This window comes from Aliiglaciecola sp. 2_MG-2023, from assembly GCF_030548145.1.
GTDB classification, from domain to species: domain Bacteria; phylum Pseudomonadota; class Gammaproteobacteria; order Enterobacterales; family Alteromonadaceae; genus Aliiglaciecola; species Aliiglaciecola lipolytica_A.
This window is the reverse complement of record NZ_JAUORY010000004.1, coordinates 1-115,343: the sequence shown is the minus strand read 5'-3', so window position 1 is coordinate 115,343 and position 115,343 is coordinate 1. Positions and strand designations below refer to the sequence as shown.

Annotated in this window: 102 protein-coding genes and 4 tRNA genes (1 of these 106 running past the window's edge); 72 read left to right on the top strand and 34 right to left on the bottom strand. The window is 40.4% G+C overall.

Features of this window, described 5'->3' with window-relative positions; all coding sequences use genetic code 11:
* Window positions 1–131, bottom strand: partial view of a hypothetical protein gene (locus Q4567_RS05940; RefSeq protein WP_252728816.1) — the 5' portion only. The gene continues 79 nt to the left of window position 1, outside the view; 131 of the gene's 210 nt are visible here — the first part of the coding sequence; the start codon lies at window positions 129–131; its stop codon lies beyond the left edge, outside the window.
* A gap of 78 nt (window positions 132–209) precedes the next feature.
* Here Q4567_RS05940 and Q4567_RS05935 point away from each other — a divergent pair, with 78 nt between their 5' ends.
* Window positions 210–512 (top strand): IS3 family transposase, encoded by a 303-nt coding sequence (locus Q4567_RS05935; protein WP_008845171.1) that lies wholly within the window; start codon window positions 210–212, stop codon window positions 510–512.
* A 2-nt stretch (window positions 513–514) separates the two neighbouring features.
* On the top strand, window positions 515–1,351 hold the full coding sequence (locus tag Q4567_RS05930; protein WP_303499712.1) for an IS3 family transposase: 837 nt from the start codon (window positions 515–517) through the stop codon (window positions 1,349–1,351).
* Between the two features lie 25 nt (window positions 1,352–1,376).
* On the opposite strand, the gene Q4567_RS05925 is transcribed toward Q4567_RS05930, so the two are convergent.
* Entirely contained in the window at window positions 1,377–1,502 is a 126-nt protein-coding gene (locus tag Q4567_RS05925; RefSeq protein WP_289847924.1) for a hypothetical protein, read from the bottom strand.
* Between the two features lie 106 nt (window positions 1,503–1,608).
* Window positions 1,609–2,493, bottom strand: a complete 885-nt coding sequence (locus tag Q4567_RS05920) for an IS982 family transposase (protein WP_216049491.1) — start codon at window positions 2,491–2,493, stop codon at window positions 1,609–1,611.
* 368 nt (window positions 2,494–2,861) lie between these two features.
* On the opposite strand from Q4567_RS05920, the gene glgC reads away from it, so the two are divergent.
* Together glgC and Q4567_RS05910 are read left to right on the top strand one after the other, a co-directional pair.
* A complete protein-coding gene (glgC, locus tag Q4567_RS05915; protein WP_303499710.1) occupies window positions 2,862–4,241 on the top strand; it encodes a glucose-1-phosphate adenylyltransferase in 1,380 nt (459 codons plus the stop codon).
* A 66-nt stretch (window positions 4,242–4,307) separates the two neighbouring features.
* Window positions 4,308–4,655: a rhodanese-like domain-containing protein gene (locus Q4567_RS05910; RefSeq protein ID WP_303499709.1), complete on the top strand. Its 348-nt coding sequence runs from the start codon at window positions 4,308–4,310 to the stop codon at window positions 4,653–4,655.
* Between the two features lie 164 nt (window positions 4,656–4,819).
* Here the strand turns inward: Q4567_RS05910 and Q4567_RS05905 are convergent, their stop codons facing one another.
* Window positions 4,820–6,202, bottom strand: a complete 1,383-nt coding sequence (locus tag Q4567_RS05905; RefSeq protein WP_216049494.1) for an MFS transporter — start codon at window positions 6,200–6,202, stop codon at window positions 4,820–4,822.
* A 496-nt stretch (window positions 6,203–6,698) separates the two neighbouring features.
* On the opposite strand from Q4567_RS05905, the gene Q4567_RS05900 reads away from it, so the two are divergent.
* The gene (locus tag Q4567_RS05900) at window positions 6,699–7,745 is read left to right on the top strand and encodes a LacI family DNA-binding transcriptional regulator (protein WP_303499708.1); all 1,047 of its coding nucleotides are present in this window, start codon (window positions 6,699–6,701) and stop codon (window positions 7,743–7,745) included.
* Window positions 7,746–7,834: 89 nt separating this feature from the next.
* On the opposite strand, the gene Q4567_RS05895 is transcribed toward Q4567_RS05900, so the two are convergent.
* A complete protein-coding gene (locus tag Q4567_RS05895) occupies window positions 7,835–9,763 on the bottom strand; it encodes an amylosucrase (protein WP_303499706.1) in 1,929 nt (642 codons plus the stop codon).
* Between the two features lie 351 nt (window positions 9,764–10,114).
* Here Q4567_RS05895 and Q4567_RS05890 point away from each other — a divergent pair, with 351 nt between their 5' ends.
* From Q4567_RS05890 to Q4567_RS05865, 6 genes are all read left to right on the top strand, one after another.
* Window positions 10,115–10,996, top strand: a complete 882-nt coding sequence (locus Q4567_RS05890) for an ROK family protein (protein ID WP_216049497.1) — start codon at window positions 10,115–10,117, stop codon at window positions 10,994–10,996.
* Window positions 10,997–11,111: 115 nt separating this feature from the next.
* Window positions 11,112–11,828: an ABC transporter ATP-binding protein gene (locus Q4567_RS05885; protein WP_303499705.1), complete on the top strand. Its 717-nt coding sequence runs from the start codon at window positions 11,112–11,114 to the stop codon at window positions 11,826–11,828.
* Complete coding sequence (locus tag Q4567_RS05880) at window positions 11,825–13,069, top strand: ABC transporter permease (protein WP_303499704.1); 1,245 nt, start codon at window positions 11,825–11,827, stop codon at window positions 13,067–13,069. The genes Q4567_RS05885 and Q4567_RS05880 overlap by 4 nt, the downstream gene beginning before the upstream one ends.
* Window positions 13,066–13,845 (top strand): molybdopterin-synthase adenylyltransferase MoeB, encoded by a 780-nt coding sequence (gene moeB / locus Q4567_RS05875; RefSeq protein WP_303499702.1) that lies wholly within the window; start codon window positions 13,066–13,068, stop codon window positions 13,843–13,845. The genes Q4567_RS05880 and moeB overlap by 4 nt, the downstream gene beginning before the upstream one ends.
* Window positions 13,846–13,925: 80 nt before the next feature.
* Window positions 13,926–15,677 (top strand): DUF885 family protein, encoded by a 1,752-nt coding sequence (locus Q4567_RS05870; RefSeq protein WP_303499700.1) that lies wholly within the window; start codon window positions 13,926–13,928, stop codon window positions 15,675–15,677.
* 22 nt (window positions 15,678–15,699) lie between these two features.
* A complete protein-coding gene (locus Q4567_RS05865) occupies window positions 15,700–17,229 on the top strand; it encodes a carboxylesterase/lipase family protein (RefSeq protein WP_303499699.1) in 1,530 nt (509 codons plus the stop codon).
* Window positions 17,230–17,240: 11 nt separating this feature from the next.
* Here Q4567_RS05865 and Q4567_RS05860 read toward each other — a convergent pair whose 3' ends face one another.
* The gene (locus tag Q4567_RS05860) at window positions 17,241–17,780 is read right to left on the bottom strand and encodes a nicotinate-nicotinamide nucleotide adenylyltransferase (RefSeq protein ID WP_303499698.1); all 540 of its coding nucleotides are present in this window, start codon (window positions 17,778–17,780) and stop codon (window positions 17,241–17,243) included.
* A gap of 185 nt (window positions 17,781–17,965) precedes the next feature.
* On the opposite strand from Q4567_RS05860, the gene Q4567_RS05855 reads away from it, so the two are divergent.
* Entirely contained in the window at window positions 17,966–18,619 is a 654-nt protein-coding gene (locus Q4567_RS05855) for an isochorismatase family protein (RefSeq protein ID WP_216049504.1), read from the top strand.
* Entirely contained in the window at window positions 18,619–19,848 is a 1,230-nt protein-coding gene (gene pncB, locus Q4567_RS05850) for a nicotinate phosphoribosyltransferase (protein ID WP_216049505.1), read from the top strand. Before Q4567_RS05855 ends, pncB begins: the two co-directional genes overlap by 1 nt.
* Before the next feature lie 60 nt (window positions 19,849–19,908).
* On the opposite strand, the gene Q4567_RS05845 is transcribed toward pncB, so the two are convergent.
* Window positions 19,909–21,219, bottom strand: a complete 1,311-nt coding sequence (locus Q4567_RS05845; RefSeq protein WP_303499697.1) for a M20/M25/M40 family metallo-hydrolase — start codon at window positions 21,217–21,219, stop codon at window positions 19,909–19,911.
* Between the two features lie 225 nt (window positions 21,220–21,444).
* Between Q4567_RS05845 and gnd the strand changes: the two genes are divergently transcribed.
* On the top strand, window positions 21,445–22,911 hold the full coding sequence (gene gnd / locus Q4567_RS05840) for a decarboxylating NADP(+)-dependent phosphogluconate dehydrogenase (RefSeq protein WP_303499695.1): 1,467 nt from the start codon (window positions 21,445–21,447) through the stop codon (window positions 22,909–22,911).
* 54 nt (window positions 22,912–22,965) lie between these two features.
* Here the strand turns inward: gnd and Q4567_RS05835 are convergent, their stop codons facing one another.
* A complete protein-coding gene (locus tag Q4567_RS05835; protein WP_303499694.1) occupies window positions 22,966–23,982 on the bottom strand; it encodes a GDSL-type esterase/lipase family protein in 1,017 nt (338 codons plus the stop codon).
* Between the two features lie 743 nt (window positions 23,983–24,725).
* On the opposite strand from Q4567_RS05835, the gene Q4567_RS05830 reads away from it, so the two are divergent.
* Window positions 24,726–27,371, top strand: a complete 2,646-nt coding sequence (locus tag Q4567_RS05830; protein ID WP_303499692.1) for a TonB-dependent siderophore receptor — start codon at window positions 24,726–24,728, stop codon at window positions 27,369–27,371.
* A 78-nt stretch (window positions 27,372–27,449) separates the two neighbouring features.
* Window positions 27,450–28,874, top strand: a complete 1,425-nt coding sequence (locus tag Q4567_RS05825) for a sulfotransferase (protein WP_216049510.1) — start codon at window positions 27,450–27,452, stop codon at window positions 28,872–28,874.
* Here Q4567_RS05825 and Q4567_RS05820 read toward each other — a convergent pair.
* Together Q4567_RS05820 and Q4567_RS05815 are read right to left on the bottom strand one after the other, a co-directional pair.
* Window positions 28,871–29,293, bottom strand: a complete 423-nt coding sequence (locus Q4567_RS05820) for a diacylglycerol kinase (RefSeq protein ID WP_216049511.1) — start codon at window positions 29,291–29,293, stop codon at window positions 28,871–28,873. The genes Q4567_RS05825 and Q4567_RS05820 overlap by 4 nt on opposite strands.
* Before the next feature lie 61 nt (window positions 29,294–29,354).
* Window positions 29,355–30,008 carry a dUTP diphosphatase gene (locus tag Q4567_RS05815; protein WP_216049512.1) on the bottom strand — a complete coding sequence of 218 codons (654 nt, stop codon included), beginning with the start codon at window positions 30,006–30,008 and terminating at the stop codon, window positions 29,355–29,357.
* Between the two features lie 209 nt (window positions 30,009–30,217).
* On the opposite strand from Q4567_RS05815, the gene Q4567_RS05810 reads away from it, so the two are divergent.
* From Q4567_RS05810 to Q4567_RS05750, 13 genes are all read left to right on the top strand, one after another.
* The gene (locus Q4567_RS05810; protein WP_216049545.1) at window positions 30,218–32,578 is read left to right on the top strand and encodes a zinc-dependent metalloprotease; all 2,361 of its coding nucleotides are present in this window, start codon (window positions 30,218–30,220) and stop codon (window positions 32,576–32,578) included.
* 236 nt (window positions 32,579–32,814) lie between these two features.
* On the top strand, window positions 32,815–33,435 hold the full coding sequence (locus Q4567_RS05805; protein ID WP_303499689.1) for a hypothetical protein: 621 nt from the start codon (window positions 32,815–32,817) through the stop codon (window positions 33,433–33,435).
* 163 nt (window positions 33,436–33,598) lie between these two features.
* A complete protein-coding gene (locus Q4567_RS05800; RefSeq protein ID WP_303499688.1) occupies window positions 33,599–33,934 on the top strand; it encodes a metalloregulator ArsR/SmtB family transcription factor in 336 nt (111 codons plus the stop codon).
* Window positions 33,935–33,947: 13 nt separating this feature from the next.
* Complete coding sequence (locus tag Q4567_RS05795) at window positions 33,948–34,418, top strand: arsenate reductase ArsC (RefSeq protein WP_216049515.1); 471 nt, start codon at window positions 33,948–33,950, stop codon at window positions 34,416–34,418.
* A gap of 2 nt (window positions 34,419–34,420) precedes the next feature.
* Window positions 34,421–35,137, top strand: coding sequence for an arsenical resistance protein ArsH (arsH, locus tag Q4567_RS05790; RefSeq protein WP_216049516.1), 717 nt, complete (start codon window positions 34,421–34,423; stop codon window positions 35,135–35,137).
* Window positions 35,138–35,150: 13 nt separating this feature from the next.
* Window positions 35,151–36,170, top strand: a complete 1,020-nt coding sequence (gene arsB, locus Q4567_RS05785) for an ACR3 family arsenite efflux transporter (protein WP_303499685.1) — start codon at window positions 35,151–35,153, stop codon at window positions 36,168–36,170.
* 18 nt (window positions 36,171–36,188) lie between these two features.
* Entirely contained in the window at window positions 36,189–37,190 is a 1,002-nt protein-coding gene (locus Q4567_RS05780; protein WP_303499684.1) for a permease, read from the top strand.
* 8 nt (window positions 37,191–37,198) lie between these two features.
* Entirely contained in the window at window positions 37,199–37,435 is a 237-nt protein-coding gene (locus tag Q4567_RS05775; protein WP_216049519.1) for a thioredoxin family protein, read from the top strand.
* Between the two features lie 74 nt (window positions 37,436–37,509).
* Window positions 37,510–37,929: an arsenate reductase family protein gene (locus Q4567_RS05770; RefSeq protein ID WP_303499682.1), complete on the top strand. Its 420-nt coding sequence runs from the start codon at window positions 37,510–37,512 to the stop codon at window positions 37,927–37,929.
* 430 nt (window positions 37,930–38,359) lie between these two features.
* The gene (locus Q4567_RS05765) at window positions 38,360–39,586 is read left to right on the top strand and encodes an acyl-CoA dehydrogenase family protein (RefSeq protein WP_216049521.1); all 1,227 of its coding nucleotides are present in this window, start codon (window positions 38,360–38,362) and stop codon (window positions 39,584–39,586) included.
* Window positions 39,587–39,679: 93 nt separating this feature from the next.
* Complete coding sequence (locus Q4567_RS05760; protein ID WP_303499813.1) at window positions 39,680–40,690, top strand: phosphotransferase; 1,011 nt, start codon at window positions 39,680–39,682, stop codon at window positions 40,688–40,690.
* Window positions 40,687–41,661, top strand: coding sequence for an NADPH:quinone oxidoreductase family protein (locus Q4567_RS05755; protein WP_216049522.1), 975 nt, complete (start codon window positions 40,687–40,689; stop codon window positions 41,659–41,661). Before Q4567_RS05760 ends, Q4567_RS05755 begins: the two co-directional genes overlap by 4 nt.
* Before the next feature lie 105 nt (window positions 41,662–41,766).
* Window positions 41,767–42,726: a hypothetical protein gene (locus tag Q4567_RS05750; RefSeq protein WP_303499680.1), complete on the top strand. Its 960-nt coding sequence runs from the start codon at window positions 41,767–41,769 to the stop codon at window positions 42,724–42,726.
* Here the strand turns inward: Q4567_RS05750 and Q4567_RS05745 are convergent.
* From Q4567_RS05745 to Q4567_RS05730, 4 genes are all read right to left on the bottom strand, one after another.
* Entirely contained in the window at window positions 42,723–43,118 is a 396-nt protein-coding gene (locus Q4567_RS05745; protein ID WP_252729330.1) for a DUF3718 domain-containing protein, read from the bottom strand. The two genes, Q4567_RS05750 and Q4567_RS05745, sit on opposite strands and share 4 nt — an antisense overlap.
* 37 nt (window positions 43,119–43,155) lie before the next feature.
* A complete protein-coding gene (locus Q4567_RS05740) occupies window positions 43,156–43,701 on the bottom strand; it encodes a hypothetical protein (protein ID WP_216049524.1) in 546 nt (181 codons plus the stop codon).
* Between the two features lie 165 nt (window positions 43,702–43,866).
* Window positions 43,867–45,510 (bottom strand): long-chain-fatty-acid--CoA ligase, encoded by a 1,644-nt coding sequence (locus Q4567_RS05735; protein WP_216049525.1) that lies wholly within the window; start codon window positions 45,508–45,510, stop codon window positions 43,867–43,869.
* A gap of 252 nt (window positions 45,511–45,762) precedes the next feature.
* Window positions 45,763–46,530 (bottom strand): SDR family NAD(P)-dependent oxidoreductase, encoded by a 768-nt coding sequence (locus Q4567_RS05730; RefSeq protein ID WP_303499678.1) that lies wholly within the window; start codon window positions 46,528–46,530, stop codon window positions 45,763–45,765.
* A 372-nt stretch (window positions 46,531–46,902) separates the two neighbouring features.
* Between Q4567_RS05730 and Q4567_RS05725 the strand changes: the two genes are divergently transcribed.
* From Q4567_RS05725 to Q4567_RS05710, 4 genes are all read left to right on the top strand, one after another.
* On the top strand, window positions 46,903–49,023 hold the full coding sequence (locus Q4567_RS05725; RefSeq protein WP_303499677.1) for a 3-hydroxyacyl-CoA dehydrogenase NAD-binding domain-containing protein: 2,121 nt from the start codon (window positions 46,903–46,905) through the stop codon (window positions 49,021–49,023).
* Window positions 49,024–49,060: 37 nt separating this feature from the next.
* Complete coding sequence (locus tag Q4567_RS05720) at window positions 49,061–50,242, top strand: acetyl-CoA C-acyltransferase (RefSeq protein WP_216049528.1); 1,182 nt, start codon at window positions 49,061–49,063, stop codon at window positions 50,240–50,242.
* A 24-nt stretch (window positions 50,243–50,266) separates the two neighbouring features.
* Window positions 50,267–52,066, top strand: a complete 1,800-nt coding sequence (locus Q4567_RS05715) for an acyl-CoA dehydrogenase C-terminal domain-containing protein (protein ID WP_216049529.1) — start codon at window positions 50,267–50,269, stop codon at window positions 52,064–52,066.
* Between the two features lie 104 nt (window positions 52,067–52,170).
* A complete protein-coding gene (locus tag Q4567_RS05710) occupies window positions 52,171–53,070 on the top strand; it encodes an alpha/beta fold hydrolase (RefSeq protein ID WP_303499676.1) in 900 nt (299 codons plus the stop codon).
* Window positions 53,071–53,237: 167 nt separating this feature from the next.
* Here Q4567_RS05710 and Q4567_RS05705 read toward each other — a convergent pair whose 3' ends face one another.
* The 3 genes from Q4567_RS05705 to Q4567_RS05695 form a co-directional block, all read right to left on the bottom strand.
* The gene (locus Q4567_RS05705; RefSeq protein ID WP_303499675.1) at window positions 53,238–53,633 is read right to left on the bottom strand and encodes a DUF3718 domain-containing protein; all 396 of its coding nucleotides are present in this window, start codon (window positions 53,631–53,633) and stop codon (window positions 53,238–53,240) included.
* A gap of 360 nt (window positions 53,634–53,993) precedes the next feature.
* Window positions 53,994–54,389, bottom strand: coding sequence for a DUF3718 domain-containing protein (locus tag Q4567_RS05700; RefSeq protein ID WP_216049532.1), 396 nt, complete (start codon window positions 54,387–54,389; stop codon window positions 53,994–53,996).
* Window positions 54,390–54,611: 222 nt separating this feature from the next.
* Complete coding sequence (locus tag Q4567_RS05695; RefSeq protein WP_216049533.1) at window positions 54,612–55,514, bottom strand: LysR family transcriptional regulator; 903 nt, start codon at window positions 55,512–55,514, stop codon at window positions 54,612–54,614.
* Window positions 55,515–55,667: 153 nt separating this feature from the next.
* Here Q4567_RS05695 and Q4567_RS05690 point away from each other — a divergent pair, with 153 nt between their 5' ends.
* The 6 genes from Q4567_RS05690 to Q4567_RS05665 all read left to right on the top strand — a co-directional run bounded on the left by Q4567_RS05690 (window position 55,668) and on the right by Q4567_RS05665 (window position 61,887).
* Window positions 55,668–56,114 carry a MaoC family dehydratase gene (locus Q4567_RS05690; protein WP_303499674.1) on the top strand — a complete coding sequence of 149 codons (447 nt, stop codon included), beginning with the start codon at window positions 55,668–55,670 and terminating at the stop codon, window positions 56,112–56,114.
* A gap of 234 nt (window positions 56,115–56,348) precedes the next feature.
* Window positions 56,349–59,045 carry a TonB-dependent siderophore receptor gene (locus Q4567_RS05685; RefSeq protein ID WP_216049535.1) on the top strand — a complete coding sequence of 899 codons (2,697 nt, stop codon included), beginning with the start codon at window positions 56,349–56,351 and terminating at the stop codon, window positions 59,043–59,045.
* A gap of 155 nt (window positions 59,046–59,200) precedes the next feature.
* Window positions 59,201–59,503, top strand: a complete 303-nt coding sequence (locus Q4567_RS05680; RefSeq protein WP_216049536.1) for a 4a-hydroxytetrahydrobiopterin dehydratase — start codon at window positions 59,201–59,203, stop codon at window positions 59,501–59,503.
* A 195-nt stretch (window positions 59,504–59,698) separates the two neighbouring features.
* Window positions 59,699–59,775, top strand: a tRNA-Met gene (locus Q4567_RS05675).
* Between the two features lie 166 nt (window positions 59,776–59,941).
* The gene (locus Q4567_RS05670) at window positions 59,942–61,195 is read left to right on the top strand and encodes an RHS repeat domain-containing protein (RefSeq protein WP_303499672.1); all 1,254 of its coding nucleotides are present in this window, start codon (window positions 59,942–59,944) and stop codon (window positions 61,193–61,195) included.
* 2 nt (window positions 61,196–61,197) lie between these two features.
* Complete coding sequence (locus Q4567_RS05665; RefSeq protein ID WP_216047377.1) at window positions 61,198–61,887, top strand: hypothetical protein; 690 nt, start codon at window positions 61,198–61,200, stop codon at window positions 61,885–61,887.
* A gap of 115 nt (window positions 61,888–62,002) precedes the next feature.
* Here Q4567_RS05665 and Q4567_RS05660 read toward each other — a convergent pair whose 3' ends face one another.
* The 3 genes from Q4567_RS05660 to Q4567_RS05650 form a co-directional block, all read right to left on the bottom strand.
* Window positions 62,003–62,230, bottom strand: a complete 228-nt coding sequence (locus tag Q4567_RS05660; RefSeq protein ID WP_303499671.1) for a hypothetical protein — start codon at window positions 62,228–62,230, stop codon at window positions 62,003–62,005.
* Entirely contained in the window at window positions 62,220–62,372 is a 153-nt protein-coding gene (locus Q4567_RS05655; protein WP_303499670.1) for a hypothetical protein, read from the bottom strand. The genes Q4567_RS05660 and Q4567_RS05655 overlap by 11 nt, the downstream gene beginning before the upstream one ends.
* 269 nt (window positions 62,373–62,641) lie before the next feature.
* Window positions 62,642–63,127, bottom strand: coding sequence for a hypothetical protein (locus tag Q4567_RS05650; RefSeq protein ID WP_303499669.1), 486 nt, complete (start codon window positions 63,125–63,127; stop codon window positions 62,642–62,644).
* Window positions 63,128–63,541: 414 nt separating this feature from the next.
* Between Q4567_RS05650 and Q4567_RS05645 the strand changes: the two genes are divergently transcribed.
* From Q4567_RS05645 to Q4567_RS05600, 10 genes are all read left to right on the top strand, one after another.
* Window positions 63,542–63,700, top strand: coding sequence for a hypothetical protein (locus Q4567_RS05645; RefSeq protein ID WP_303499667.1), 159 nt, complete (start codon window positions 63,542–63,544; stop codon window positions 63,698–63,700).
* Window positions 63,690–64,172 (top strand): Fic family protein, encoded by a 483-nt coding sequence (locus Q4567_RS05640; protein WP_303499665.1) that lies wholly within the window; start codon window positions 63,690–63,692, stop codon window positions 64,170–64,172. Before Q4567_RS05645 ends, Q4567_RS05640 begins: the two co-directional genes overlap by 11 nt.
* A 985-nt stretch (window positions 64,173–65,157) precedes the next feature.
* Complete coding sequence (locus tag Q4567_RS05635; protein WP_303499664.1) at window positions 65,158–66,372, top strand: trans-acting enoyl reductase family protein; 1,215 nt, start codon at window positions 65,158–65,160, stop codon at window positions 66,370–66,372.
* 524 nt (window positions 66,373–66,896) lie between these two features.
* Entirely contained in the window at window positions 66,897–67,928 is a 1,032-nt protein-coding gene (locus Q4567_RS05630) for a DUF4118 domain-containing protein (RefSeq protein WP_216047385.1), read from the top strand.
* On the top strand, window positions 67,921–68,604 hold the full coding sequence (locus Q4567_RS05625) for a response regulator (protein ID WP_216047386.1): 684 nt from the start codon (window positions 67,921–67,923) through the stop codon (window positions 68,602–68,604). Before Q4567_RS05630 ends, Q4567_RS05625 begins: the two co-directional genes overlap by 8 nt.
* A gap of 62 nt (window positions 68,605–68,666) precedes the next feature.
* A complete protein-coding gene (locus tag Q4567_RS05620) occupies window positions 68,667–69,320 on the top strand; it encodes a TrkA family potassium uptake protein (RefSeq protein ID WP_216047387.1) in 654 nt (217 codons plus the stop codon).
* Between the two features lie 5 nt (window positions 69,321–69,325).
* Entirely contained in the window at window positions 69,326–70,690 is a 1,365-nt protein-coding gene (locus Q4567_RS05615) for a TrkH family potassium uptake protein (protein ID WP_216047388.1), read from the top strand.
* A 90-nt stretch (window positions 70,691–70,780) separates the two neighbouring features.
* Window positions 70,781–71,308 carry a M48 family metallopeptidase gene (locus Q4567_RS05610; RefSeq protein WP_303499662.1) on the top strand — a complete coding sequence of 176 codons (528 nt, stop codon included), beginning with the start codon at window positions 70,781–70,783 and terminating at the stop codon, window positions 71,306–71,308.
* Window positions 71,280–71,684: a YacL family protein gene (locus tag Q4567_RS05605; protein WP_303499661.1), complete on the top strand. Its 405-nt coding sequence runs from the start codon at window positions 71,280–71,282 to the stop codon at window positions 71,682–71,684. The genes Q4567_RS05610 and Q4567_RS05605 overlap by 29 nt, the downstream gene beginning before the upstream one ends.
* Window positions 71,685–71,709: 25 nt before the next feature.
* Window positions 71,710–72,384 carry an RluA family pseudouridine synthase gene (locus Q4567_RS05600; RefSeq protein ID WP_216047390.1) on the top strand — a complete coding sequence of 225 codons (675 nt, stop codon included), beginning with the start codon at window positions 71,710–71,712 and terminating at the stop codon, window positions 72,382–72,384.
* Window positions 72,385–72,431: 47 nt separating this feature from the next.
* On the opposite strand, the gene Q4567_RS05595 is transcribed toward Q4567_RS05600, so the two are convergent.
* Window positions 72,432–73,406 carry a diguanylate cyclase gene (locus Q4567_RS05595; protein WP_216047391.1) on the bottom strand — a complete coding sequence of 325 codons (975 nt, stop codon included), beginning with the start codon at window positions 73,404–73,406 and terminating at the stop codon, window positions 72,432–72,434.
* The gene (locus Q4567_RS05590) at window positions 73,396–74,415 is read right to left on the bottom strand and encodes a response regulator (RefSeq protein ID WP_303499660.1); all 1,020 of its coding nucleotides are present in this window, start codon (window positions 74,413–74,415) and stop codon (window positions 73,396–73,398) included. The genes Q4567_RS05595 and Q4567_RS05590 overlap by 11 nt, the downstream gene beginning before the upstream one ends.
* Before the next feature lie 656 nt (window positions 74,416–75,071).
* Here Q4567_RS05590 and Q4567_RS05585 point away from each other — a divergent pair.
* The 11 genes from Q4567_RS05585 (at window position 75,072) to Q4567_RS05535 (ending at window position 87,976) form a co-directional block, all read left to right on the top strand.
* Window positions 75,072–76,397 (top strand): sigma-54 dependent transcriptional regulator, encoded by a 1,326-nt coding sequence (locus Q4567_RS05585; protein ID WP_216047393.1) that lies wholly within the window; start codon window positions 75,072–75,074, stop codon window positions 76,395–76,397.
* Between the two features lie 17 nt (window positions 76,398–76,414).
* Window positions 76,415–76,642, top strand: coding sequence for a histidine kinase (locus Q4567_RS05580; protein ID WP_216047394.1), 228 nt, complete (start codon window positions 76,415–76,417; stop codon window positions 76,640–76,642).
* A gap of 41 nt (window positions 76,643–76,683) precedes the next feature.
* Window positions 76,684–78,156: an ATP-binding protein gene (locus Q4567_RS05575; protein WP_216047395.1), complete on the top strand. Its 1,473-nt coding sequence runs from the start codon at window positions 76,684–76,686 to the stop codon at window positions 78,154–78,156.
* Window positions 78,157–78,184: 28 nt separating this feature from the next.
* Complete coding sequence (locus Q4567_RS05570) at window positions 78,185–78,643, top strand: response regulator (protein WP_216047396.1); 459 nt, start codon at window positions 78,185–78,187, stop codon at window positions 78,641–78,643.
* A gap of 22 nt (window positions 78,644–78,665) precedes the next feature.
* On the top strand, window positions 78,666–80,624 hold the full coding sequence (locus Q4567_RS05565) for a hybrid sensor histidine kinase/response regulator (protein ID WP_303499656.1): 1,959 nt from the start codon (window positions 78,666–78,668) through the stop codon (window positions 80,622–80,624).
* 213 nt (window positions 80,625–80,837) lie between these two features.
* On the top strand, window positions 80,838–82,010 hold the full coding sequence (locus Q4567_RS05560) for a mechanosensitive ion channel family protein (protein WP_216047398.1): 1,173 nt from the start codon (window positions 80,838–80,840) through the stop codon (window positions 82,008–82,010).
* Between the two features lie 109 nt (window positions 82,011–82,119).
* Window positions 82,120–84,135: an extracellular solute-binding protein gene (locus Q4567_RS05555; protein ID WP_303499655.1), complete on the top strand. Its 2,016-nt coding sequence runs from the start codon at window positions 82,120–82,122 to the stop codon at window positions 84,133–84,135.
* Between the two features lie 141 nt (window positions 84,136–84,276).
* Window positions 84,277–85,107 (top strand): prephenate dehydratase domain-containing protein, encoded by an 831-nt coding sequence (locus Q4567_RS05550; protein WP_216047399.1) that lies wholly within the window; start codon window positions 84,277–84,279, stop codon window positions 85,105–85,107.
* A 199-nt stretch (window positions 85,108–85,306) separates the two neighbouring features.
* Window positions 85,307–85,942, top strand: coding sequence for a glutathione S-transferase family protein (locus Q4567_RS05545; protein ID WP_303499653.1), 636 nt, complete (start codon window positions 85,307–85,309; stop codon window positions 85,940–85,942).
* A 209-nt stretch (window positions 85,943–86,151) separates the two neighbouring features.
* A complete protein-coding gene (locus Q4567_RS05540; RefSeq protein ID WP_216047401.1) occupies window positions 86,152–87,138 on the top strand; it encodes an aldo/keto reductase in 987 nt (328 codons plus the stop codon).
* Between the two features lie 73 nt (window positions 87,139–87,211).
* Window positions 87,212–87,976: a sulfite exporter TauE/SafE family protein gene (locus tag Q4567_RS05535; protein ID WP_303499652.1), complete on the top strand. Its 765-nt coding sequence runs from the start codon at window positions 87,212–87,214 to the stop codon at window positions 87,974–87,976.
* Between the two features lie 91 nt (window positions 87,977–88,067).
* On the opposite strand, the gene Q4567_RS05530 is transcribed toward Q4567_RS05535, so the two are convergent.
* Window positions 88,068–90,569 (bottom strand): S8 family serine peptidase, encoded by a 2,502-nt coding sequence (locus Q4567_RS05530; protein WP_216047403.1) that lies wholly within the window; start codon window positions 90,567–90,569, stop codon window positions 88,068–88,070.
* Window positions 90,570–91,004: 435 nt separating this feature from the next.
* Between Q4567_RS05530 and Q4567_RS05525 the strand changes: the two genes are divergently transcribed.
* From Q4567_RS05525 to Q4567_RS05505, 5 genes are all read left to right on the top strand, one after another.
* Window positions 91,005–91,496: a curlin subunit CsgB gene (locus tag Q4567_RS05525; RefSeq protein WP_216047404.1), complete on the top strand. Its 492-nt coding sequence runs from the start codon at window positions 91,005–91,007 to the stop codon at window positions 91,494–91,496.
* 30 nt (window positions 91,497–91,526) lie between these two features.
* A complete protein-coding gene (locus tag Q4567_RS05520) occupies window positions 91,527–92,990 on the top strand; it encodes a curlin (RefSeq protein WP_216047405.1) in 1,464 nt (487 codons plus the stop codon).
* Between the two features lie 183 nt (window positions 92,991–93,173).
* Window positions 93,174–93,503, top strand: coding sequence for a curli production assembly/transport protein CsgE (locus Q4567_RS05515; protein WP_216047406.1), 330 nt, complete (start codon window positions 93,174–93,176; stop codon window positions 93,501–93,503).
* 4 nt (window positions 93,504–93,507) lie between these two features.
* Window positions 93,508–93,954, top strand: a complete 447-nt coding sequence (locus tag Q4567_RS05510; protein WP_252728886.1) for a curli assembly protein CsgF — start codon at window positions 93,508–93,510, stop codon at window positions 93,952–93,954.
* 1 nt (window position 93,955) lies between these two features.
* Window positions 93,956–94,732, top strand: a complete 777-nt coding sequence (locus Q4567_RS05505; RefSeq protein ID WP_303499647.1) for a CsgG/HfaB family protein — start codon at window positions 93,956–93,958, stop codon at window positions 94,730–94,732.
* Between the two features lie 62 nt (window positions 94,733–94,794).
* On the opposite strand, the gene Q4567_RS05500 is transcribed toward Q4567_RS05505, so the two are convergent.
* The 3 genes from Q4567_RS05500 to Q4567_RS05490 all read right to left on the bottom strand — a co-directional run bounded on the left by Q4567_RS05500 (window position 94,795) and on the right by Q4567_RS05490 (window position 98,778).
* Entirely contained in the window at window positions 94,795–95,475 is a 681-nt protein-coding gene (locus Q4567_RS05500) for a helix-turn-helix transcriptional regulator (RefSeq protein ID WP_216047408.1), read from the bottom strand.
* A 256-nt stretch (window positions 95,476–95,731) separates the two neighbouring features.
* Entirely contained in the window at window positions 95,732–96,412 is a 681-nt protein-coding gene (locus Q4567_RS05495; RefSeq protein ID WP_303499644.1) for a Fe2+-dependent dioxygenase, read from the bottom strand.
* Window positions 96,413–96,429: 17 nt separating this feature from the next.
* Window positions 96,430–98,778: a TonB-dependent siderophore receptor gene (locus Q4567_RS05490; RefSeq protein WP_303499641.1), complete on the bottom strand. Its 2,349-nt coding sequence runs from the start codon at window positions 98,776–98,778 to the stop codon at window positions 96,430–96,432.
* Between the two features lie 551 nt (window positions 98,779–99,329).
* Between Q4567_RS05490 and Q4567_RS05485 the strand changes: the two genes are divergently transcribed.
* The 6 genes from Q4567_RS05485 (at window position 99,330) to truB (ending at window position 107,373) form a co-directional block, all read left to right on the top strand.
* Window positions 99,330–100,796, top strand: a complete 1,467-nt coding sequence (locus Q4567_RS05485) for a mannitol dehydrogenase family protein (protein WP_303499639.1) — start codon at window positions 99,330–99,332, stop codon at window positions 100,794–100,796.
* Window positions 100,797–101,285: 489 nt separating this feature from the next.
* Entirely contained in the window at window positions 101,286–101,741 is a 456-nt protein-coding gene (rimP, locus tag Q4567_RS05480; RefSeq protein WP_216047412.1) for a ribosome maturation factor RimP, read from the top strand.
* A 49-nt stretch (window positions 101,742–101,790) separates the two neighbouring features.
* Window positions 101,791–103,284, top strand: a complete 1,494-nt coding sequence (gene nusA, locus Q4567_RS05475) for a transcription termination factor NusA (protein ID WP_216047413.1) — start codon at window positions 101,791–101,793, stop codon at window positions 103,282–103,284.
* Between the two features lie 28 nt (window positions 103,285–103,312).
* Window positions 103,313–105,922, top strand: coding sequence for a translation initiation factor IF-2 (infB, locus tag Q4567_RS05470; protein WP_216047414.1), 2,610 nt, complete (start codon window positions 103,313–103,315; stop codon window positions 105,920–105,922).
* Window positions 105,923–105,994: 72 nt separating this feature from the next.
* Window positions 105,995–106,423 (top strand): 30S ribosome-binding factor RbfA, encoded by a 429-nt coding sequence (gene rbfA, locus Q4567_RS05465; protein WP_216047415.1) that lies wholly within the window; start codon window positions 105,995–105,997, stop codon window positions 106,421–106,423.
* On the top strand, window positions 106,423–107,373 hold the full coding sequence (gene truB, locus Q4567_RS05460; RefSeq protein WP_216047416.1) for a tRNA pseudouridine(55) synthase TruB: 951 nt from the start codon (window positions 106,423–106,425) through the stop codon (window positions 107,371–107,373). The genes rbfA and truB overlap by 1 nt, the downstream gene beginning before the upstream one ends.
* A 100-nt stretch (window positions 107,374–107,473) precedes the next feature.
* Here truB and Q4567_RS05455 read toward each other — a convergent pair whose 3' ends face one another.
* Complete coding sequence (locus Q4567_RS05455; RefSeq protein ID WP_303499638.1) at window positions 107,474–109,810, bottom strand: M20/M25/M40 family metallo-hydrolase; 2,337 nt, start codon at window positions 109,808–109,810, stop codon at window positions 107,474–107,476.
* Window positions 109,811–110,056: 246 nt separating this feature from the next.
* On the opposite strand from Q4567_RS05455, the gene rpsO reads away from it, so the two are divergent.
* Window positions 110,057–110,326: a 30S ribosomal protein S15 gene (rpsO, locus tag Q4567_RS05450; protein ID WP_216047418.1), complete on the top strand. Its 270-nt coding sequence runs from the start codon at window positions 110,057–110,059 to the stop codon at window positions 110,324–110,326.
* Between the two features lie 63 nt (window positions 110,327–110,389).
* Here the strand turns inward: rpsO and Q4567_RS05445 are convergent, their stop codons facing one another.
* The 7 genes from Q4567_RS05445 to Q4567_RS05415 form a co-directional block, all read right to left on the bottom strand.
* On the bottom strand, window positions 110,390–110,734 hold the full coding sequence (locus Q4567_RS05445) for a hypothetical protein (protein WP_216047419.1): 345 nt from the start codon (window positions 110,732–110,734) through the stop codon (window positions 110,390–110,392).
* Window positions 110,735–110,763: 29 nt separating this feature from the next.
* A complete protein-coding gene (locus Q4567_RS05440) occupies window positions 110,764–110,985 on the bottom strand; it encodes a DUF3820 family protein (RefSeq protein ID WP_216047420.1) in 222 nt (73 codons plus the stop codon).
* A gap of 14 nt (window positions 110,986–110,999) precedes the next feature.
* On the bottom strand, window positions 111,000–112,787 hold the full coding sequence (locus Q4567_RS05435; RefSeq protein ID WP_216047421.1) for an ABC transporter ATP-binding protein/permease: 1,788 nt from the start codon (window positions 112,785–112,787) through the stop codon (window positions 111,000–111,002).
* A 119-nt stretch (window positions 112,788–112,906) separates the two neighbouring features.
* Window positions 112,907–114,529 carry a tetratricopeptide repeat-containing response regulator gene (locus Q4567_RS05430; RefSeq protein ID WP_216047422.1) on the bottom strand — a complete coding sequence of 541 codons (1,623 nt, stop codon included), beginning with the start codon at window positions 114,527–114,529 and terminating at the stop codon, window positions 112,907–112,909.
* Between the two features lie 340 nt (window positions 114,530–114,869).
* Window positions 114,870–114,945: transfer RNA gene (locus Q4567_RS05425), tRNA-Val, on the bottom strand.
* Window positions 114,946–115,068: 123 nt separating this feature from the next.
* Window positions 115,069–115,144 (bottom strand) — tRNA-Val (locus tag Q4567_RS05420).
* Between the two features lie 122 nt (window positions 115,145–115,266).
* A tRNA-Val gene (locus tag Q4567_RS05415) sits at window positions 115,267–115,342 on the bottom strand.
* Window position 115,343: the final 1 nt, after the last annotated feature.

Sequence of the window (115,343 nt, the reverse complement as noted above, 5' to 3'; positions counted from 1 at the left end):
AAGGTTTGCAAGGTAAACACCTTTTGACCTTGTCGTGGGCCTATTGCGATGCGGTAGCTAACTGATGCGCCTTGTAACTGGAGTAAACTATCTTCGTCATCTATCGGTAAATTCAGATAACTGTTTTCCATATCACGCTGCACTTGTAATGGTCTAATTATTCAAAACACTTTGTTGGAGGTATGATATCAAAAACCAATGAGGTAAGAATGAAGAAGTACACAGCCGAATTTAAATTAGAATGTATTGAGTTGATCACTGTTCAAGGTTATCCAGTTAGGCAAGCTGCCGATGCAATGGAAGTTGGATATTCCACCTTACAAAAATGGGTACGACAGTATCGCGAAGAACAAGTAGGCATTACGCCTAAAGCGTCTGCCATCACTGATGAACAAAAACGAATTCAAGCGTTAGAGAAGCAAGTTAAACAATTAGAAAGTGATAATAACCTGTTAAAAAAAGCTTCGGCCTTCTTCGCAATAGAAATGAACAAAGGCGGCAAGTCGCGCTAGAGTTGAAGAAGGCAGGGTTTAATGTTCAGCATATTTGTCGATGTTTAAATGTACCCCGTAGCTCGTTTTATTTTCATGCTAAACCAAAGCGAATTAAGGCTGGCGATATTCACTTAGAGGCAGCGGTGAAGCATATTCACAATGAAATGGACGCCACTTACGGCAGCCGAAGAATGATGATAGAACTTAATCATCAGGGTTATAAAGTGGGTCGTTATAAAGTACGACGATTGATGCGCAAATTTAAATTGATAGCGAAACGGCCTCGGTTACATCGTTATCCCTATGCAGGAAAGGCGTCTATCATTGCCCCTAATTATTTAAATAGGCAGTTTAACCCTGAACAACTTAACACCCATTGGTCAGGTGACATCACGTATATCCGAACAGGCCAAGGATGGTTATATTTAGCAGTAATAGTAGATTTATGCTCGAGAAAGATTATTAGCTGGGCATTCTCAGATAAACCCAATACTGAGTTAACAACCCGCGCTATACGTTTAGCAGTTAATAAAAGAGAGCCTATGACAGGAGTCATATTCCACTCGGTTCAGGGGGCTCAATACACCAGTGATTCGTTCCAGAAGTGTTTGAGTGAATTTGGAATCCAGGCAAGCATGAGTCGAGCAGGAAATTGTCTAGATAACGCCGTTACGGAACGTTTCTTTAGAAGTTTAAAGTCTGAAAGAGTTAACTACCGAAGGTATCAAACTCGTCACCAGGCCCAAGCGGATATTATTGATTATATCGAACCATTTTATAACCAGAAACGACGACACCATAAACTGGAAAACATCTCACCAGTTGAATATGAGATGAAATTAATGAAAAGTGCCTAATAAAGTGTCCAAGAAGAGTTGACCATTACACCATAGCAGCAACCGCCGATGTTTTTAAGTCCTCATCTCCATCTTTATCTAACACCAACAACACATAACCTTCTTTTATCGCATTTATCACGCGCTCTTTACTTGGGCCTAATTCTTTCATGGTTTTCTCTCACAATAATAATAGTCTCACTATTAAAGCACCGAATGAATAGCTTTTGATTAAGTAGAATGGTGCATGTAAACGTTCTAGGTAACCCCAGAACGGTTTAAGCGATGACCATCGCATTCCTTTCAACGTCAGTTAAATTAAGGGATGGCTTATTTTCTTTGAGGCAATAAGCCACCAGTCCACCCATCAAGTTGAGCGTAAAACCATTGATACTGCGATGACGGGAGTGTTCAATGAAAGATATATTCTTTAATTGGTCGTTAATCGTCTCGATAATGAATCGCTTTGACAGCATTGCCCGATCCCATAATGACATCGCTTTTGCTTTCATGTTCTTGCGAACCGTTGTGATAAGCGTGACGCCTTTATCAAATAAATTGTCTCTCAGAGCATTGCTTAAGTAGCCTTTGTCGCCGTAAAGTTTATCTGTTAAACCTTTCGCTAGTTCTTCGACTGGCTTGGTATCATGCACGTTACCAGTGGTGACTTTAGCAGCAACAATTTCACCCTTATAGTTAACAATTAAATGCAACTTGAACCCATAAAACCAGCCCATCGTACCTTTACCTCTTTGTGCAACACCATCAAAGGTTTTATGCCTTGGTATACGAATGTTATGGCACACCTTTAACGTTGTAGAGTCAATGAATTCAATGCCTGTGGGTTTGCCTTTGAGTGAAGTGAAATAAGCGCCCATGGGCACAATGAGGCTAGGCATCACTTCCAAAAATCGTGTGTAGCTCAATAATTTAGGGAAGTCATTTTTATAAAAACACGAGATATAGCCTAGGTAATAATTCTTGAAATCACGGTGATGACTCATATGGAAACCAATGACGACTGTCATCATTTCGCTTATAGACATACGGCTATCTCTGCGCCTTTGGCGACCACCATCTTCTAATAACTGCTTTTGCCATTGCGGAATGAATACTTTGCAAAAATCATCGACATCACAGTACAACTCTACTAAATTCTTCATGCCTGTTCCTTGTGTTGATTGGTCTCTCTTGGTCGAAAGATCCGATCAGGGAACAGGCATTTAGTTCAATTTCTTAAACCGAGTTGGGGTTAGTTAAAAAACACAACCGTGATATGCCTGCCAGGTTTGACATGATTAAAACACAAATTAAAAAATCACTTAATTAAGCCTCACGAAGTTAAGTGTTTTTTACGCCTGTTAAATAGTAAATGGCCGTGGTTTATAGGGAACTTAAATTGTATAAAAAATTTCACATTTTTTGTTCTCATATTGACTAGGATCAATACTAATTTGATAAAAAACTGCTTTAATTATAACTAGGACAGGGTTTCGTCCTATTACATTAAAATGTGAGGTAAACCATGTCGATGACGCAGCAAGTAAATATAAATCAAGTGCTCGATGACACCTATGTTGTCCTCTTAGCGGGCGGCCAAGGCAGTCGATTACATGAGTTGACGCAATCAAGAGCCAAACCTGCGTTGGAATTCGGTTGTAACCATCGAATTATTGATTTTCCCCTTTCCAACTGTGCCAATTCGGGACTGAAAAAAATTGGGGTAGTGACTCAATATAAAGCACAAAGTCTGATACGTCATTTGGTGAATGGCTGGGCTAACTATCAACGGGGTTTTAACACTTTCTTAGAGATTATGCCCGCGTCACAGCAAATTAATGCCGACTGGTATACTGGTACTGCTAACGCACTTTATCAAAACTTAGAATTTTTGAAGTCTACCAAAGCAAAATTCATCTTGGTGTTATCAGGCGATCATATCTACAAAATGGATTATCGTACATTACTGACCGAGCATGTCCGTTCAAAGGCAGATATGACAGTGTCATGTATTGAAGTGTCAAAAAATGAAGCTGCAGGTCAATTTGGGGTGATGAACGTCGACAGCAAAGATAGAGTAACCTCATTCGAAGAAAAACCTAGTAATCCACCAAGTTTGCAAGACTCCCCTGGTAAGGTGCTAGCCTCCATGGGCAACTATGTATTTAATACTGATTTTCTTGTTCAACAGTTGGAAAAAGATGCTAAGGACCTTGCGTCAAATCACGATTTTGGTAAGGATATTATTCCCAATATTATTCAACAATTTCATATACAAGCATCTCGCTTTCATGCAAACGACGGTGACACAACCGCCTATTGGAAGGATGTTGGAACGATTGACGCTTATTGGCAAGCTAACATGGCGTTATTGGCGGCTAATCCTGCGGCAAAAGTGAATGATGTTAACTGGCCTATTTGGAGTAACCCTAGTTGTAATGCGCCTACGCAGATTATCAGTGACGAACTTGGACGTTCAGCTAGAATAAAAAATTCACTATTGGCAAATGGCACAACGCTTCAAGTTTGTAGCATAAGTGGCTCTTTGTTGTGCAGTAATGTAACTGTTGATGAAGGTGCGAATGTGATCGATGCGGTTATTTTACCAAATGTTAAAATAGGCAAAAACGCGGTGTTAACTCGTTGCATAATTGATAATGATTGCCATATTCCTGCGGGTCTGAAAATAGGCCTAAATATGCAAGAGGATAGAAAACGTGGCTTTCGTATAAGTGCAAAAGGTATTAGGCTAGTAAATCAGAGTATGATTGATAAATTAGCCTATGTGCAACAGCAGCCTAATCTTTATCAATCTAGTGAAAAAAGTGCAGCCGAAACTGATAGAGCGGCTAATATGTTGCCGCCTTTAGTTGAACGAGAAAAAGAAAATACTCACATCTCAACATTTTGAATAAAATTGTGAGACTTTTCGATGGTCATTTGGGACCATTGAATGGAGATTTTAATAGGAGGAGCCATGCTCAAAACTATCCCTACTTTATTGCAGGAAGCGCGACAGAATGTGCGCATGTTAACCGCTGAAGAAGCGAATGCGGAAAAAAAGCAAAATAATGGAATCATTATCGATGTGCGTGAACCCGCTGAATTCGAAGCTGGATCAGCCAGTGGGGCCATTAATGTTCCTAGGGGACTGCTAGAAGTAAAAATGTTAGAGCTTGAGAAAGACCCCCAACGTCCTATTTATTTGCATTGTGCGTCTTCGCTACGGGCTGCGCTTGGGGCTGAGCAGTTGGCAAGAGTCGGTTATGAAAATGTCAGTGTTATTACGTGTTCATTGGATGAAATTAAAAAAGTTTGTCGCTAACTAGGTTTTTTATCTACCTCAGCACACATTTTCAAAGGTTATAAAAATGAGAGTGTGTGTGAGGGTAAGCTAATGTTTATCCCTCACATTCGTAAGCAAATCATTTAAATTCTATCGCAAATTATGCAATTGTGAATCGTACTTATCTGTAGCTTATAGGTTTGCTATCGCTCGGTCATTGTTCTGGCTGTAGCTTCAGATTCGAATACTTCATCAGTCCCCATGTCCATTGATTGATCTTTCAAGCGCGTTGCAAAATAAGCTGCAATCAACATACAAATACCACACAATACCAGCGCATTGCGCGGATCACTTTGTAACAATGAGTCATAAAAAAGGCCCACAGTGAACATGCTGAATATTTGCGGTAAACAGATAAAGGCATTAACTAGTCCCATGTAAACACCGATTTGTTTAGCTGGAACAGAATCTGTGACAATAATGAAAGGCATGGTCATGATGCCTGCCCATCCCATCCCTACCAATACCATTGCTGCATAAATTAAATATAAGTTGGTGGTAAAAAGCATTGAGACAAAACCGATTCCCGCCAATCCTAACAACAACGCATAAGTATTTTTCTTACCTAACTTGTGCACAATGGATGGGACTAAGAATGACATACACAAAGTGGTAATGTTCATTACGGTTAATGCAACACCGCCTCTGGCGACACCTTCTGCAAAAAGTTCAGATTCAGGGCCTGGCGCATTGAAGCTATGGCGTGCAATAGACAATCCAAGATATTGCCACATTAAGGGTAAGCCATACCAAGAAAAGAATTTAACCCACCATAGATTTTTAACTTCTTTAGGCATTGTTTTGACTGCGCTGACAATATCCTTAACAGCGCTGAGCATGACATTCTTATTTTTACGTTCGGCTAAAATTTGCTGTAGATTTTCAGGAGGATCTTCTTTAGTGGTGATGGCTGTCCAGGTCATAGTGGTAAGCATGGCAATTACACCAATTACAAAAGAATATTTCACCACATCAGGAATTGAATTGACTGCGCCTTCTTCAGAGATACCTGAAACCCCAACCGCCAGCATTATCAATGGCATTAATCCGGCAAGTATTTGACCGGCCGCCACCATAAATGTCTGAACCGCATAACCTACAGTACGCTGGGGAGTGTTGAGTTTATCTCCCACCAGGGCACGATAGGGCTCCATAGCTGTATTCATACCTGCATCTAAAATCCAAAACAAGCCAACCGCCATCCAGAGATAGGGCACGTAAGGCATGAACATAACCGCAATACTGCCTACCAATGCGCCGATTAAAAAGAACGGCTTACGTCGACCAAAACGTGTCCAAGTACCATCACTTAGCGCGCCGATTAACGGTTGAATTAGCAATCCGGTAATTGGCCCAGCTAACCATAATATAGGTAATTCCGATTCCACAGCGCCGTGATATCGAAAAATAGGGCTTAAATTGGCCTGCTGTAAACCAAAACCATATTGAATGCCTAAGAACCCGAAGCTCATGTTCCATATTTGCCAAAAGGACAAGGTTGGTTTTTGTTTACTGTATTGCGACATAAGGTTCTCTTTCGATTCTAAAAACAACCGCAAATTAGCGGTTGATTGATGCTTGTTAATGTTTTGTTAGTTTAATCTTAATGGTTTAAGAGTTTGAATTCCAGCATTTATTAACTGGAAATTTACAAGTGAATAGGGTTAAACCCGGCACTTTCTAATCTAATTCCGACGATTTAGCGGCTGTTATCGAGCAAACCGTTCTTCTTTGGTTAGATTTAGCGGTCGATTTTTCACTAACTTAATGGTTAAGTTAGTGAAACTAATTGTATATTGAACATAGGTAAAGAGATGATTGCGCTCAATTTAAAGATTTAATTGTTTTTCTTTTGAATAAAAACAATTGAAAAAATGGATTAAAGTAGCTTTAATCTGAATAACCTTTAAGATTGTTAAGGATTTATTAAGATACTTCTTAAATTTAAGATATCGATTAAGAAGCTGTCTAATTAAACGTTGTCGATAATTTGGTGTGGGTCGTTTGCAAGGGGAAAGTTAAGTGGGAAGAGCAAAAAAGTTGAATCTTAAGCAAGTTGCTGAGGCGTTGGGCGTATCAACCGCGACTGTCTCCAATGCATTTAACCGACCAGATCAATTATCAGCAAAATTGCGCGAGCGCATTCTACTTGAAGCCGCTGATTTGGGCTACCATGGCCCCAATTTAGCCGCTCGTACTTTGCGTCGAGGCGAATCAGACGTGATAGGTGTAATGCTGCTCGATTCACTTAAATACAGTCTGTCAGATCCCGTGGCCAATCAACTCTTGCAGGGGATTGCGGAAGTCTTAGTGGAACGCAATAAACATATGTTGCTGCTATCTAGTCATGCTGATGCGGATCAACAGCGAGGGGCTGAATCTTTACCTGATGGTTTCATTTTGTATGGTGCTATCGATCCACGTTCTTTTGAGTTTATTTTAAAAACAGGTAAACCTGTGGTGGTTGTCGATTCTGAATATAAAGAGACGGCATCTGTTAATATCGACAACCAAAATGGCGCATTCACAATTGCTGAATATGCTATTCGAGATGAAAACGAGCGAGTCGCTATTTTAGGACTTCGTTTAATTGATACTGACAGAGTATGTCGCCTCACCGAGGCCGATCTAAATGAAGACTCACAAGAAGTATCCCATGCCAGATTAGCCGGTTACCGAAAAGCAGCAGAGAAAATAAACTGCCATATTGCAGCGGCTTCAATGTGGCATATTCCTATTAATGATGCTGAGTTGGCAGAAATTGCTGCCCGTGAAGCGTTAACGATGAACCCACGTCCGACGGTATTGTTGTGTATGAGTGATATTATCGCTTTGGCTGCAATTCGTGTTGCTAGGGAATTGAATATTAAGGTGCCAGACGAGCTCAGTATCACGGGGTTTGATGATATCCCTGAGTCTGCTAGATCAGAACCTGCATTAACCACAGTGTGTCAACAGAGTATCGAAAAAGGCCGAGTGGCGGCTACTTTGCTATTGGATGGCAAAACCAATGAAAATGTGGTGTTAGAAACCAAATTGGTGGTCAGAGACAGCTGCAAACTGAGCTAACTTAGCATATAAATTGGCTCGGCAAGGTAGTTTGCCGAGCAACTGTTAATTATTTACTAGTGACAATTCCTAGTACAACAAAAAGACTGCTATTTGGCGGTCAACCACATCACTTGATAGCCTGCGAGTTGAATGCCATTTTGAGCATGGCTTAAGGTGTTTTTAGAAATATGATCTTGATATTTACTGCCGTCAAGCTGCTGTAAAATTTCTGAGTCGATTAGCTGCGGATGCTCACTGAAATTGTTAATAGCTAGCAAAACCTCGCCTTCATCAGAGTATCGTGTGTAAGCAAACACATGTGGGTTTTGATTGTCTAATATTTGAGTATTTGCATCCCCTAATACCGGTAAGTTTTTGCGTAATGCAATTAAATTTTGCAGTTCTTTGGATACTGTATAAGACGTTGACTTAGGATTTTGCGCGTCGTTTATTGCCTGCTCAGTAAGTGCAATACGGTTGACCCATCGTGCATCATGCAATTTACTCTCATCAAGGCGATAACTGTAATCATTTAATAAGCCAATTTCATCCCCTGAGTAAAGCAATGGAATACCACCAATTGACAAGATAACTGCATTGATTAATTGAATTCGGGCAAGCGCATTTTGAATCAGTTCCTGATCGTTGAGTTCGATACCTTGCTCTAAACCTGCCAATGATGCCATTGAACCACAGACTCTGCAGTCTCCGGTGCTTGGGTTCTCGCCAAATGCGACTCCTTTGGCGAAACTACCGTCGAATCGTCCGGTGTAAAATTGGTTTAAAAATTGTCTATGATTGTGACCATCAATTCCTAAATGTTCAGCCACTTTGTCATCAAAAGTCCAACCAATATCATCATGACAGCGCACATAATTCACCCAACTACATTTGGGTGAAATACTGAAACTCTTTTGCATTGACTGGGTCAGTAAATTGGTCTTGCGCGTGGCAAGGCTATTCCACAATAACGCCATTAACAAAGGATTATAAGACAACTGACATTCTTCAGGATCAATGTACTTGAGCACTTCGTCTGGGTGCACAATTGCTTCAGATTTAAACACCACCGCTGGCGCTGATATTTGCAAACAGCTATTGAAAGCTTGAATTAATTTGTGTGCTTTATCTTGATTTTCACAGGTTGTGCCCATTTCTTTCCAAATGAAGGCGAGGGCATCTAAACGCAATGCTTCGCAACCTAAGTTGGCAAGAAATAACATTTCTGAGGTTATCCCATTAAAAACCGCAGGATTGGAGTAATTTAGATCCCATTGGAAATTATTGAAAGTAGTCCATACCCATTTCTGCGCATCTTCATTCCAGGTGTAGTTACCGCGTCGAACCTGAGGAAAGATCTCTCGTAAATTATGTTCGTACTGGTCGGGAATTGTGCGGTCATCGAACATATAATAAAAATCTTGGAATTCAGGATCACCTTGTTTCGCCGCCAACGCCCATTTGTGTTCATCTGACGTATGGTTAAACACAAAATCCAATACTAAGCTTATACCTTCTTTATTCAAGGCTTTTGCCAGTGCGATTAAATCTTTAGTGGTGCCTAACTTCTGATTAACTTTGCGATAATCGGATACAGCGTAGCCACCATCACTATCGCCTTTTGGAGAATCATATAGCGGCATCAAGTGAAGGTAGGTTATCCCTAATGATTTTAGATAGGGTATTTTTGCTTGTAAATCTTGAAGGTCTTGAGCAAATAAGTCTACGTAGCACGCCATGCCAAGCATATTTTCATTTTTATACCACAATGGATCTGCAAGACGTTGTTTGTCTTTTTGTTTTAACGCCCTAGAGCGTTCGCCAAAGCCTTTCGCAAGGCAAACTATAAGCTCTTGAAGATAATAGAAAACATCATAACGATGGCCGTAAATTTCTAGAAAAAGCGTAAATAATTTGGGAAAGTGATTGTGCAATCGTTGCTCAAATAATTGTTGGTCAGCTTTGCTCATCGAAGTCAGATCAATACTGTCTAAGATTCGTTTTAACGAGCGTTTACTCTCAATTTCTAGGTTCATAAATTACCCTGATAAGATATCTTTCTAATTCGATTAAGATTTATTTTATTTATGATACAGCGTGATAAAAGCATTATCAATAACAAATAAATAACATTTGTTAAGAATTTAATGGATTTAACTTAAACGTTACAGTAAGGTTGCTTAAATTGCGTTTGTGAACTAACTAAACAGTTATTTGCAAAGGTCTGATACGAAAATCAAGCTAGGGCTTAAATTAACCCGATAGCTTAATCATAGAGTCATAATTTAAGTGGCGCTGTAGCGGGATTAGGTCGTAAGTCAGACGTTAACATTTACTGGTTTAGCTAGGTTTTAACAACATGAGTTAATAAAATTGAGATTTAGAAAATGAATACATATTTTGCAGCGATAGAAGGTGGCGGTACTAAATTCAACTGTGCAATTATCGATAAAGAACGGAAAGTTTTGGCCAGTAGACGCATCGATACTCGCACTCCGGAATACACTATTGGCGAAACGATTACATTCTTTAAACAGCAACAAGAAGCAGGTTATCACTTTAGCCAGCTCGGCTTGGCCAGTTTTGGTCCGATAGATCTTCAACCTCAATCGAAGACTTATGGATATATTACTAAAACCCCAAAACCGTCATGGTCGAACACGCCAATAGTCGGGCAACTGCAAAGCGCTTTAAACTGTAACGTGGTTATTGACACTGATGTGAATGCCGCGGCGCTTGCTGAATGTAAATGGGGTGCGGCAAAACATACATCTGTTTCTGTCTACGTGACCGTTGGCACTGGTGTTGGTGTCGGTATTGTTATCAACGGAGAAACCTTAAAAGGTTTGGTGCATCCTGAGTTGGGCCATATGCTAATTCCTGCGCCAGAGGGAATTAAAGGTGTCTGTCCTTTTCATGGGAATTGTGTTGAAGGGCTGGCTTCAGGCAAGGCGATGAGTGATATTTGGGGCACGCCTGCGGAAACTTTGGCTGATGATCACCGAGCCTGGGACGTGCAAGGGCAAGTGTTGGCAAAGTTAGCCCACAACCTTACGATTAGTTACAGTCCAGAACGAATTATTTTTGGTGGTGGCGTAATGGCCAAACCAGGTTTATTAGATAGAGTGATTAAATACACTGAAGAATCTTTAAGTGGATATGTGGTTTTTCCTAAAGAAATCGATTTACAGCATATTATTCAACGTCCAGGATTAGGTGAGTTTTCGGGGTTATTCGGTGCTTTAGCGCTTGTGATCGATAAGGGATAGTGGCGGAACTGGATTAAATTGAAAAATGTGAACACTTTCAACAAATAAGCATTTGTTTCTATCCGGCTGTCGAGATAAAGTTAACGCTGTGTTTTTCCGATTGTAAAAAGGTGTTATGACAAATACTCCGACAGCCATCGAATTCGAAAACGTCTCTTTTGGTTATCCCAATCAAACGACTAGATTTAAAATCGACTCGCCAAAGAATGCAATTGATATAAAAAAGTGGCATGTGGGCCAAGGACGTTCGGTGTTTATCTCTGGGGAGTCCGGCTCGGGGAAGAGTACGTTATTGAATCTGATCTGTGGCACCTTGGTCCCAACTAGTGGCAAAATATCGATCTTAGGGCAAACTTTTTCTGAATTATCGGAAAGAAAGCGGGACCGTTTCCGCGCGTTGCATATTGGGGTGGTATTTCAACAATTTAACCTCATTCCGTATTTAACGGTGAAGCAAAATATTGAGGTCGCCGCTTATTTTGGCAAGGGCCGAAAGTTTGCTCCAACTTCAAGTATTATAAATCTTTGTAGTCAGTTGAATTTAGCCACTGAATTACTGCAAAAACCCGCCAATCAACTTAGTGTTGGGCAACAACAACGGGTGGCCATTGCTCGAGCTTTGATCAACCAGCCTGAACTGTTAGTTGTCGACGAACCCACCTCCGCCCTAGATACGTCAGCGCGAGATGGTTTCATCAAATTATTATTAGCATGTGCTAAGCAGTATCGGTTTACTTTGCTGTTTGTAAGCCATGATCTTAGTTTAGCAAACTACTTCGATCAGCATTTAAAACTAGCAGAGATTAACCATGCTCAAGAGGTGGTTGAATGATAATTAGTATTGCTGCACGTAGCCTAAAACATCGCTTACCAGCAGTATTACTGACTATGCTATCGATTATTGTTAGCGTGTCTTTATTGCTCAGCGTGGAACATTTAAGAGTGCAGGCGAAAGCCAGTTTTGGTCGCACTATCTCTGGTGTTGATTTAATTGTCGGTGCACCAACGGGACAGTCAAATTTATTGTTATATTCGGTGTTTCGTATTGGCAGCCCAACCAATAGTGTTTCCTGGGATAGTTATCAATCTTTATCGAAACTATCTAGTGTGAAGTGGATTATTCCAGTGGCTTTAGGTGACTCCCATCGAGGGTATAGGGTGTTGGGCACTAATAATCAATATTTTAAGCATTTTCAGTACGGCAATAAACAGCCTTTAGTCATCAATAGCGGAACATCATTTGAGTCAACATTTGATGCTGTCATTGGTTCAGAAGTTGCTCGTAAACTCAATTATAAATTAGGCGATGAAATCGCGATGTCCCATGGCTTAGCTGACGTGAGTTTCAGCAAGCATGTACACTCGCCATTTACTATCACGGGTATACTCGCACCAACAGGTACGCCGGTTGATAGAACTATCCACGTCAGCATGAGTGGCCTAGAAGTTGCGCATATGAGTGAAGCAAAAATAGATGAAATACAGCATAAAATCGAATCAGGACAACCAGTTAATATAGCTGTAGATAGCGTGACAGCAATGTTCATTGGCCTCAATTCGAAGATGCAAATTTTTCAATTGCAACGTTCAATCAATACCTATAAACAAGAACCTATGTTAGCGATCATTCCCGGCGTGGCCTTTGCTGAGTTATGGCAATTAGTCGGTAGTGTCGAAAGTCTCTTGTTGTTTATTTCGGTGCTTATTTTGTTTTCATCGTTACTTGGACTTGCCACTATGTTGCTCACCACTGTGCGCGAACGACGTCAAGAAATGGCTGTGTTGCGGGCGATAGGTGCCCATTCGTGGGTGGTGTTTTTGCTGATCCAAATTGAAGCATTATTACTGAGTTTATGTGCAAGTTTGATTGCATTAGTGGTTGTTTGGGGTGGTTTTCAATATGGCGCGTCCTGGCTAAGCGCCGAGTACGGTCTATTTATTGAAAATACTATTTTAGGCACCCGTTCTCTAGTCATTATTGGGATTGTCTGTGCGGCTACCTTTGTGATTGCAAGTATTCCCGCTTTGAGCGCTTATCGTCAGTCGATTCAACAGGGAATTCAAGGCAGATGAGTGATACAAAAGAACCCGCTCAATTAACTCACTCACAAGCAATGCGCTATAGCCGGCATATCATGTTGTCCGGATTTGACTTGGAAAAACAAGAGTTACTATTATCCAAAAAAGTGCTGTTAATAGGAGTGGGAGGTTTAGGTTGTGCCGCAGCTCAATATATAGTGGCAAGTGGTGTGGCAGGGATTACCTTAGTTGATGATGACATTGTCAATGAATCTAATTTGCAAAGACAGATACTGCATAATGAATCCAATATTGGCGAGAACAAGTGCACATCTGCAAAACGCAAATTAGCGATGTTAAATAGCAGTACAAATATTACTGTAATTGAACGCCGTTTAGATACTTCAGCATTAGATAAGATAATAAAAAATCATCATATTGTAGTGGATTGCTGTGATAATTTAGCGACTCGAAATCAATTGAATTTGGCCTGTTTAAAAGCAAATAAACCGCTAGTTTCAGGTGCGGCTATTCGCATGGAAGGGCAAATATTTAGTATGCAACCGGCCAAACAAAGTGCCTGTTACGGATGTTTGAGCAGACATTTTGGAGAGCAGCAATTAAGTTGCAGCGAGGCAGGGGTATTGTCTCCTCTGGTGGGCGTTATTGGTGCCATGCAGGCATTAGAAACACTCAAGATATTAGTCGATTTCGGACAAACATTAAGCAATAAACTGATGTTATTTGACGCTATGTCTATGCAATGGCAAACACTTAATCTAAATAGAAGTGCTAAGTGCCAGACTTGCTCTGTATTTGATTTAAAATAATTAAAATCGTGAACAAACTGAATGCTACCGTTAGCGTTTTAAAAGACCTTTTCACTGTTTGCTGAATAATAGGAGTTAGCATGTCAGTACCAATTTCTTATCAAGGCATTTTTTTCTTAATCACAATGACTTGTGTCTCTGTGTTCGCTCACGCTGCCAAAACAGATAACACCGAGCTTTTTCAACAATTACTGGATGATCATTGGCAACATGAAAATCAGGAAAAAGTGTTTTTTAGAAACGATCCTGATGCGTTTAGAACGAATGGCAAATTACCCGATATGTCTGAAAAAGGACGGCAAAGAAGAGAAAAGTTTAATCAAACCTTGATTCAACGTTTAGCCAGAATTGATGTATCGCAATTGTCAGAAAATAATCAGGTAACTTACAAGTTATTTTCTTATGAAAGACAAGCCGAAGCCAAAACCTATCAGCAACTAGATCGCTATTTTCCATTAAATTATTATGCTGGGTATCACAGCTATTTCGCTGGCGCACCAGCAAATATGTCATTTTTAAGCGCTGAAGACTATGATAATTATTTGCTTAGTTTGGCCGACTTTCCTCGTTATAATCAAACGTTTTTAAGTGATTTGTCTGAGGCCGTCAACAAAGGTTATGTGCATTACTGCGAAACCTTTAAAAACTATGATAAATCTATCAGCAAACATATTGTAAACAATGTTGAAGACAGTGTTTTTTGGGCTCCATTTGCGACTCTTCCTGCGCGTATTTCTGCTCAAGAAAAACACAAATACCAGCAACAAGCTAAACGCCTGATCATGCAAACTGTCATCCCCGAGTACCAAAAGTTCTATGATTTTTTCACTCAACAATACATGCCTAATTGTCGCAAAACTGCGGGTATTAGCAGCGTTGATAACGGTGCTCAATACTATAAATATCTAATCGAGTACTACACCACAACAGATTTAAGCGCTGAAGAAATCCATCAAATTGGCTTAGAAGAAGTGGCCCGGATCAGATCTGAAATGCAAAGCATCATTGCAAAAGTAGGCTTTGAAGGCAGTTTCAGTGAATTTATACATTACTTGCGAACAGACGAGAAATTCTACACTGATACAGCACTGGACATGGTAGAAAAAGCCAGCTACATCACACGTAAGATGGCGGGCCAATTACCGAAGTGGTTTAGTGTGTTACCGCGCACTACATTCGACATTAAATCCAGTCCCAACGGCGGAGCCTATTATGTTTCCTCTGATGGCAGTGGCACTACATCTGGTACATACTTTCTAGATACCAAAGATTTAAAAAGCCAACCTCTTTACACTTTAGAGGCGCTGACATTCCACGAAGCAGAACCCGGTCATCATTTCCAAAGCTCCATTGCACAAGAAATTGATATGGCCAATTTTAGAAAAAAACTTTATCACTCCGCATATGGTGAAGGTTGGGGACTGTATTCTGAGCGCTTGGGTAAGGAAATGGGCTTTTATCAAGACCCAATCAGTGACTTTGGTCGACTAACCTTCGAAGCGTGGCGCGCATGTCGCTTAGTGGTCGATACCGGTATCCATGCCAAAGGCTGGACTCGCCAGCAAGCTATCGATTATTTGGCAAAAAATACAGCGCTGAGTATGAACGAAGTGATTGGCCAAATTGACCGCTATATTAGTTGGCCAGGACAGGCGTTATCTTACAAAATTGGTGAGCTAAAAATTATGCAGTTACGGCAATATGCTCAGACCGAATTGGGCGAACAATTCGATGTGCGTAAATTTCATGATCAAATTCTTAAAAACGGCAGTTTACCCCTCGATTTGCTAGAAGAGTTGACGAAAGACTGGGTTGCCCAACAGAAAATTTAATGGTTTAAATTAGGATGTTAAATTGAATAATTTGGAACGCTTTAAAATAGCTTATTTAAAGGCAGTAAGCATATTAATGTTGCTCGTATGCACCTTTAATGGGTACGCTCAGGATACTTTGGTAAAACAAATACCACAGGGTTTTGTTACCGGGATTAAGCAAGATCAGAGTATCCAATTCAAAGGCATTCCTTATGCAAAGGCGCCGGTTGATGCGCTGCGTTGGCGACCTCCTGTAGCGCCTGAAAGTTTTGCGGGCCCCCTTGTTGCTGATCAATTTGGGCCAGCTTGTCCGCAACGAAATGGCAATTTAATCCAAAGCGAAAACTGTCTAACCCTGAATATTTTCACCCCAGAAACCCCAACCAATTTGAGTGAAACATCTTTACCTGTTCTGGTCTGGATTCACGGCGGAGGTTATGTTGCTGGTTCGGGGAATATTAAGCCTGATAGTCATAAAAACTGGACCGATAATGGGATTATATTGGTCACCTTTAATTATAGGTTAGGGGCGCTGGGAATATTTGCTCCAAGTGCCTTGGACTTGCCTGATGGAAATAACTTCAGCGTGATGGATATGGTCGCTGCGCTGAAGTGGGTTAAAACCAATATTGGTGCATTTGGTGGCGATCCCAATCGAGTTACTATTGCGGGCGGCTCCGCTGGCGGCATGGCGATTCAAATGCTTATGGTCAATCAGGAAAGTCGCGGATTATTCCAAGGGGCTATAGCGCAAAGTGGATACGGCGCTTGGCCACTTCCTAGAGTGTCATCTGTTATTGAACTAGCTGGCAGTCCTGATGCACAAACAATTTCCGATAAAATTGCAATGCGCGCGTTAAATGCAGCGCAAGATAGTATAAATTCAGCGTCACTCTATGCACTGCCGGCTGATAAATTAGTTTCTGCAATTGATGGCTTTCATGTCCCCATTGTCGATGGAAAAACATTGCCAGAAGAGCCTGCGATAATGTTTATGCAAGGCAAACAACATGATGTTCCCTATATCAGTGGTGGGAATAGTTTTGATGGTAGCGTGTATCCTTATTCTGGCGTCCCAGCAGAGCACTTATTGTCATTGATGGGGAATCAAAAGGCACAGGCGGAAAAAGTTTATGAATTAACAACGCCTTCTATTCAAGCGCTGCCTTATCAGCATTTGTTTGGTGATTTGAGGTATGTGATAGCCGCGAAAATCACCTCACAAAGCATGAATCGAATAGGGCAAGCTGGTTATAGATATTTTTTTGATTATGTGAGTGATGCGCAGCAATACCCCAATGGTGCGAATCACGCTGCGGAGACATACTTCTTATTTAGGCCAGACAATGTGCCTGTATTAAACAAAATGCGTCAATACTGGTACAACTTTATAAAATCTCACAACCCGAACGGAGATGATCTGCCTGCATGGCCTAATTTAACGGATAAAAACTCACAATGGTTAAAAATCTCCGATAAGATTTCCGCCACATCACAGGTGCGAGAAGATAAACTCAAGGTTCTTGAAAAAGTATTTCTGCAGCGCACTCGCGGGGTGATTAAGCAATAAACAAAGCACTATTAAACTTGTTCGGTTAAATACAACCCGTGTTCATTGATATATTGAGCGACCTCTTTGGGGACTTGCTTATCAATGTCTTGGTGGTTTATGAGATTGTTACGCACCGCAGTTGAGCGTATAGCTACACGTTCAGGTACTACCAATATTTCCCACTTATCTGAAACTTCTTGGGATTTATAAAACTTGTGCCAATTTATTTGATTATCAGGTCCCATGACGAATGTGAGTTTTGCATCAGGAAAGTATTCTGCTTGCAAGTAGGTTAATAAATCAAAGGTGTAAATTGGGTTGGTACCATCACTTAGTTGATCTTCAACCGGGAATACTTCAATCTTAGGTTCATTAAGTTGTTGTGCGAATAGGTGTAACATTGCCACTCTGTGTTCATAAGAGAGCATTTTTTTTGAGAAAGCATGAGCATATGAGGGAATTAATAATATGCTGTCGAATGTCGGTTGTTGTGAAGCGATGTATTCTACTGCGTCTTGATGCCCTAAAGTGGGAGGGTTAAATGCCGCACCAAAAATCGCTATGTTCATATGTAGGGTTCCAGTAAAAACAATTGTTATGACGAATTAGAGTAAGGGTTAACGCCTTACTATTGAGCCATAACTTTGGCGAAAAGTGTAGTAAAAACCATTAAAAATTATAATCATAAAACTCAAAATGTTGTGTAAATGTATACAGCGTAAATGCGGTATTAAATTTCAGGAAAAAGGTGTTAATGAAATCTAAAATAGCGTCAATTAATGTGGATCCACAAAAAGGTTTTACACCTCTTTGCCCAGATGAACTGCCAGTCAATGAGGGCGATCAAATTGTTCCTGAACTCCTTGCTCAAAATGCATTAGCAGATTTAATAATTGGCTCCAGTGATGCACATTGTGAACAGGCTTTGTTCCGAGTCGACAAAGATGAAGAGCAATTTAAACCGCTTGATCACGCCAATACTGATTGCACTTTCAAAATGCATTGTCGTCCTGGAACCAAAGGATTTGAGCTTTTGGATGGCTTACCAACGGCCACTGAATACGATTTTTTTGTTTGGAAAGGTGTGGCACCAGACTTACATCCGTATGGCGCTTGTTATCATGACCTCGCGGAAAAATTATCAACGGGGATCATTGAATATTTAGTGTTTAATAATGTCGATACTGTGATTGTTGGTGGCTTAGCGACAGATTATTGTGTCGCCACCACGGCCTTACAATTGCAAGCTTCCCAGCGTTTTGATGTTGTCCTCAATTTAGCTGCGTGTCGTGGTATTACTCCGCAAGGGGTCACTGAGAAAATAGAGTTAATGCAAAGCCAAGGGATCACTATTTTGCAAAATAGTCATGAGCTAAAAAAATGGTTAGCTAATCGGAGTGCTGGTTAGTGAAGTTTTCGAAAGCGTCAGTTAAGCGCAATTCTTTATTTCGGAAAAACCTCAATTTTTCCACCTTAGATAATGACTATTATAAAATGAATATGTGGCAGTGCTTTATGCATCAATATCCCTATATTGAAGAAGCCGAATATCGTTTTTTTATGCGCAGTGATGTGGACTTGAGACCTTACAAAGCTGAAATCCAGCAAGAGTTGCAAAAACTGGACGGCCTTAAATTTACAGATGATCAAATTCGCTGGTTGGAAAAGACACCTTGGTATACCAAAGATTTCATAGAATGGGCGCGAATGTGGTCCTTTCAGAGTCGATTTTTGTACATTACCGAAGAAAATGAGCAATTGTCGATAAGTGCCCGTGGCCCACTAATGCATATTCATAATTTTGAAATGCCAGTTTTATCGACGGTCGCTGAAGTGTATAACCGCCGTAATTATCCGAATAAGTCATATCAAGATGTGCGAAAACCTTTATTTAAAAAAATTGATTGGTTAAAAGAGCAACACCAGAAACATGACCTCAGCGGCTTAACCTTAGCTGATTTTGGGACTCGCCGTAGATTTAGCTATGAAACTCAATTAACCGTAGTTGATATGCTAAACAAGCAATTGCCTGAATTTTTTATTGGCACTTCTAACATGCACATTGCTAAAGAGTTAGGGGTTAATCCCATAGGTACTATGGCACATGAAATATTTATGCTATCGCAACAGGTAGGCGTGCAATTAGCACACTCCCAAAAGCATACGTTAGAATGCTGGGTGAAAGAGTTTCGCGGACAACTAGGTTACGCCCTAACTGATATTATTGGTATGGACGCATTTGTCCGAGATTTTGATTTGTATTTTGCAAAGTTGTTCGAGGGATTGCGACAAGACTCAGGCTGTCCTTTTGAATTCGGTGAAAAAGCGATAAAAATGTATTCAGATCTGAAACTCGATCCGAAAACAAAAACGGTAATTTTCAGTGATGCCCTGAACTTTGAAAAAATGGTCGAGCTATTTCTGCATTTTCGCGGACGCATTCGCACATCTTTTGGTATAGGGACCTTTTTATCAAATGATGTGGACGGGGTTGAACCTCTAAATATGGTGATGAAGCTGGTTAAAGTAAATGGTAAACCTGTCGCAAAAATATCTGACACCGCAGGCAAAAACTTGTGTGATGATGAGAATTTTGTGCGCTATCTAAAAGACGTTTATAACGTTACTTGGGCTTAAAAAAACATTTATGTGAAAAAAAGCCTGAACTCACGGTATTCAGGCTTTTTTGTTATATAGTTAATCTGTAGGATATTGTTGGCTAATCCGATAAATCAACAACGCCGCCTTGTGCATATTCTTCGCGAAGCTCGTCATATCAGCAATCTCGCCTTTTGTATGACCGCCGGTTCCCATTAAACCTAAACCATCAAGGGCCATGTCTACGTGCTCTGCGGCGAATGAAATATCAGCGGCCCCTGCGTTACGCGGGTTGACGGCTGCCACTTTACCGTAACCGAGGGATTCACTGATATCACTATACCATTGCAACAATTGATAATTCTGCTGAGTTGGAGCCATAGGTGGATAGCCTTCACCAATCACTAGCGTGGCGCTGGTATGCAGTAAGTTTTGTTTTACAATCTTATGCATAGTGGTTTTTGCGGTATTCAACTCATCTTGAGTCAATGCTCTTATTCCACCTTTTACTATTAGATGCTGAGCTACTACGTTATTTTTACCAAATGTTGTGCCACTGGCAGTTTCATCTTCGAAGTTTACTTCGGTACCGCCTAAGATAACCCCTGGATTGAAGGTTAAATCACCAAGGTTGGCTAACTCCTGACGAAATGTATCTAGGATACGAGCACCTTCAAAAATAGCGCCAAAGCCCACCTTTTGGCTAAATATTTGCGAGGAATGGGCTGGCCGTCCGGTTACATCTAGTTGCCAATCAACCGAACCTCTACGGGCAACCACTGCGGTTTCTATATTGCCATCACCATCTTCGAACCCAAGAGCGATATCTGCCCATTTGGCAGCGTTGATAATTGCCGCTTTTGAGGCGGATAAGGGTTTACCGCTGCGTTCTTCATCGCCAGTCATGACAATCTGAATACTTACATCATCAAGCAGTCCTAGGTGTTTAAGGGCGCGCATCACTTCAATAATAATAACGTCTCCGCCTTTCATATCTGTGACACCAGGGCCTGAAGCTTTATTGTCAGCTAAAGCTTGGTAGGTTTGAAATGCATCTGTCTTAGCAAATACCGTATCTAGGTGACCGATCATTAGAATTTTCGGACCTTTTGTTCCATAGCGTGCAATCAAATGTCCAGCTCGTCCAAATTCAGCACCGTCTTGCCACTGGGTTTCAAATCCGAGTTGTTCTAATTCATTTTTAAATAACATTCCAACTTTTTTAACACCGCTAAAGTTCATGGTGCCGCTATTGATGTTAACCGACTCAATTAACAGGGCTTGCGCTTGTGGAAGTTGTTGATTTAATGTGTCAACGATTTTAGATTCGATTTGTGGCTGAGTCTGGGCCGCGTTTATCGCCAATGAAATTAGCATTAAAGAACAGATAAAAGAGATTCGAAACTTCATAATAATCCATAGGGTTTGATTTATTTAACAGGATAAAATTTGCGTCTTATAAAGTCTAGTTATAAGAAAAAAGAGTAAATCCGTTTATTTTTACTATCTGATTAAGTATCGAGCTATAAATATTCCCCATATTCCTGTAAATTACGCGCACTTTTTGTCATCATGTAACGTCAATGCCACTTATCATCCGCTGTGGATTGACCACCAAATTCAACGAGGAATCATATGAAAACACTTTCTGACATAGCCGTAGTAGGCTTAGCCGTAATGGGCGAAAACCTAATTTTAAATATGGCCAGTAAAGGGTTTACGGTCACGGCTTATAACCGCTCGTATAGCAAAGTGGAAAATTTTCTCGCGACCCGAGCGAAAGATAAAACGATTCGTGGTGCCGACTCTATTGAGTCACTAGTTGCATCATTGAGTTCGCCTCGCAAGATTATGCTAATGGTTAAATCTGGTCAGCCAGTAGATGATTTTATACAACAGCTCATTCCACATTTGGATAAAGGTGACATTATCATTGATGGTGGAAACAGCCAGTTTGAAGATTCTAATCGTCGTACCGCTATGTTAACGGACAAAGGTTTGTTGTATGTAGGGACGGGCGTGTCAGGTGGAGAAGAAGGCGCGTTGCTTGGTCCTTCAATTATGCCCGGTGGAAATCCTGAAGCATGGCCTCATGTGAAACCTATTTTTCAAGCTATTTCAGCGAAAGTTAAAGACGAAAATGGCGAGCTATCAATTCCATGTTGTGATTGGGTTGGTGAAGGTGGAGCGGGTCACTTTGTAAAAATGGTACATAACGGCATTGAATATGGTGATATGCAAATCATTTGCGAGGGCTTCATTTTAATGCAAGATTTGTTGGGAATGAGTACCGACGAAATGCAAGCTGTCTTTAAACAGTGGAATGAAACTGAATTATCAAGTTACCTGACAGAAATCACCGCTGATATTTTAGGTTACAAAGAAAATGGTGAAGCGCTGGTTAATAGTATTTTGGATACCGCAGGGCAAAAGGGAACGGGTAAATGGACCGGTATTACGGCCTTGCACTTAGGTGTTCCTCTAACCCTAATAGGTGAAGCTGTTTTTGCTCGTTGTCTCTCTGCAATAAAAGATCAACGAGTACAGGCTGCTAAGACCATATCTGGACCAAAAGCAGAATTTACCGGCGATAAGGTGGCTTTCCTTGAAAGCTTACGCCAAGCATTGCTTGCTTCAAAAATAGTCTCTTATGCACAAGGTTTTGCGGTACTGCAAGAGGCAGCCAAAGAATATAAATGGAATCTCGATTATGGCAGTATTGCGATGATGTGGCGTGAAGGATGTATTATTCGTTCAGTATTTTTGGATAACATTAAAGCCGCTTACGATAATAACCCTAATTTGGATAATTTATTGCTAGATGATTATTTCAATCAAGTGGTTGCCAAGGCTCAACAAGGCTGGCGTGAAGTGGTTGCAACTTCAGCAATGCAAGGTGTGGCAGTGCCTTGTTTGTCGTCTGCACTGAGCTATTTTGACGGATATCGTACGGAAAACTTACCTGCTAATCTGTTGCAGGCCCAACGCGACTATTTCGGTGCGCACACTTATGAGCGTAAAGATAAACCTCGCGGAGAATTTTTCCATACAAATTGGACTGGTAGAGGCGGTGATACTGCTTCCACTACTTACGATGTATAATTGGTAATATCGCGACAAAAGGCTGCATATTGCAGCCTTTTTTGCAGGCGTATATTAATTTTCCGGCCATCTTAATGATTGCTGTATTAACGGCATAAAATGCCTCGCTAACTGAGTGTGTTGGGCTAGGGTTGGGTGAGGATCAAAATTGTCTCCTTTACAATTAATACAGGCTAAATAATCCAGTTGTGGCTCCTTTAGCTCATCCACAAGATCTTTTAAAGATTGGATTAAGATTCGTTTTTTGACTTCATTTTCAGAGGTGTCGCATAACATGGGTCCTTCTGAAATCATGATTTGAACATCAGGATATAAATTCAATAAGTGTTTTACACCAAGGGCATAAGTTCGTTTAAAAATACTCAGGTCAGGCGTATTGGTATAAAAATCATTTGTCCCCAAACAAATGAAAATGCCGTCTGGTATGTAGGCATCAACTGGCCACTTTTGGGTATAGGGAGGCACGGGTATTGTCAGTGGAAAAATCTCTGGTAATTGGGCTTCACTCGCTAGCATGTTTGAACCTTGGATTAGTCCTCGGCCACCAAACCCAATAAGATGCACTTGAGCTTTGAGTAAACGTCCTAATTGCATACCAAAAGATTGATAAGCATTGGCCAATTGAGGTCCTTTTTTCGCATTAGGATGTCGCTCCATTAATGCGCCTGTCACAATAGAATCACCTATGAATATCAACTTTCTATCAGGAAGTTGGGGCGGTTCAATAAGTTCACCATCTTGTATGAGTAATGAGATTAAATTAATAACCCCGTGCCAAGACTCCCCCCGATTAAGCAATTCAATTTTGACATTTTGTTTATGTTTTGCCGAAAATATGCGGAACGTTCTAGGTGTTTTCGCAATAACAAGCTGTTTGCTAAGCGTGTTATTGATGATCACATCTATTCTGCCTTTACCAACGGCACATTTAGCGACTAATTCGACATTTTTAGCCTGCACATTGAATGAAATGCTTACACCTGGATAACTAAACGCGATTCCTTCATCTAACCTCAGGATTCTACCCATAACTGTTATTTTTGCGTTATTACAATCGATGATATTTTTCATTTGCAGACTAAATTCAGTTAGTTATGCGATATTTGACACTAATTATAAGGTAGATGGTATGACGAATTACACAGTAAAGAGTAAACTATCACTGAATTGTTTTGTTGGGTTACACAATCAGTAACACTCTCTAGTTGGAATTCAATAGATTCCATCCAGAACTGGGTTACTTTCCCGATTGTGACTTGTGAAACGCTTCTCCCCAATTTTCCAGAAAATCTGGACATTTTATGCCCCGCTTTTTGCGGGGCTTTTTTTATTTCTGGCTTATCAATCTGGCACTTGCTGATATTTTAATCAATTTTCGGCGAGCTGAATTTTTCGTTTTAACTTTTTCGGTAATTTTTTTTCGATTTTTACAAAACAAAATTTCGATTATAAATTTCAAATTTATCTTGAAAATTAAGATTTCAAATGTGAAAAAGCAATATAAAACAACTGGTTAAATCTATGCAAACGATTGTTATTGATGTTTGGGGATATAAATTGACCCGATTAAGTGTTGGTTTGTAATAAGTAACTTACTATTTTGTAACGTTTTTTTAGCAAAACAGGTTGATAAATTAGGCATATCCAACTATAAATAAAACTGTGATTAGGCTATAAAAATTCTTATACATCAAAAAATAGCTTATCCAACATGACGATTTCAGTATCGGTGCGCCAATAAGGACTTAACTGAATCGCATGATTACGTCGAACAATGGACGGAAAAACCAAACACTTAATTATGGGAACAACACATGAAGAATAACTTTTCTAAACTCTCTATGGGGATCAAAATGGGATTGTCAGCAACAGCTGCATTGTCTTTGACAATGACCACACCGCTGATGGCTCAAGAGTCCACAGACAAAAATGCAAACGTTGAAAAAATAGCGGTGGTTGGTAGCCGCGCGGCACCACGTTCTGTTGGTGATTCTCCAGTACCAATTGATATTATTGGTTCTGATGAGCTAACAAAAGCCGGTAATACCGACATGCTAGAAATACTCAAAGGTACTGTACCTTCACTTAACGTTCACACTAACCCAATTAGTGATGCCGCTACTTTGGTTCGTCCTGCAAATTTACGAGGGTTATCAGCAGACAGTACCTTAGTTCTGTTAAACGGGAAACGCCGCCATCGTTCATCCGTTATTGCGTTTTTAGGCGGTGGCATTAACGATGGTGCACAAGGCCCTGATATTTCAGTTATCCCAAGTATTGCTTTGAAACAGGTCGAAGTGTTAAGAGATGGTGCTGCGGCACAATATGGTTCTGATGCAATTGCCGGTGTAATGAACTTTGTGCTCAAAGATGATTCAGAAGGTGGTTCATTGGTTGTTCGCCACGGTGAATATTATGAAGGTGATGGCACTACAACAGAAATTTCTGGTAACGTAGGTATGCCATTTACTGATGATGGTTTTGCAAACTTAAGCTTTCAGTACAAAAATGCAGATGCAACCAGTCGCAGTGTACAACGCCCAGATGCCGCAGCGTTTGCTGATGCTGGTTTGACCGTTGAAGATCCTGCACAAATATGGGGTTCGCCTGAAATAAACGACGACATTACTATCTTTGGTAACGTCGGTTTAGATTTAGGTAATGATAAAGAATTTTACATGTTTGGTAACTATTCCGAACGGGATGTTAGAGGGGGCTTCTACTACCGTAACCCTACAACGCGTCCAGGTGTATACGGTGGTATAGTACGTAATGTCGATGGCACACCTTCTTACCGTCCAGGTGATGATGATCCGACTGGTCAAGCTGCTTGGGATGCTGCACCAGCAACGGTTCTAGTAGGTTCTCTAGATGGTTTAGAGCAACAATTGAATTGTCCGGTAGTTGAAATCGGTGATAATGGTCTTCCTGATCAAACGGCACTAGATTCATTAACAGCTGCCAATTGTTTCTCCTTCAATCAAATGATCCCCGAAGGTTTTACACCAAACTTTGGTGGCAATATAACTGATACCTCTTTAACAATTGGTACTAAAGGTGAGTTTAAAGAAGGTTTTGCTGAAGGGATTTTATACGATATCAGTGGTGCTGTTGGTCGAAATGAATCGCAGTTTTTCATTTACAATACGGTGAATGCTTCCCTTGGTCCTGATACTCCTCGTGATTTCTCACCGGGTAAATACATTCAACTAGAAAAAACATTTAACTTCGATTTGGTTAAATTGATTGACGCCGATTTATATGACGACATTAACCTTGCCGGTGGTCTTGAATGGCGTGAAGAATCTTTTGAAGTGATTGCAGGTGATGAAGCTTCTTTTGTTGCTGGCGATCTTTTCTCGCAAGGGTTCAGCGTAGGTTCTAATGGTTTCCCTGGATTTAAACCTTCCGATCAAGGGGTCTCAACTCGTCGCAGTGCCGCCTTGTATGTTGATGCAGAAGTGCCCTTCACAGAAGCTTTCTTAATGGGTTACGCTTTACGTTACGAAGATTATGATACCTTTGGTTCAACGACCAATTACAAGATTTCAGCACAGTTTCATGCCACAGATGATCTCTCATTCCGTGGTTCTGTGAGCACAGGTTTCCGTGCTCCTACTGTTGGTCAAGCAAACGTAAGTAACGTGCAAACTAACTTAGACAGCGGTGTTTTAGTTGATTCAGCGTTGCTGCCGCCTACTAATCCAATATCTGTGCAACTAGGTGGTACTGAGCTAGAGCCTGAAGAGTCACAAAGCTATACCTTTGGTATGATTTATCAAGTGGGTAGCGTGTTCGTTACAGTTGATTATTACAACATTCAAGTTGAAGACCGTATTAGTCAATCTGATAAAATCAATCTTACTGATGAAGATAAAGAAATTCTTAAAGATGCAGGTGTACAAAACGTCGATGGTTTGGCACAGGTTAGCTTCTTTACCAACGACTTTGATACAACCACTCAAGGGATTGATGTTGTAGCCAATTACACTACCAGCCTGTTTGATGGAAGTTCTACTTTCGCCTTGGCGTATAATTGGAATGAAACCGAAGTTGATAGATATTCTGATATTACCGGTGAATTCAAAGTTAAGCGTATTGAAGAAGATCTACCTAACCACAGAGCTACGCTGACATGGTCACAAAGTTGGGATAGCTTCAGCATGTTTACACGTTTGAATTACTATGGTGAATATCAAGGTGTGCATGTAGATTATGATGCAACGGCAATTACTGCTGATTCAGCCGTTACGGTTGATTTTGAAGCGAGTTATTTCGTGAATGATGCAATTACTCTATCTGCTGGTGCGCAAAACTTGTTTGATCAGGATGCTGAAAAAATCAATATTCCTGCTGACCAAGGCATTGCGAATAACACATGGGGTGGCGTTTATTACGAAACTTCTCCTATGGGATTCAATGGTGGTTTTTATTACTTAAAAGCAACCTACAACTTCTAATCTAAGCGGAAGTATGAAAGCCTTGTCAGTAGACAAGGCTTTTTTTTTGAGAAGTGCGATAGAAATGCGAGAGAAATATTGAATAATCAAATTCGAATAGGAAATGACTATTTAGCCAAAGGTGATTTGCTCAATGCGCAGAAGATATTTGTTCAGTCACTGAAAAATGATCCAAATAACGGGGCAGGGTATCTCGGCTTAGGCAAAGTCGCTAAAGCGGCGTTCCAATATGATCAGGCTATCAATTTACTGCAAAAAGCCTGTCATTTATTAGATAAACAACCTGAGCCACTGTTAGAGCTAGCAGATGCTTTCGGTATTGTACATGCCACTGAGGATGCTCAGACTGTATTACGTTACGCTTATGAAAATTGTTCGCAAAACAAAGCTGTGCTCGCAGCATTGATACAACACTACATTGCCACTGCACAAAATACGCAAGCGCTGCCACTGCTTTGGTCACAAATTCGTTCTGCAGATCCAGAATTTTCAGCCTATGGATGGCTCGATTTAATTCGCACACAAGTGACACCCTTAAATCCAGATGAATGGGCATTATTGACGTCTAGCTACGCCAGTTCCACACCTGCATCACAGCAACGAATGCTACTTGATTACGCACTAGGTCAGGCATATGACAAACTGAAAAATTACCCCAAAGCCATAGAACACCTGCAAATGGCCAATGCATATCAGTTAACATTGTGTCCTTATAGAACGGAGCAGATGTCAGCATTTTTTTCGACACTTTCTGACAGCTATCAACAGGTTGCATTTGCGCAAAAGAAATCAAATGACAATACATATGCGGTTACCCCGGTTTTTATCCTAGGATTGCCCCGCACAGGCTCTACATTGTTGGAGCAAATGCTATGTCAGCACAGTGACATAAATAGCTGCGGTGAACAGGCATATCTAAGTCAATATAGTGTGCCTTTTTTAGAGAAAATGACGCAGTTGAGTTATCCTGAATTAGCTAGCAAGCTAAGCGAGTTTGATACCTCAAAGGTATCAGAACATTATTTAAAATTGATAAAAATTGGTTTAAATGAAGCTTTTATCATTAATAAGTTACCGGCAAATTTTCAAAATATCGGTCTAATTTATCAACTTTTCCCGAACGCAAAAGTGATTCATATTACTCGGCAGATTAAAGATGTTTCGCTATCGATTTATAAAAACTATTTCTACGAAAACGAACCATATTTTTGTGATATTGAGGAGTTTGATAAATATGTCAGTTTCTATCAGCAACAAATGCAGTTCTGGGAGGCGTTGATACCCAACAGAATCCTCACCATTACTTACGAAAATTTAGCCGCTGAGCCAAAACAAGTCATTAAAAACGTACTCAACCATATGGGACTTGAATGGCAGGCGTCTTGTGTGACTGCCATTGATGGCAAAGGAACTATCAATACTTTAAGTGCGGCACAAGTACGTAAACCTATTCACCACAAATCAATTGGCCAGTGGCAAAACTATAAAGCGCTTTTCAATTAGCTAAAAAAACGCCAAATGGCTTCCAGCCATACTAAGGTTAATATGGTCAATGCGATAAAAACTGCGGAGGATCCCATATCTTTAGCACGTCCAATCAAAATGTTATTTTCTAGCGTAACGGCATCCGCGAGCGCTTCAATGGCTGAGTTAATAATTTCTGCAAACAACACAAATAGTAATGTACCAATAAGCGCCATTAGATGGACTGTTGAAGAGGATAAAACAAAAGCAAAGGGCAGCATGACCATTACCAAAATTAGTTCTTGGCGAAATGCTGACTCATGTTGCCATGCTGCGCTAAATCCACGAAAAGAACACTGAGTAGCCTTGAATATCCGTGAAAATCCAGTGCCATTCGGTTTATTCACCAGCACCGATTCATCTTCAACCACCGATGCTTGAGTAACTTTGTTTTTCATATCTTTGTACTTCTGCTTTACTCGTCAACTCGCAACACTGTAACTTATCACTAAATGCGTTTTAGTTTGGGTAACGTTTTTGCAGTCCTTGATATACACAATCACTGTAATTGTGAAGGGTAATATCGAGTTCGTTTAACACTTCCACTAAGTGTTCATTGTCTTCACGACCTAGCCAAACTTTCAAATAACTACCGTCTTTATACCCATTATCTTGTCGAAAGAAGTTAAGCACGTTTTTACCAACGTACTGACGGTAAAGTTCATCCGAATCCATTTCCGCTTGTTCGACAATTTTGATGAATAGAGGCACAGAAAATCGTTTTGCTGCACATAAACCCGCCATTAGTTCCAAATTTTCTAAAATATCTTGGTCATTAAACGCATATTCTTTGCCGTCGAACGTAACTGACTGGACACCACTATTCAATTCACTTGCAATGGTTTCGGCAGAGGACTCTATGTTGCCATCAAAGTCGATAATGATTGCGGAAAGAGCAAAGTGCCAAATGTCCACTAATTCCATTTGCAACTGGGGTAGGTCTTTTTGTTGCGCTTTCCACCATTTCCAACCATGATGTTCAATCCCCTCGACCGCCTCTATCATTGCAGCTCTAAGGTATTGATATCCGGCAGTTAACCACTGAGCATTAACCTTTTGATTCATTTTGGCTTGAAGGTTAAGCATGGTGTTAAGTTGAGTAGAGGAAAGCATAATAGTCCTTATGTAGAATTAGCGAGTGCATAGTGTACTTGTTTTGTGATAATCGGCATAGCCTGAAACAGACTAATCATAATTATAATATTAACCTTAAGATAGTATGAATATCCTCATGTTTTAAGCATGGATTGGGCTTATTTCTATCAGGTAATAAACTAAAAATTTAGGAGACAGGTGTGAAAAAATACGTAGTTATTTGCTTGATGTTATTTTCATCAGTTGCGTTTTCCCAGAGTAAGTCGATAAATGACTTTACCAGTGGAATGCAATCAAAGGAGGGGTTTTACACCGTCTATTATGAACAAGATAGTGGGAAGTTGTATTTACAAATTGAAAACTTTGGGCAACAAGTATTGTTCCAAAGTAGTTTGCCACAAGGCATAGGCTCGAATGATATCGGCCTAGACAGACTCCAGCTTGGTAAAACTCGTTTAGTGGTTTTTGAGCGCTTTGGCGATAAAGTTTTGCTAAAACAGTTAAATACCATGTTTCGTTCTACAACCGATAATGCTGCCGAGGCTGCTAGTATCGATGAGGCTTTTGCTGACTCTGTCATTGCTGGTTTTACGGTTGTTGCACAGCAAGATGGCGCCGTTTTAGTCGATTATACTGATTTCCTTTTGTCTGATATCCATGGTATTTCCCAGCGCCTAACTCGTGCTAAGCAGGGCAGCTTCAAAGTCGACTCGAAGCGCAGTGCAGTGTATATGCCGCGCACAAAATCCTTTGTTGATAATACCGAAATGGAATCATTAGTCACTTTTGGTGGCACCAATCCAGGCAAATACTTGCAGCAAGTAACCCCTTCTCCAGATAGTGTTACTGTGCATTTACATCATTCTTTGATCAGATTACCTGATGATAATTATAAACCGCGGGCATTCAGCCCTAATTCCGGTTTTAACAAGATGACCTATCAGGATTATTCAGTTCCTATCGAAGCATCGATGGAACAAAGTTTAATAACTCGCCACCGTTTGTTTAAGAAAGATCCAAAAGCAGCAGTAAGTGAAGCAGTTGAGCCTATTATCTATTATTTAGATCCAGGTGTGCCAGAGCCGGTCAGAAGTGCCTTGTATGAAGGTGCTATGTGGTGGGATCAAGCCTTTACTAAAATAGGTTATAAAAACGCGTTTCAAGTGAAAATGTTACCTGAAGACGCGGATCCAATGGACGTAAGATACAACGTCATTAACTGGGTGCACAGAGCAACACGCGGATGGTCTTACGGAATGTCAGTGCGTGATCCACGTACGGGTGAGATTATAAAGGGGCAGGTTACCCTTGGTTCTTTGCGCGTCCGTCAGGATTATCTTATCGCCTTAGGTTTAACCAGTCCGTTTAAACAAAGCGATAGCAGCATTGAAGCGCAAAAAGAAATGGCGTTAGCCAGAATCAGACAATTATCTGCCCATGAAGTTGGCCATACGCTAGGTATTGCTCATAACTTCGCAGCCAGTGCCTATGGTCGCGAGTCGGTAATGGATTATCCTCATCCTACTGTGACGGTAAAAGATGGCAAAGTTGATATTTCCGATGCGTACGCAGTAGGTATGGGAAAATGGGATGACCATGTGATCGCTTACGGTTATCAAGATTTGCCAGATAATGCTGATGAAGCCGATTATTTACAAAATACGATTCAAACCGCGCTCACTTCAGGTTTGCTCTATATCAGCGATCGTGATGCCAGACCTAGTCACGCCATTAGCCCAATTGGTCACTTATGGGATAACGGTAAAGATCCGGTAGAAGAGCTGCACAATCTGATCGAGGTGCGTAAAGTTGCATTATCACAATTTGGGATTAATTCTATTCCAGAAGGTACAACTTTAGCTTCATTGCAAGAAACCTTAGTACCTGTTTATTACTTGCATCGTTATCAATTGGATGCAGTGGCTAAACTTATTGGTGGTTTAAACTACGCTTACGAAAGTAAAGGCGATTATAGTCAGCCCAAGGGGGTGTCGTTTGTTGAACAAAGCAAGCAGATGGCCGCGTTAGATGCCATGATCGAAACGCTTTCGCCGAAGTTTTTACATATACCTGAGAACATTAGTTCTTTGATTACACCTAAAAGCCTTGGCGAGTCTAATACCCGTGAAAGCTTCAATGGTCGTAATGGTTTGAGTTTTGATCCTATCAGTGCCGCAGAATCAGGAGCGGGTTATACCTTGAGCTTAATGCTAACAGCTGAGAGATTAAACCGTCTCGCTGCGCGTCCTATTAATAGTCGTGATCAACTAACAATCCCTGTTTTATTAGAAAAATTATTCGCGGCTACTTTACAACAAAAGCCGAGTAAATTTGCTGCTGATGTTAAACAACGGGTAGATTATGTAGTGCTCAATAGTGTCATTCAAGCTATGCAAGCTGAAGATATCGCACCAGAAGCTCAAGGGGCTTTATTAGCTGGCTTGATGGACTTACATAGTTGGTTGAAAAAGAACTCTCGTTATGGCCAAAATAAAGTAATGGCTAAACAGTTAGACTGGTTTATGGCAACAGGTGACTGGAAAGGTAACTTTGAAGTGAAACCGCTTCCTCCAGGTTCGCCAATCTAAATACTTATTTTATATTTACTGTATAAGCCGGCTATTGCCGGCTTTTTTATGGTTATCCTGAATTTTTTGACGTTACACAAATTGATACTCAGTAATTTTTATTTTTCATGTACTTAGCCGTCATAATTGTCAAAGTGATGGTAAAATGACTTTTGCTATCTTTGCTAAACGAGCATTGATTAATCCCTTTAATTTAAATTTTGTCACATGTGGTGTGTGCTTGGGTTGTGTTTTAAATGAAAAGTAGAAGAGTGCATAAAGTCCTAGGGTTGCTATTAGTTTTACCTATGATTGGTTGGGTAATTACGGGGCTCATATTTTTTATAAAGCCAGGTTATCAAGATGCATATGAACAGTTAGCGATTAAAACTTACCCATTGGAGCAATCATTTGTCATCCCAAATTCAACTAATTGGATAGAAGCAAGAGTTGTTAAGACGATACTAGGACATCATTTACTGGTCAAAACAGCACAGGGATTTGAGCATCTAGATCCAGATTCCTATCTACCTAAAACGCTTTCCGAACAATCTGAATTGCATACGCTGGTAAATGATGCTGTTTTGCATAATCCACAACGTTATGGAAATGTAGTGTCGAGTGACGGTTATAAAGCAAAAACAAACACTGGGGTTGAAGTGAATCTTAATTGGAATCGCTTAACCTTAAGTCAAAGTGGTGGTGACACCAAGTTAATAAACACCCTGTATAAAATTCACTATTTACAATGGACTCCGTTTAAAGAATTCAATCAAATTTTGGGATTTTCGGGTCTCATTTTATTACTTCTATTAACCATTTTAGGCATCAAAATATACCTATCAAGCAAAGGTAACATCAAGATTAATAGGGGATAAATTAAACCGCTAAAATTGCGACCTAATTTATGCCGTTTAAAAATTAATTTTAATAACAGTGGCGACTCCTGCGACATTTATTACATCACTCACCTATATAATATTTGACATATGAAATTTCACATATATGATTAATCACATATATGAATAATCGAATGTGTTTATGAGTCCTTTACAAGTTTTTAAATGTCTTTCTGACGATACTCGACTTAAATCCTTAATGTTGATAGCTGAGTCTGGCGAGTTGTGCGTATGTGATCTCATGGAGGCACTTTGCCTCGATCAACCTAAAATTTCCCGTCACTTAGCTGAGCTGCGTAAATGTTGCATTTTGCAGGATGAAAGAAGAGGGAAGTGGGTGTATTACCGTCTTCATCCAGAATTACCCGACTGGGTAAACAAAGTGATCACAGAATCTACTTTTCATAACCAATCCTATTTCGAAGCGGCTTTTAAACGACTTAAAGCTTCTCCTAATGCTCAATATAACTGTTGTTAACCGGGGTTCAACGATGAAAATTTTATATATTTGTACTCATAATCGATGTAGAAGTATTCTCTCAGAAGCAATCACTAATCAGTTAGCAGGTGATGTGATTGTGGCTCAAAGTGCTGGCAGTCAACCAGCAGGGCAGGTACACCCTTTATCTATCAAATATCTGCAAGAAGCTGGAATTTCGGTGCAGGGACTCAAGAGTCAATCTTGGGATGATTTTGAACAATTTGATGCCGATGTGGTGGTCACTGTCTGTGATTCAGCCGCCGGTGAAGCTTGCCCCTTGTGGTTTGGGAATTCTCTGAAAGTGCATTGGGGACTGACTGACCCGTCAAAGGTGCAAGGCACGGAACAAGAGATAGCCGCCTCTTTTAAACATTGCATTGAAGAAATCACCGCTCGGGTTAAGCAATTGCAAATATTGGCCAAAAAGGATCTTAATCCAGACCAATTGAAAGTTGCCTTAGCTGAATTAGGAGCACACTAAATATGCTACGGGACATGTCATTAGCGAATATTGAAGAGCAGAGTTTAGATAAACCTACATTTGAAAAATGCATTGCCGAACCGTTAGAACACGCACCGCGTATTTTACTTTTACATGGATCGATGCGTAAGCGAGCATTTAGTCGATTGGTTGTAGAAGAATGTGCACGTTTACTGATTCATTTCGGTGCCGATGTGAAAATATTTAATCCTGAGGGTTTACCGCAAACAGATACTGAAGATGAACATCATCCCAAGGTTAAAGAATTGCGTGAACTTATGATGTGGTCAGAGGGGCAGGTATGGTGTTCTCCAGAGCGTCATGGCTCTATGACTAGCATCTTTAAAAGCCAAATTGATTGGGTGCCATTGAATATTGGCGGTGTCCGTCCTACCCAAGGTAAGACCCTCGCGGTGATGCAAGTATGTGGAGGCTCGCAATCGTTCAATGTGGTTAATCAGCTACGGGTTTTAGGCCGCTGGATGCGCATGGTGACGATTCCTAATCAATCAAGCGTGGCTAAAGCGTATTTGGAGTTTGATGAAAACGATCGAATGAAGCCTTCCGCCTATTACAATCGAATTGTCGATGTGATGGAAGAGCTAATGAAGTTCACCTTATTGCTACGTAACAATAAAGATTATTTTGTTGATCGCTATTCTGAACGTGTTGAATCTGCTGAGCAATTAAGCCAGCGAGTAAATCAACGTTCAATATAAAAGGAGAAACCACATGGGATTGTTTGAGCGTTTCTTATCTGTTTGGGTTGGTCTGGCTATAATCGTGGGTATTTTCGCTGGCAGTATCGCACCGGATGCATTTGCGGTGATTGCAAGTTTTGAGTATGCCCATGTCAATATTGTTATTGCCGTTTTAATTTGGCTAATGATTTATCCAATGATGGTACAAATTGACTTTTCATCAATTAAAGATGTAGGGAAAAAACCAAAAGGATTAGTACTTACGCTTGTGGTCAATTGGTTAATTAAGCCTTTTTCTATGGCATTTTTAGGCTGGTTGTTCTTTAAAGGAATATTCGCCGATTGGGTCGATCCTCAAACCGCAACGGAATATATCGCAGGCATGATCTTACTCGGTGTGGCTCCTTGTACCGCGATGGTGTTTGTTTGGAGTCAACTGATCAAAGGTGACGCTAATTATACTTTGGTGCAGGTCTCTTTAAACGACATTATTATGATATTCGCATTTGCGCCTATTGCCGGATTATTGTTGGGTGTAACGGATATTACAGTACCTTGGGATACCCTGTTTCTATCGGTTGTTTTGTATGTATTAATTCCTCTAGTTGCTGGCGCGATTACTCGTAAAAAATTAGATAAATCAGATGACCATTCTAAATTAGAACAGTTTCTTGCAACGATGAAACCTTGGTCGATCATTGGCTTGTTAGCCACAGTGACTTTGTTATTTGCTTTTCAGTCGGAAACGATTTTGGCGAAACCCGAAGCTATCGTATTAATTGCGATTCCGCTGTTGATTCAAACTTACGGTATTTTTGCGATTGCTTATTTTATTGCAAAGAAAATGAAGCTGCCCCATAACGTCGCGGCACCAGCTTGTATGATAGGTACCTCAAACTTTTTTGAACTGGCTGTTGCGGTTGCAATTTCGTTGTTTGGTTTACATTCAGGGGCTGCTTTAGCAACTGTCGTTGGTGTGCTGGTAGAGGTACCCGTTATGTTGTCATTAGTTTGGTTTGCGAATCGAACTCGTCATTGGTTTACAGAATAACCGTTTGGAGGATGAAAAATGTTCGCCGTGTTCACTCAACTAGCTGATTGGATAGCCTATTCTTTATTGAAGTTGACCCCCGAGTCAAAGTTGGGTGACGCAGTTCATTTTTTTGTTGAAGACGTTAGTAAGATATTCGTTTTATTGATTGTCATGATTTACGTCATTGCGTTGTTACGCGCTTCAATGAAAGTTGAGCGTGTGAGGGATTACCTTGCTGGTAAGAATAAAGGCGTGGGTTACGTGCTCGGTTCAGCTTTTGGTGCGATAACACCGTTTTGTTCTTGTTCAAGTATCCCGGTATTTCTTGGTTTTACCTCTGCCGGCATTCCAGTCGGGATTACGATGGCTTTTCTGCTGACCTCGCCATTGGTGAATGAAGTTGCGGTATTGTTGTTGATGAGTTTGCTTGGTTGGAAGTTTACCTTAATTTACGTTGTGACTGGCATAACCGTTGGGATTGTTGGAGGTTTCTTTTTAGACAGTATTAAAGCCGAGCGCTGGTTACAATCCTTTGCCGCTGAAGCTCTCCACAAGGGGCAAAATAACCCCACTTCTGTGAATCCAACGGTAACGTCAGAATCCACTAAAATCGCTTTCTCACAAAGGCATCAATTCGCTAAAGATGAAGCCCTCGAAATATTTGGTCGAGTGTGGAAATGGGTAATAATAGGTGTTGGTCTAGGTGCTGCACTGCATGGTTTTGTGCCAGATGGTTGGATTGAACAACATCTTGGAAATGGCCAGTGGTGGTCTGTTCCAGCGGCCGTATTATTAGGGATTCCGCTGTATTCAAATGCGACTGGCGTTATACCCATTATGGAGAGTTTGATTGTTAATGGCTTACCGATAGGCACAACACTGGCCTTTTGTATGAGTACGGTTGCTGCGAGCTTTCCTGAATTTATTTTGCTTAAACAAGTGATGCAATGGCGCTTATTGGCGATTGTTTTTATCATGTTGTTAGTATCATTTTCTATTGTGGGTTGGATATTTAACGCATTTTCTTTTTTATTGTGAGGTGATTTATGAAACATATAAAAGTATTAGGTACGGGTTGTTCTAAATGTATTAAAACTGCAGAGTTATTTGAAAAGTACGCAAAAGAGTTAAATGTGGCGATTGATGTCACAAAAGAAACCGATCCTCGGGTGATTATGGCTTACGGTGTAATGAGTACGCCAGCGGTCGTGATGGAAGAGGAGTTAGTTCACTCTGGTTCAATTCCCAACAGTGCTCAAGTTAAAGAGTGGCTCGCCGAGTAGCGTTTTCGCATAAACGAATGTTTTACGTAAACTCAATTCACTCAGGTTTTGAGTTTTCAATTCTAAGGATTAATATGATAGTTATATATCACAACCCAGAATGCGGAACCTCGAGGAATGTGCTTAAGATCATTGAGGATGCAGGATATCAACCTATCATTATTGATTATCTAACCCAAGGGTGGACAAACAGTCAATTGTTGGGGTTGTTCGCTGCGGCCAATTTAACTCCCCGTGAAGCCTTAAGAACGAGTAAATCGCCAGCTAAAGAACTTGGCTTACTCTATGAAAGTGTAGCTGATGAGACAATTTTAGCGGCCATGCTGAAGTTCCCAGTATTAGTAAATCGTCCAATAGTGTGCAGTCCAAAAGGTGTTAAGTTATGTCGCCCGAGTGAAGCAGTCCTAGCGCTACTAGAAAATTGGCCTGCAGGACCTTACTATAAAGAAGATGGTCAACAGATCCTCGATGAAAATAATAAACGGCTATGTTAATTTTAAAGTACTTAAGGTGTACTTAATTTAGCATTGTAATAATGGCTGAAATACCTAAGCAATGACTGTTATTAAGCGGGGGAGATTAACCTGTAAAAATAGTAATCTGCTTTTTACTTCCCCTCATATATTCCCTTCTATTTTAAGCGCGCCATATTTGAATGTGGTCATAAAGTAGGCAGATGTGTCAATCTGCCGTAAGCCGAAAAGCTAATTTTAGATAAAATGTAAATTATTTGTTATTGATTTTGCCTTTAATGAATATTTTGTCATGCTCTACAACCCAATAAAATCAGTGCTTAAGGATAGGGTGTTTAAAATTAGATTCAGCTTATATCTATTACTAATACAAAAGTATTCGAATAATTAATTAAACTTATACAACTAATCACTCTACTATTTTTGTATTCTAAAACAGAGGATACATTTCATGCACTTTGATTACTCTCCAAAAACCCAAGCTTTACTTGACCGTCTTAACCAGTTTATGGACGAAAATATCTATCCCATAGAGCAAGAATACATAGAGCTTGTTGAAAATAATCCACAGCGTTGGACGACTCCTGCATTAATGCACGAGTTAAAAGAAAAAGCTAAGGCTGCGAATTTGTGGAATTTGTTTTTACCTGAAGAATATTTACCTTACGGTGCGGGTTTAACCAATTTAGAGTATGCCCCTTTATGCGAAGCTATGGGACGCGTGTTGTGGAGTCCTGAAGTTTTTAACTGTAGTGCTCCTGATACCGGCAATATGGAAGTATTGTCTAAGTATGGTAGTGAGGCTCATAAAAAACAGTGGTTAGAGCCTTTGCTTAATGGCGAAATTCGCAGCGCATTTGCAATGACTGAACCTGCTGTTGCATCTAGTGATGCTACGAATATTGAAACATCGATAGTCCGCGATGGTGATGAGTATGTGATTAACGGTCGTAAGTGGTATACCAGTGGCGCTATGAACACTAACTGTAAAATCATGGTGGTTATGGGTAAAACTGATACCACAGCGGAACGTCACAGACAGCAATCGCAAATATTGGTGCCGATGGACACTGCCGGTGTAACCGTTGTGCGTCCGATGAAAGCCATGGGTTTTTATGATGAGCCTATTGGGCATGCCGAAGTGCTGTTTGAAAATGTACGAGTGCCAGCAAGCAACTTATTAGTTGGTGAAGGTGAAGGCTTTGCCATTGCACAAGGGCGCTTAGGGCCAGGCAGAATCCACCACTGTATGCGTTTAATTGGCTGCGCTCAACGGGCACTAGATTTAGCCTGTGAAAGAGTAGAAGAGCGCATTGCGTTTGGTCAGCCTCTGAGCAAGCAACAATCCGTTAGAGAATCTATTGCACAAATGCACTGTGACATCGAGCAGGCCAGATTGCTTACTTTAAAAGCGGCTGACAAAATGGATCGTTACGGTAACAAAGTATCACGAGATATCATTGCTGCGATCAAAATCGTTGCGCCTAACATGGCTTGTCGCGTTATCGATCAATCGATTCAAATGCATGGCGCAGCAGGTACCAGTCAAGACTTTGTACTCTCAGCAATTTACGCCTATGCGCGAACAATCAAACTTGCTGACGGGCCTGATCAGGTGCATATGATGCAATTGGGACGTAACTTAATTAAAGATCACGTTGGTACATCAAAAAAATAGCGTTTAGGTCGTTTTTATTTACCTAATAGTTTGTAATTTAGATTATTTATCGAGGTTAAAGTGACAAAACCAGATCCAGTGAAGCAACTTGATATGAAAGCGTTAGAGGCTTACTTCCGCACTCACGTAACAGATTTTACGGGTGCGTTTAGTGCTGAGAAATTTAGCGGCGGGCAATCTAATCCCACATTCAAGATTACGGCTGGGGATGCTAATTATGTCTTAAGACGGCAACCGCCGGGGAAATTACTCAAATCAGCGCACGCTGTAGATCGCGAGTTTAGAGTAATTTACGCACTGCAAGATACTAAGGTGCCTGTTGCCAAGGTTTATCACCTGTGCGAAGACACTAGCATCATTGGCAGTATGTTTTATGTGATGGAGTATGTTGACGGGGCAGTGTACTGGAATAGTGCCCTGCCTGAGATTGACAGTAACGAAAAACGTAATGCTATGTATCAGCAAATGAGCCAAGTGTTGGCTGATTTGCATGCCGTAGACGTGGACAGTGTTGGCCTTAGTGATTACGGTAAACCTGGAAATTACTTTGATAGGCAACTCAGTCGCTGGTCTAAGCAATACAAATTATCCGAAATAGATAGCATACCCGATATGGATAAGCTGATTAGTTGGTTGCAGCAAAATATCCCAGCCGATGATGGAAAAGTGTCTTTAGTGCATGGCGACTATCGTCTAGATAACTTAATGTTTTCGAAAACATCGGCGCAGATCATTGCCGTCTTGGACTGGGAATTATCCACCCTAGGACACCCCTTGGCTGATTTAGCTTATCAATGTATGCAATTACGTTTACCTGCACACATCGGCCATTCCAGTGGTTTGGGAGGCGTTGATAGGCAAGCTTTGGGGATTCCTAGCGAGGAAGAATTTGTCAGTTGGTATTGTCAACGTGCAGGCTTAGCAAAAATTGATAATTGGCCTTTCTATCTCGCCTTTAGCTTTTTCCGGTTAGCTGCGATAGCACAAGGTGTCGCCAAGCGGGCATTAGAAGGTAACGCGTCAAATGAACAAGCCAGCAAAGTAGGGGCTATGGTGCCGCCGTTGGCCAAAATGGCAGTAGAATTAATCGAGGAACATCAATGAAAGCAATAGTATGTAAGGAATTCGCCAGCGTAGAAAAATTAAGTTATCAAGATGTACCTGATCCAAAAGCTGGAAAGGGACAGGTTATTGTTGATATCAAGGCATCTGGGGTGAACTTTCCAGATGGATTATTAGTTCAGGGGCTGTATCAGAGCAAACCTGACTTTCCATTTATTCCCGGTGGCGAAGTTGCAGGGGTGATCAGTGAAATCGGTGAGGGAGTCTCACATCTAAAAGTGGGGAGCCGCGTTATCGCGCTGTGCACCTTAGGTGGTTATGCTGAAAAAGTGGCTGTTCCTGCTACTCATGTTTTACCTTTACCTGACGAAATTCCTGACGAAGAAGGTGCCGCTTTAGTAACAGCTCACGCTACTGCTCATCATGCTTTGAAACAGCGAGCCAATATTCAGCCTGGTGAAACCTTAGTTGTTACTGGTGCCGCTGGAGGTACGGGCTTGGCTGCTGTGCAAATAGGCAAAGCGATGGGAGCTAAAGTCATTGCCGTTTGTTCAACGCAAGAAAAGCTGGATATCGCTAAACAAAATGGTGCAGACATTCTGATTAACTACACCGAAAAAGACCTTAAAACCGCACTCAAAGAAGCAACTGGCGGAAAAGGCGCTGACGTGGTTTATGAATGTGTTGGTGGGGATACCTTCCACGCATGTTCAAGAAGCATGGGTTGGAATGGTCGTTTGCTGGTAGTTGGTTTTGCTGGTGGCACTATCCCTGAATTTCCGGTGAATCTAGCCCTGGTGAAAGGATATTCAGTGGTTGGCGTATTTTGGGGATCGTTTACCCAGCACCAACCCAAGGATTTCCAAGACAACATGAAAGAGCTACTTAGCTGGTACTTACAAGGAAAGGTCAAAGTTATTGTTGATGAGACTTTGCCATTGGAACGAGCGCACGAAGCACTTAATAAAGTACTAGGGCGCGAAGTTAAAGGTAAAATGGCGCTACGCCCATAGAAGTTTTAACTATGGCAGCCAGGGAAAGTGATTAAACATCATACTTGAATCCCTGCAAGTGAAATAATACACTGCGGCCTCATTTCTTTGAGGCCTCATTTATTCATGTATACATCTGTGCGTCAATTTCTGGTTTTATTGCTATCAGTGATTATATTACTCACTGGTTGCTCGGCTAAAAGAGTCTTGACCCAAGCCGAATTACAAGAGCTCGATGAGCACAATCAGTTATTCAATGATGCTGAGCAGTTTGTACATGCTAATCTTTTTACAGCTATGGTGCATGTGAGAGCAACCAATCTAGCCGATTGGAATGCGCTCTTAATCGCTTATTCGTGCTCTGCAGATATAGACCACAGTACCCTCGATAACTCCTATAATCGCAATCAACCGATTTTTACCGAGGCGATGAAGACGCTAGCCGAACAGGAAAATTTATTTACGGCCGAACAACAACAAGATGTTTTGGCCGACGTTTCACAACTTGCTTATCGTCTATTTAGTATTAGTTACGCGAAAGGCTACGCCCGCCAGATTGAACTCGCCGACGACCTATCGCCAGGCATACGTGAAGAGTTGTGTGATGGCAAAGTAGGGGGGCTGAATAGCCCTTACCTAGGATATCGTAACTCAGTAGCTTGGCGCTCGTTTAATACGCCTTTATTGAAAAGCCTGAATGGGTTACAAGCGCATGCTCGAAATGGTGATAAAGCATTCCAAATTTTGCTTAATCAACAATATGTACAATTTGATGCATTAGTTTACAGTCACGCCTATCAGCAGACCGATGCTTATCAATCGTTATTTTTTGAAGTAAATAAGTTTGAAAACGTAGAACTTTATGGCAACGAAGTATCCAAGTTATCACCTCAAATTAGCGATATAAAAGCGCAAAATAAACACAATGATTTTGCCTATTTAGTGTTATCTTCTGGCTATCATTGGGGCATGATGTCGGTGTTGGCTATGCTAGAAGAAGAATATCCGAGGGTGCATGATCTTAAAAAAGCCCAAGCGACTCAAATGGTTTTAGAAACGTTAAAAAACTTGCAAGATAGCGCTTAGATTTTGTTTGATAAAGTGATCGCAATGGGGGAGTCACTCAAATTTTTGTCATCGATCCATTGTTGTAATGTTTTACCATCGGATTCTGGCAAACGTAAATTCAATTTTGGTAATTTTTTGATTAATAGCTCAGCCGTTTGGTAGGCATCATTGATTATGGCTGCTCTAATTAAACTCTGCCCATCACAACTAATACTATTATAATAATGTCGCAGCTTTAGTCGGTAATGTTTGTTAACTTCCTCGATTTTATTTCGTAAGTCTGATGAATCATCGGAAACCACGATAGTGCATATATTCATCAAAGTTGAGTTGATATCAGCCTTTGCCTTGGTGGCAAAAACGATATTTGCCAGAAAAATAGACATCAAAAAAAATAGTATTTTTGGCAAATTTGAATTCTCCCTTTTTCAATTTTAGAATGCTGTTTTAGGTGGTTTTACGTAGCAGACTCTTTTGCCTTGTGCGTAAGCGACTTCTAAGCGCTATCACACCAATTAAAAACAGTAAAACAGTCGGTGCATTTGACACTGCTGCTGCATTGTTAGTGAAGTTCAATAATATGTAATCTTGCGATGACCAACGAGTATTATGTAAATTAAACGCTAGGAGTTCACCGTCAAAATCAATGTCTGACGCATCAAATCCCACCACCGCGGTAATGAGATCAAAATCACTTGCAGAGAACAGGTTAGGCAGCAAAGAAAAGCTCAGTAATTCGTTTGCTCTCAACTGTAAATTGCTCTGAAGATTACTGATCAGTAATGAGTCGCTTTCAAAATTAACACTGAAGTACGCGTTACCCATCAACAGGATATTAAATTCGCTATTGTTCTCTTGAGCAACTGAAATTCTGTTATCACATTCCCACAAAATTGAAGGTTCTATGTCACAAGCGACTTGTGTGCCTATGATCGAAGCATTCGCTGACCATGAAAAAATCACGAGCAGGAAGGAGACTGTAAATACTTTCATTCTGGGAAAGGCCTTTAACGAATAAAAAACGGTTAATAGCTCAATTTAAAGTGATTTAGAAGGTGAAAGGAAGTCATTGCTTGATACATCGGTATGAGTACTTATACCTGATGGCGGCATATCACAAAGCAGATTTTGCTTCATGATATACCGTTTTATAGTGGCTTAATGAGGAAATTCGTAGTCTTTGTAGTTGTCTCTTAATGCCAATTTATTAAGTTTTCCGGTGGCTGTATGCGGAAGTTCGTTGGCAAATACAACATCTTCAGGAAGCGACCATTTGTGGATTTTGTCTTTCAAATAATCAATGACATCATCGCGGCTTAAGTTGGCGTTTTCATTTTGAACCACCACTAGAAGAGGTCGTTCTGTCCATTTAGGATGATAACGTCCTATTGCCGCCGCTTCGGCTATCTGTGGGTGACTTGCAGCGGCATTTTCAATGTCGATAGAACTTATCCACTCACCTCCAGACTTAATCACATCTTTGGTTCTATCGGTTATTTGCAAATATCCTTGTGGATCTATAGTCGCAACGTCACCGGTATTCATCCAACCATCTTCATCAACTGGGCAGTCATCGTCTCCAGGGGTTTGTGACATGCCGTAGTAGCCGGTTGCAATCCACGGTCCTTTCACTTTTAGGGCCCCAAATGCCACTCCGTCCCAAGGTAACTCATTGTTTTCGTCATCGACTATTTTCATTTCAACGCCAAATACGGTTTTACCTTGTTTGAGTCGAAGTTCAGTATCTTCTTCATCGGAGAGGTTTTCCATGCCCGGCATTAAGGTAAATAAGGTACCTAGTGGGCTCATTTCCGTCATGCCCCAACCTTGTTTTACTTCTGTTTGATAATCATGTTTGAAGCGTTCAATGATACCTCTAGGACAAGCCGCACCGCCAGCAGTGACACACTTCAAAGTGGGTATCTTTTTGCCGGTTTTATCTAAGTACTCTAACAACGCCATCCATATTGTGGGGACACCAGAGCTGAGGGTAACGCCTTCGTTTTCAATTAGGGATTGTAATGTTTCTCCGTCAGCCATTTTAGGCCCCGGCATCACTAGCTTACTTCCAACCATCACACCAGCATAGGGAATACCCCAAGCATTTACATGGAACATCGGCACTATGGGGAGGGTAACGCTGTTACTAGACGCGCATGTTGCATCAGGTAAGGAGCCTGCATAGGCGTGCAGTACCGTTGAACGGTGGCTGTACACTACGCCTTTAGGGTTACCTGTGGTACCTGAGGTGTAACACATACCCGCAGCGGTATTTTCATCAAACTCTGGCCATTGATAGTTGTCATCAAATTGCGCTATGAGCTCCTCGTAACAGATAACGTTTTTAATAGTCGTTTCTGGCATATGTTGTCGGTCGGTCAATACCACAATTTTTTCAACACTTTTGAGATGATTCTGCAAGGCTTCAACTAATGGCATTACTAATACATCAACAAACAACACTTTATCTTCTGCGTGGTTGATAATGTAATTGACTTGCTCAGGGAAAAGTTTTGGATTAATCATATGGCAAACCATGCCAGTGCCAGAAATAGCATAGTAAAGTTCTAGGTGCCGATAATCATTCCACGCTAATGTGCCTACGCGATCTCCAAATTTAACTCCCATTGATTCCAAAGCATTGGCTAATTGGCGGGTGCGTTTGGCAAAATCTGCGTAGGTATATCGATGTCGTGGATTGTCTGCGGTAACAGATACTATTTCACGAGTGGGGAAGTTTTTTTCAGCATGACGCAATATTGACGATATCATCAATTGCGTATTCATCATTAGTCCTTTCATGTATCAGCTCCTATTAAGCTAACTAGATTGTGATTAAAATCGAGAAATTATTTTTCGGAAAGTTCAGCGTTTGCTTTTTACTAAAAAATTGAATCAATGCCCCAAGCTATGACGCTGATTTACCGGGCGTCAACGCTATTTTCATCAAACGTTGACGCTATGTTTATTAGGTGCTTAGGCTATTTTTTACCAAGCGCTGAGACTACTCTTACTAAGCGCTGACGCTACTTTTACCAAGCGCTGACGCTACTTTTACCAAGCGCTGACGGCACCATCAATCGCGATGGTTTGACCGCTCATATATGAGTTTCCAGGAGATAAAATCAGTATCATGGTGTTGACTATTTCCTGAGGTTGGCCCAATCGTCGCATCGGTGATCCTTGTGCTAAGCGTTGTTGATTTTCTGGTGAATCAAAACCGTCTAACGCTAAGATATTGGTCGGACTATAAAAAGGGCAGATAGCGTTTGCGCGTATGCCCTTTTTGGCATATTCCACCGCAGCAGTGCGAGTTAGACCTACCACCGCATGTTTGGCAGCTGCATAAGCTGCTCCTTTTGGAGCACCACCGATTCCGGCCATTGAACTTAGGTTCAAAATATGACCAGAACCTTGTTTTAACATGGCTTCAATTTGATACTTCATGCCAAACAGGACACCATTTACATTTACCGCCATTTGGCTGTCCATTGTCGCTTGATCTATTTTATGCAGAGGCGTTAAGTGATGGGCGATTCCTGCGTTGTTGACGCCGATGTCGAGTCTGCCGAAATTTTCAATTGCAGCATCAACCATCGCCTTAACTTGATCTTCTTTGCTTACATCACAAAGCATTGATATTACTTTGTTTTCTCCCAATTTAAGGGATGAAACCGTATTCGCAAGTTCTTCACTGTTGATGTCACTAATGACTAAGTTACAACCCCTAGCTGCCAAGCCCTGTGAAAGTAAACGACCAAATCCACTGGCAGCTCCTGTTATCATGGCCACTTGGCCGCTAAAATCGAGAAGTGAGTCCAAAAAATGTACCTTCTTTTAAAATGGTTTAAATAATATTTACAGCCCATCAAACCTTACTTCTTGGATGAAGTATCGTTGGTGTTTAACTGCAAAAGTGAGTTGTAACCAACTAATTTTCTAAGGGATAAATAACGTTTTTGTGTTAACGGTATGTAAAGCTATGTATCTAGAAAATCAGATGCAAAACCGAAAGTCAATATCTAAGAATTCCCTGTTTACGGGCAGTTAGCCTTATAATCAACAAAATCAACCGCTATCAGCTATATCAATTTCATTTATTTGCAATTATAAAATCAATAAATTTGGATGATTGAGTGGGCTGGCCTAGTATCAGCGTTCTAATGAATTATTAATCTTTAAATTGAGGATTTTATGAGCACTGAACAATCTGCTGCTGTAGTAAGTCAAAATCAAGGTGAGATTGCCTTAGTTATGATGCAAAACCCGCCTGTTAATGCATTATCGAAGTCGGTACGTGTAGGACTAATTGATGAAATAAAAAGGGCCTTGGACGATTCAAGTATCAAAGCAATTGCCATTTCCTCTCAGTTAGGATTATTTTCTGGCGGGGCAGATATCAGTGAATTTTCCTCAGGAGACATGGAGCCGTTGTTACCGGTAGTACTGGATTTGATTGAGAATGCTAACAAGCCAATCATTGCAGTGTTAAATGGTCCAGCTTTTGGTGGTGGACTGGAAGTCGCTTTGGCCTGTCATTACAGAATTACTTTTGCAGATAATAAAATTGGCTTGCCAGAAGTTAACCTAGGAATTCTGCCTGGTGCAGGTGGTACTCAGCGTTTACCTCGTTTAGCCGGCGTGGCAAAAGCATTGGACATGATAGTTTCTGGTAAACCGGTTAAAGCATCCGCAGTGACTGGAGTTTTTGACTTAATTGTTGAGCAGCCAGCAAACTTACTAAACGAAAGTCTCGCATTTATCACTGCTCTGATTAAAGACGGTTGTTCAATTAAACGAGTGAAAGATATTGAAATCGACCCAGCGACTGCTCCGGCAGAGTTGTTTGCTCAATATCGTCAAGGTATTGCCAAACAAGCCCGCGGATTTTTCTCTCCAGAAAGATGTATTCAAGCCGTCGAGGCCGCCGTTAGTTTGCCTTTAGAAAAAGGCCTCGAAAAAGAAGGCGAATTGTTTATGGAGTGCATGAAATCTCCACAAGCAAGAGCTCAACAGCATTTTTTCTTTGCGGAAAGAGCTGCAGGACACGTTTCTGATTTCGACAAAAACACCCCAGTTCGAGAAATTAAAAAGGTCGGTATTATTGGTGCTGGCACCATGGGTGGCGGGATCGCAATGAATTTTGCCAATGCTGGTATCCCTGTGGTTATGCTTGAACTTAAGCAAGAGGCTCTTGATAAAGGGCTAGGCGTTATTCGTCGTAACTACGAAAACTCTGCGAAAAAAGGCAAGCTCAGTCAACAAGACGTTGAAGCTCGAATGGCCTTGCTACAAGGCACCACTGAATATGCTGGTCTAGCGGATGTTGATCTAGTAATCGAAGCTGTATTTGAAAAGATGGACGTGAAAAAGCAAGTTTTCACTCAACTTGATGCCGTGTGTAAACCAGGTGCTATTTTGGCATCCAATACCTCTACTTTGGATGTGAATGAAATAGCCGCTTGTACCTCGAGACCTGAAGACGTGATTGGTTTGCACTTTTTCAGTCCGGCAAACGTGATGAAACTGCTAGAAGTGGTTAAGGGTGAAAAAACCTCGGCTGATGTAATCAAAACGAGTATGCAATTAGCTAAGAAAATTCGCAAAGTTGCGGTATTGGTTGGCGTTTGTTTTGGTTTTGTCGGCAACCGCATGATTGAACCTTACGGACGTGAATCTAACCGAATGATGTTAGAGGGCGCTTCCCCAGAGCATGTAGATAAAGTCATTTATGATTTTGGATTGCCTATGGGGCCATTCACTATGGGCGACATGGCAGGTTTAGACATAGGTTATTTTGTTCGTCAATCTCGACAAGAACATATTGCTCATGATCCTAGTTATGCCGTAGTAGCCGATCGTTTGGTTGAAGACGGTCGTGTAGGGTTAAAAGTGGGTAAAGGTGTTTATCTTTATGAGCAGGGTAACAGAAAGCCCATTTTGGATCCCGACGTAGCAGAAATTGCTAAACAAGAAGCTGAGCGTTTAGGCGTGGAGCAACGTCAGCATAGTGATCAAGAAATACTTGAGAGATGTATTTTCACATTAATTAACGAAGGTGCACATATTTTGGAAGAGGGCATTGCTGCCAAATCCAGTGATATCGACGTTATTTATGTATATGGATACGGATTCCCTGTCCATCGTGGTGGCCCAATGCAATACGCTGATGAAATTGGTTTAGATAAAGTGTATGCCGCGATGTGTAAATATCGTGATGAGTTGGGTGAATACGGGAAAGCGTGGTTTGAACCAGCGCCTTTGCTGAAAAAATTGGCTGAACAAGGCAAGCGATTTTCTGACTTCTGTAAGTAAAGAACTATAAACATTGTAAAGAATTTAAGGATTGATTATGAAAGAAGCAGTTATTGTTTCAACAGCACGTACACCAATTGGCAGAGCTTATCGCGGTGCCTTTAATAATCTAGAAGCGCCGAGTTTGGCTGGTCACGCAATTAGCGCAGCGGTTAAAAAAGCGGGTATTGATCCAGCAAGTGTCGATGACGTTATTTTAGGTAGTGCCCTTACTCAGGGTTCTGGTGGAATGAATATTGGTCGTTTAGGTGCCCTTGCTGGTGGCTTACCCGTTACTGTTGGTGGCATGACGTTAGATCGCCAATGTAGTTCAGGTATGTACGCTATTGCAACTGCGGCAAAACACATTATCACCGATAATGTGCCCGTTATGGTTGCCGGTGGATTGGACTCAATCAGTTTAGTTCAGAACGACAAAATGAATATGTATCGTGCGGTAGACAAAGCCTTAGTTGCCAAACACAAAGATATCTATATGCCAATGTTACAAACCGCAGAAGTGGTTGCTAATCGTTATGGTATTGGCCGTGATGAACAAGATGAATATGCCTATCAAAGTCAAATGCGCACTGCAGCGGCACAACAAGCCGGTAAGTTTGATGATGAAATAGTGCCAGTTACAGCAACAAAAGTTGTCGTCAACAAAGAAACAAAAGAGCAGAGCCTAGAAGAGGTGACTCTGACTAAGGATGAGGGAAACCGAGCTGAGACTACCCTAGAGGGACTAAATAGCCTTAAACCGGTCATTGAAGGTGGTTGTATTACTGCGGGTAATGCTAGCCAACTATCTGACGGTGCATCAGCCAGCGTTATGATGGACAGTAAATTAGCTGAGCAATTAAACCTTACCCCCCTTGGCGCGTATAGAGGAATTGCTGTGGCTGGTTGTGAACCAGATGAAATGGGTATTGGTCCCGTTTTCGCTATCCCCAAACTGCTGAAGCAACATGGTTTGAAAATAGAAGATATTGGCCTTTGGGAATTGAATGAAGCATTTGCCGTGCAAGTGCTTTATTGCCAGAAAACCCTTGGCATTCCTGCTGAATTACTGAATGTAAATGGCGGCGCTGTGTCGATTGGTCACCCTTACGGAATGAGTGGCGCACGTATGGTTGGACATGCGTTGATTGAAGGTAAGCGTAGAGGTGCGAAATACGTAGTCTGCACCATGTGTATAGGCGGCGGAATGGGCGCGGCCGGCTTATTTGAAGTGTATTAAAGAATAATAAAGGTAGTAAAAAATATGCAAAATTATAAATCTCCGGTACGTGATACCTTGTTCGTTATGAACGAACTGCTTGGTTTCGAAAAGCATTATGAAAAATTAGGTTTTGAAGATGCAAACCCTGAAATGGTCGAAGCTATTACCGCCGAAGCGGCAAAGTTTACAGAAAATGTTTTAGCACCAATTAATGCAATTGGTGATGAAGTTGGGTGTAAGTGGGAAGACGGCAATGTCACAACCCCTCCTGGTTTCAAAGAAGCGTACAAAACCTATTGCGAGGGTGGTTGGCCTTCGATGACCCACCCAGTGGAATACGGTGGTCAAGCATTACCGTACTCATTGGCCTCAGCTATTGCTGAGTGGACATCTGGTGCAAACCATTCGTGGGCTATGTATCCTGGCTTGAGTCAGGGGTGTATCGCTACAATTACTAGTCACGGTACCGACGAACAGAAACAAACTTTCTTGCCACCTCTTATTGAAGGTCGTTGGACAGGGACTATGTGTTTGACTGAGTCCCATTGTGGTTCAGATTTGGGGATGTTGAAAACCAAAGCTGTACCAAATGATGATGGTACTTATAGCCTGACTGGAACTAAAATATTTATTTCTGCTGGTGAGCATGATTTTTCTGAAAACATTGTGCATATCGTTCTAGCCCGTTTACCAGATGCGCCTGCAGGAACTAAAGGTATTTCTCTTTTCGTTGTGCCTAAGTTCAACGTAAATGAGCAAAGTGAAGTTCTTGACCGTAATAACGTTGCATGTGGTTCTATTGAACACAAAATGGGGATCAAAGCCAGTGCCACTTGTGTTATCAACTTTGATAACGCTAAGGGATATCTAATTGGTCCTCCAAACCGCGGTTTGAACTGCATGTTCACCTTTATGAACACCGCTAGAATCGGTACTGGTTTGGAAGGTCTAGCTGGCACCGAAGCTGCGTTCCAAGGTGCATTAGCCTACGCCAAAGATAGATTGCAGTTCCGTTCTACAAAAGGTCCGGTTAATCCAGAAGGTCCTGCAGATCCAATTATCGTTCATCCAGATGTTCGTCGTATGTTGTTGACCCAAAAAGCCTTTGCTGAGGGCAATCGCGCTCTGGCAATTTACTGTATGCAAATGGTGGATATAACTCTATACAGTGAAAATGAAGAAGAAAAACAAGTAGCTGAAGCTAAGCTTGCTTTATTAACACCGATTGTTAAGGCTTTCTTAACGGAAACCGCTCAAGAGACAACCAGTTATGGTATGCAAGTATATGGCGGACACGGATTCATCAAAGAGTGGGGAATGGAGCAACTAGCCCGTGATACTCGAATCTGTACTATGTATGAAGGAACGACCGGTATTCAAGCTATCGATTTGTTGGGGCGTAAAATTCTTGGTTCCAATGGCGAATTGCTGAAAACCTTTATTAAGGAAGTTCAAGAATATTGCTTGAGTGTAAGAGATAAATCACAATTTAATGCTTGGTCTAATGCAATTGAATCACACATTGATGAGTGGTCTCAAATGACTCAGGAAATAGCCAAACGTGCAGCCGGAAATCCTGATGAAGTGGGCGCAGCGTCTGTGGACTACTTAATGTATTCTGGCTACATTATTGTTGGCTACCTATGGCTTAAAATGGCTGTCGTTGCCCAGCAAAAGTTAGATGAAGGAACTTCAGAAGTTGCGTTCTACGAAGCAAAACTGAAAACTGCTGGTTTCTACTTTGCTCGATTACTTTCACGCACGCGTTCTCATGCTTCGGCAATAGAAACCGGCTCTGAAAACTTAATGAGCATGCCAGTTGATTATTTCATGATTGACTAATAGTAAACTTGGTTAGACTACACAGGTTTATGTTTGATAAAAGCGGATGATATTTCATCCGCTTTTTTATTTACTCTGAACTAAGCAAAATTTTGGATACGTCTATGCAAAGTAAACTCGCCCAAATTGATGACTGCTACATTCATTATGTAGAAATGTGTGATTGTGACGCTCCCAAGGGAACTCTGATATTTTTACACGGTTTTCCAGAAAATTGGCGAACCTGGCGAAATCAAATAACCCACTTCTGTAAACACTACCGAGTGATTGCCCCTGATCTTCCGGGTTATAATCAATCATCTAAGCCAAACGATATAGAATTTTATCAAGTTACTAATTTAGTCGAAGTGTTGAGTAGGTTTGTAACTTTTGTTGCTGCAGGACAGCCTGTTTCACTTATTGCCCACGATTGGGGTGGGGCAATCGCCTGGCCACTTGTGGCTTTTCATGCAGATTTGTTTTCCAGTTTAGTGATTTTAAACGCAGCTCACCCGAGCACTTTTACCCGTGAAATGATAAGTAATCAAGTGCAACGAGAAAAAAGCGGCTACATACATCAACTTATTGCATCTGATGCGATTGAAAAAGTATCAGAAGATGATTTTCGCTTTTTAAAAGATATGTTCTTGGATGAAAATGGTAATTCTGCTTTGACCCCTGCAGAAATATTGGAATACCAACAAAGTTGGCAAATCTCTGGGGTTTTAGATGCAATGTTAAATTACTATCGAGTCATGCCTCAGTTAGCACCAGTTAATACTAATGGGCATGCTTCTGGGCCTGTTAAAGATACACAAAAGATGAAGATCCCTAATATAAGAATCAATGTACCAACATTAGTGCTGTGGGGGATTCGTGATTTAGCGTTTGTTCCTGAGATATTAAATGGTTTAGATGATTATGTGCCCAATCTAAAAGTGGTTAGGTTTGAGAATGCAAATCACTGGTTGCATCACCAATATCCTCAACAGGTAAATGAGCAAATTGAACGTTTTTTAGGTTAGTCAGCCTTGGGCTATAGACGCTATTACTAGTATGTAACGTTGTTTATCGATATTCATATTTTGTTTGATTAAACGAAAAACAGCCTCAAAAGAAGCTGTTTCCCGAGGACGTAGGCAGCGCCCTGCCTACTTACCATGTTGAACTGGTTCAGTTCTAAGTAAAGTCCTTAGATGCGATCTTTAATCACCGCTGAGATAGGAGAAGCATCTAAGCCATTCTCTGCTATCCATGCTTGCAATGTTTTTCCATCACTCTCTGGAGAGGTTAGGTCTGACTTTGGCATTTTTTTCACCATAAGCGTACCCGTTTCAATGGCGTCACTTAACATTGCTGTGCGGATTAGGCTGTTTCCGTCGCAGGATACACCTGTGTAATAGTCTTTTAATTTTAATCTGTAGTCAGATTGAACTTTTTTCATCTTCTTGCGAAGCTCACCTTTGTCATCAGTTTTCACGATGGTGCAAATATTTTGCAAAGCATCATTAATATCTGCTTGGGCTGTACCCGTAAGTAACAAAGAAGTGGCTGCGATGGCGATAGAAGTTTTAACAATTTTCAACATGGTTAAATTCCTCAGTAGTTAAAATTTTTGGTTCACGTTTTGACGGGATTAATTAAAAACGATTTCACGACACATTAAAATCTGCGCCTTGATACTTAGGTATGCGAAGCTATACCATAACGTGTGTGATAATGCCTAAAATACTGATATATATGATTAATATTTAATTTTAAAAGTCTGTAAAAACGCATTTTTACTTTTTTGAGGTGTGTATAACTTGAGTTTTGGATTAAAAATTTGAGCTTAATAAATCCGTTACTAATAACGAAAAACAGCCTCAAATGAGGCTGTTTTCCGAGGATGTAGACAGCGCACGTCTACTTACCATGTTGAACTGGTTTAGTTCTTTATAAAAAGTCTTTAGATGCGATCTTTGATCACGGCAGAAATAGGTGAGGCATCTAAGCCATTTTCTGCTATCCAAGCTTGTAATGTTTTACCGTCCTTTTCAGGAGTCGTTAAATCAGATTTTGGCATTTTTTTAACCATTAATGTGCCCGTTTCAACAGCATCACTTAACATGGCTGTGCGTATTAGACTGTTCCCGCCACAGGACACACCGGCGTAATAATCTTTTAATTTTAATCTGTAATCTGACTGCACTTTTTTCATCTTCTTACGAAGCTCACCCTTATCATCGGTTTTTACAATAGTGCAAATGTTCTGCAAAGCATCGTTAATATCTGCTTGGGCGGTTCCCGTTAATATTAAAGACGTGGCTGCGATGGCGATAGAAGTTTTAACAATTTTCAACATGGCTAAATTCCTCAGTAAATAAAATTAATTGTTGTGTCTGCGTTTGACGGGGTTAATTAAACGCGGGTTTTACACCAGTTAAAATCTAACTGTTGATACTAAGGTATAGAGCCTTATACATTGCCAATGATATGGGATGTCACGAGAATATGCGGGGAAATCCCAAATTTAACAATCCAACTCCCGTAGTTTCTAGGGAGTTGGAATCTAGTCAAGTGTGTATTAGTGGTGATTAAATTGGCGGGCCACTTCTAAAATCTGTTCCCGCATCCAAATGTGCGCATGGTCATGATCTGCGCTTACGTGCCAATACAGATAGTGTTCTACCAATGGAACTTCAAAGGGCATTTCATAAAATGACAGGTCATAGTGTTTTGCGAGGTGATAGGGAATACACGCAATCAAATCTGTTTTTACTATGATACTGGGAATAGTCAAAAAATGTTGGCCACGCAATACTATTTTGCGTCGTTTACCAATTTTGTCTAATGCTAATTCAATTGGGCCGGGATCGCTGCGTCGATGGGATACATTGACTTGGCCGAGTCGCAAAAATGTTTCCAAATCAATACCATTACGCAAATCCGGATGATTTTTCCGTGCCATCACCACAAATCTATCTTGGGCAAATTGATGTTTGCACAAGTGTGGATCAGTGAAGGTTGATGAGTCAGCAAAGAAATCTAAACTGCCACTTGCCATCGCGGACACGACTGCATTTCGAGACAGTTCAAAATTCGTTATTGCTATCTTAGGGGCTCTGGTTTGCAAATTGGCAAGTAGCCTGGGCATTAAACTCGCTTCAAAAAGATCTCGGGTGGCAAAGTGAAAGGTTTTTTCAGCTGTTTCAGGATTAAAAGTATGGCTGTCTTGCACACTTTTTCTTAACAATGAGAGTGCATCCCTAGCAGGTCCAATAATATTTTGAGCGACTGGAGTAGGGGTCATACTATGACCCGTACGCACGAACAATGGGTCATTCAACATATCCCGCAATCGAGCAAGGGAGTTACTAACGGCTGGTTGGGTAATACATAAAACATCTGCTGCTTTGGTAAGACTGCCAGCGGTATAAATCGCATCAAAAACAGCAAACAAATTCAAGTCAATTCGATTTAAATTCATATGGATCCTATATTTAAATTTCACATAACCAAGACGGATGGTTTATTAAAAATCATGATAGAACATTATACATAACATTCATTTTATTAATAGTGGTTAGGTTGGTAAGATTTAAAATATTTGTTAATTAATGTAAATAAATGAAGGTGATACATGTCAAAAGCTTTAATAGATTTAGTAGAAGGCGATAATTTAGGCGAGACTAATTGGATTACTATTGATCAAGAAACAATTAATAAATTTGCCGATTCAACAAATGACCACCAATGGATACATGTGGATAAATCCCGGTGTGAAAAAGAGAGTCCGTTTGGGATGCCTATTGCCCACGGATTATTGTCAACTGCGTTAATGCCAAATGCATTTTATCAATTAATTGAATTGAACCCTGCAACGCAAACTTTGCTGAATTATGGTATCGATACGCTACGTTTTTTAGAGCCAGTCAGAGTGAATGATCGGATTCGGTATCACGTCTCATTGGAATCTAAGACGGTTAAACCCACTGGTGTTCTATATAGGTTTAACACCCAAGTCGAAATTGAAAACAGAGAAAAACCGGCCATGATTGGGAAGTTTCTGATGCTTCTAGTTCAGTAGTATCTGGTCTACCTGTCTATCGACTGGTAGGGCCATATATTTAGCAAATATTAACATATAAGTAACAGTAAATTTACATAGAGCGATTATCCCCCTACTATTTGTGGGAGGCTGCGGGAAATCGCTAGCCCAAAACAAAAATTAAAAACTATCAAGTGAGAGTGTTGGTTTTATCACATTGCTATTAGATGTTGCTTAGACCGCTGCTGCTCACATTGATTTAGGGGACACTCAATGAAAATCAAGACTCGTATTAGCGCGATAGCGGCAATAGTCTCTACGCAATTTTTAGCGATGCCTCAAGTGGCTGTTGCACAGGAGCAACAAGCTAATGAAGAAGTAGAACTAATAATGGTCACCGGAAGCTTTGTAAGACGTTCCGAAAATTTTGAATCACCATCACCTTTAGCGGTAATCGATAGCGTAGCAATAGACGCCATCGGTGCTAAAAATATCGCAGATATTACGCAAACCCTCACCATTAACTCGGGCTCTGAAAATAATCCCGATGCTTTTACCCAAAATGCAACAGCAGGTACCTCTAATATCAATTTACGTGGTCTTGGGGTCGCTTCAACATTGGTACTGCTGAATAATCGTCGTCAGGTTGTAAATTCTCAACCAACTAATGAAGGGTTGAACTTTGTTGATACCAGTTCATTGGTGCCGATGATAGCAATAAATCGAATGGAAGTAGTTAAGGACGGTGCCTCAGCGCTTTACGGATCTGATGCTGTAGCCGGTGTTGTTAACTTCATTACTAAACGCAATTATGAAGGCGCGATGATGAGCTTTGATTACCAAGATGGTGCTCATGGCGATAATAAAGAATACGTGATGCAAGGCTTGTGGGGAGCTAACGGTGATAAAGGGAATATCATGGCTGCGGTCAGTTATACCAATCGTTCCCCTTTATTTATTAGCGACCGTCGTCTTAGTCGTCCTCAAGATGATACCAGTGCTTTAGGTAACCCTGGTTCGTATTTTTTAACCATTCCAGGGGTAGGAACCTTACCTATTATTGACCCCTATGGTTGCGAAGAGTTTGGTGGCTACCCTGATTTACGTGCTCCTAGTGGAACTATTCCTGGGCTTGAAATTGGTTTATGTGGATTCGACTTTGGTCCTTATTATTCATATGTTGCAGATGAGTCTCGTACTAATATTTATGCACAAAGTACTTATCAGCTAACGGAAGAAATTATGTGGACCACCGAATTTGGTTACGCAAGAAACCGTGCCGAGCGTGGTGGAGCGCCAAGCTTCCCTATATTAACTTCACCTATCGTACCTGCTGACCATCCGCAAAACCCATTCGGTGCGCCAGTTGCTTTCTTTGGACGTGCCGAAGGTAATGGTTTCGATGGAGATCCCGCGCAAACTGAATCAGATACCTTTAGATTTAATACTGCTTTGCAAGGTGAGTTAGAAAATGGTTTCTGGGAAGTGAGTTATACCCGCGCCGTCAATGACTTCCTATTTAAAGTACCTGATGTGTTAAATACAGAGTTTAACTTAGCGTTAAATGGGTTAGGCGGAAGTCAGTGTAATCCACTTACTGGAACGCCAGGGGAAGGGGACTGTGAATACTTTAATCCATTCGCTAATTCTTTCACTACAGCACCTAACTCTCAGTATGTGGTTGATTCATTTACCGGTGAAGAATCGATTGATTCAAAAGCTGATTTAGAAGTGTTTGAAGGCTTTGCTTCATTCGAAGCATTTGATTTAGAAGGTGGTGCAGCTGGAGTTGCGCTAGGAATGCAATATAGAGAAGAAAAACTATCTCAAGATTATGATTCTTTGGCTAACCAAGACAGTTTTACGTTTGTAATTGGTAACCCTGACTTTGAAGGCTCTTTAGATGTGTGGGCTGTGTTTGGCGAATTAGCTTTACCCGTTAGCGAAAATCTTGATATTCAAATAGCCTTGCGTTACGAAGATTACGGCGGTTCTATAGGTGATACTTTAGATCCAAAACTAGCTTTTTCTTATCGGGCTAGTGAGACCTTGTCGTTACGCGCATCTGTATCAACATCGTTCAGAGCGCCAACTGTATTTTTAAGAAATGGTGGTGCGACGTCTTTACAACAGTTGATCGACCCGGTGCAAGAAGCACAGGCATTCGCAGCTGTCCGTACTTCGGGTAATGAAGATCTCACGCCTGAAGAATCGACTGCTTATAACTTAGGTGTTTCTTTTGAACCTATTGATGACTTATCAATCGAGGTAGATTATTGGAGTTTCGAGTTTGATAATCTAATTATTCAAGAGAACGCTCAGGCGGTACTAAATGCTGAGCCTACGAATCCTGACCGCGTTGTTCGCGCCGGAGACCCTTTAACTGGTCCTGTTTTACAAGTTAATAATACTTATGTAAACGCTAGCTCGTTAAAGACCTCTGGATTAGATTTTGTCAGTAGCTACAAGATAGAAACAGAAAACGCGGGTACCTTTACGCCTTCAATTAATGCAACCTTTATTACCAAGTATGACTTGAATGATCCCCAGGCTGGTGAAATTGATGGTGCAGGCAGACGTAACTTTAATAATATTGGCGTATCTTCACCTGAATTACGTATGAATCTAGGATTACATTGGAATACAGGCGTTCACGCAGCTAACGTATTTGTTCGTTACATCAGCGGCTATGATGATGATCAAAACTGTAGCGATGGCACCTTAGCAACTGGCGGTGTATGTGCGACTAATAGTTTTTACGAAGTAGACAGTCACGTAACGGTTGATGCTCAATACAATCTTGATTTGGGAACAATGTTAGAGTCTGACATGAGTTATGTACTATCTATTGGTGGTATTAACTTGATGGACGAAGAGCCTCCTCAATTGTTCACAAACAGTGGTTTTGACTCCAAAGTACATGATCCACGTGGTCGACAAATTTACGCTAGATTAGCAATCGAGTTCTAAGCTTAAATATGTTTATTTAAAATCCCCGACCTAGTTCGGGGATTTTTTGTAAATAACCCCTTCCAAAAAATCTCGATACTTTTTTCACTAAACCCTTTTAATCTTTGCGGTTTTTTTCAACACTGGTAGCTCGTTTTTAATAAGGACACTTGGTCATGGCTGAAAAATATACACAACAACAAATCATAGATGCACTTTTAGATATCAATGAAGGTAAAAGTGAAGAACAAAAGTGGCAAGTAAATGGTACTAAACTAATCAAGACTTTTAAGTTTAAAAGTTTTATTCGTGCGTTTGGTTGGATGTCTCAAGTTGCGATTTGGGCTGAAAAATTAAATCATCACCCTGAATGGTTCAATGTCTATAACAAGGTAGATGTTGAATTAACCACCCATGATGTGGGTGGGATCAGTGAATTAGATTTTAAACTTGCAGAAAAAATGGATTTATTTAATTAATTTTTATCAGCAATAGTGGTCAAATCGTACGTAAATCAAGCCTTTTGTGTTATTTTTGACCGAACGGTCTGAAATATTAAAGTTTTATTGCATTTTTTGCATATCTTGCTTGCACAGCGTAAATGGCTATGTATAATACGCACCACTTGAGAGGGAAGAGAAACAAAACAACTACCCAATCAAACCAGTTTCAAGCGCGGGATGGAGCAGTCTGGTAGCTCGTCGGGCTCATAACCCGAAGGTCGTAGGTTCAAATCCTGCTCCCGCAACCACATTCAAGGCCTCGATTATTCGAGGCCTTTTTTGTTTGTGTTATTTGAATATCAAAATATATGCCTGCCACTAATTCGTTTTAAACAAATAACTTCAAACCAACACCACTGGTACTTCAATTTAAGCGTTGTGATTTAATCCACTTTCCTAACTTGCAGCAATGTTGTGCCCATTAACTTACGACTTTATCCAGCAGGTGTGGTACACAGCTTAGTTGACAGATTGGGCAGCCCCAGCACCTTGTTAAAAGGCAGAACCAGTTCACCGGTCGTTCTGCGCTATCGCGCCCATGGAATATTTGGAAAACCAATAGATGCGGGAACCGGCTCTATTTTGGATTCTTTAAGCTCATGGGACGGCCAATATCGCGGATATACCGGACACGAACAGTTAGTCGAACAGCAGCTTATTCATATGAACGGGCGCATCTATGACTATAACCTTGGTCGCTTTATGTCGGTAGACCCCTTCATCCAGATGCCAGAAAGTAGCCAGAGTATCAACCCGTATTCGTATATTATGAATAATCCGATGGCGGGGACGGATCCGACGGGGTATTTGGCCGCGATGTCAGATGCCGAGCAACCACAAATGGCAACGGATACTCAGAAAGCAGAAGAAGCAAATGTAACTGAAGAGCGAGAGGTAAATCACTTTGGTGGGCGAGTAAAATCGAAAGTATCAGTAGTAATTGGCAAAGCTACAATCACGAATGGCGCGGTTACCAGTGTTCAGGATTTAAAGGGTAATACTGTTGCGACAACTAAGGATACTTCTGGCATTGGTAAGCCTAGTGGAAATAACAATGGTACCAGTGGAGCTAGAATTGGTGGTGAAAGCTCAGCAGGAAGTGTGGGCACTCTCGACACCCCAAACTTAATGTACGCAGAATTAGCCGAAGGTGTGGCTTGGGGTGGCCTTTCTGCCGAGCAACAAGAGTACGTAATCAATCAAGATAAAATGATTAGCAAGGCGACCGCTGATATTCTGGCAATCCCTCCCGGGTCAGTATTAGAGACCGACAATACAAGAGGGTTTCGTGATACCTACAGCAATATAAAGTATATATTTCACTCAGAAAGGCTGAGTGGCAACACAGGAAGTGCTCACGCCTTAGTACCTCACCAAGCATTCGGTAAGAATGGCAAGATAACTAAAGTTATGTTTAGCTCCGAGATTCATTACTCCTCATCAAAAATGTCAAACTTTAGAAATGGACAAGCGGTAACGAGAAGTGAGGGGAAGCTAGGTTACCATGCAAACCTTAGGTCTGGCATGAATGGCCTTTATGACTTGACACTTCATGAGATGGGGCATACCTTTAATCAGAGTAATCCGATAGGGCTGACCGGGGCGCAATTTCAAAAACAGGAAGAGTTCAGGGCTGATTCATTCCTAAAAGAGATTAGAGGTTTTTAATAATGCAGTTAAGTAGATTCTTTTTTATGTTGATAGTGAGTATTTGTGCAGCTTTCACGGCAAGCTGTGCAACCAATAAACAACCAAAAGAGACTTTGAGTACTATGGATTCAGCTAAAGTTAATTTTCATTACGTAAAGGTGAATACAGACAACCTTAAGGTAGGGCACTCTAGCAAGAGTCACTATACGCTATCTGTGTTTATGGATGTTAAAAACGGAAAAATTCACTTTGATAGCGAAAGCGTTAACTCGGTTGGAGTTGGATGGAGCGGAAGCTATGAGTTATACCAAGAACTGGCATGTCAGGAGTATTCCCACGCTTACTTATGCATCCCTTCTATTGGGTTGGCAATACCAATCAGTACATTTCAGACAGAAAATACATGGACGCATAATTCGCTGAGCTATACCAATAAAGGTATGCAACGTATCGCTGAACTAGACAGCTATGGGGAAGTTTTTGTGATTAACGCCACCCAAAGTGGTGGCAACAAATCAATTTACACTTATTACTTATCATTAAAAAAGGGCCTAGTCGCATTCTCAAAGGGAGATTCTCATGACCTTTGGGTGCTAAGTGAAAAGAATTCATTTGGCGTTGGGGCGTTATCGCTAGGAAAATCCCTTAATACAAATTCTTTATCAATATCAGACATTAAAAACTACTCAGTAGTTAAAATGATAAATTAACCACACCGTGATGGTGCAGAATAGAATAAAGGGGTCGGAACGAATTAATCGACGAATTAGTCGTGATAGATCACAAAATTTGCCATGAAGCCTCGCATTAAAGGGGGCTTTGCTTTCAAGACTTATACAGCAAGATAAATCCAGCATCGAACTCCCCATCCCGCCATTGGCCTAATGTTCTTCGGCCATCTGGGGTTATTCGCTCAAGATATTCAGGATAGTCGGGGTTTTTGCCGTAGAGCGTTTGCCCCTCGGCCAGCAACTGCTTGCTTAACTTCCCAGACTCACTATCTCGCTCGACTTCTTCGGAAAGCGCCATCACATCTAACGATTTATGCATCATGGCTCTCCTCGTGTCTTAGCTTCCTCACGTCCTCAATATCAACCAATTTGCACTCAAAAGTATGGGCTTTGGGAAAAGCAAAAAGTACGTCACTAGCCATTGCTGTTGCTTCAATTTTTATCGCAGATTTACAATATGGCATGGGAATCACCTAAAGTCGTAATACAAAAAGTATAGCGCAGCATCACCAAATCGTCATGGCTGTAGAGAAAATATAAAAATGAGGTAGTACGCCCAATTATTACAACAGTGGTTCGTTTGTTTGCATTGGGTGGTTCACCTTATCGAGTACCGCGCTCCTAGTTGGTAGTTGATGTGGTTCATTTTGAAGATAATATGCAATTGCATATTCTCAATAAATGCACCACTTGTTCTTTTTTTGTGAACCAGTGTTCTCGCTAAGGTGGAACACTATGCGCAAATGGATGAACCATTTATAGATTGCCATCTTCGGAGTATTTCATTTTTTGTATCTATATTGAGATTAAGGATATCTGTTGGATGGAAGGTAGCTAATGTGCAAATTGAATCCTGTGGGGTGATGGTTTGATGTACTTGTTTAGACAACCAATCAGCCGCATTTTGATAGGCCACTATAAAATGGTTTAAATCTTCATTGCTAAAAATGTCAGAGTAATACATCGGACTTGGTTTCTCTAAATAAGCTCGTTTCTCAGGTGTGTAGGCAAAGTTTTTGGGATAGTGTTTTCGACTGACATGAGTTGCATTTATTGCTGATTCAATCACTTTGAGAAATTCCCAATGATCCAACAATGGGTATTGAAATGCTAAAAACACCAGTGTGAATTTGAATGTGCGATGTAAGTCATGCAGCGGAGGATGGCGGCGGTTACTTTTTGATAACTCAAACATATATAAAAGTAGGTGTGCAGTCATTTGGTCTATATCACTGCATTTTTTGAGATCGCGACAGTAGTTTTTTACGCACGTTTTGACGCTAGTCTTATTGTTACCATTGTATTTTTGATGTTGCTTAAAAAAAGAAATGAGTTCGTTTTTATCCTTAGTTGGATTTGCCAGTAAACGCCATAAAGGATGGTTGAGTGTTTGAATTGCGAGGCTCGACACCTCTCCGATAGTAATACATGGACAGGCATATTTTAAGGTAGTGAAAATTGAGGCCTATAATTTTTACTCTAGGCTGATAAAAAATATAAATGCGTTCTTAATCTAGGTAAATACCTATGCATTCATGAGTTTCTAGCGGAGTAGCCACATTGCTCACGTAATTAAGCTGAATGGCAAATTAGCGCTTGTTAAGGTAAAATTAACGGAAATATAGGAGGCTTTATGGTTACCACAGTTTCTAAAACTAGCAATGACCGCAAGACCAAGTTTACGCCTAATATGGATAACTTTAAGGTCAGTTTAAGCTATGAAGGTTTGTCACTGAAAAAGAGCAGTGAAGGCAAAAGCATTTCAGAATTAAAACGCAAATATGCGAAATAAATACGGGGTAGCCCATGATAAATATTGCTACCTCGGTTCTGACGTTTTAATTAACCTTCTTGATATCAGGGATTCAGAAAAGCTTGAAGAAGCTGAAGCTGAATTTACCGCTGAACGGTATCGAACCTACGAACCCACCAAACAATCACTTGCTGATTTTTCATTCGAACATTTAAAGTATCTTCATCACCACTTGTTCCAAGATTTATATGCTTGGGCGGGTAAGCCAAGAGATGTTGATATTTCCAAAGGTGACACGCGTTTTTGTACTTGGACACGCATTGAGCCTGAAGCTATTAAATTATTTAAAACTATTCCTGCGTTAGCTGATTATCAGGACAATGAAGACCTCGTTGAAAAGGTCGCAGATTTGTTTTGTGAGTTAAATTTACTTCACCCATTTCGTGAAGGGAATGGCAGAATCTGCGCTTCTTTTTCGAGGAGCTGTTGTTTACTCTCGGCTTCCATGTAACGTGGCCAAAGATTTCTCAGAAAGATTGGATTGACGCTAACATTGCTGGTGTGCATCTGAACCTAGAACTGCTCAAGGTGATATTCACTCAAGCCATTTCAGAGCTGGAATGAAGAGTTTAAAAAACTGGCAATCATGTTGTGAAGAAATACATAAATACATGGGCAGGCATCTTTTCAGTAGTTGCGATTGGGTAAAAAATCATGATTAAAGGTCAACAAAATATTTTAATGTGCTCGTAGTTTAACTAAATACCTATACAATCATCAGTTTCTGGGAAGTGAGAGTTATTAAGGTGAGTTTAGTGCAGGGTGAGGCATGCCTCATGTGCAAAGAAACAATTGCAATGAAAAGTGACTTTAGGGGAAACGTTAGCCTAATGAATTCTTTTGCCTACGCAATCGCTGGTATCGTTTTAAGATGTCTATTTGTTCACCAATTACGCTAAAAATAGTTACAGTCTTGACCAATAGTTCTAAACTAATTTTGAATCATGTTTTTTGCTGTCGTTCGATAATGTTCTCAATAATGAACGGTATATTCCTAGTGTTGCACGCTCCCGCAACCACATTCAAGGCCTCGATTATTCGAGGCCTTTTTTGTTTGTGTTATTTGAATATCAAAATATATGCCTGCCACTAATTCGTTTTAAACAAATAACTTCAAACCAACACCACTGGTACTTCAATTTAAGCGTTGTGATTTAATCCACTTTCCTAACTTGCAGCAATGTTGTGCCCATTAACTTACGACTTTATAAAACACTGCGCTAGAAATAAAACCTTTGGAAATAAATTTTCACATTGATTAGACGTTGTCGTTGGCAATCAATACAATGGATTGGAGTTCAGCGCACTTTAGTGCCTGTGTATTCGGATAGTCGAATCAACAATATTGCTATGGCAGTTCCCGTTGGGGGTAATAACCGCTTGCGCAAGGAAGCATGTTTACTCAAGTAAATTGTCTAATTTCAAAGGGGTTTATAGTGTCTACTCAATACGATATTGTTATTTTTGGTGCGACAAGTTTTGTTGGCCAAATTCTCTGCCAATATATGGTCGCTCAATACCCAGAAGGCGAAATCGCCTGGGCTGCTGCAGGGCGTTCTCAATCAAAGCTTAATTCAGTTGTTAAATCTCTTAAGCAAAATATTCCGACGATTATTGCCGACTCTGACGATGAAATGTTACTGCGATATATGGCGGAACAAAGCAAAGTCATTATTTCTACTGTTGGACCTTACGCACTGTATGGCTCAAGCTTGGTAAAAGTGTGCGCAGAATCTGGCACCGACTACGTAGATTTAACAGGTGAGCCACAATGGATCCGCAAAATGATTAATCTACACGAAGCTACTGCCAAAGCCAGTGGTGCACGGATTGTTCATTGCTGCGGTTTTGACTCTATTCCTTTAGATCTGGGTAACTTTTACCTTCAACAGCAAGCTCAAAAAGTTTATTGCGCACCTTGTACCACCGTAAAAATGGCGGTATATCAAATGAAGGGGGCAGGCTCCGGTGGCACTTTTGCAAGTGGTATCAATATGTTTAAAGAAGCATCAACGGACGCTGAGTTAAGCAAAGGATTGAAAGATCCGTATTTTTTATGTTCAAAAGAGCATGGCTTCAGTGCTGTACAGCGTGACGTGCAAACGGCGGTATACGATGAAGATTTTGATGCTTGGGTTGCCCCGTTTGTAATGGCTGTGATTAATACCAAAATTGTTCACCGCTCAAATGAACTCAACGGCAAAGCTTTTGGGGAGAATTTTAAATATGACGAAGTCATACGCATAGGTAAGGGCTTTGGGTCGCACATAACAGCATCGGCAATTGGCCTAGGCATGCGCATTTTTCCTTTAGCCATTACTTTGCCACCTAGCGGGTACCTAATTGAAAAAATATTGCCAAAACCAGGTGAAGGTCCAAGTGTGAAACAGCAAAACAGTGGCTTTTTCGATTTGCGCTTTATAGGAAAAACTGATGCTGGCCAGAGGCTAACAGTGAAAGTGACGGGTGATAAAGATCCCGGTTATGGATCAACTGCCAAGATGTTGGTGCAAGCCGGTTTATGCTTGGCTCAAGACATCAGCAAAGCAGAAAAGGCGGGTGGATTTTGGACCACTGCAACGGTTATGGGAGAACCCTTGATAAAGCGATTAACTGAGCGGGCAGGTTTAACTTTCACACTGTTGGATTAGCCGAGTTGTTTAATTGCATGTCGTATTTGATAAAGCGTTAAGTTTTATGAGGGCGAGAATAGCATCAACCTCCTCGATTGGTTGGGAAGTTTGCTTGAAAGCTGGAAAGAATGACAACGGTGTTTGGCAAACTTCACTGAGTGAAAGTAATTGTCTTACAGATGTGCCTGAAGCGGTTACTTGAGTGTTGATGTTGTTGGGGGAGCGGGGTAGCAGAGTCGCTTTGGACAAAATCAAAGGATGAAAAGTGTTTTTTACTATTAATTTGTGAACAGTTCGTTTAACAAGTAGGGGAAAAGCAGACAAAAATCATTTCTCACAAAATTTAGAATAGCGTTCTCGCCTCAACATTCAAGGACTCAATTATTTGAGATCTTTTTTAGTGAAATTACGCATACATATCAGTTATTTGATAAAATAAAAAACTGATACAGTTTGGAAGATTAAATTTTATGTAAATTTAACGCGTCTTTTTCATCCGCATCGTTACAATGCAATCATTATTTAAAATTGGCACGTAGCGAATGTTCGAAAAATTAATTAAAAATAAAATGTTTGCCTATGCTTTTTCTCTAGGCATAGTGTGTATTTTTTCCATCCTCGCTTTATTATTGCCTGCTGCCATTTTACCGAAAAGTGGTGTATTACTTCTTTTGCAATTGGCGGTGGTTTTAGTTTCGGTTACATCTAGTCGAAGCGCTACCGCTATCGCGGGCATATTATGTGCGCTGATTTATAACTACTTTTTTACCTCTCCTTTGTATTCACTGCATATGTTTGAATTGGAGGATATTATGAACTCCATCATCTTCATTTCTGTCGCCGTATTGACTAGTGAATTTTCGATTCGTTATCGTAAAAAAAGTGAAGCTCTTAAGCAGGCCGAAATCCGCTCCAATATTTTGTTGTCAGTGTCGCACGACTTAAGGACGCCACTTGCCAGTATTATTGGCTCACTCAGTACCTTTCAAGAATATCAACACAAGATTAGTCAACAAGAGCAAAACACCCTTATCAACAGTGCCATTGATGAGAGTCATCGTTTACACAATTACGTTGAAAACTTATTGCAGTTAACACGTTTAAAAAACAACGCCTTTAATTGGGTATTCGTTCGCCAGTCAATTTGGCCTGTGATTAAACGCCTTGAACAGCGGTTCTCCGATAAGCGTTTGTTGATCAGCAAAAAAAACGAATTGAAAATGGTGGACATTCAGGATGCCCTTATCGAACAAGCCGTTTATAACGTCGTAGATAACGCTCTAAAATACTCACCCAAAGCGCAAAATGTTGAAATCGAAGTAAATAGTGTCCAACAATTTACTCGTATTCTAGTAAAGGATAAAGGCCAAGGGATAGAGCCTGAACAGCGTTTTAAGATATTTGATGCATTTTACTCAAGTCGCATTGGTGATGCAGGTAAAGGAGGCAGTGGTATTGGCTTGAGTGTGTCTAAAGGCATAATGGAAGCACATGGTGGTCATATTGCTGTTGTCGACTGTGAACAGGGTTGTACCATCGAATTACTGTTGCCAAATGGAGACGATAATGCTTAAGCCTAAGATTTTATTAATAGATGATGAGGATAAAATCCATGATTTCATCTCGATTTCATTGGCTGCTGAGAATCTTGAATATATTGGTTCATATACCGCAACCTCGGGCTTGAGTCTATTTAATCAAGAAAAACCTAGTCTTATTATTTTAGATTTAGGTTTACCAGATCTGGATGGGCGAGCCGTTTTGAAAAAAGTCCGAGAAACCAGTGATATCCCTGTATTGGTGTTAACAGCCAGAGATCAGGAAGCCGAAAAAGTAAGGTTATTAGACGCAGGTGCCAATGATTATTTAAGTAAACCTTTCGGCATTAGAGAGTTAATTTCACGCATTAAAGTATTGTTACGTGATATTAAGTATGAAGCCATGCCATCAGAACTGCGATTCGATAAATTGATCATAAAAACTGGGGAGCCTCTTGTTCTTAAAGGCCAGAAAGCGGTACAACTTACCAAAAAAGAGCACCAATTGTTAGTTAAGTTGGCCATCCATCCCAATGTACTCGTCAATCAAAAGAAATTATTAGTCGACATTTGGGGAGCGTCACATGCAGACGATGTCCATTACTTAAGAGTGCTCATCACCCAGTTACGAAAAAAACTGGGCGATGATGCTGAAGATCCCTACTTTATAAAAACCGAGCCTGGACTAGGTTACCGCTTTATTGGTGATTAAATTCTTTTGGCAGGTCAATAGGTTTAATTCTTGTACTTTGCTAGATTTTTGGAGTAAGCAACATGGCGCATTTTACTGTTATAGGCTTAGGCCGTTTTGGTATTTCGGCTTGTCAGGAACTGATCCATTTAGGACACACTGTCACAGGCGTAGATAGTGACGTTAAAGTTGCTGAAATGTATTCAGATTACCTAACCCAAGTTGTTATCTGTGATTGTACAGATGAAAATGCCTTATCAGAGCTAGATCTAAAAAACAGTGATACAGTATTAGTTGCCATTGGTGAAGATATGCAATCGAGTGTTTTGTGTACCTTAAGCTTAAAGAATATAGGGGTTAAAAACCTTTGGGTTAAAGCTGGCACAAAAGCCCATCACACTATCATATCTAAATTAGGGGTATCTAGAATCGTACATCCCGAGGAGGAAATGGGAGTGCGGGTTGCACAAGCCTTGAACTATCCAATGGTCAACGACTATATTGCGTTAGGTGATGGTCTCTATGTGGTTGAAATTAATATCAAACCACAATTACATGGTTCTCCACTGAGTAAATTATTAGTAGATACTAAAGGCGCAATAGATACATTATTAATAAAAAGACAAGGTAAAACTTTTACACGTATTGCTTGTGACTTTACGGTTAAAGCGGAAGATACTCTACTGCTTTGTGGTAAACGTGCTGCCCTTAAACATATAGCACCAAAGTTGGGGTAACTTGCATGCTACTTTGGCATCCCTCGCAGGCTCCAATTGAGCGAAAAACTAAATCCGCAAAACAAATTAATGCAGCACCACCTTTTGTGTTAGCCGGTAGTTTTGCGTTATTGATTGTTCTTGGTTCGTTATTATTAAAGTTACCCATAGCCACCGTCTCTTCTATTAGTTGGGAGCAGAGTTTGTTTACTGCGACTTCAGCAGTAACCGTAACCGGCTTAGTCGTAGTGGATACTGGCAGTGTTTTTACATTATTTGGTCAAACCGTTATTGCTTTATTAATTCAATGCGGAGGCATCGGATTGATGACATTCGCTGTTGTCACGCTTATTGCCCTTGGAGGAAAAATTGGTTTTATGCAGCGGGTGGTCGCTAAAGAAGCATTCAATCAAACCAATACTTCAACTTTGTTCAGTGTGGCTAAATCAGTGTTGTTTTTTTCACTGCTTGTTGAACTCATAGGTTTTGTCATTTTATCAGTGTATTGGTATGAAGACTTAGGGTTGCAGGCAAGCTTATTTCACGGCTTTTTTTATACCATTAGTGCTTTTAATAATGCGGGTTTTGCTCTGGCATCCAATAGTTTGATGCATTACGTGGAAGATCCAACTATTAACTTAACCATTACTGGTCTATTTATCGCTGGTGGTCTAGGTTTTACCGTTTGGATGGATGCACTCAAGTCAAAGTCGTGGAGCGCCATGACCCCTTACAGTAAAACAATGATTTTGGGGACAGTCATTATTAATGGCTTCGCACTGTTTGCTATATATGTCATTGAATATAATAACCCACAAACATTACAGCCATTGAGCGATGGCGGTAAGTGGTTAGCAGCCTGGTTTCAAGCTGTGTCACCTAGAACTGCAGGCTTTAATACACTTTCGATAGAGAATTTGGAAGAAAGTACAAGCGCTTTAATGTTGCTTCTTATGTTTATTGGCGGAGGCTCTTTAAGTACCGCAAGTGGTATTAAAGTTGTCACTTTTATTGTACTAATTATGGCTACATATAGTTATCTTCGAAGAGACAAAGGGATCACTTTATATAATCGAGAAGTCGCGAAAGAAACCGTCTATAAGGCGCTTGCCTTAACCATGATTTCCGTTGGTACAACATGGATCGCTATCTTTATTTTAACACTCAGTGAAGATGCCCCATTTTTAGATGTGGTGTTCGAAGCGGTATCTGCACTTGGCACGGTAGGGTTATCCAGAGGGTTAACGGGTTCGTTATCAGGCGTAGGCGAGCTAATCATTATTTTATTGATGTTTATGGGACGGTTAGGACCATTAACATTAGCGTATTTTCTCGCTAGTCCAAGAACAAAGCGTCTCAGGTTTCCAGAAACACAGCTTGCGATCGGTTAATATTTTATGTCAACAAAGTCGTGGTTGTTAGATGACTATCGATTTTAGGCGGGGTAAACTTGTCAATCTTTGCTTTACGAATGTGGTGCTGTGTCGTCTCTTAAATATTTATCGGCTTATTCTCTTGACTTACAACAGCAAATTACCGAATTGTTAGACTCAAATCGTTTAACTGACTATCTGCTGAAAAAATATCCGCTAGTGCATAGCATACCTAACGATAATGCTTTGCGTGAATATGTCATCGCATTAAAAAATCAATATCTTAAGAAATCACAACCTCTGAGTAAGGTAGTGTTTGATAAGAAGATTCATGTGGTTGATAACGCCCTAGGTTTGCACAGTTTTGTTTCCCGTGTACAAGGGGGAAAGCTTAAAAGTAAAAATGAAATTCGAATCAGTACGTTATTTAAGCATACCCCGACTGAATTTCTCAACATGATAGTGGTACATGAATTAGCGCATTTGAAGCAAAAAGAACATAACAAAGCTTTTTATCAACTTTGTTGCCATATGTTGCCCAATTACCACCAAATCGAATTTGATGTGCGAGTTTATTTGACGCATCTTGAACAAAAAGGTGAGGTTTATGTTAACTCGCCGCAAAACCTTCCATAAGGTATCCATGAACTATCAATTTATACGTAATCTGCAAGGTATTCCAGTGGCCCAATTTGAAATGGGACATGAAGCATTTTCCCGGTGGTTTTCTGAAGAACTGGGAACAAGCCAGCATAAAATAGAGGACATTTTTGTTGCAATCGACAGATTAGAAAAGCGTCAGATTAAGGAGTATGTGCTAGCCGGTAAAGAGATCAATCTACGAATCGATTATTACGAAGTAGAAGTTAGATCAAAAGATTTGGATATGGATGGACCTGATGAGCTGCCGGAGGGAACTGAGTTATATGATCAAGAATCCATATCTGGTTGTGGATTAGAAGATTTCACCCAAGTATTGTGTTCGTGGCGTGACTTTGTTGATGAAAAGTAAATCATCTTTAGTCAAGGTATAGGCTGTGAATAATATCATCGTCGATACTTTTGTGGCACCAAAATGCCTAGAAAAGATAAACATACTTTATCAAGATGCGTCTATTTTGTTGATTAATAAACCCAGTGGTTTGCTTTCGTTATCGGGTAAAAACCCGCTGAATTACGATTCGGTCCATTTTCGTTTAGTTCAAGAGTTTAGTTGGGCCACTATGGTTCACCGCTTGGATCTAGGTACATCCGGTATTATGGTAGTTGCTTTGAATAAACAAGCTAATTCCCATCTGGCTAAGCAATTTCAAATGCGTACTGTGCAAAAATCCTATATTAGTTTACTCCAAGGCCACCTTAATCAGAATACTGGCCAAATTAGTCAACCTATAGCCAAGGATCCAAACCTGTTTCCTAAAGTCAAAATCTGTTCTATTCACGGTAAAGAAGCGGTGACTAATTACAGTGTTCTGGAACGACTAAACAGTCCTTACGCAACTCGTGTTCGTTATCGTCCTCAAACGGGCAGAACCCATCAACTACGGATTCACAGTGAATATCTTGCGCACCCCATTTTAGGTTGTGATTTATACGGTACTTGTGACAGTTACAAAGCTGCTAACAGACTAATGTTACATGCTGAAAGCATAGAGTTTGAACATCCGACAACAGGTAAAAAAGTGCAGGGGATATGCCCAGCACCATTTTAAATCCAACCATGTTTTCTAATTTTTCGTAGTCAGGGTTTGTCCTATACTTATTTAGTTGAAGCGAATTCCGCTACCCTATTATCGAATACGCAGACTTGGTTTTTGCCTAGTGCCTTTGCTCGATAAAGAGCCTGGTCAGCACTTTTAATTAAAATTGTTGGTTTATCGTTTCTATTCGGTATTAAGCAGTGCATACCGATACTGACTGTGGTTTTTACGGCTATTTTTTTATCTTCATCTTTGCGTAACGACATGGCCGTTTTTTCAACAAGCTTGCGAATATCTTCGGCCACTTTTAATGCACCAGCATGATCTGTATTGGGAAGAATACAAGCGAACTCCTCTCCGCCATATCGCGCGACTAAGTCATCGGGACGATGTGCACAAGAGGTTATTTTTTGCGCCAATATTTTCAAAAATTTGTCTCCGGCCTGGTGTCCATAGCTGTCATTCAAATGTTTGAAGTTATCTGCATCTATCATCAGCAGTGCTAGTGGCGTTTGCTCCCGAGCACAAGATAACCAGTCAGTTGTTAACTGCTCATCGAATTGATAACGATTACTTACCCCAGTTAAACCGTCTATTAAAGCCAGCCTGCGTAACAGATCCGATTGACGTTTTAGCTGCGCGTGACTCTGTACTCTGGCCCAAGTAATGGTGGTATTTATGGGTTTGCGGATAAAGTCTACTCCGCCTACCTCAAAACCTCTGACTTCGTCGGCTTCATCAATATTAGAGGTGATAAAAATGACCGGAATGTGTGAAGTTAGCACATTTTCCTTAATTTTTTCACAGGCCTGAAAGCCATCCAAGTGCGGCATATTGATATCAAGCAAAATTATATCTGGGAGCAATTCATTTGCCATTTCAACGCACTTAACCCCATCACTTGCCATAAAAATATGGAAGTCATTTTGAAATACTTCGTAAATCTGTCTGACCACAAGAGGCTGATCATCGGCTATCAGCATTATCGGTGTTCGATTTGAAATGTTGCCAAAACCTACCTGTTTATTTGTCATTAGTTTTACCCTGTTGACCATGGCCTGATTGATTTAGTAAGAAGTTTAATGCGGGTTCAAATTTTAACTGGTCTATATATTTCTTGACTGTTATTAACTCATTTTCGTTAGGGTACTGCTGTTGCAATTTATCAACATATTGAATGATAGTGAGATCATTTTGCTGTAAAAACTGAATGATCTTTTTACGTTGCTGAGGTTGCAATTTGGACTCGCGAGTTTCTTGTGAAGGCAGATTGTTTTCAGTGGGTACGAACAAATTCTGCAAGCGCTGTAGATTGGAAGCATGGAGTTTAGGAAGCGTTTCTAACATCTTCGCTAGTTGAGCATCGTGCAGTTGATTCTTTTTCACTGACTCATGAAATGTATTCACGTAATTGTAAACATCATTTGCTCCTATTGTGCCAGATATTCCTTTTAAGGCATGCAGCGCTGTACCTATTTGGTTAATATCTTTAGTGCTTTTTAGCACATCGAATTGTTGAATAAATTCTTGCGCGTACAGTGGTATTAAATTTATCACTAACTCTTGATTATGACCAAAGCGCTCGAGCACTTGCTGTTTTAGGTCACTGTCAGACAAAGAACCAGGGCAAGTCACAGCTTTATCCAACTCAGTAGGTTGCTTATCCAAAACCGCCAGAATAGCCTCACATAACTTGTGCAAACTAATGGGCTTAGCTAGGTGCCCGTTCATACCTATTTGGTAATAATTCAATTGATCTTCAGGTAAGTGATCGGCAGTCGCGGCAATAATCGGTAGCTCATCGAATCGACGGTCTTGTCGAATTTTTTTGGTGGCGGCTAAACCGTCCATCACAGGCATATTGATATCAATTAAAAGCACGTCAAACCTATTTGGACTGATGTGCAGTTGTGTAAGCACTTGTTCTCCATTTTCAACCGCCAATACGGTTGCACCTGACAGCTCGAGTAGACGTTTTAAAGCTTCCAACGTCAGCGCATTATCGTCTGCTATCAGAATGGATATGCCAGCTAATCTTTTCACCTATAAATACACCTTATCTTTATGTGTCAAGAGACGGTTGTACGAAGTTTAAATCGTAAGTAGCTAGTAAGCCTGTCGACAGCAATCTACATGTGATTGACCTAATCAACGTGATAGACTGAAACTTCGGTTTATTTTCGCAATGGGTTTAATTTGGCTGTGGAATGCTAGAAATCGAAACCATCATTTTTATGCGCTTTACAAATTGAGCATTGCAACTTGCGCACCAAGACGGATAGGCTAAGCCAGTTAGTGTTAATAGTTCGGTGGTGTCTAAAGTCTAATATCTTAGGGGCGTGTTAATTTGACTGAGATTACTTATTCAAAGTGAATCTGTCATGAGTAAAATTTTCAATAGTGTGAAAAATTTGCACGAATTATTTGGCTTAGTGAGCTTTGAGTGGACACTTATTCGTCGATAAAACGTTACTAAAACAATGATGTCGTTTAATTTTTTGATGATAGGTTGGTACTAAAAAATGCAAGGTTAATGGTCAATCCGGCTATTATGAACTAAAAATGGAAGCATATTCTGAAGATTGAAAAAACGAGTTCAGGAACAATAAGAATAAGAATTGCAAATAGTTAAGTGATGTTTCTCAACTTCGTAACAAATTTATGTTGTTTCAACATACTGATTTTTAAAGGACGATGACGTGTTAAAAGTATTATTGGTTGATGATGATAGCGAGTTTACAGATGTTGCCTATCAAATTATTGAATTTCTGGGCCATGAAGTATCTGTAGCTGGCTCTTTAAAAGAAGCCAGACAATGGCTTGAGCATCAACATTTTGATCATATTTTACTAGACTTTATGTTGCCTGACGGCAGCGGACTGCACTTAATTGACGAATTGAACTTAAACAGCACAAAGCAAACCTTTATCACTTTAATTACTGGACACCCTTCAGTAAAAGGTATGTTGGCAGGCTTATGCGGCCCAAATGTTAATTATCTAGTGAAGCCATTACAGCGTGAAGACATCGAACAAGTGTTGAATCGCAAAACTAAAAAAACAGCTAAAAAACAAAACAATTCTTTGCACTTCGGTTGTTTGATTGGTGAGTCAGCAATAATGAAAGAGCTGTATTTAATGATTGAGAGAGTGGCTAAAACTAATGCCAACGTTATGTTGATGGGAGAAAGTGGTGTAGGTAAAGAAGTAGTCGCTCAAGCCATCCATTCAGCTAGTGATTGCGAGGGTCCCTTAGTGGCTACCAACTGTGGGGCTTTATCTAAAGAACTGATCGGTAGTGAATTATTTGGTCACGAAAAAGGTGCGTTTACCGGCGCCGTTGGACGTAAAGAGGGGGTGTTTGAACGAGCGGAAAATGGCACCCTTTTTCTAGATGAAGTCACTGAAATGCCTATTGATATGCAGCCCAACTTATTGCGGGTTTTAGAATCTAAACGAGTAACGCGATTGGGAGGCACTAAAGAAATCGACGTCAATTGTCGAGTGGTTTCCGCGACCAATAGAAATATTAGTGAATTGGCTGAAAGCAAAGTATTACGGGAAGACATCTATTTCCGTTTAGCTGTGTTCCCAATTGATATTCCCACCCTACGAGAGCGAAAAGAAGACATCCCTTTGTTAGCGCAAGCGTTTCTTGAAGAGCTTAATGCGGAAAATGGCACATCTTTTGCTTGGAATGAAGCTCAATTAAAACGATTATCAGAATATGATTGGCCAGGTAATGTAAGAGAACTTCGCCACGCCGTGCATCGGGCTTTCATTATGAGTGATCCTGAGTCATCAAATATTGATTTACCGAGCAGCTTTGCTTCACCGTTCGCTTCTAATAAAAAAGCGTCGAATCAAATTTCAGCTGGGCAAACTATCGAAAATGTTGAAAAAGAATTGATACGGGCGACCCTTGAAAAGGTTAATGGTAGTAAAACCCTTGCTGCCGAAATGCTCGGAATCAGCACAAAAACGCTTTATAACCGTCTTCACGCCTACGGTGATTTTGAAGAGTAATAGTAATAGGAATTTCAATGACGATAACAAGTAATGAAAATCTCGATATCCGAACCATGATTCATGACGCGAGAGGTCCTTTAAACCGGATTTCAATGAATGCCGAGTTAGTCAAATTAGTACTAGAGAATGATTTACCGCGTGATAAAGCGCTTGATGCATTGAATAAAATTATTACTGCTTGTCAAGACTGTAGCGACAAGCTCCAAGCAATAAGTAATTCCCATAAAAACATTGGCGAATAACGTCGTTGTTTCACCTTAGTTTAGTCATAGAGTGAGAATATATGAAACAACGACGTTTATTTGGCAATACTGTTTTTACCTGGTTTACCGTCACTATCATCGTATTGGGGGTAATCAGTGTTAACGCTTATTTAGCGGTGAAAACTACCAAAGACCTGGCTAAAGTCCAAGAAAGTTTGACTAATACAGGTAATGTTATTTTGGTGCTTGATGAGTTACATCTGATGATACTTGCCGCTGAAAGCAGTCAACGGGGATATCTATTAACCGAAATTGAAGAATACCTTGCACCTTATATTAATTCAGTAAAACAACTGTCTGATCAGATTGAAAAAGTTCGTGTAGTTGAAGTTGAAATTGTGGGTCAAAGAGCCTTGATCGACGAAATAATTAGGCTTACTGAAATGAAAATGGAAGAAATGGAAAAGACCGTTTTGCTTGCCCAAGCGGATAAAGAGCGTTCGGCAATTCGGCTGGTCAAGGGAGGTGAGGGTAACGAATTGACCAAAGATCTAGACCAGTTGTTTTCGCAAATAATTGACAATGAATTGACCTATCGGAATTTTTTGTACAGCAAATTAAATCGCTCTGAAAAAGAATCTGTATTTACTTTCTTTACTTCCGCTATCACCAGCGCTTTATTGCTACTCGGTTTAATTGTGTTAGCTAGATTAAATTTGGTAAGTGAAGAAAAATTCAGAAATTCATTGGAAAAACAAAATCAAAACCTCGCGCTGAAAGTGGATGAGCGAACTGAAAAGTTAACGGTTTATTCAGAAGAGCTTGCTCGCAGCAATAGAGAGCTGGAAGATTTTGCTTTTGTCGCTTCTCATGATTTACAAGAGCCATTACGTAAAATTCGTGCCTTTGGCGATAGGCTGCATTCCGATTATTCTGAGCAACTCGGAGAAAAAGGGGCGGACTATCTAAATCGCATGAAGAATGCGGCTGAGCGTATGTCTAATTTAATTAGCGATTTACTCGAGTTTTCTCGGGTATCCACCCGAGGTAAAGATTTTACTGATGTCGAAATGTCGACTGTAATTTCGGCGATTGAAAGTGATTTGGAAATCGCTATTGAAGAAAGCAAAACCAAGCTTATCGTCTCTGAATTACCTGTAATAAAAGGTGATCCCAGTCAGATGAACCAATTGTTTTTAAATTTATTGTCAAATGCGATTAAATTTAGAAAACCAGATGTTGCTCCGGTGATTGAGTTGCAATACCAACTTGAACAGAGTGCAGGCGTTGATGGTAAATCCAGTGGCGATATGCATGTCTTTATTTTAAGCGACAACGGTGTGGGTTTTGAAAACGAATTTGCAGAAAAAATATTTGTTCCATTTCAGCGATTACATGGGCGAAATGAATATAAAGGAACAGGGATAGGTCTAGCGGTATGTCGACGCATTGTTGAGCGACATGGCGGGACTATCTCTGCGACCAGTGAATTGGGTAAAGGGTCGACTTTTGTGATTAAATTACCTACCGATGCTGTACTTAACAAAATTTAATTTAAGAAATAAATAAGAAAGGAAGTAAATGCCTTATTCAAATAAAAAGTCATTAATAATCTTAATGGCAGATGACGATGATGATGACCGATTGTTAGCACAAGATGCTTTGAACGAAAGTCGAGTGTTGAATAGTCTTAAGTGTGTGGAAGACGGCGTAGAGTTAATGCACTACTTAAAGCGCGTGGGGAAATATGCTGATAAGGAGATGTACCCTCGACCCGGTTTAATTCTGCTCGACTTGAACATGCCTCGCAAAGATGGTCGCGAGGCGCTGGCAGAAATCAAAGCTGATCCAGATTTAAGAAGTATTCCTGTGGTTATTTTAACGACTTCTAAAGAAGAAGAAGACAAAATCAAAGGATATGGTTTAGGGGCTGCTTCTTACATCACTAAACCGGTTAATTTTGAAGGTCTAGTGGAAGTAATGAAGGCACTCGGAAAATATTGGGTAGAAATTGTAGAATTACCCGAGAACAAAGAGTAATTGACCAAGGTGATTGATTAATATGGATGTGAAGTCAGCGCGAATTTTGATCGTGGAAGATGACGAAGATGATTATATTCTAACGCACGATCAATTGGAAAAACTCGACCGTCATCGATTCGAGATCGATTGGGTGACAAACTTAGAAGATGCATTAGAGCAATTAAAACGTAATGATCATGAGATTTGTTTACTCGACTATCATCTTGGTGCCTATACAGGTATCGACGTTTTAGATAAGGCCCAAGCACTAGGATCTCATGTTCCGATTATCATGCTAACTGGACAGTCGGATGACGATCTCGACAGATTAGCATTGAAAGCGGGGGCCGCTGATTTTTTAGTTAAGGGAGATATAACCAACGCTAGATTTACTCGAGCGATCCGCTATGCGATTTCTCGAGGTGAGATTGAAAAAGCACGGCAGCAAAGTTTAGACGCTGAGATTGAAAGTCGTTCTAAAGACAGGTTTATAGCCCATTTGAGCCATGAATTGCGAACCCCACTGACTTCTATTTTGGGCTATACCGAACTGTTATTAAACGGTGACAAAGCCAAAGATGCACAAAAAGAATTATCAACAATTCTAAATAATGGGCAGCACTTACTTAGTCTACTTAATGACATTCTTGATTTATCGAAAATCGCGGCAGGAAAACTGCAACTAAAACCTGCAGATGTGATGCTAAGCAGTTTTGTTGGTGACATATTGACGCTAATGCAAATGCCAGCCAATGAAAAAGGGTTGAGTCTTAAATTTTATTCGTCACCTCAAGTGCCTGAATTCATAAATGCTGATCCGACTCGTCTTCGCCAAGTCATCATCAATTTATTGTTCAATGGGATTAAATTTACTGATTCTGGAGAGGTATCCCTTACCGTTGATTTTGATCCTGAGCATCCTGAACAAATTCGATTCATAGTGTGTGATACCGGTATTGGTATTGCTGAGAGTGAAATCGACGTTATTTTTATTCCTTTTCAGCAACTCGAAGATGTAACGCTAAAAAGAGAGCAGGGAGCTGGGCTGGGTCTCGCGATTGCCACCGAATTAATTAGACGGATGGAAGGCGAGATAAATGTTACTTCAGAATTGGGTAAGGGCAGTGAATTTACCGTTAGTCTAAAGCTTCCTAAACAGTTTAGGGAAAACCTTAAGCCTTTAAACGTGAAAGTCTCTGATTTAGTGGCCACTGAACAATATGCACCACTGCGCGGGAAAATACTCATTGTCGATGATTTGCTTGATATAAGACAGTTAGTCGGTGAAATGTGTCGCTCATTTGGCTTAGAAGTGTTTTTCGCAGCAGATGGAAGTCAGGCTTTAGAGGCTATTAAACAGCCTGACAGCGCGTTTGATCTAGTGGTAATGGACATTCATATGCCAGTCATGGATGGACGTAAAGCGATTGTTGAAATACGAAATTACGGTTTTTCCAAGCCTGTATTAGCATTAACTGCGGCCAATATGAAAGGCGTAGACATCGAACTTACCGCGTTGGGCTTTGACAACATTATTGGTAAGCCGATCGATCAAAGTTTACTGTATCAATCGATTGCTAAATATTTGAAGCACAATGCGCAAGGGACTAAATTAAAAACTGAAATCGCTAATCTAACATCAAGTTCAAAGCAGACGTTATCAACAGTATTAGTTGTAGAAGATGATGCAGATTCTGCTGAGTTAATCGTGCTTTTGCTTGATAGTCTTGGCATCAATGCGCAGCGTGCCAGTTCCTGTGAAACCTGTTTAAAACTGATCGCGCAGAATGAGTTATACAGTCATATTCTACTGGATAAAAATCTGCCTGATGGCAATGGCCTAAATTTAGCGACAGAAATTAGTCGAATTCAGCCTAATTGTGATCTCATTATTATCAGTGGCGAAGAAGTCAGTGCTGAAGAGTTAAGGAGTCACGGTATAAGCAATTCATTGCTCAAGCCAATTAGTCTACAACAGCTGCAAAGTGTATTTTCTTAGCTTTTTGTAACTGATTGATTTGCTCAATAAGTGAGTAGAATTGATATATTTAGGAAAACTTATCGCTATTTAGCTCGTGCTTTTACTGACAACAACAATTAGTGCTTTTTAAAACCATGGCTTATCGGTATTGAATATGTTGTTCATACACACGAGAAGGACGTAGTGTAGAGTCCTATTTGAGTTCATTTTTTAATGGGGTGTGAATTTTTTATGCTAAAAATATGGGCTTACAGGGCTTTATTCTTATTCGCTGTAGTGTGTCCACAGCTCCACGCGCAAAGCGATCTTGGTCCACCTCCAACAATCGTAGAAGAATCAAATGTTATCTGGGATGAAATTCAGTCCTATTGGCTAGAATTCCTGCAAGGATTGCCCTCGGTGATTTTTGGTTTGGCAATTTTTATCGTTTTCTATCTCTCGTCTCGTTATATCTCAGAGTTAATGCTCAAGCCTCTTTCATACATGAGTTCTAGTTTACTTATCAGAGTAGTCATTCGTCGAATTTTTCAATTACTTATTATTCTGTTGGGAACTTATATCTTTCTGCGTTTCGCAGGTTTGAGTGAATTCGCTGTGGCAATTTTAAGTGGCACAGGGGTGGTTGGTTTAATCATCGGTTTTGCATTTAAAGATATCGCTGAAAACTTTATTTCTAGTTTGTTATTGAGTATTCAAAAGCCTTTTAAAATAGGCGATATTATTGAAGTTGATAACCGAATTGGAGTGGTAAAACAGGTAACCGCTAGAGCAACCACACTATTAGATTTTGACGGAGATCATATTCAAATACCCAATTCGACAGTTTATAAAAATGTCATAAGAAATGTGAGTGCTAACCCTAATTCACGAGGCAACTTTGTTATTGGTGTTGGTTATGATTCAAGTGTTGTAGATGCGCAAAAGTTAGCAATGACGGTGTTGCAAATCACCGAAGCAGTGTTAGATGATCCCGAACCCCAAGTTTTAGTGGATAATCTTGCCTCTTCAACAATCAACCTTAAAGTGTATTTTTGGATTAACACGCATCAACACAGTTTGTTAAAAGTATCGTCGTTATTGATGAGAACCATATTAAGTGAGTTTGAAAAAGCGGGTATTAGTATGCCCGATGATGCACGAGAAGTAATTTTTCCTGAAGGTGTTAAATTAATCGGCGCAGAGCAGGTGATTTCCGAATCTCAAGAAAGCCAGCAGAGTGGCCAAAAAACCAATAAGCGTTTGAAAAAACAGGAAAGTAAATTGGATAATCAATCTCTATCAACTAGAATAGAAAGCGAAGAACAAGGGACAGAACATATAGATGATTTGAGTAGTGATGCAGATACTATTCGTGAACAGGCTAATTCGGCAAGGGACCCGGAACAGGGACAAAATATACTTTAAATTGAATATTAAATTTTGTGTTGATGGATAAAAGGAGTCATCCTAATTGAAGAGTATGCAACGTACATATCTTTCCTTTTTGTATCTTAAGATTTTTAAGGTCTGCTGTGTGTTGTGTCTATTCTTTATGAGCGCGGTAGGAGCTAAAGAACTATTATTGCTAGCTGCACAAGAACACGAACCTTACCTCGGAAAAAATTTACCTAATCAAGGCTACGTGCATCAAATTGTTACTGAAGCATTCGCAAGAAAAGACGTTCATGTTGAGTTTGTTTATTATCCTGCAGCGAGGGCTCAGAAACTTGCTGCTGAAGGCAAGGTCGATGGAATTTTGCCGGTTTATTTCAGTGATACTCTTTCTCAGACTTTTTTATATTCTGCTCCTTTCCCAGGGGATGTCATTGGCCTTTTAAAACGCAAAGATACTGCAACTTCTGTTGCGATTGATAAAAATAATAGTGTCAATGAAACATTGCAAGGCTTGAGTAAATACCATTTTGGTTTGGTTCGCGGAAGCGCTTCTGAACACTTGGTTGACCAAACTCATTTTCTAAGTAAGCAATACGTCTCAAATAATTTAATCAATATTGATAAGTTGTTCGCCCGACGCATTGATTTTGCGCTAATAGATAAATACAGCGCTGGTCATCTAATCGTGTCGCACCGTCCTCATATGATTGGAAAATTAGAATTTGTTTACCCTCCACTTGTAGACAAAGAGTTTCATATAGCCTTTACAAAAAGTAATTCAAATGCACAGAGATGGGTGAATTTATTTAATCAAGGTTTAGCATCGATGATTGCTGATGGCCGATTTGCCAATATTTTGGCCAGGCATGGTTTTTCGTCTTCACCTAAAGAGATAGATAAGGATCTTCAAAATCAAAAATTAGTGATAGGTACGGTGAATAATGCTGACATGCTGATTTTAAAAGACCTTTCTTCTCATTTCGAGTTGGATAATCCTGATGTGCAACTTGAATGGAAAGTGTTAGATGAAGGTGTGTTACGCAAGAGGTTGTTAACTGATCTAGCTATTTCTGCAGGGCAGTTTGATGTTATGACCATTGGTTCTTATGAAATACCCATCTGGGCAAAAAATGGCTGGATTGCGCCGATCGATTCATTGCCTGAAGAATATGGTTTAGACGACATAGTTGACAGTGTGAAAAACGATGTCTCTGTAGACAAACAACTTTTTGCCCTGCCTTTTTATGCTGAGTCCTCGGTAACCTATTACCGTTCAGACTTATTTAAACAAGCTGATATTGTTATGCCAAAACAGCCTACGTTTAATCAAATATATGAATTTGCCAATAAACTAAATGCACCTGAAAAAGGTGTTTACGGTATTTGTCTGCGAGGTAAAGGTGGTTGGGGTTCAAATTTGGCATTGATCACCACTATGGTAAATAGCTATGGGGGTAGTTGGTTTGACTTAAATTGGCGTCCTCAAATTGAATCGAAAGAGTGGCACAACGCAGTTTCTATGTATGTGGATTTGCTTACCAAATTTGGCCCCCCCAATGCTGTGGAAAATAATTATATTGAAAACCTAGATTTATTCCTAAAAGGAAAATGTGCTATTTGGGTTGATGCCTCAATTGCCGCGAGTTCTTTGGTTAATTCGACTCAGTCGACGTTTAGCCAAAATATCCAAATGGCCAATGCTCCCATAGCTAAATATAAGAATGGTTCTAATTGGTTATGGACGTGGTCGTTAGCAATACCAAGTTCTTCGTCAAATAAGGATGCGGCCCTTAAGTTTGCACAGTGGGCCACTTCGGCCGAATACATTCAGTTAGTCGCTGCAAAATATGGTTGGCAATCCATCCCCCAAGGGACTCGCAAGTCAATATATAAAAAACCTGAATATTTGCAAGCTGCCCCCTTTGCGCCTGTCGTAATTGACACCATCAATAACATCGATTTGTATCACTCTACGTTCCAGCCCAGTCCTTATTTGGGAGTACAATTTGTACCTATTGCTGAATTTACTTCAATGGGAGATCAAGTTGGTATGTTGCTAGAAAAAGCGTTGAAAAAAGAACTTACAGTAGAGTCTGCGTTAAAACAAAGTCAAGACTTGGTTGATAAACAAATGCGTATATCGGGTTACTATTAATCCTAAATACAACTTAGATGAGATTCCTTCACTAAAATTTCCTGCTTAAATCGCCTATTCGGCAGCTAAAAGTTTATCAGCTACTGTTGCGACGTATCCGGAACGTGTACAATCGGTTTCTTGTATTAAGAACAAGATGTTATGAAAAAAATAGCGACTTTAGGCCCTCCAGGCACATTCTGTGACATGGCCACAGGTATTTATACCGCCAATCAATCTGATATCTATCAAGTGGAGTATTTTCCAACGATTGTGGGTACGCTCGCAGAAATCGGTAATAGCTGTGATATTGGTATTATTCCCATCGAAAACTTTTCGGAAGGCTTTATCGCACTTGTTCTTGATGAACTCATTGCTGCTGACTTACATGTGGTCAGCGAGATTATACTGCCCATCAAGTTTTCTATGATCAGTAATGCTAATGCGTTATCTGACATTCAACAATTGTACGTGCAGTTTGTTGCTCGTGGACAATGTTTTGAGTTTTTAGATGGGCTTAGCAATGCAAAAATTGTCACCACAGATAGTAATATTGAATCGTTAAATCGATTTAAAGACTCAGAAATACCCAGTGCGGCTATTGTTCCATCAACCTCTTACCGCAAAAGTGATTTTCCATTGGTGGTTGAGGAAGTTAACGACTATAAAAATAATCAAACCCGATTTTTAGTCATGTCAAAAACGGTACAACCTACACCAGAAGAAGCCGATAAAACCAGCCTGATCGTCCTTGATGACCATGATCATCCCGGATATTTGGGGGAAGTTTTACTTTCGTTTTCTAAACGAAATATCAATCTAACCTCAATAATTTCTCGTCCCACACGGAAAACATTTGGTAAGTACCATTTTTTTATTGATTTCGACGGTAATATTGATGATCCGATTGTTGCCGAGGCACTATCTGAAATCGGTAAAACCAACAATCTCAAATTGCTTGGTTCTTACAAAAAGGCGAAAAGTCTGAGTTGACGCTTTGTTATAGACCTGGTTTTGAGGGGTTACCAAGCAGTTTAGATTATAGGTATGTTTAGTCATGTTTTATTGCCAAGAGGCTGGTAAATATCTATTACATACACAGCTATTTCACAATAACTGCGGGGCAATTAAATGCGTGTAATTATCATCATCTGATAATTGCAATTCTAAGTCTGATTAACATAGGTAATATATGTCTGAGATAACGTTATTTGCGATGCCAGGAAGTTGCTCGAGAGTGTCTTTGATTTTGTTAGAAGAGGCGAAGGCAAAATACGATATTCATTGGGTGAACTTAATGAAAGCGGAGCACAAATCAGCGGAATTTAAGCAAATCAATCCAAAATCAAAAGTCCCAGCTCTGGCCGTTGAAAGTCAGGTTTTGACTGAAAATCCAATGATTATAAAATATATTAGCGAACGATTCCCTGAAGCTAATCTGTTGCCTAAGGTGGATTCTGGCTTAGCAGAATATCAACAAATATCCGATCTATGTTTTTGTTCATCCACTATACATCCGTTGGTCACTCGATTTTGTATCCCCGCATTTTTTGCAGATGAAAACGGCATGCCGAGCGTGAAAGCAAAAGCGCTTGAGGCGCTAATGGATTCATTGGCTTGGGTAGAGCAAAGATTAGCGGCAGGAAATTGGTGGTATGGAGAACAATGGAGTGCGGTGGATGCCTATATCTTTTGGATTATTTCAAGGTTGCAGCGCTGCGAGTTTAGCTTAGCAACTTTACCCAATTTAGCCCATCACACCGAAAAAATGCTTAAACGCGACTCTGTTATAAATGCCTTAAACAAAGAGAAGCTTGCTAATTTTTAAAGCAAACTAGACTGGGATATTTTACATTTAATCACTACTGGCAAACGTTTAAGAGTTGCTCAAATTCAACATCATTTCGTCTATCTGTTGATATCGTATGAAGTTTGCTGCATCAAGGTATTCTTGGTTTGGTGGTGAGTCGAAATTATCTGTTGTTTAATTGAGGAAATCGACTAAATACAGAAATTATATGGAGTTAAAACGGGTATATGAAACAACGAAGTATAGTAGGGACTTGGGTATCTGAAATTGGTTTAGGGTGCATGAATTTAAGTCATGCATATGGGACTCCGCCAGCGGAAACTGAAGCTATAGGATTATTAGAAAAAGCCCTAGAGCTAGGAGTTACTCATTTTGATACCGCAGCTCTCTACGGTTTTGGCAATAATGAAAAGCTGGTAGGTAAGGTGCTTAAACCTCATCGTGAACGAATTTTCTTGGCCAGTAAATGTGGTATGCGGGGAATCAATGGCAAGCGAATAATTGATGGTAGCCCTAAAGCAATAAGGGAAACTATTGAGCAGTCTCTTTTAAGTCTGCAAACTGATGTGTTGGATTTATACTATTTGCACCGCTGGGATAAAAGTATTCCCATTGAAGAAAGTGTTGGAGAACTTTCTCGTTTAGTTACCGAAGGTAAAATAAAAGGGATTGGTTTGTCTGAAGTATCAGCCGTCACCCTAAGAAAAGCCCATGCAGAACATCCTATTTCAGCGCTACAAGCCGAATACTCATTGTGGACCCGCAACCCTGAAATAGCCTGTTTAGAAACCTGTTTAGAATTAGGAACGGCCTTTGTGGCATTTTCACCTTTAGCGCGAGGATTTTTAAGTGGTGATATTACCGATTCAAGTGGTTTTTTAGACAATGATATTCGAAAAAACATGCCTCGTTTTCAATCAGAAAACTTATCGAAAAATTTGAATCTACTTGAGCAATTACGGACTATCGCTGAAGAACATGAATGCACTCTATCGCAATTAAGTCTCGCCTGGTTATTGCACCAAGGACCACATGTGTTGCCCATTCCCGGTACTACACAAATAGCTCATTTAAAGGAAAATATGCGAGCCTCTAAAATCGTCCTAACACCAGAAGAGCTAATTAAACTAGAGAAGATTTTTGAACCAAGTAAGATTGCTGGTGGCCGTTATCCGGTTGCGACGCAATTAGAAATTGATACTGAAGAGTTTTAACATTAATTCATGCAGCGCAGATTAATTAGTTTAGTAATCCATCTTCATGGTATTCATTGTGGTGAAATAACATATGGATTTTATTGCTAACGATTTTTTAACGCCCACACTTTGCGTACTACTAATAATAGTCGCGGGTTTTACTTCGTTTGTCACCGCCGGTTTTGGTGCGGGTGGGGGGCTTTTTTTGTTAGTAGTGATGGCGGCTATTATGCCGATGTCTGCCGTCATACCGGTTCATGGTTTAGTGCAACTCGGCTCAAATGCTAATAGAGCAATATTAACCTACCGACATCTTGACCGAAAAATGCTGCTTTATTTTTCGTTAGGTGCAGTTATAGGCGCTTTTTCAGCTTCATTTGTGGTCACCCAATTACCGCTAACATTAATGAAGTTATTGTTAGGGGTATTTGTCATATATTTATTGTGGGCAACCACTCCGACGATCAAAGAGACTTCAACATTAGGAAGAATAATTGCCGGGATTGTAACAACGTTTTTGTCGATGTTTGTTGGCGCAAGTGGTCCACTAGTCGGCAGTTACATGTACATGAATAATTATGACAAACTGCGTTTTACAGCAACATTTTCAACCTGTATGACATTTCAACACTGTCTTAAAGCGTTGGTGTTTGGAGCGATAGGGTTCGCTTTTTGGGATTGGCTTCCATTAATTATTGCCATGGTCTTGAGTGGAACAATTGGGACTTGGCTTGGTATCAAACTGCTTAAAAGGCTCCCAGCAGAACGCTTCAAGTTCATTTTTAAAATAGTCCTCACGCTTATGTCTGTCCAGCTAATTTGGCAAGCTGGGATGAGTATACTTCAGGACCTTTAGGTTTGTTAAGGTGGGTAAATTACCCTGCTTTATTAATCTACATATGTAAAAAAGCCCCGAAAACGGGGCTTATAGTTGACTTAATTAATGGTTAAAACGAAACCGTGACCTCTTCAGAACATGCCGTGGTTTCATCACAGATCATGTAAACAAAGGTAGTGCCTGAGACTCTACGTTCTCTGTCACGATACACACCGGTATTCTCTACCGTTTCTAATAGCACACCATTTCGATAGACATCTACCATATCTGCGCTAGAACCAGTGTAAGACAGGTCGATACGCAAATTCCCGAAGCGTGACATATAAGATCTATCTACTTCTAACTCGATATCAACACTGGAAACAGCTACAGATTGCACTACCGTATCGGATTGACCTTCTGAGTCAGTAGTCGTCAACGAAACCTCATAACTGCCCGTTGCTGGGAATATGTGGACAGGATTTACATCTACCGATGTGCTGCCATCACCAAAGTCCCAAAGGTAGCTTACGATGTCATTATTTACATCAGTACTTTCATTTGTAAAGGTCGCTTGTAAACCATCGGATTCATAACTGAAGGCTGCAACTGGTGGCGCTATTGCAACTTCTCCGACACCAGTAATGGTTAATTCCCAACTGTTAAGTGTGCCGTTGTCGCCGTTATAAATGTCTAAGACATTCAAGGTCCAGTCACCAGTAGCTACTTCACCATCAAATGCACTAGATTCGAAGCTCTCTACAATGTCATCTTCACTGCCGCCGGTATTGGCAGTCAATACAGTAGATGTTCCTGCAGGCGAGGTGAGTGTTAGGACTAAATCTCCTCTATAGGTGTGGCTGATATTCACAAACGTACTGGTGCCAAACACTGTCAATGGATCTGCAATAGTTATAACAGAATCAATACCAATATCATCTGGATCTTCTTCGTTAGGAAGAGTTGGTATGGAAGTGTTATTACTGTATACGAAATCGTTTAGGCCTTGAGGGAATACAAATAAACCTAAGGTTTTCTCTTTAACAATGTCGCCACTGGTACCAGTTACCGTAAATTCATAATCGCCATAAGGAGTATCGTCTAAGGTGTCAACTGTGAGGGTGAAGGTGTCACCTGGTTCAACAGTGGTAGCCGATAACACACCTAAACCGGAAGTATCAGTAAGAGATAGGCTAACTTCGCCTTCCCAATCAGAAATACTACCGACTTCGAAAGTATATATTGCACTTTCGCCTGCGGTGATTTCTAGATTCACTGGGCTGACACTAAATTTAAAGCCTGGAGTAGGATCTGCATCTAATAGTGCTTGGTGAACATTGAGGCGCTTGCCTGTTACGGTTCGTCCTTGCATGACTGCATTATCGTCACCAGTGGTCATTAACAACTCTTTCATTTCAAGGGCCGTTAAATCAGGATTTAAAGACCACACTAGTGCAGCAGCTCCGGCAACATGTGGCGTGGCCATTGATGTGCCTGAATAACTGGAATATCCATTACCTGGTGTAGTGGATAAAATTGCACTGCCTGGCGCGGCCATATCAACGGAAGTTAAACCATAAGAATAGCCAGAATCGCCATCTGTACGGTTAACACTTGCCACTGCTAGAATATTATCGTTATCATAATTCGAAGGGTAGTGTGGGGTGATATCATTGTCTGTACCATCGTTACCCGCCGCGGCCACAAATAAAATGTCGGCATCACCTGCGGCTGTAATTGAATCTTTTAATGCTTGGCTGAAAGGACCGCCGCCCCAACTATTGTTAAGTGCACGTACGTTTACACCTGCATCTTTAAGAGAAACAAAATAATCGATACACTCAATCGCACCTGCGGTTTCACCAAATCCGTCTGCAGCAAGGAATTTACATCCAGCAATTGACACTTCGTGGTTAACACCAACTACACCAACACCATTATTACCGGTTGCACCAATGGTTCCTGATACGTGTGAACCATGTCCTTGATCATCCATAGGATCAGAATCGCCATTAACCGTATCAATACCATATATATCGTCGACATAGCCATTGCCGTCGTTATCGATACCATCATCGGCGATTTCGCCCGGATTCATCCACATATTATCGGTTAGATCTTCATGTAAATAATCAACACCAGTATCAATAACACCGATTACGATACTGCTATCTCCGGTGGTAATATCCCAAGCCTCAGGGGCATCAATATCAGCATCTTCTATGCCGCCGCTTTGTCCGGTATTATTTAATCCCCACAATGAACCAAAGTCGGGATCGTCTGGAATAAGTGCGGCTTTACTTATAATGTAGTTTGGTTCAGCGTATAAAACGGCTGGGTTAGCCCTAAGTGTTTCGAGTGCGGATTTAACTGATTTACCGGCTAGTTTTAATTTCGCTATTCGACCATTCATTAGATGAGAAAAACGGTCGTCAATTTCATCTCTGTTTAAATCTGTTATACGTGCAGCAACTCCGGCTCTTGCCGATTTCTTTTGGCTCGCAGAAACGCCGTCTTTATAGACAACAATTACTGAATCTGATTTATATGCATGGCTATTTGCAGCATGCACATTTGTAGCAGCCAGCGCTGGTAGCAGCGCCAGTGTGATCGCAGAAAGTTTGGCTTTCATAATTAAAGAATCCTAAATAAACACAAACAAACTTAGCTATTGGCTAAGCGACGGTTACAGATTCTCCAAACAACAAAACAATGAGTCTTACATTTACACAACTCAGTCACATTAACGCTATTCAATATGGCTTTTCCATCAAAAACGGTAAAAATACAACTTTTTTGGTAAGAATATTGGGCGATTTTATAATACTAGTACTAAAGGGTTAGTTTCAAAAAGGTAACTGTCACCTGCCAATTTAAAGCTTATGCATTTTACTAGCACTAAAGTGCTAACAGGCCGATTTGGTCAAGTTTGGAATGCACCTAACTATCTGAATTTTAAAGTAAATATAAATACAACTTTAGGGCTATAGCACTGAGTAGTGAGTTGGGTTTAAAGTCATTCGCAGGTTTCAGAGCCGAAATTGTAGTGTTAAAGGAGTAGTAATAGATGATTGGAAGCCCTATCAATAAGAATCACAGACAATGGAGTGTTCACTCCCTCAAAAATTTGCGATCTGTGTTTTTAGGAAGCGCTTTATTCATTTCATCCTTTGCGTGCTTTTCACAACAAGACTCTCTAGACCTAATAGACTCTCCTCTGACTTTAAGTCTTGCTCGTACCGTCAATTCTAACGCATCGCAAAGCGTGTTAGTGATTGATCAATACGGCGTACACAACACAACACATATAATTCAGGCTGCCAATTCTTCAAATCTCATAAATGTTACACAACATGGTAATGGCAATTATGCTGACATCACACAAATAGGCGTTGGAAACTACGTTGATTTAGTGCAAAGCGGTGATGAAAACTTGCTAGAAGTTGTGCAACAAGGTGATTTTAATTTGGCAAATATAAACCAATTAGGTGAGCAAAGTTTCATTGTTCATCAAATTGGTAACGATATGGTTGTAAACATTACCCAATATAAGAAGTAAAGGTGTTTGCAATTACTCATGGAGAATAAAATGAAGTTTAGAAAAACGACAGTAGCCAGTTCTATTATTTTAGCAGTACTAGCTGGGCAAGTTAGCATTGCTAATGCACAAACCGCAATTAAAGATGATAACCCTTCCGTGCAATCTGATTTCATGATTGCGGCCGTCGGTAATGTCATTAATTTAACCCAATCAGCCCCAGTTGGTAATGCAGTGGGTAATGAAGCTTTGTTAATGCAAGAAGGCGACTTTAATGGCCTTGATGTCACCATAGTGGGTGATGCAAACATGGTCGACGCTGAACAATTTGGTGACGGTAATATCATTTACGGTGTAATCACCGGAGATGAAAATGCTGTAGAACTCTATCAAAATGGCATTGAGAATGACGCTGAAATCGTTATCGAAGGAAGTTTCAATGAAGTAGAAATTTCGCAAATGGGCGATGGTGGTCCATTTGGTTTTATTTTCAATCGTTCAATTAATGATATTACAGGTGATGGTAACCTTTTAGTTGTTGACCAAGGCGATGGTGGTAACTGGGCGAATAACTCTATAACAGGTTTTGATAACGAAGTTGAAATTACTCAAACTGAAGATTGGCAAGAATCATATATTAGAACCCTTGTAGGGGACGGAAACGAAGTTGAGGTATATCAAGGCGGTTATTATAACGTTGCCGATATCGCTGAAATCACAGGTAATGACAATGACGTTAGACTAGAATCTGATGGTGATTATAACCGTATCTACGGCTATGTTTATGGTGACGACAATACTATAGATTTTGAACAATCAGGTGATGATAACTATGCTGAATTGGGTATATTTGAAGGTGATGGTTCAAGTGCAGAAATCACTCAAATGGGTACCCTTAATGAAGCGAATATAGATAATCTTGGAGACAGCAGCGATTACGAGATTACTCAAATTGGTTATGGAAATATTGGTTACACAGGTTCTATAGGCGGATCTAATGACTTTTCGGTCTTCCAAAATGGTGATCTTAACCTTGCCAGCACAGTTAACTTCGACGGTTTCGACAATGAAGTTTCTATTTCGCAGCAAGGTGATGAAAATACGCTGTTAGCCGAAGCTGGTGTTGGCGAAGATGGAGTGAGTGGTTATTACGCAGACGCAAACACAATCAATGCTGAACAAATGGGTAATCAAAATGATGCGGTAATTCGTCTCGGTGGCAGCAATGATAGTCATTTAAATACATTAGATGTTGCCCAATCTGGTGATCTAAACGTGTTGGATTTACTGATTGATGGTTCTGACAATTCTATTGATATATTACAAGAGGGTAATGACAACTGGATCGTTGGTGAGGAAGCATTGGCTATGACAATTACTGGTGACGGTATGAGTCTGTCTATTTCTCAAGTCGGTAATGATAACCTGGTAACTGGCAGTATGAGTGGTACGGGAGGTAGTATTTCCGTCAGTCAAGTAGGTGATTATAATGTTGCCTCAATTACTCAGCTGTAATAGTTAGACTAACAATAGGGGGAATTATCCCCCTATTGTTATGCGCTAAATTACGCTGGTTTTTCTATACAAATACAGTTGATAAATAAAAACGTGGTAACACTTCTGTCAAAAAAAATTGTCACCTTAATAAGCCGAACCTTGTTAATTGTTAGTCTAACAATTTCCAAATCTGGTTACGTCATGGCCGATGACTTCGCCCTAAGTGGTCTATTACTAGACAATACAATCAGTCGCCAAGGTCATGAGTTTGCTAATGAGTTTGGTAAATATTGGCGTGATATCCCCAATACATTTGGCCAAAATGTTCAAATTAAAGAAATTATTGTTCCACAGGCAGGGACAAAATTAACAGTGCAGTTTGATAACAAAACAATTTATCAAACTTATATGGGGCGCAGACAAACCCCAATCAAGCAACGAGTTGAAGTTGCGGTTGTTTTATTAGTCGATGCTTTATCTCGAGCAGGCACGACTCAAGATAACCCTGACCTTGCTGATGATGAATGGTGAAAATATGAAAAAAAATAAAATACTTAATATTACTTTTCTCGTGGGGTTATTCTCCTCACCAATATTAGCGACCGAATTAGTTTACGAACCAATTAATCCAAGTTTCGGCGGCAGTCCATTAAATGGCAGTTACCTGCTAAGTAAAGCAAATGCACAAAATACCCATACCGCATCAAGTAGTGAACGGACATACGCTGAAAGTTTGCAAGATTCGTTAGAACGCGCATATATCAATAGGATCGTGCGGGAAGTTACCGATTTGGCATTCGGTGAGGTGAGTTATGACGAGAATGGTGATCCCATCGAAAGTATTTTTTCTGATGACTCCATTTTTATGAGCGGTGAATTTCAAGTTGAATTAATAACCAGCAATCCCGACAGTATTGTTGTAGAAATTACCAATATAATAACTGATGAGATAACAATCGTCGAAATTCCAAGGTTCGGATAATATGAAGTATTATGTTGTATTAATCGCACTATTATTAACTGGTTGTAGCTCCGTCAAAAATATCATTCCGCCTGGCACTGAACAGGCAATAGTAATCGAAGATTCAGCCACCTTGAAAGAGCTTAAAGGCTTACCTAAACCTTTTGGTTCTATACCCGTTTCCGTTTACGCGTTCAGAGACCAAACAGGGCAATATAAACCAAGCACTGGCGCCAGCTCATTTAGTACCGCTGTTACTCAAGGTGCAACCTCTATTTTAATGCAGGCACTAAGTGAAACGGATTGGTTTTTACCGGTGGAGCGGGAAGGCTTGCAGAATATTTTAACCGAAAGGAAAATCGTAAGGGCGGCGATACAAGGGGATAACAACACAAATGAAAGTACCGAATTACCACCATTAACCACGGCTAAAATTATCATTGAGGGAGGAATAATTAGTTATGACTCTAACATTAAGACTGGTGGGTTTGGCGCGGAGTATTTTGGGATTAATGCGTCTGAATTATTTAGAGAAGATCAAATCTCCGTTTACATGAGGGCGATTGATGTTCGCACAGGACAAGTCTTAGTGTCAGTATCAACAAGTAAAAAAGTACTCAGCAAAGAGATTCGAGCTGGTCTATTCCGTTATATCAGTTATAAACGTTTAGCGGAAATTGAAGCAGGTTATACTACCAATGAACCTATGTTTACCTGTGTTCAACAAAGCATTGAAAAGGCAATTTCTGAGTTGGTGTTAAAAGGCATTGATAAAGGGGTTTGGAAAGCGCGAGCCTAGTTATTCATATCTTAAATTTGCGGGCCGCCGCCCGTTAAAGTTAAATGAACAAATGAAACAGCCTAGCAGGCTGTTTCTGTTGTTTGCCTAGACCAAGTAATTAGCTCCACTCTGTTTCTGCAATTAGTTTTTCTAAAAATACTATAAATGTGAGTTTTCACTGTATTGACGCTTATGTGAAGTTGGTCAGCTATTTCTTGGTTTTGAGCACCTTGGCTTATGTATTTGACAATAGTTTGTTCGCGTTTGGTTAATGACTGCTGCCAGAAACCTGTTTGACTTCTATCGACTATTTCATTGGAAAAATTGGCATCATTTAACATTTCGTTAATTAACAACTCTAGCGCATTTCTGCGAAACCATTTCCTGTCTTGTTTAATGGTGTTAATGCCTTTTATGACATTTTCTAATTTGTCGTCAGCGTAAAATATACCGGTGACCCCTTGCTTGATGGCAGCAATTTCGAAGTCCAAATTATTCGTTGAATTAAAGAAAATAATTTTGATTAGGTTTTTATATTTTAGAACCGGAACTTGCTGAATTGAACTTTTGTTAATTGACTTACAATCAACAAATATAACGTCGAAGGACGCAATATAATCAGATTTGGGGCAAAAGCTACCAACCTGCAAGTCAAAACCACATGCATCAACGAGGTCTAAAAAATGGTTTAATTTACAATGCCGTTTTTTGCTAATATCGTCTTTTTGTGGAGAAATTACAAACGCTCTATTTCCTTGCATAACCCAGAGTCCTTTTTGAGAGTTTACTCTCTTTTTATTATGACACTTTACGGTAGTGTAACGATTAGAATACATACAAGGGCTCAGAAGCGCAAGAATTCTCGGTAAAAAATATATACCTACGTTTGTTTGAATTTTGTACAAAACGGAATTGTTAAAATAAAGTAAATTAAATTAGTTACTTAGCTACTCGTTCGCTTTCTATTCGTTTTCATTAGTAAAAAATTAGACTAATCCAAGGGCTATTTACAAGCCCTTAAATTTGCGCATTTTGTCGAATAAGATTGTGGTAAACGTTGTGTAAACTATCTAATTCTGCACGATTGATAGTGTCATTTTGCATTAATACTTGGATGGTCCTATCTAGCTGATAAAGAGACTGGCGTAAGCTCACGTCAGCTACCATACTTTGTATCCAAGTGATTGCTGCTAGCCTCACACCTTTCGTTACCTGCGTCACTTTATGTAAACTGCTTGAGGGATATAACACCGCATCACCAGCTTGTAATTTCACTGCTTGTTCACCGAACTCGGTTGTAATGATTAATTCGCCACCTTCATATTCTTTGGGGTCACTTAAGAATAACGTCATCGACAAATCACTGCGCATCACTGTTTGACTGTTTGGGATCCGCATAATGGCAGCATCAACATGAAAACCGTATTGTTGTTGCCTCTCATAACGATTAAAACAAGGCGGGAAAATATGTTGGGGAAGGGCAGCAGAAACCAATTCTGGGGTTTCGCCCATGCGCGCTAAGAGGCTATTAACCAATTGGCGCACATTTGCATCTTCGGGATCTGCTTGGGTGTTGTGTTTTACTGAACTTGCCATTCCTTTAGCTGTAGTTCCGCCGTCTTGCCAGTGCAATTCATTTAGCACTTGACGGTAAACATTCACCTCACCTTGAGATAGAAGTTGTTCAATCACAACCATTGTTATTTCCTTCTTAATTAAAATTCGTAGGTTAAACCAGCACGAACGCTTCTGCCGTCACCAATATACATGAAAGAACCTGAGCGGTATGCTGCTGTCCAGTACTCTTCATCCAGTAGATTACCCACATTTAAACGTAACGTCAGATCTTCAGAAACGTAGTAGTTAGCAAACAAATTAACCACACTGTAGGATGGCACTACTATTGAGTAAGCTCCTATGTCATCATCGTAGCCAGCTGCTGTGTCTGGTTGTCCACCATACATTTCACTTTTGTAGGTGTAATCTCCACCCACTACGAAACTCTCTGTAGGCTGATAACGCAATTGCACGTAATAACTGTTATCCGCAAAGTTACTCAAAGCGCGACCAATATTCTCGTCATTAAATGATTCCAAGACTTCTGAATCCATAAATGCCGCACTAAATTGAACGCTAAGTTGCTCAGTAATCTCACCCGTTAAGCCAAACTCTATCCCTTTTACTCGGTTTTTCCCTGTATTTAACGAACCTAGACTGGAATAAGCATCGCCTACACTTTCCATTACGTCACTTTTGGTTATCTGAAAAATGGCGGCTGTAGCTAACAATTCATCATCCATAAATTGCCATTTTGTACCCACTTCAATATTTTCAATTCGTTCAGGGTCGGATTGTTGCGCTTGATCTGGTGTGCCGCAAAGGCCACCATATCCGCAGTTGGCCCCTAAATCGGATTCACCACCGTTAATATTGGTAGCAGTGCTGTATGTAGAATAAAAATTAATGTCTTCATCCAGTTGATAAACCAAACCGATATGTCCGTTAGTTAGATCATCCGAATAGGCAAATAGTTGTTCTCCGCTGCGGCTGTTTGTATCGTTACTATAGTCAAAGCTATCTTGGCGTAGACCTATAAACAGTTCCCATTGTTTATTAAGTTCAATGTTATCCATTACGTAAAACGCTGTGGTTTGTATGTCGAACACTGCATCTGAGTCACCTTCAACATAGCTACGATTCATTAAGTTACTCACATCGCTGACCACGTTTCCATTTCCGTCCAGCGCGCAATATCCGCTGCTGACGCCATTTCGACCATTCACTAAGCAATTACCTTCGTTACCGTAGGTAATATTATAAACACCGTTGTCCACTGACTCATCTGAATACTCAAATCCGAACACGACTTTGTGATTTACGCCTAATAATTTAGTGTTCCAAAATAGATTAAATTGACTGGCAACATAATCGACTTCTTGATTACCTTGGTGCGTACTTAAGGTAATAGTGTCTGCATTAGGCGCTTCAGGATCTGTTTCGTCTCGTGTGCTGCCGCTAGCGCCAGTCGTTAGGTAGCCATTCTCGGTTTTACCTACACGAGTGGCATTATAAATACGCCATTGGTCATTAATTTCGTAGTTTGTGAATAATGTTAGCGCGTATACTTCACTATCTAAAAAGTCTTCTGATTGAGCGTAAACTGGAATATCGGAAACTGGCTCTCTAGCCACTCTATCAAAATAACTGCCGAGATCAGGTACGTCTTCCGCCTGCATATAATAGGCGTCTGCACTGAAAGACAATTTGTCAGTAGGCAAGTAAGTCGTTGAAAGTAATAAACCTTCGCGATTTCTCACGATACCTTCGCGGCCAGGTGCATCTTCATAAGCATCTAAACCGTTAATCCGAAACGCTAAATTCTCAGAAACAGCCATATTAGTATCGATAGTAATTCGATGATATTCATCCGTTCCTATTGCAGCATCTACACGGCCAAAATTATATGAAGGATCTGCTTTTTTAGTAATACTATTAACCGCACCACCTGAAGAACCGCGTCCAGCAAACGTAGCGCTGGGGCCTTTAGTGATTTCAATTTGGTCGGTAGCAAAACTTTCACGGGTGGTCATTCCAGGATCGCGTAATCCGTCAACGAATACATCACTGCGAGCTTCATGTCCACGAATTACATACCTATCCCCAAAGGCATTACCATTTTCGCCTGTACCTAAGGTAACTCCTGATTGGGTTGACAGTATTTGCTCTAGATCAGTGCGACCGGACTCTAAAATTTGGTCTTTTGTTAATACCGTTATGGTTTGTGGGGTATCGGCGAGATCAATGACTCTTCGTACGTCACCTGACTTTTTCACATTATAAATAGAGTGACGAACACCGTGTACTTTAATTTTTTCTAAAGATTCAGCTTCTTTTGCACATTCAACTTCACTTTTCCCTTCAATTTTACAAGTGTCAGTGTCTTCAGCATAAACGAGAGTTGAACCGAATGTTAACGCGGCCATTAGAGCACTTGATCCCAAGCGTCTTTTGTCTATTGCAGCTAATGGTTTTATCTTCGATTTAAGTTGGGATGTGTCGCGCATTAATATTCCTTAGTTGTTTTGAGAAAATGATGTGTTTTTTTATTCTAAAACAAATAAACATGCTAATGCAAATGATATCTATTAACGTTTAGATTTATGTGGGTTGGGGAGGAATGATAATTCATCAGCTGAAATTAGTGTTGTAGTAATCACAATAAAGTAGGGCTTTTATCAATCGAACAGAGATGTCAACGGCCAATAGTTTATAATTAATTTAGGCAACAATTCGCTGGTTTATTTTACGGTTGGAATACCTGTATTTCCAAGTGGTTGGTCCTGCTTGATGGTTTCAACATATCGTAGAAGTTATGTTAGGATTCACACACCAAGTGATTAAATCTGCTTTTTTCTTCAATCCCCTGGAGTTTAATGACGATGCACGGGCCTTTCCATCGGAAACTGCGAGACATGATGTCCCGCGAAGAATCGATTGCCGTTATCTAACAACCTTGGTTTCATAACACCATTTAAGTAAAGATGATGCTGCGTAATTGGCAGTAGATTTAACATACAACCTAGCTACAAAGCTTACACATTATAAGGCTAATTTGATGTCAGGATTAGATCGACAAGTATTACGTTCTTTACCTAAAGAGATTCGTCAACCAGAATATGACCTGGAAACAACTGCGCGCGGTATTGTGCATTTAGGCCCAGGAGCATTTCATCGAGCTCATCAAGCTGTTTACACTGATTTAGCTATGTCTGCGCAAGGCGGAAACTGGAAAATTGATGGGGTATCGTTACGTAGTAAAGATCTACGAGATAAGTTGAAATATCAAGATAACCTATATTCACTGATGGTGTTGGACGACTCACCTTATGTCCAGATTATAGGGGCCTTTAATCAAATTTTTGTTTTGGGTGAGCAGCGTAAGCAAGTGATGGATGCTATGACCGATCCCAATACGCATATTATTTCGTTAACCGTTACAGAAAAAGGCTATTGCCTGAGCAATAAGGGCGAACTTGATTGGCAGAATACCGATATCAACCATGATTTGGCTAACCCCGAAGCACCTATTTCAGCGATCGGTTTGTTAGTCGCAGCATTAAAGGTACGTTTTGCCCAACAAAATGCACAACTGACCATTATAAGTTGCGACAATGTATCTGATAATGGTGATAAGCTGGCCAAAGCGGTGATGACTTTTGCTGCAGAGGTTTCAACACCATTAGCTAACTGGATAGCGCAAAATATTTGTTTTCCCAACACTATGGTAGACAGTATTACACCTGCCACAAATGACGAACTAAGAGCAACAACCAAAGGTAAAATCGGCGTTGAGGACGCATGGCCAATACAGCGTGAGTCCTTTAGCCAATGGGTAGTTGAAGATAAGTTCAGTGGACCTCGACCAGCTTGGGACAAGGTGGGTGTGACATTTACTGACGATGTTCACAAGTACGAAAGAGCAAAGCTACGGGTATTAAACGGTACGCATTCGACTCTAGCTTACCTTGGAACTCTGTGCGGACTGGAAACCGTTTATTCGGCGATTTGTATAGCGCCAATAGAACAGTTTATTAGAAAATTACTTTCCCAAGAGATATTACCTTCAATAGGTAACTCTGATGCTATGGATTTAGATCAGTATGCAGACGATATTATCAATCGTTATCATAATAAACATATTCGTCATCTGCTGGCACAGATAGCGTGGGATGGTTCGCAAAAACTACCTTTTCGAATTCTCAATGCAATTCGAGACAACATCAAAGAAGAAAGAAGCATATTATTACTATGTGTTCCTATCGCAGCTTGGTGTTTATTTGTTGGAAAACGTTACAAAGAGCAACAAGAGTTAGTTGATCCAATCGCTGAGACTTTACTTGCATTAGCACAGAAGCACGCTGACTTTCCGCTACAACTAGCCGATGCAATTATGGATTTGACCTCGGTATTTGATGATCTTACAACTAATGAGGAGTTTAGAAGCATAGTCAAACGTCACGTTTTGTCGCTGTCCTCAATTAATCAACATAACTTAAATGTTTGTTTAAGTGACTTGGCATGATGAGATTAGGTTTATGTAGTGAGATAATGGTTATTGAATAATAACCGTGCAAAATTTAAATAGCCTAGGGTTGCAGATATCTAATTTTTATCGCCGATTAGAATGATGTTTAAGTAACCCATTATATTCTTTACCTTGCATGTCAAGGCGTACGTCCGTATACTATGCCCATCTTTTGAGACGGGCTCCCTCTGAATTGGATAGTAACGTCTCGATTAGTTGGTTTAACTAGCTAAGAAACTGCAAGAAAAGACATTGATTTTTCTAAGATTACCTTATTGGTGAGTCGATTCTTGCGACCACTTATTCGACGGTCCGCACAACTTCTGTTTAGCGTCTCGCGCTCAGTTTGTTAAGCAGTCCATTAAAGTTGGATAGTGGGTTAGGGTCCAGAAACAAAAAGCCCCGCTTGTACGGGGCTTTTTGTTGTTATTATTGGTTTACTTTATCTGGGCTTTTCGCCCTTTTTTCGTATTTGGAGCTTTATTTTTGTCACAACTTGAACAAAAACTGACGGACATGTTAGTTGCACCAGTGGAAGCCATTGGCTTTGAGCTCGTGGGAATTGAATTTGTTCGTGCAGGAAAACACTCAACATTGCGTGTTTATATCGATCATCCAGATGGTATTACAGTAGATAATTGTGCTGACGTAAGTTTACAAGTTAGCGCAGTGTTAGATGTGGAAGATCCCATCACTACTGAATACAATTTGGAAGTGTCGTCTCCTGGCATGGATAGACCGCTTTTTAAAGAAGCACATTATCAGCAGTGTATTGGAGAGGTTGTGACAGTACGCTTACGTATGCCAATGAACGATAGAAGAAACTTTAAAGGTACATTGTTGAGTGTCGACAATGGAAATTTAACGGTAGAAGTTGATGGTCAAGAATACGTTTTAGCCGTGGCAAATATCGAAAAAGGTAATTTGGTTCCAACATTTTAAGAAAGATTCATATTAGCGCTTTCTTAGGGAAGCAATCAGTGAGGCAACGATGAATAAAGAAATTTTGTTAGTGGCGGAAGCCGTTTCAAATGAAAAGCAGGTTCCCAAAGAGAAGATCTTTGAGGCATTAGAATATGCTATTGCCAGCGCTACTAAAAAGAAAAATGAAGGCGAAATTGAAGTACGAGTTAACATCGACCGTGAAACTGGTGATTTTGATACTTTTCGTCGCTGGTTAGTTATTCCTGATGATCAGGTACAAGAAAACCCGTATGCAGAAATTACGTTCTCTGCAGCCCAAGTAGATGAACCTGAAATTCAATTGGGTGAGTTTATAGAAGACCAAATTGAGTCTATTAAATTTGACCGTATCACTACTCAAACCGCCAAACAGGTAATCGTGCAAAAAGTACGGGAAGCCGAACGTGCACAAATGATCGCTGAATACGAAGACCGTGTGGGTGATTTGGTTACTGGTACAGTGAAAAAAGTCAATCGCGACAATGTAATTGTCGATTTAGGTAATAACGCTGAAGGCGTTATTTATCGTGACGATATGTTACCTCGTGAAACTTTCCGTCCGGGTGACCGAGTACGTGGATTGTTATACGTAATTCGTCCTGAAGCTCGTGGAGCACAGTTGTTTATTAGCCGAACTCACCCAGATATGTTGGTTGAGTTGTTCCGTATAGAAGTGCCTGAGATTGCAGAAGAGACTTTAGAAATTAAAGCTGCTGCTCGTGATCCAGGTTCACGGGCTAAAATTGCGGTGAAAACTAACGACAAACGTTTAGACCCTGTTGGTGCTTGCGTAGGAATGCGTGGATCTCGGGTTCAAGCGGTTTCTGGTGAACTTGGTGGTGAACGTGTTGACATCGTATTATGGGATGAAAATCCAGCTCAATTCGTAATCAACGCAATGGCACCTGCTGAAGTGGCTTCAATCGTTGTTGACGAAGATGCGGGCTCCATGGATGTGGCTGTTGAAGCCGACAACCTAGCGCAGGCAATTGGTCGTAGCGGTCAAAACGTACGTTTAGCCAGTCAGTTAACGGGATGGACATTAAATGTCATGACCGTTGAAGACCTGAACTCTAAGCACGAAGAAGAGAACTCAAAAGTATTAGGGGTATTTATTAATAGCCTTGATATTGATGAAGATTTCGCCGCTGTTTTAGTGGATGAAGGCTTCACAACTGTAGAAGAAATTGCGTATGTTCCTGCTAATGAATTACTAGCCATCGAAGGTTTCGATGAAGATATGGTTGAGGAACTTCGTGGTAGAGCGAGAGCTGCACTGACTACCCAAGCATTGGCAAATGAAGAGTCATTAGAAGCTTCTGAGCCAAAAGAAGAATTGCTAAACCTCGAAGGTATGGAGCGCCATGTGGCCTACGTACTAGCAAGTCGAGGAATTACAGACCTTGAAGGCCTAGCCGAACAAGGTACTGATGAAATAAGTGATATAGAAGAACTAGACGAAGAAAAAGCCGGACAGCTAATAATGGCTGCACGTAACATCGTTTGGTTTAGTGAAGAATAAGTAAGATCAACAAGAGGAATACAGCTATATGGCAGAAGTCTCCATCGAAAAACTAGCCACCGACATAGGAACTCAAGTTGATCGCTTAGTTCAGCAGTTTGCAGACGCAGGTTTGACTAAAAAAGTAGGTGATATGATCACTGAAGATGAAAAGCGTCAATTGCTTGATCATTTGAGCAAATCTCACGGTGGCAATGGTTCTGAAGGACCAAAGCGCATGACCTTGCAACGCAAGACTACCAGTACGTTAAGTGTAGGTAAGTCGAAAGCTGTTAAAGTTGAAGTGCGTAAAAAGCGCACATACGTTAAACGTACTGATGTTGAAGAAGCGCGTTTAGCCGAAGAAGAAGCTAAGCGTAAAGCGCAAGAAGCGCAGGAAAAACTTGAAGCAGAGCGTAAAGCTGCAGAAGAAGCGAAAAAAGCCGCTGAAGAAAAAGCAATCAAAGCCGCAGAAGCTAAAGCTAAAGCGGAAGCTGAGAAAGCGGCAAGAATAGAACAAGCGAAAAAGGATGCTGCTGCTCGTCAAAAAGAAGAAGTGCAGTTATCACCGGAAGAAAAAGCAGCGCAAGAAGAAGCAAGACTTGAAGCTGAACGCATTCGTAAACTTCAGGAAGACGAAGCTCAGCGCAAACTTGAAGAAGATGCGAAAAAAGCGGCTGAAGAAGCAAAACGCTTAGCAGAAGAAAATGAGCGTCGTTGGAAAGAAGAAGAAGAGCGTCGTAAAAAGCAGGAAGCTGAAGAAGTGCATTTGCACTCTAACCGTTACGCTCAAGAAGCTGAAGATGAAGAAGATGCGCAAGTCGAGCGCGGTTCTCGTCGTCGTAAAAAATCGAAAAAGAATGCTGGCGCCGATCTTAAGCACGGCTTTAATAAACCAGCGCAACCTGTAGAACGTATTGTTCGTATTGGTGAAACTATCAATGTTGGCGAACTTGCCAGCAAGATGGCCGTTAAAGCCACAGAAGTTATCAAAGCGATGATGAAAATGGGTGAGATGGTTACCATCAACCAAGTATTAGACCAAGACACTGCTGTACTAGTAGTTGAAGAAATGGGTCATAAATACGAGTTGGTGAATGACAACGCATTAGAAGATGAATTGTTAGCTGGTAAGGCTTCTGGCGATAAAGAAAACAGAGCGCCAGTGGTGACTATTATGGGCCACGTTGATCACGGTAAAACGTCTTTGTTGGATTATATCCGCAGAGCTAAAGTAGCCGATGGTGAAGCGGGTGGAATTACCCAGCACATTGGTGCCTACAGTGTTGAAACAGATAATGGTCGTATTGCATTTTTAGATACTCCTGGTCACGCCGCGTTTACCGCAATGCGTGCTCGTGGAGCAGTCGCAACAGATATCGTTATCTTGGTTGTTGCCGCAGACGATGGCGTAATGCCACAAACAAAAGAAGCTGTTCAGCATGCCAAAGCTGCTGGCGTACCTTTGATTGTTGCGGTTAACAAAATGGATAAAGAAGCAGCCGACCCAGATCGTGTTAAGACTGAATTATCGCAACTTGAAGTTATTTCAGAAGAATGGGGTGGTGAACACCAATTCGTAAACGTATCTGCGAAAACAGGTATGGGCATCGATGAGCTTCTAGAAGCGATTTCGTTGCAAGCTGAACTACTAGATTTACAAGCCGTACCAACAGGCCCAGCAAAGGGTATCGTGATTGAATCTCGCCTTGATAAAGGTCGTGGACCAGTTGCCTCTGTGCTTGTACAAGAAGGTGAGTTAAAAGCGGGTGATATCTTGCTTTGTGGTATTGAATACGGTCGAGTTCGTGCGATGCGCGACGAAAATGGTCATGAAGTAACGGTTGCCGGTCCTTCAACTCCAGTAGAAGTGCTAGGTTTGTCTGGTGTTCCTATTGCAGGTGAAGATGCCTTAGTTGTGCAAGATGAGCGTAAAGCTCGTGAAGTTGCAAGTAAGCGTCACACTAAGCAACGTGATTTGAAATTAGCTAAACAACAAAAAGCTAAACTTGAAAACATGTTTGCCAATATGGAAGCTGGTGATGTTAGCGAACTTAATGTTGTATTAAAAGCTGACGTTCAGGGTTCTGTAGAAGCAATTTCAGAATCGTTAACTAAACTATCTACTGATGAAGTAAAAGTCATTATTGTAGGTAGCGGTGTTGGTGGTATTACTGAAACTGATGCTAGTTTAGCTGCAGCCTCAAGCGCCATTGTGGTTGGCTTTAACGTTCGTGCCGATGCTACTGCAAGACGTATTATTGAAGCTGAAGAAATCGACTTACGCTACTACAGTGTTATTTATGACCTGATAGATGAAGTTAAACAAGCAATGAGCGGTATGCTTGCGCCTGAGTTCAAACAACAAATTATTGGTTTGGCTGAAGTACGTGATGTATTTAAATCACCGAAAATTGGTGCAATCGCTGGTTGTATGGTAACTGAAGGTAACATTAAACGTAGTGCGCCTATCCGTGTGCTTCGTGAAAACGTGGTTATCTATGAAGGTGAACTTGAATCACTTCGCCGCTTCAAAGACGACGTACAAGAAGTACGTAACGGTATGGAATGCGGTATCGGCGTGAAGAACTACAACGATGTTAAGGTCGGTGACCAAATCGAAGTATTCGAAACCGTAGAAGTAAAACGCGAAATTTAACCCTCGCGTTTCAATTTAATTTAAAACGGGGGCTTAAGCCTCCGTTTTTGACTGGAATTTAGGAGTGTCAGTATGGCTAGAGAATTTTCCCGCACTGAACGAGTTGGACAGCAAATCCACAAAGAAGTGGCCAGCATTTTCCAAAACGAATTTAAAAATCGTGACCCACGTTTAGGCATGGTGACTGTGTCTGGCGTTGATGTCTCTCGAGATTTAGCCCATGCAAAAGTCTATGTGACATTTTTTGAGACTGATGAAGAAAAACTGAAGTTATTCAATCAAATAATGGAAGATAACAAAGGCTTTATTCGTACTTTGTTAGCCAAGCGTATGCGTATGCGTGCGGTACCTGCATTGAAGTTTTATCAAGATACTTCAATTACTGAAGGTATTCGTATTTCGACTTTAGTGTCACAAACATTAAATGACGATAAAGAGCGCGCGTTGAAAGCAGGTCGTGACTTAGATAAAGAAGATCAGGAAACGGACGAAAATAATTAATGGCTAGAAAGCGTAAAGGTCGTGGGATTGACGGCATGTTATTGCTCGATAAACCCTTGGGATTATCTTCCAATGATGCTCTTCAGAAGGTTAAACGGTGTTTCAATGCTGCAAAAGCTGGGCATACCGGCGCGTTAGATCCCTTGGCAACAGGCATGTTGCCTATTTGTTTGGGGGAGGCTACTAAGTTTTCTCAGTTTCTACTTGATGCCGATAAAACCTATTCAGTAACGGCAACATTAGGAGTACGTACTACAACTTCTGATGCAGATGGTGAGGTTGTTGAAAGTAAACCTGTAGAGGTCACTAATGGGCAAATTGAAGAGGCCTGTTTGAGCTTTGTTGGTACATCTGATCAAGTACCTTCGATGTTTTCTGCTTTAAAGTATCAAGGTAAACCCCTTTACTCTTATGCAAGACAGGGTATTGAAGTACCCAGAGAAGCACGCAAAATCACTATCTATTCTTTGCAAATCGAAAAGATTGAAGACAATAAAGTCGATATGATAGTGCACTGTAGTAAAGGCACTTATATTCGATCTTTGGTGGACGATATTGGGCAACTATTAGGTTGTGGCGCATTTGTAAGCCGTTTACACCGCTCTAATGTGGCCGATTACCCGGCAGATAAAGTTATTACTTTAGATGAGCTGTTAGCGATACGTCAGAGCATTGATGATAATGAATTAGATATAATGGATGACAGCAGTTTTGTAGCGTTAGATGCATTGTTATTGGCAATGGATTCGCCGGTTAAGGCGTTGCCAGAAGTTGAATTAGAAGCCGAACGAGCAAGTTACTTTTGTAATGGCAATCCAGTTAACGCTAAACAAGCTGTATCTTTTCCACTTGACTCTCAAGTTAGAGTTTATTCAAATGATTTGTTTCTAGGGGTTGGTTTCATTGATGATAATCAACAGATTGCACCTAAACGCTTAGTCGTAAGATAGTTTCCTCTTCGTTAGAATTAAACGTTTATATAAATTAAGACTCAGGAGAGACTGCAAATTTACCGCAGTTTAACCTGAGTTTTTTGTTTTCAGTGGACAATTATTTTTGCTTGATGGGCTGGCTAATCATAACCGCATCGGTAATTCTAAAAGGCGATGGCATTATATTTTCGGCTCTCGGTGTAAATTGCGCCAATTGTTTTGGTAAATCTCGACTGGTTTCCACTAATCGTAATGTTGCTGGAAGCGTTTGTGGGCGATAATCGATCGTTATTTCAATCGGTTGCTGATCCGTCACAACGTAATACATCACAAAATTGTCTCGTTTTCTGCTGTTCTTTATTTCGAATGCTTTATGGTTAATTGCTAAACCAAAAATATCTATAGGTTCATCGCTTATTATTTCAATTGAGTTAATCGGACGATTCGGTTCGACTGTCAATACTAAGTGGATTACATCATTTTCATCTACTGAGCTACTTACGGTTACATTCGAGGGAGGAATATCAAGTGCTGTTGTGGCAGTTACATAATGAGCAGAACGACTCGCTCTAAAGGAGATTAAATCATTTAAAAGGCTTGTGTTGGTGTCGTTTTCGGCGAAGAATTGTTGCACAAAACTGTCTAAATGCAGGTTATAGGAATATAACATGGCGTGTTTTGATTCGGTATCATAAACGTAATTGACACTGCTTGGTTTTTTTCGTTCAACTGAATAGTCTGCGTCCAAATATATACCTACAAAACTAATGAATGCCCCAGCCAAGCAAAACAACTGAACGCTTCGAATACCTTTTACGACAAATAATATTGGCAATAACGTCATCAGTAATAGAGTACTCATAACTGTCGCAATAGCTAAATTCGAAAGCCCTAGACCCACTACAAAAACGGGTATCAAAGGCGATATTATGACTAATCCAGGTAAACTGAAAAGTGTGTAGGTTATTGCTTTTCTATTTGCAGTGGTTCTGTAGCGCAGAATGTTGCCAAAGATTGCAAGAGGAGTAACCGCTAAAATTATAAAAAAACCTGCACCGGTTAGAAAAATGGCTATCAAAATATTGATGCCAATCCACATTGCAATAATCGGTATATACCACTCAACTACCTTTATGCTAAGAAACTTCTTGGTCAATATTTGGTATGTCCAAATATTTAAAGCCATTGTAAGCAAGATTGCGGTAGCTAAAATGTAGTGGCCGCCGTAAGGAAAACCCTGTGGGATGTCATTGAATTGCGGATAAATCCATAACAAACCATGCCAACCGGCTACTCCAATGCAAACGGCAATTAGAAGACTTAAAATGAGTGGAATAGTAGCAATCAATATAGATTTAGCTTTAAGTTGTTTTTTCTTAATTGCAGTTATGGTCATCATCAAAAACACCAAAGCTACTAGAATACTCATGGGCAGTACCCACGAAAATGGATAATCATAAAGTGCAATGTTGGCAAAATTAAAGTACACCACATCTTTTTCTGACTTGAGTTTTTCTAAATCCGCGTTGGAAAAGTAAGGCAGTAGAGCAGATAGATAACTAATTTGGTGATTTAAACTAGACGTATCTAATCGGTCGGGGGTATCTTGGGCTGAATGGTAATCGAAGTGATCATCAATAAACGCAAAATTTACGCCGTTGATGTCTGCTCGTTGTCTAAATACAGTGAGATCTGTGTCATTTGGCAGCATTTTATAGATGCTATACATTAAAGAGTTGGCCGTTGGATAAAAAAGCTTTGCAGCAGCTAATTCTTTAACTAATTTTTTATTTCCATGATTGGTTTCTAGTAACGTAAAGCTTGCGCCACCGGAGCCTCGCGCTTCAAAGTTTAGGATTAAGCCAATTTTATCTGCTATTGGGTGTTCAGTTACAAAACCTAGTGCGCCAAGTAAACCTTGTTCTTCTGCATCGGTAAAAATAATATAAATATCATTACTGTGGGGTAATCCACTTTCTAAAAAAGCTCGGATTGACTCAAGAATAGTCGACACACCACTACCAGCATCACTTGCACCAGGAGAATATCCATTAGCTGAATCGTAATGGGACATTAATGCTAAACCTTTATTTCCCCCAGGCTGGGTTGTGGCCGGAATCTTCGCGATAATGTTTGCCACGTTTGATGCAACGAAATATTTTGACGACAGTGCTAACGTAGTTTGCACTTCGACCTCTAAATCAAGCTCTTCTAACTCATTAACAATATATTCTCGTACGTTGGTGTGCTCAATTGAACCTGTGAAATGGGGATATTCCGCTATTTTTGATAGGTGGGTCCGTATATTGGATGCGGATATATCCACACTGCCCATTTTGTATTGGGCATCATCGGAAGGCATCTGAGCATTCCATGTAAGAACTACAGTGAATACAATTGCCATAATCACTAGGAAACTTATCAGTCTTGAAGCGTTCTTTTCGTAATTTGGCATGACATTCCTTTGTAGTGTTTGCCGCACAACTTGTGCGACTTATGCAGAACTCATAATCCTTAGCTTAATGTAAAACAAAAAAGATACAAACTTCCATGCAACAATTAAAAATACCGGAAGATATTCCTGCAATCCGTATTTATACGTAATTTACCTTGATAAAAATGCCGGCATCGCTATAATACGCGCTCTTTCGACTCCGCTGAATTAGTGATCGGCGAGTCTTTATTTAATTTGGAGAAAAATATGTCACTAACTACTCAAGAAACTGCACAAATCATTGCTGACTTTGGTGTTAAAGAAGGCGATACAGGTTCACCTGAAGTACAAGTTGCTTTATTGACAAACAACATCAATAAATTGCAAGGTCACTTTGCTGATCATAAGAAAGACCACCACTCTCGTCGTGGTTTGTTACGTATGGTTAGTCAACGTCGTAAGTTACTTGATTACCTTAAAGGTAAAAACGTAGAGCGTTATCAAGATCTTATCAAACGTTTAGGTCTACGTCGTTAATTCGATTAGATACTACAGAAAGGCGCTTGAAAGCGCCTTTTTTGATCCAGCTTGAAAAATTAGCTATTGTTTTTTACTTTCCAATTGACTGAAAAATTCCTCTCGCTCGCTTTCCGACAAAATACCTACAAAAGGGGAGTGGCGTCGTAATTTATTCATTTGTTCATTTACAGTACAAAGCTGCGAAACCAAACTGGGCATGTTATTTTTAAGTTCCAGTATTGACCACCAATCTAAATATACTCCGCGATAAATTAATCCTGCCTTAAATCGTGATTCTAGCTTTTCTTCAACCAATTGAATCAACTCGGGGAATTGCAATAGTTTTTCGCCAATACGCTGGTGAATGGCCAATAAATTATCATCAATGGCGCTAGGTTGTTTGCTACCACTTCTGCCTGTTCTCATGGGAAACTCTCGAATCGAATTGATTTCAACTACTGGTTTTCATCTAATAAAGGTGCAAGCATAGACTCTAATCCGTTGAGTTTTATTTCATACATCAAAGCCAATTGCTCCCCCAGTTTTCCTTCTGGAAATCCTTTTTGGTGAAACCACACCAAATAAGGCTCAGGTAAGTGCAGCAGTTTTCGTCCTGCGTATTTACCAAATGGCATTGTTTGGTTTACTGCTTGTTTTATAACTGTTGGATCAAACATTAGGGCGCTTCATTCTAATCGTGGTGTTCTGAGTTTTGCTGAGTATCCCAAAGCTTCTTATATAAGCCATTTTGGTTTAAAAGCTCGGAATGTGTACCTTGTTCTACTACAGCTCCATTATCAACCACTACAATTTTATCTGCGTCAATAATGGTTGAAAGACGATGGGCAATCACGACACTTGTGTGTCCCTGAGAGACTTCTTTGATGGCGTCTAAGATTGCTTTTTCTGACTGACTGTCTAATGATGAAGTGGCTTCGTCAAAGACTAGAATAGGTGGTTTTTTAAGTATAGTTCTAGCGATTGCTACCCGCTGTTTTTCGCCACCAGATAGTTTAAGTCCACGCTCACCTACTTGGGTCTCAGCACCTTTGGGTAAGCTGTCTACAAATTTTCTTAAATGGGCTAAATCAATGGCTTGTTGAACTTCGTCATCTGAGGCTGTCGGTCGACCGTATCGCACGTTTTCAAATATGCTGTCGTTAAATAAAACGGTATCTTGCGGCACTATACCAATGGCTTTTCTCAAGGACTGTTGTGACACTTGACTGATATCTTGATTATCAATCAGTATTTTTCCCGTTGTTACATCGTAGAAACGAAACAATAGTTTAACTATCGTTGATTTTCCTGCACCGCTTTCACCCACAACGGCGATTTTTTTCCCTGCATCTATACTGAATGATAAATTATTCAGTATAGGACGATCATTGTTATAACAAAACCCAACGTTGGAAAAGGTTATTTGTGCTCCTGATACCTTTAAATCATTGTCTTTATGATTATTTTTAACTTCGGGGGACTTTCCAAGCAGAGCAAATAAATTTTCGATATTTGCCAGTGAGCCTCTAATTTCACGGTACACAAATCCCAAAAAATTTAACGGCATAAATATCTGCATAGTGAATGCGTTTATTAGAACAAAGTCACCAATTGTCATAACGCCATCTGCAACACCATATGCAGCCATTGCCATCATGGCTGTCATTGCGATGGCAATGATCAATGCCTGTCCACCATTTAATGCAAACAGTGATAATCTATTTTTACGTCTGGCACTTTCCCAACCGGCTAAGTCCTTATCATATCGCTCAGCTTCATATGCTTCGTTGTTGAAATATTTTACCGTTTCATAATTCAGCAGGCTATCAATGGCTCGTGTATTGGTGCTGGAATCAGCAAGGTTCACTTCACGAACATATTTGGTGCGCCAGTCAGTGGCTTTCATGGAAAATATCACGTAGAACACTACTGACAATAGAATGACTATGGCGAAGTTAAAGCCGTAATTATAGAACAACAAACCTACCACCATGGCTATTTCTATTAGCGTTGGCCCAATATTGAATACCATAAAGCGCATTAGGAAACTTATTCCGCTAGTGCCTCTTTCTATGTCTCTGGTGAGTCCGCCTGTTTGCCTATTGAGGTGAAAATCTAAGTCGAGGCTATGCAGATGCTCAAACACACGTAAACCGACTCTGCGCATCGCTCTTTCTGTAACTCTGCCAAAAAGGGTATCTCTTATTTCACCAAACAAAACGTTGGCAAGGCGCAATGTGCCATAGGCGATGATCAGTGCAATAGGTGCTAGAATTAATTGCTCGGTTTTTGAGTTTAGACTATCCACAGTGTGTTTCAGTACGAAGGGAAGCCCAACACTGGCTACTTTAGCTGCAACTAAACAAAGAAACGCGAGTAAAACTCGTTGTTTAAACTCTAATAAATAAGGCCAAAGTTGTTTGAGGACCAGCCAGTTGACTGGGGTATCGGGATCAATTGGTATTCTTCGTGAACGCATATTGCTGCTGCACAGATAAAATGTGCAGGTAGTTTATCAGAAAAGCTGGTTAACTTAATCCTGGTTTTCTAGCAAACGGCATGAATTTATAGCTTGTTGGTGGTAAATAGAATGCTGGATTAGGCACTCTCGTGCAGCATCTCTCTTACCTTTTGATAACGCTCAAACTGTTCATCATTTAGTTCGCCGTTTTCTATCACCCTAATACAATTATCGATAAGTTTTTGAATCGAAAGGTCAGCTTTATTGGTATTTTCATTCATGGTAATGGCTTGTAGTAAATTTAATGCAATAGCGATATTTTTTGGCATAACCGTAAAGGCTTGTCTGAAAACTCGTAAGGCATCTTCAAGATCCCCCCGTCTGTAGAAAGCGACTGCTGAATTGTTAAGCTCTTTGGGAGTTTGTTTAATAGTGGATCGTTCCAGTTTCTCTTGTCTAACATAGTGTAAAAATAAACTGCCTTGCTTTTCGTCCTTCTTACAACGTTGTTCGATCACATCCATGATGTTGCTTGATTTTTCGTAAAGTCCTAACTCATGAAACGCTTTGGCTTTGTCTAACAGGGCATCCATACTTTCTAATTCCCAGTTTTCTTCTGCAAGCTGATCAAGCAGGGCTTTGGCATTTTCTTTTTCATCTTGTAAATAAAGTAATCGGGCATCAATCACTTTAATTTGGTCATGTAGTTCCGCTTTGGGGAATGCAGACTTGAATTGTTTTACATATTCATTAGCTTGTTTAAGTAAGTTGTAGGTTTCACTTTCATCTGCTGTCATGGCAAAGTCAATACCGGCTCGCGCAACGTTTAGATAGTTTTCTGGCTTATCGTGAATGGAATCTTTAGCAAAGCGTACAATCTTTTTGGCGGCATCAAATTGGGTTTCGTAGTCATGGGTAATGCGCGATAAATCCAAGGCGGTTTTGTGGCGTCTGATGTTTCGAGGTGAGATTTCAGTTGCCATCACAACGCACTCGAGAGCGACATCAAAATCTTTTTGTTTGATATGCAGAGCTGATAATAAATCGTATGCGGCTAATTGCGAATCGGATTTAAAGGCTAATTCGAGGACTAACTTTTCCGCATCATCATCTTCATTGAGTCGAATATGGGCGTTTACTAAGCCTAACTGCGCCCACGTGAACGATTGCACATTGATTATTGCTTGATAAAACTCTTTTGCTTGCTCAAAGTGACCGCAGGCTAATAGTAACTCTCCTTTGGTTTTAAGGGCCAGAGGAAAAAACTCAGCGTTTTTGGGCTCGGATAAAAATAATTCAACTTCAGCCAGTGCTTTGGAAAGCTGACCTTTACCCATAAAACGATAGACTTTTTTTAACGCTCGTTTTCTCACTAACACTTTTGTTAAGCGTCTATCCAAATCATTTACTGTAAAGGGCTTGGCCAGAAAGTCATCGGGTTGCAACTCGACAATGCTGTGAACTAAATCAGAGGTGGTGTCAGCACTGATAAAAATAAATGCGGTGCTTGGTTCTAGCTCGCCATTATGTTTTAGCTGATCGTAAAGGTGATAACCATCGTGATCTTTCTTTAAGTTGTATGAGCAAATTATAAGATCGTAGTGCTCATGCCTGATTTTATTCAATGCATGTTGAGCTCTATCCACATAAGTAATGTTATTAAAGCCGAGTTCTTCTAAGGAATATTTCATATATCCTTTTGCTAAAACTTGATCATCAACGACTAGTACTTTTGTCTCTTTCGATATTTGGGGATTCATAAGCGAGTAAATTTGCAAACAGATGCTTAGGTTATCGTACTTTACGGCAATTTAATAAGGGCTTTTTGTTTTCTTAAGCGAAATCTTTGGAGGTGAATCAAGGAAATAACATGATTTGTTGCAAAAGGATTTAATCACAGAGCAGGGGAGGCAATGCCAATAGATTTCTCAAAGGAGTAATTCAGCAGCTGAACGGCTATGTAAAGCTTGAACTAAGGTACTGTTGATTTAAATTTGTAAATAGAGAAATAGAGAAATAGAGAAATAGAGAAATAGAGAAATAGAGAAATAGAGAAATAGAGAAATAGAGAAATAGAGACATAGAGAAATAGAGAAAGGGTGGTGGACGCTACTGGGCTTGAACCAGTGACCCTCGCCTTGTAAGGGCGATGCTCTCCCAACTGAGCTAAGCGTCCATATTTTCTTTCTTACTGTGCTGAACCAGTGATCCTCGCCATTCTTTTGTAAAAGGCGGTGATGCTTGCTCTTTTTTCAACTGAGCTAAGCGTCCATTTAAACTTTGAAACATTGCAGAAAATTGGTGGACGCTACTGGGCTTGAACCAGTGACCCTCGCCTTGTAAGGGCGATGCTCTCCCAACTGAGCTAAGCGTCCAATTTTCTTTTTTACTGTGCTGAACCAGTGATCCTCGCCATTCTTTTGTAAAAGGCGGTGATGCTTGCTCTTTTTTCAACTGAGCTAAGCGTCCATTTAAACTTTGAAACATTGCAGAAAATTGGTGGACGCTACTGGGCTTGAACCAGTGACCCTCGCCTTGTAAGGGCGATGCTCTCCCAACTGAGCTAAGCGTCCA

Coding starts and splice junctions, on each gene's coding strand:
- Q4567_RS05935 (WP_008845171.1), top strand. CDS start 210: ATGAAGAAGTACACAGCCGAATTTAAATTAGAATGTATTGAGTTGATC.
- Q4567_RS05925 (WP_289847924.1), bottom strand. CDS start 1,502: ATGAAAGAATTAGGCCCAAGTAAAGAGCGCGTGATAAATGCGATAAAA.
- Q4567_RS05920 (WP_216049491.1), bottom strand. CDS start 2,493: ATGAAGAATTTAGTAGAGTTGTACTGTGATGTCGATGATTTTTGCAAA.
- glgC (WP_303499710.1), top strand. CDS start 2,862: ATGACGCAGCAAGTAAATATAAATCAAGTGCTCGATGACACCTATGTT.
- Q4567_RS05910 (WP_303499709.1), top strand. CDS start 4,308: ATGCTCAAAACTATCCCTACTTTATTGCAGGAAGCGCGACAGAATGTG.
- Q4567_RS05905 (WP_216049494.1), bottom strand. CDS start 6,202: ATGTCGCAATACAGTAAACAAAAACCAACCTTGTCCTTTTGGCAAATA.
- Q4567_RS05895 (WP_303499706.1), bottom strand. CDS start 9,763: ATGAACCTAGAAATTGAGAGTAAACGCTCGTTAAAACGAATCTTAGAC.
- Q4567_RS05890 (WP_216049497.1), top strand. CDS start 10,115: ATGAATACATATTTTGCAGCGATAGAAGGTGGCGGTACTAAATTCAAC.
- Q4567_RS05885 (WP_303499705.1), top strand. CDS start 11,112: ATGACAAATACTCCGACAGCCATCGAATTCGAAAACGTCTCTTTTGGT.
- Q4567_RS05880 (WP_303499704.1), top strand. CDS start 11,825: ATGATAATTAGTATTGCTGCACGTAGCCTAAAACATCGCTTACCAGCA.
- moeB (WP_303499702.1), top strand. CDS start 13,066: ATGAGTGATACAAAAGAACCCGCTCAATTAACTCACTCACAAGCAATG.
- Q4567_RS05870 (WP_303499700.1), top strand. CDS start 13,926: ATGTCAGTACCAATTTCTTATCAAGGCATTTTTTTCTTAATCACAATG.
- Q4567_RS05860 (WP_303499698.1), bottom strand. CDS start 17,780: ATGAACATAGCGATTTTTGGTGCGGCATTTAACCCTCCCACTTTAGGG.
- Q4567_RS05855 (WP_216049504.1), top strand. CDS start 17,966: ATGAAATCTAAAATAGCGTCAATTAATGTGGATCCACAAAAAGGTTTT.
- Q4567_RS05845 (WP_303499697.1), bottom strand. CDS start 21,219: ATGAAGTTTCGAATCTCTTTTATCTGTTCTTTAATGCTAATTTCATTG.
- gnd (WP_303499695.1), top strand. CDS start 21,445: ATGAAAACACTTTCTGACATAGCCGTAGTAGGCTTAGCCGTAATGGGC.
- Q4567_RS05835 (WP_303499694.1), bottom strand. CDS start 23,982: ATGAAAAATATCATCGATTGTAATAACGCAAAAATAACAGTTATGGGT.
- Q4567_RS05830 (WP_303499692.1), top strand. CDS start 24,726: ATGAAGAATAACTTTTCTAAACTCTCTATGGGGATCAAAATGGGATTG.
- Q4567_RS05820 (WP_216049511.1), bottom strand. CDS start 29,293: ATGAAAAACAAAGTTACTCAAGCATCGGTGGTTGAAGATGAATCGGTG.
- Q4567_RS05815 (WP_216049512.1), bottom strand. CDS start 30,008: ATGCTTTCCTCTACTCAACTTAACACCATGCTTAACCTTCAAGCCAAA.
- Q4567_RS05810 (WP_216049545.1), top strand. CDS start 30,218: ATGTTATTTTCATCAGTTGCGTTTTCCCAGAGTAAGTCGATAAATGAC.
- Q4567_RS05805 (WP_303499689.1), top strand. CDS start 32,815: ATGAAAAGTAGAAGAGTGCATAAAGTCCTAGGGTTGCTATTAGTTTTA.
- Q4567_RS05800 (WP_303499688.1), top strand. CDS start 33,599: ATGAGTCCTTTACAAGTTTTTAAATGTCTTTCTGACGATACTCGACTT.
- Q4567_RS05795 (WP_216049515.1), top strand. CDS start 33,948: ATGAAAATTTTATATATTTGTACTCATAATCGATGTAGAAGTATTCTC.
- arsH (WP_216049516.1), top strand. CDS start 34,421: ATGCTACGGGACATGTCATTAGCGAATATTGAAGAGCAGAGTTTAGAT.
- arsB (WP_303499685.1), top strand. CDS start 35,151: ATGGGATTGTTTGAGCGTTTCTTATCTGTTTGGGTTGGTCTGGCTATA.
- Q4567_RS05780 (WP_303499684.1), top strand. CDS start 36,189: ATGTTCGCCGTGTTCACTCAACTAGCTGATTGGATAGCCTATTCTTTA.
- Q4567_RS05775 (WP_216049519.1), top strand. CDS start 37,199: ATGAAACATATAAAAGTATTAGGTACGGGTTGTTCTAAATGTATTAAA.
- Q4567_RS05770 (WP_303499682.1), top strand. CDS start 37,510: ATGATAGTTATATATCACAACCCAGAATGCGGAACCTCGAGGAATGTG.
- Q4567_RS05765 (WP_216049521.1), top strand. CDS start 38,360: ATGCACTTTGATTACTCTCCAAAAACCCAAGCTTTACTTGACCGTCTT.
- Q4567_RS05760 (WP_303499813.1), top strand. CDS start 39,680: ATGAAAGCGTTAGAGGCTTACTTCCGCACTCACGTAACAGATTTTACG.
- Q4567_RS05755 (WP_216049522.1), top strand. CDS start 40,687: ATGAAAGCAATAGTATGTAAGGAATTCGCCAGCGTAGAAAAATTAAGT.
- Q4567_RS05750 (WP_303499680.1), top strand. CDS start 41,767: ATGTATACATCTGTGCGTCAATTTCTGGTTTTATTGCTATCAGTGATT.
- Q4567_RS05740 (WP_216049524.1), bottom strand. CDS start 43,701: ATGAAAGTATTTACAGTCTCCTTCCTGCTCGTGATTTTTTCATGGTCA.
- Q4567_RS05735 (WP_216049525.1), bottom strand. CDS start 45,510: ATGAAAGGACTAATGATGAATACGCAATTGATGATATCGTCAATATTG.
- Q4567_RS05725 (WP_303499677.1), top strand. CDS start 46,903: ATGAGCACTGAACAATCTGCTGCTGTAGTAAGTCAAAATCAAGGTGAG.
- Q4567_RS05720 (WP_216049528.1), top strand. CDS start 49,061: ATGAAAGAAGCAGTTATTGTTTCAACAGCACGTACACCAATTGGCAGA.
- Q4567_RS05715 (WP_216049529.1), top strand. CDS start 50,267: ATGCAAAATTATAAATCTCCGGTACGTGATACCTTGTTCGTTATGAAC.
- Q4567_RS05710 (WP_303499676.1), top strand. CDS start 52,171: ATGCAAAGTAAACTCGCCCAAATTGATGACTGCTACATTCATTATGTA.
- Q4567_RS05705 (WP_303499675.1), bottom strand. CDS start 53,633: ATGTTGAAAATTGTTAAAACTTCTATCGCCATCGCAGCCACTTCTTTG.
- Q4567_RS05700 (WP_216049532.1), bottom strand. CDS start 54,389: ATGTTGAAAATTGTTAAAACTTCTATCGCCATCGCAGCCACGTCTTTA.
- Q4567_RS05695 (WP_216049533.1), bottom strand. CDS start 55,514: ATGAATTTAAATCGAATTGACTTGAATTTGTTTGCTGTTTTTGATGCG.
- Q4567_RS05690 (WP_303499674.1), top strand. CDS start 55,668: ATGTCAAAAGCTTTAATAGATTTAGTAGAAGGCGATAATTTAGGCGAG.
- Q4567_RS05685 (WP_216049535.1), top strand. CDS start 56,349: ATGAAAATCAAGACTCGTATTAGCGCGATAGCGGCAATAGTCTCTACG.
- Q4567_RS05680 (WP_216049536.1), top strand. CDS start 59,201: ATGGCTGAAAAATATACACAACAACAAATCATAGATGCACTTTTAGAT.
- Q4567_RS05665 (WP_216047377.1), top strand. CDS start 61,198: ATGCAGTTAAGTAGATTCTTTTTTATGTTGATAGTGAGTATTTGTGCA.
- Q4567_RS05660 (WP_303499671.1), bottom strand. CDS start 62,230: ATGATGCATAAATCGTTAGATGTGATGGCGCTTTCCGAAGAAGTCGAG.
- Q4567_RS05655 (WP_303499670.1), bottom strand. CDS start 62,372: ATGCCATATTGTAAATCTGCGATAAAAATTGAAGCAACAGCAATGGCT.
- Q4567_RS05650 (WP_303499669.1), bottom strand. CDS start 63,127: ATGACTGCACACCTACTTTTATATATGTTTGAGTTATCAAAAAGTAAC.
- Q4567_RS05645 (WP_303499667.1), top strand. CDS start 63,542: ATGGTTACCACAGTTTCTAAAACTAGCAATGACCGCAAGACCAAGTTT.
- Q4567_RS05640 (WP_303499665.1), top strand. CDS start 63,690: ATGCGAAATAAATACGGGGTAGCCCATGATAAATATTGCTACCTCGGT.
- Q4567_RS05630 (WP_216047385.1), top strand. CDS start 66,897: ATGTTCGAAAAATTAATTAAAAATAAAATGTTTGCCTATGCTTTTTCT.
- Q4567_RS05625 (WP_216047386.1), top strand. CDS start 67,921: ATGCTTAAGCCTAAGATTTTATTAATAGATGATGAGGATAAAATCCAT.
- Q4567_RS05620 (WP_216047387.1), top strand. CDS start 68,667: ATGGCGCATTTTACTGTTATAGGCTTAGGCCGTTTTGGTATTTCGGCT.
- Q4567_RS05615 (WP_216047388.1), top strand. CDS start 69,326: ATGCTACTTTGGCATCCCTCGCAGGCTCCAATTGAGCGAAAAACTAAA.
- Q4567_RS05605 (WP_303499661.1), top strand. CDS start 71,280: ATGTTAACTCGCCGCAAAACCTTCCATAAGGTATCCATGAACTATCAA.
- Q4567_RS05595 (WP_216047391.1), bottom strand. CDS start 73,406: ATGACAAATAAACAGGTAGGTTTTGGCAACATTTCAAATCGAACACCG.
- Q4567_RS05580 (WP_216047394.1), top strand. CDS start 76,415: ATGACGATAACAAGTAATGAAAATCTCGATATCCGAACCATGATTCAT.
- Q4567_RS05575 (WP_216047395.1), top strand. CDS start 76,684: ATGAAACAACGACGTTTATTTGGCAATACTGTTTTTACCTGGTTTACC.
- Q4567_RS05570 (WP_216047396.1), top strand. CDS start 78,185: ATGCCTTATTCAAATAAAAAGTCATTAATAATCTTAATGGCAGATGAC.
- Q4567_RS05565 (WP_303499656.1), top strand. CDS start 78,666: ATGGATGTGAAGTCAGCGCGAATTTTGATCGTGGAAGATGACGAAGAT.
- Q4567_RS05560 (WP_216047398.1), top strand. CDS start 80,838: ATGCTAAAAATATGGGCTTACAGGGCTTTATTCTTATTCGCTGTAGTG.
- Q4567_RS05550 (WP_216047399.1), top strand. CDS start 84,277: ATGAAAAAAATAGCGACTTTAGGCCCTCCAGGCACATTCTGTGACATG.
- Q4567_RS05545 (WP_303499653.1), top strand. CDS start 85,307: ATGTCTGAGATAACGTTATTTGCGATGCCAGGAAGTTGCTCGAGAGTG.
- Q4567_RS05540 (WP_216047401.1), top strand. CDS start 86,152: ATGAAACAACGAAGTATAGTAGGGACTTGGGTATCTGAAATTGGTTTA.
- Q4567_RS05535 (WP_303499652.1), top strand. CDS start 87,212: ATGGATTTTATTGCTAACGATTTTTTAACGCCCACACTTTGCGTACTA.
- Q4567_RS05530 (WP_216047403.1), bottom strand. CDS start 90,569: ATGAAAGCCAAACTTTCTGCGATCACACTGGCGCTGCTACCAGCGCTG.
- Q4567_RS05525 (WP_216047404.1), top strand. CDS start 91,005: ATGATTGGAAGCCCTATCAATAAGAATCACAGACAATGGAGTGTTCAC.
- Q4567_RS05520 (WP_216047405.1), top strand. CDS start 91,527: ATGAAGTTTAGAAAAACGACAGTAGCCAGTTCTATTATTTTAGCAGTA.
- Q4567_RS05515 (WP_216047406.1), top strand. CDS start 93,174: ATGGCCGATGACTTCGCCCTAAGTGGTCTATTACTAGACAATACAATC.
- Q4567_RS05510 (WP_252728886.1), top strand. CDS start 93,508: ATGAAAAAAAATAAAATACTTAATATTACTTTTCTCGTGGGGTTATTC.
- Q4567_RS05505 (WP_303499647.1), top strand. CDS start 93,956: ATGAAGTATTATGTTGTATTAATCGCACTATTATTAACTGGTTGTAGC.
- Q4567_RS05500 (WP_216047408.1), bottom strand. CDS start 95,475: ATGCAAGGAAATAGAGCGTTTGTAATTTCTCCACAAAAAGACGATATT.
- Q4567_RS05495 (WP_303499644.1), bottom strand. CDS start 96,412: ATGGTTGTGATTGAACAACTTCTATCTCAAGGTGAGGTGAATGTTTAC.
- Q4567_RS05490 (WP_303499641.1), bottom strand. CDS start 98,778: ATGCGCGACACATCCCAACTTAAATCGAAGATAAAACCATTAGCTGCA.
- Q4567_RS05485 (WP_303499639.1), top strand. CDS start 99,330: ATGTCAGGATTAGATCGACAAGTATTACGTTCTTTACCTAAAGAGATT.
- nusA (WP_216047413.1), top strand. CDS start 101,791: ATGAATAAAGAAATTTTGTTAGTGGCGGAAGCCGTTTCAAATGAAAAG.
- infB (WP_216047414.1), top strand. CDS start 103,313: ATGGCAGAAGTCTCCATCGAAAAACTAGCCACCGACATAGGAACTCAA.
- rbfA (WP_216047415.1), top strand. CDS start 105,995: ATGGCTAGAGAATTTTCCCGCACTGAACGAGTTGGACAGCAAATCCAC.
- truB (WP_216047416.1), top strand. CDS start 106,423: ATGGCTAGAAAGCGTAAAGGTCGTGGGATTGACGGCATGTTATTGCTC.
- Q4567_RS05455 (WP_303499638.1), bottom strand. CDS start 109,810: ATGCCAAATTACGAAAAGAACGCTTCAAGACTGATAAGTTTCCTAGTG.
- rpsO (WP_216047418.1), top strand. CDS start 110,057: ATGTCACTAACTACTCAAGAAACTGCACAAATCATTGCTGACTTTGGT.
- Q4567_RS05445 (WP_216047419.1), bottom strand. CDS start 110,734: ATGAGAACAGGCAGAAGTGGTAGCAAACAACCTAGCGCCATTGATGAT.
- Q4567_RS05440 (WP_216047420.1), bottom strand. CDS start 110,985: ATGTTTGATCCAACAGTTATAAAACAAGCAGTAAACCAAACAATGCCA.
- Q4567_RS05435 (WP_216047421.1), bottom strand. CDS start 112,787: ATGCGTTCACGAAGAATACCAATTGATCCCGATACCCCAGTCAACTGG.
- Q4567_RS05430 (WP_216047422.1), bottom strand. CDS start 114,529: ATGAATCCCCAAATATCGAAAGAGACAAAAGTACTAGTCGTTGATGAT.